This window comes from Thermocrispum sp. (assembly GCF_002919275.1).
In the GTDB taxonomy this organism is placed as follows: Bacteria; Actinomycetota; Actinomycetes; order Mycobacteriales; family Pseudonocardiaceae; genus Thermocrispum; species Thermocrispum agreste.
The window spans coordinates 1-111997 of the sequence record NZ_PKFA01000058.1; the positions used below are offsets into that span (position 1 = coordinate 1).

The 111997-nt window shown below is 70.1% G+C and carries 91 protein-coding genes; 30 read left to right on the forward strand and 61 right to left on the reverse strand.

The features are described from left to right. From CXP56_RS14835 to CXP56_RS14855, 5 genes are all read left to right on the forward strand, one after another. A partial coding sequence (locus CXP56_RS14835) for an enoyl-CoA hydratase/isomerase family protein (protein WP_286901540.1) occupies positions 1-798 on the forward strand: 798 nt, incomplete at its 5' end. Further along, positions 795-2384 (forward strand): class I adenylate-forming enzyme family protein, encoded by a 1590-nt coding sequence (locus tag CXP56_RS14840; RefSeq protein WP_286901541.1) that lies wholly within the window; start codon positions 795-797, stop codon positions 2382-2384. The genes CXP56_RS14835 and CXP56_RS14840, both read left to right, overlap by 4 nt. Next, positions 2375-3511 (forward strand): Rv3169 family protein, encoded by a 1137-nt coding sequence (locus CXP56_RS14845; protein WP_286901543.1) that lies wholly within the window; start codon positions 2375-2377, stop codon positions 3509-3511. The genes CXP56_RS14840 and CXP56_RS14845 overlap by 10 nt, the downstream gene beginning before the upstream one ends. After that, positions 3508-4569: a phosphotransferase family protein gene (locus CXP56_RS14850; RefSeq protein WP_286901544.1), complete on the forward strand. Its 1062-nt coding sequence runs from the start codon at positions 3508-3510 to the stop codon at positions 4567-4569. The genes CXP56_RS14845 and CXP56_RS14850 overlap by 4 nt, the downstream gene beginning before the upstream one ends. After that, positions 4545-4967 (forward strand): hypothetical protein, encoded by a 423-nt coding sequence (locus CXP56_RS14855; RefSeq protein ID WP_286901545.1) that lies wholly within the window; start codon positions 4545-4547, stop codon positions 4965-4967. The genes CXP56_RS14850 and CXP56_RS14855 overlap by 25 nt, the downstream gene beginning before the upstream one ends. On the opposite strand, the gene CXP56_RS14860 is transcribed toward CXP56_RS14855, so the two are convergent. From CXP56_RS14860 to CXP56_RS14870, 3 genes are read right to left on the reverse strand one after another with little or no spacing between them, the layout of a single operon-like run. Further along, positions 4932-6464, reverse strand: a complete 1533-nt coding sequence (locus CXP56_RS14860; RefSeq protein WP_286901546.1) for an AMP-binding protein — start codon at positions 6462-6464, stop codon at positions 4932-4934. The two genes, CXP56_RS14855 and CXP56_RS14860, sit on opposite strands and share 36 nt — an antisense overlap. Positions 6465-6467: 3 nt before the next feature. Further along, positions 6468-7127 (reverse strand): hypothetical protein, encoded by a 660-nt coding sequence (locus CXP56_RS14865; protein WP_286901548.1) that lies wholly within the window; start codon positions 7125-7127, stop codon positions 6468-6470. A gap of 25 nt (positions 7128-7152) precedes the next feature. Continuing rightward, positions 7153-8700, reverse strand: a complete 1548-nt coding sequence (locus CXP56_RS14870) for an AMP-binding protein (protein ID WP_286901550.1) — start codon at positions 8698-8700, stop codon at positions 7153-7155. 191 nt (positions 8701-8891) lie between these two features. On the opposite strand from CXP56_RS14870, the gene CXP56_RS14875 reads away from it, so the two are divergent. Next, the gene (locus tag CXP56_RS14875) at positions 8892-9422 is read left to right on the forward strand and encodes a MarR family winged helix-turn-helix transcriptional regulator (RefSeq protein ID WP_028848802.1); all 531 of its coding nucleotides are present in this window, start codon (positions 8892-8894) and stop codon (positions 9420-9422) included. 700 nt (positions 9423-10122) lie between these two features. After that, the gene (locus CXP56_RS14880) at positions 10123-11523 is read left to right on the forward strand and encodes a phosphotransferase family protein (protein ID WP_286901553.1); all 1401 of its coding nucleotides are present in this window, start codon (positions 10123-10125) and stop codon (positions 11521-11523) included. Positions 11524-11716: 193 nt separating this feature from the next. Here the strand turns inward: CXP56_RS14880 and CXP56_RS14885 are convergent, their stop codons facing one another. From CXP56_RS14885 to CXP56_RS14905, 5 genes are read right to left on the reverse strand one after another with little or no spacing between them, the layout of a single operon-like run. Further along, positions 11717-12796: a Gfo/Idh/MocA family protein gene (locus CXP56_RS14885; protein WP_286901555.1), complete on the reverse strand. Its 1080-nt coding sequence runs from the start codon at positions 12794-12796 to the stop codon at positions 11717-11719. 25 nt (positions 12797-12821) lie between these two features. Continuing rightward, positions 12822-13976, reverse strand: a complete 1155-nt coding sequence (locus CXP56_RS14890) for an NAD(P)/FAD-dependent oxidoreductase (RefSeq protein WP_286901556.1) — start codon at positions 13974-13976, stop codon at positions 12822-12824. After that, positions 13973-14827, reverse strand: coding sequence for a MaoC family dehydratase (locus CXP56_RS14895; RefSeq protein ID WP_286901557.1), 855 nt, complete (start codon positions 14825-14827; stop codon positions 13973-13975). Before CXP56_RS14895 ends, CXP56_RS14890 begins: the two co-directional genes overlap by 4 nt. Positions 14828-14854: 27 nt before the next feature. Continuing rightward, complete coding sequence (locus CXP56_RS14900) at positions 14855-15415, reverse strand: hypothetical protein (protein WP_028848798.1); 561 nt, start codon at positions 15413-15415, stop codon at positions 14855-14857. Positions 15416-15440: 25 nt separating this feature from the next. Continuing rightward, positions 15441-16718 carry a cytochrome P450 gene (locus CXP56_RS14905; protein ID WP_286901560.1) on the reverse strand — a complete coding sequence of 426 codons (1278 nt, stop codon included), beginning with the start codon at positions 16716-16718 and terminating at the stop codon, positions 15441-15443. Between the two features lie 134 nt (positions 16719-16852). On the opposite strand from CXP56_RS14905, the gene CXP56_RS14910 reads away from it, so the two are divergent. Continuing rightward, complete coding sequence (locus CXP56_RS14910; protein ID WP_286901561.1) at positions 16853-17050, forward strand: ferredoxin; 198 nt, start codon at positions 16853-16855, stop codon at positions 17048-17050. A gap of 506 nt (positions 17051-17556) precedes the next feature. Here CXP56_RS14910 and CXP56_RS14915 read toward each other — a convergent pair. Then, positions 17557-18291 carry an SDR family NAD(P)-dependent oxidoreductase gene (locus CXP56_RS14915; protein ID WP_286901562.1) on the reverse strand — a complete coding sequence of 245 codons (735 nt, stop codon included), beginning with the start codon at positions 18289-18291 and terminating at the stop codon, positions 17557-17559. A 162-nt stretch (positions 18292-18453) separates the two neighbouring features. On the opposite strand from CXP56_RS14915, the gene CXP56_RS14920 reads away from it, so the two are divergent. From CXP56_RS14920 to CXP56_RS14930, 3 genes are all read left to right on the forward strand, one after another. Next, a complete protein-coding gene (locus CXP56_RS14920) occupies positions 18454-19443 on the forward strand; it encodes an NAD(P)H-dependent flavin oxidoreductase (protein ID WP_286901563.1) in 990 nt (329 codons plus the stop codon). A 605-nt stretch (positions 19444-20048) separates the two neighbouring features. Next, positions 20049-21395, forward strand: coding sequence for an aromatic ring-hydroxylating oxygenase subunit alpha (locus tag CXP56_RS14925; protein WP_286901564.1), 1347 nt, complete (start codon positions 20049-20051; stop codon positions 21393-21395). Positions 21396-21398: 3 nt separating this feature from the next. Further along, entirely contained in the window at positions 21399-21605 is a 207-nt protein-coding gene (locus CXP56_RS14930) for a hypothetical protein (RefSeq protein ID WP_286901566.1), read from the forward strand. Between the two features lie 229 nt (positions 21606-21834). Here CXP56_RS14930 and CXP56_RS14935 read toward each other — a convergent pair whose 3' ends face one another. From CXP56_RS14935 to CXP56_RS14950, 4 genes are read right to left on the reverse strand one after another with little or no spacing between them, the layout of a single operon-like run. Beyond that, complete coding sequence (locus CXP56_RS14935) at positions 21835-22458, reverse strand: nuclear transport factor 2 family protein (RefSeq protein ID WP_286901568.1); 624 nt, start codon at positions 22456-22458, stop codon at positions 21835-21837. Between the two features lie 11 nt (positions 22459-22469). Beyond that, positions 22470-23897, reverse strand: a complete 1428-nt coding sequence (locus CXP56_RS14940; protein WP_286901569.1) for an FAD-dependent oxidoreductase — start codon at positions 23895-23897, stop codon at positions 22470-22472. Next, positions 23894-24391, reverse strand: a complete 498-nt coding sequence (locus CXP56_RS14945; RefSeq protein WP_286901571.1) for a histidine phosphatase family protein — start codon at positions 24389-24391, stop codon at positions 23894-23896. The genes CXP56_RS14940 and CXP56_RS14945 overlap by 4 nt, the downstream gene beginning before the upstream one ends. Positions 24392-24444: 53 nt before the next feature. Continuing rightward, entirely contained in the window at positions 24445-25020 is a 576-nt protein-coding gene (locus CXP56_RS14950; protein WP_286901572.1) for a histidine phosphatase family protein, read from the reverse strand. 116 nt (positions 25021-25136) lie between these two features. On the opposite strand from CXP56_RS14950, the gene CXP56_RS14955 reads away from it, so the two are divergent. After that, complete coding sequence (locus CXP56_RS14955; protein ID WP_286901574.1) at positions 25137-26873, forward strand: PEP-utilizing enzyme; 1737 nt, start codon at positions 25137-25139, stop codon at positions 26871-26873. A gap of 338 nt (positions 26874-27211) precedes the next feature. Beyond that, a complete protein-coding gene (locus CXP56_RS14960; protein WP_286901576.1) occupies positions 27212-29530 on the forward strand; it encodes an ATP-binding protein in 2319 nt (772 codons plus the stop codon). Positions 29531-30357: 827 nt separating this feature from the next. Here CXP56_RS14960 and CXP56_RS14965 read toward each other — a convergent pair. From CXP56_RS14965 to CXP56_RS14990, 6 genes are all read right to left on the reverse strand, one after another. Further along, positions 30358-30600 carry a helix-turn-helix domain-containing protein gene (locus tag CXP56_RS14965; RefSeq protein WP_028848796.1) on the reverse strand — a complete coding sequence of 81 codons (243 nt, stop codon included), beginning with the start codon at positions 30598-30600 and terminating at the stop codon, positions 30358-30360. A 303-nt stretch (positions 30601-30903) separates the two neighbouring features. Further along, entirely contained in the window at positions 30904-34338 is a 3435-nt protein-coding gene (locus CXP56_RS14970; protein ID WP_286901578.1) for an error-prone DNA polymerase, read from the reverse strand. Next, on the reverse strand, positions 34338-35996 hold the full coding sequence (locus CXP56_RS14975) for a DNA polymerase Y family protein (protein ID WP_028848794.1): 1659 nt from the start codon (positions 35994-35996) through the stop codon (positions 34338-34340). The genes CXP56_RS14970 and CXP56_RS14975 overlap by 1 nt, the downstream gene beginning before the upstream one ends. A gap of 245 nt (positions 35997-36241) precedes the next feature. Beyond that, the gene (imuA', locus tag CXP56_RS14980) at positions 36242-36934 is read right to left on the reverse strand and encodes a DnaE2-dependent mutagenesis accessory factor ImuA' (RefSeq protein WP_156899350.1); all 693 of its coding nucleotides are present in this window, start codon (positions 36932-36934) and stop codon (positions 36242-36244) included. A 531-nt stretch (positions 36935-37465) separates the two neighbouring features. Further along, the gene (locus CXP56_RS14985) at positions 37466-38026 is read right to left on the reverse strand and encodes a hypothetical protein (RefSeq protein WP_028848793.1); all 561 of its coding nucleotides are present in this window, start codon (positions 38024-38026) and stop codon (positions 37466-37468) included. A gap of 189 nt (positions 38027-38215) precedes the next feature. Further along, on the reverse strand, positions 38216-38638 hold the full coding sequence (locus CXP56_RS14990) for a DUF6194 family protein (RefSeq protein WP_245566749.1): 423 nt from the start codon (positions 38636-38638) through the stop codon (positions 38216-38218). A 158-nt stretch (positions 38639-38796) separates the two neighbouring features. Between CXP56_RS14990 and CXP56_RS14995 the strand changes: the two genes are divergently transcribed. Next, positions 38797-39546 (forward strand): MerR family transcriptional regulator, encoded by a 750-nt coding sequence (locus tag CXP56_RS14995; RefSeq protein ID WP_051310452.1) that lies wholly within the window; start codon positions 38797-38799, stop codon positions 39544-39546. Here CXP56_RS14995 and purH read toward each other — a convergent pair. The 7 genes from purH to CXP56_RS15030 all read right to left on the reverse strand — a co-directional run bounded on the left by purH (position 39518) and on the right by CXP56_RS15030 (position 48250). After that, positions 39518-41068 (reverse strand): bifunctional phosphoribosylaminoimidazolecarboxamide formyltransferase/IMP cyclohydrolase, encoded by a 1551-nt coding sequence (gene purH / locus CXP56_RS15000; protein WP_286901582.1) that lies wholly within the window; start codon positions 41066-41068, stop codon positions 39518-39520. The genes CXP56_RS14995 and purH overlap by 29 nt on opposite strands. Then, on the reverse strand, positions 41065-41733 hold the full coding sequence (gene purN, locus CXP56_RS15005) for a phosphoribosylglycinamide formyltransferase (RefSeq protein ID WP_286901585.1): 669 nt from the start codon (positions 41731-41733) through the stop codon (positions 41065-41067). Before purN ends, purH begins: the two co-directional genes overlap by 4 nt. 51 nt (positions 41734-41784) lie before the next feature. Beyond that, on the reverse strand, positions 41785-43242 hold the full coding sequence (locus CXP56_RS15010; protein WP_051310404.1) for a cell division protein PerM: 1458 nt from the start codon (positions 43240-43242) through the stop codon (positions 41785-41787). Positions 43243-43390: 148 nt separating this feature from the next. Continuing rightward, positions 43391-44026 carry a DUF5336 domain-containing protein gene (locus CXP56_RS15015; protein WP_084609349.1) on the reverse strand — a complete coding sequence of 212 codons (636 nt, stop codon included), beginning with the start codon at positions 44024-44026 and terminating at the stop codon, positions 43391-43393. Between the two features lie 233 nt (positions 44027-44259). Further along, positions 44260-45147 (reverse strand): succinate--CoA ligase subunit alpha, encoded by an 888-nt coding sequence (gene sucD / locus CXP56_RS15020; protein WP_028848790.1) that lies wholly within the window; start codon positions 45145-45147, stop codon positions 44260-44262. A gap of 5 nt (positions 45148-45152) precedes the next feature. Further along, positions 45153-46331 (reverse strand): ADP-forming succinate--CoA ligase subunit beta, encoded by a 1179-nt coding sequence (sucC, locus tag CXP56_RS15025; RefSeq protein WP_286901590.1) that lies wholly within the window; start codon positions 46329-46331, stop codon positions 45153-45155. A gap of 137 nt (positions 46332-46468) precedes the next feature. Next, positions 46469-48250 (reverse strand): hypothetical protein, encoded by a 1782-nt coding sequence (locus CXP56_RS15030; protein ID WP_156899348.1) that lies wholly within the window; start codon positions 48248-48250, stop codon positions 46469-46471. A 1023-nt stretch (positions 48251-49273) separates the two neighbouring features. On the opposite strand from CXP56_RS15030, the gene CXP56_RS15035 reads away from it, so the two are divergent. Further along, positions 49274-49978 (forward strand): M23 family metallopeptidase, encoded by a 705-nt coding sequence (locus CXP56_RS15035; RefSeq protein WP_028848787.1) that lies wholly within the window; start codon positions 49274-49276, stop codon positions 49976-49978. A gap of 1005 nt (positions 49979-50983) precedes the next feature. Here the strand turns inward: CXP56_RS15035 and pcrA are convergent. Continuing rightward, positions 50984-53392 carry a DNA helicase PcrA gene (pcrA, locus tag CXP56_RS15040; protein ID WP_286901592.1) on the reverse strand — a complete coding sequence of 803 codons (2409 nt, stop codon included), beginning with the start codon at positions 53390-53392 and terminating at the stop codon, positions 50984-50986. Between the two features lie 237 nt (positions 53393-53629). Between pcrA and CXP56_RS15045 the strand changes: the two genes are divergently transcribed. The 6 genes from CXP56_RS15045 (at position 53630) to CXP56_RS15070 (ending at position 59803) form a co-directional block, all read left to right on the forward strand. Beyond that, positions 53630-53902, forward strand: a complete 273-nt coding sequence (locus CXP56_RS15045) for a chorismate mutase (RefSeq protein ID WP_028848785.1) — start codon at positions 53630-53632, stop codon at positions 53900-53902. A gap of 114 nt (positions 53903-54016) precedes the next feature. Continuing rightward, positions 54017-54334, forward strand: coding sequence for a hypothetical protein (locus tag CXP56_RS15050; protein ID WP_286901593.1), 318 nt, complete (start codon positions 54017-54019; stop codon positions 54332-54334). A 635-nt stretch (positions 54335-54969) separates the two neighbouring features. Next, the gene (locus tag CXP56_RS15055) at positions 54970-55968 is read left to right on the forward strand and encodes a hypothetical protein (RefSeq protein WP_051310403.1); all 999 of its coding nucleotides are present in this window, start codon (positions 54970-54972) and stop codon (positions 55966-55968) included. Between the two features lie 188 nt (positions 55969-56156). Next, positions 56157-56981, forward strand: a complete 825-nt coding sequence (locus CXP56_RS15060; RefSeq protein ID WP_028848783.1) for a hypothetical protein — start codon at positions 56157-56159, stop codon at positions 56979-56981. A gap of 95 nt (positions 56982-57076) precedes the next feature. Then, a complete protein-coding gene (locus CXP56_RS15065; RefSeq protein WP_084609348.1) occupies positions 57077-58531 on the forward strand; it encodes a serine/threonine-protein kinase in 1455 nt (484 codons plus the stop codon). 12 nt (positions 58532-58543) lie between these two features. Continuing rightward, positions 58544-59803: a serine/threonine-protein kinase gene (locus CXP56_RS15070; RefSeq protein WP_286901597.1), complete on the forward strand. Its 1260-nt coding sequence runs from the start codon at positions 58544-58546 to the stop codon at positions 59801-59803. A 62-nt stretch (positions 59804-59865) separates the two neighbouring features. On the opposite strand, the gene CXP56_RS15075 is transcribed toward CXP56_RS15070, so the two are convergent. From CXP56_RS15075 to CXP56_RS15085, 3 genes are all read right to left on the reverse strand, one after another. Beyond that, positions 59866-60933 carry a Glu/Leu/Phe/Val family dehydrogenase gene (locus CXP56_RS15075; protein ID WP_286901598.1) on the reverse strand — a complete coding sequence of 356 codons (1068 nt, stop codon included), beginning with the start codon at positions 60931-60933 and terminating at the stop codon, positions 59866-59868. Between the two features lie 182 nt (positions 60934-61115). After that, the gene (locus CXP56_RS15080; protein ID WP_028848781.1) at positions 61116-61781 is read right to left on the reverse strand and encodes a response regulator; all 666 of its coding nucleotides are present in this window, start codon (positions 61779-61781) and stop codon (positions 61116-61118) included. Between the two features lie 112 nt (positions 61782-61893). Next, entirely contained in the window at positions 61894-63237 is a 1344-nt protein-coding gene (locus CXP56_RS15085; protein ID WP_425426141.1) for an ATP-binding protein, read from the reverse strand. A 126-nt stretch (positions 63238-63363) separates the two neighbouring features. Here CXP56_RS15085 and CXP56_RS15090 point away from each other — a divergent pair, with 126 nt between their 5' ends. Next, complete coding sequence (locus CXP56_RS15090) at positions 63364-64644, forward strand: PspC domain-containing protein (RefSeq protein WP_028848779.1); 1281 nt, start codon at positions 63364-63366, stop codon at positions 64642-64644. Beyond that, positions 64637-64828: a hypothetical protein gene (locus tag CXP56_RS15095; RefSeq protein WP_028848778.1), complete on the forward strand. Its 192-nt coding sequence runs from the start codon at positions 64637-64639 to the stop codon at positions 64826-64828. The genes CXP56_RS15090 and CXP56_RS15095 overlap by 8 nt, the downstream gene beginning before the upstream one ends. Before the next feature lie 4 nt (positions 64829-64832). Here the strand turns inward: CXP56_RS15095 and guaA are convergent, their stop codons facing one another. The 4 genes from guaA to guaB form a co-directional block, all read right to left on the reverse strand. Next, positions 64833-66389, reverse strand: a complete 1557-nt coding sequence (gene guaA, locus CXP56_RS15100) for a glutamine-hydrolyzing GMP synthase (protein ID WP_028848777.1) — start codon at positions 66387-66389, stop codon at positions 64833-64835. Between the two features lie 197 nt (positions 66390-66586). Beyond that, positions 66587-68287, reverse strand: a complete 1701-nt coding sequence (locus tag CXP56_RS15105; protein WP_028848776.1) for an FAD-dependent oxidoreductase — start codon at positions 68285-68287, stop codon at positions 66587-66589. A 78-nt stretch (positions 68288-68365) separates the two neighbouring features. Continuing rightward, positions 68366-69502 (reverse strand): GuaB3 family IMP dehydrogenase-related protein, encoded by a 1137-nt coding sequence (locus tag CXP56_RS15110; RefSeq protein ID WP_028848775.1) that lies wholly within the window; start codon positions 69500-69502, stop codon positions 68366-68368. A gap of 84 nt (positions 69503-69586) precedes the next feature. Further along, positions 69587-71107, reverse strand: coding sequence for an IMP dehydrogenase (gene guaB / locus CXP56_RS15115; RefSeq protein ID WP_028848774.1), 1521 nt, complete (start codon positions 71105-71107; stop codon positions 69587-69589). Between the two features lie 67 nt (positions 71108-71174). Between guaB and CXP56_RS15120 the strand changes: the two genes are divergently transcribed. Beyond that, on the forward strand, positions 71175-71546 hold the full coding sequence (locus CXP56_RS15120; RefSeq protein WP_028848773.1) for a DUF5319 family protein: 372 nt from the start codon (positions 71175-71177) through the stop codon (positions 71544-71546). 232 nt (positions 71547-71778) lie between these two features. On the opposite strand, the gene CXP56_RS15125 is transcribed toward CXP56_RS15120, so the two are convergent. From CXP56_RS15125 to CXP56_RS15145, 5 genes are all read right to left on the reverse strand, one after another. Continuing rightward, entirely contained in the window at positions 71779-72633 is an 855-nt protein-coding gene (locus CXP56_RS15125) for an anti-sigma-D factor RsdA (RefSeq protein WP_051310400.1), read from the reverse strand. Next, on the reverse strand, positions 72634-73206 hold the full coding sequence (locus tag CXP56_RS15130; RefSeq protein WP_286901601.1) for a sigma-70 family RNA polymerase sigma factor: 573 nt from the start codon (positions 73204-73206) through the stop codon (positions 72634-72636). It abuts the gene before it with no gap. Positions 73207-73394: 188 nt separating this feature from the next. Beyond that, the gene (locus CXP56_RS15135) at positions 73395-73991 is read right to left on the reverse strand and encodes a response regulator transcription factor (protein WP_028848771.1); all 597 of its coding nucleotides are present in this window, start codon (positions 73989-73991) and stop codon (positions 73395-73397) included. Positions 73992-74178: 187 nt separating this feature from the next. After that, the gene (locus CXP56_RS15140; protein WP_211227657.1) at positions 74179-75114 is read right to left on the reverse strand and encodes a hypothetical protein; all 936 of its coding nucleotides are present in this window, start codon (positions 75112-75114) and stop codon (positions 74179-74181) included. Between the two features lie 48 nt (positions 75115-75162). Beyond that, entirely contained in the window at positions 75163-76113 is a 951-nt protein-coding gene (locus tag CXP56_RS15145; RefSeq protein ID WP_051310399.1) for a MerR family transcriptional regulator, read from the reverse strand. 308 nt (positions 76114-76421) lie between these two features. Between CXP56_RS15145 and CXP56_RS15150 the strand changes: the two genes are divergently transcribed. Beyond that, entirely contained in the window at positions 76422-76736 is a 315-nt protein-coding gene (locus CXP56_RS15150; RefSeq protein ID WP_028848769.1) for a WhiB family transcriptional regulator, read from the forward strand. Positions 76737-77456: 720 nt separating this feature from the next. Here CXP56_RS15150 and groL read toward each other — a convergent pair. Together groL and groES are read right to left on the reverse strand one after the other, a co-directional pair. Continuing rightward, entirely contained in the window at positions 77457-79064 is a 1608-nt protein-coding gene (groL, locus tag CXP56_RS15155) for a chaperonin GroEL (RefSeq protein WP_286901603.1), read from the reverse strand. Positions 79065-79189: 125 nt separating this feature from the next. Further along, positions 79190-79483 carry a co-chaperone GroES gene (gene groES / locus CXP56_RS15160; protein WP_028848767.1) on the reverse strand — a complete coding sequence of 98 codons (294 nt, stop codon included), beginning with the start codon at positions 79481-79483 and terminating at the stop codon, positions 79190-79192. A gap of 430 nt (positions 79484-79913) precedes the next feature. Between groES and CXP56_RS15165 the strand changes: the two genes are divergently transcribed. Continuing rightward, positions 79914-80510, forward strand: coding sequence for a hypothetical protein (locus CXP56_RS15165; RefSeq protein ID WP_028848766.1), 597 nt, complete (start codon positions 79914-79916; stop codon positions 80508-80510). A gap of 168 nt (positions 80511-80678) precedes the next feature. Beyond that, a complete protein-coding gene (locus tag CXP56_RS15170) occupies positions 80679-82253 on the forward strand; it encodes an alkaline phosphatase D family protein (protein ID WP_028848765.1) in 1575 nt (524 codons plus the stop codon). 32 nt (positions 82254-82285) lie between these two features. Here CXP56_RS15170 and tsaD read toward each other — a convergent pair whose 3' ends face one another. The 8 genes from tsaD to glmS all read right to left on the reverse strand — a co-directional run bounded on the left by tsaD (position 82286) and on the right by glmS (position 90576). Then, positions 82286-83332: a tRNA (adenosine(37)-N6)-threonylcarbamoyltransferase complex transferase subunit TsaD gene (tsaD, locus tag CXP56_RS15175; protein WP_028848764.1), complete on the reverse strand. Its 1047-nt coding sequence runs from the start codon at positions 83330-83332 to the stop codon at positions 82286-82288. After that, positions 83332-83853 (reverse strand): ribosomal protein S18-alanine N-acetyltransferase, encoded by a 522-nt coding sequence (rimI, locus tag CXP56_RS15180; protein WP_028848763.1) that lies wholly within the window; start codon positions 83851-83853, stop codon positions 83332-83334. The genes tsaD and rimI overlap by 1 nt, the downstream gene beginning before the upstream one ends. Further along, a complete protein-coding gene (tsaB, locus tag CXP56_RS15185) occupies positions 83850-84512 on the reverse strand; it encodes a tRNA (adenosine(37)-N6)-threonylcarbamoyltransferase complex dimerization subunit type 1 TsaB (RefSeq protein ID WP_028848762.1) in 663 nt (220 codons plus the stop codon). The genes rimI and tsaB overlap by 4 nt, the downstream gene beginning before the upstream one ends. Before the next feature lie 67 nt (positions 84513-84579). Then, positions 84580-85041 carry a tRNA (adenosine(37)-N6)-threonylcarbamoyltransferase complex ATPase subunit type 1 TsaE gene (tsaE, locus tag CXP56_RS15190; protein WP_425426140.1) on the reverse strand — a complete coding sequence of 154 codons (462 nt, stop codon included), beginning with the start codon at positions 85039-85041 and terminating at the stop codon, positions 84580-84582. Continuing rightward, positions 85029-86081, reverse strand: coding sequence for an alpha/beta fold hydrolase (locus CXP56_RS15195; protein ID WP_286901606.1), 1053 nt, complete (start codon positions 86079-86081; stop codon positions 85029-85031). Before CXP56_RS15195 ends, tsaE begins: the two co-directional genes overlap by 13 nt. Beyond that, positions 86078-87220, reverse strand: coding sequence for an alanine racemase (alr, locus tag CXP56_RS15200; protein ID WP_028848760.1), 1143 nt, complete (start codon positions 87218-87220; stop codon positions 86078-86080). Before alr ends, CXP56_RS15195 begins: the two co-directional genes overlap by 4 nt. A gap of 5 nt (positions 87221-87225) precedes the next feature. Beyond that, positions 87226-88677: an NAD(P)H-hydrate dehydratase gene (locus CXP56_RS15205; protein ID WP_286901608.1), complete on the reverse strand. Its 1452-nt coding sequence runs from the start codon at positions 88675-88677 to the stop codon at positions 87226-87228. Positions 88678-88713: 36 nt separating this feature from the next. Further along, the gene (glmS, locus tag CXP56_RS15210) at positions 88714-90576 is read right to left on the reverse strand and encodes a glutamine--fructose-6-phosphate transaminase (isomerizing) (RefSeq protein WP_286901609.1); all 1863 of its coding nucleotides are present in this window, start codon (positions 90574-90576) and stop codon (positions 88714-88716) included. A gap of 27 nt (positions 90577-90603) precedes the next feature. Between glmS and CXP56_RS15215 the strand changes: the two genes are divergently transcribed. Then, positions 90604-91434 (forward strand): dienelactone hydrolase family protein, encoded by an 831-nt coding sequence (locus CXP56_RS15215; RefSeq protein WP_028848757.1) that lies wholly within the window; start codon positions 90604-90606, stop codon positions 91432-91434. Between the two features lie 80 nt (positions 91435-91514). Here CXP56_RS15215 and CXP56_RS15220 read toward each other — a convergent pair whose 3' ends face one another. The 11 genes from CXP56_RS15220 to CXP56_RS15270 all read right to left on the reverse strand — a co-directional run bounded on the left by CXP56_RS15220 (position 91515) and on the right by CXP56_RS15270 (position 105569). After that, positions 91515-92177 (reverse strand): hypothetical protein, encoded by a 663-nt coding sequence (locus CXP56_RS15220; RefSeq protein ID WP_286901611.1) that lies wholly within the window; start codon positions 92175-92177, stop codon positions 91515-91517. A 21-nt stretch (positions 92178-92198) separates the two neighbouring features. After that, the gene (locus tag CXP56_RS15225; RefSeq protein ID WP_286901613.1) at positions 92199-92687 is read right to left on the reverse strand and encodes a hypothetical protein; all 489 of its coding nucleotides are present in this window, start codon (positions 92685-92687) and stop codon (positions 92199-92201) included. Between the two features lie 3 nt (positions 92688-92690). Then, the gene (locus tag CXP56_RS15230) at positions 92691-95186 is read right to left on the reverse strand and encodes a hypothetical protein (protein WP_286901614.1); all 2496 of its coding nucleotides are present in this window, start codon (positions 95184-95186) and stop codon (positions 92691-92693) included. 8 nt (positions 95187-95194) lie between these two features. Beyond that, entirely contained in the window at positions 95195-95536 is a 342-nt protein-coding gene (locus CXP56_RS15235; protein WP_286901615.1) for a hypothetical protein, read from the reverse strand. Positions 95537-95693: 157 nt separating this feature from the next. Next, positions 95694-97028: a phosphoglucosamine mutase gene (glmM, locus tag CXP56_RS15240; protein WP_028848752.1), complete on the reverse strand. Its 1335-nt coding sequence runs from the start codon at positions 97026-97028 to the stop codon at positions 95694-95696. Positions 97029-97307: 279 nt separating this feature from the next. Continuing rightward, on the reverse strand, positions 97308-97787 hold the full coding sequence (rpsI, locus tag CXP56_RS15245) for a 30S ribosomal protein S9 (RefSeq protein WP_084609384.1): 480 nt from the start codon (positions 97785-97787) through the stop codon (positions 97308-97310). An 11-nt stretch (positions 97788-97798) separates the two neighbouring features. Beyond that, positions 97799-98254: a 50S ribosomal protein L13 gene (gene rplM, locus CXP56_RS15250; RefSeq protein ID WP_028848750.1), complete on the reverse strand. Its 456-nt coding sequence runs from the start codon at positions 98252-98254 to the stop codon at positions 97799-97801. Between the two features lie 283 nt (positions 98255-98537). Then, on the reverse strand, positions 98538-98825 hold the full coding sequence (locus CXP56_RS15255; RefSeq protein ID WP_051310398.1) for a WXG100 family type VII secretion target: 288 nt from the start codon (positions 98823-98825) through the stop codon (positions 98538-98540). 49 nt (positions 98826-98874) lie between these two features. Beyond that, on the reverse strand, positions 98875-99189 hold the full coding sequence (locus CXP56_RS15260; RefSeq protein ID WP_051310397.1) for a WXG100 family type VII secretion target: 315 nt from the start codon (positions 99187-99189) through the stop codon (positions 98875-98877). 304 nt (positions 99190-99493) lie between these two features. Beyond that, positions 99494-101512 (reverse strand): type VII secretion-associated protein, encoded by a 2019-nt coding sequence (locus CXP56_RS15265; RefSeq protein ID WP_286901618.1) that lies wholly within the window; start codon positions 101510-101512, stop codon positions 99494-99496. 19 nt (positions 101513-101531) lie between these two features. Then, a complete protein-coding gene (locus tag CXP56_RS15270) occupies positions 101532-105569 on the reverse strand; it encodes a type VII secretion protein EccC (protein ID WP_028848748.1) in 4038 nt (1345 codons plus the stop codon). Positions 105570-105790: 221 nt separating this feature from the next. Here CXP56_RS15270 and eccD point away from each other — a divergent pair, with 221 nt between their 5' ends. Continuing rightward, a complete protein-coding gene (gene eccD / locus CXP56_RS15275) occupies positions 105791-107173 on the forward strand; it encodes a type VII secretion integral membrane protein EccD (RefSeq protein WP_028848747.1) in 1383 nt (460 codons plus the stop codon). 221 nt (positions 107174-107394) lie between these two features. Beyond that, positions 107395-109125 (forward strand): S8 family serine peptidase, encoded by a 1731-nt coding sequence (locus tag CXP56_RS15280; protein WP_281169004.1) that lies wholly within the window; start codon positions 107395-107397, stop codon positions 109123-109125. 700 nt (positions 109126-109825) lie between these two features. Here CXP56_RS15280 and eccB read toward each other — a convergent pair. Further along, on the reverse strand, positions 109826-111460 hold the full coding sequence (gene eccB / locus CXP56_RS15285) for a type VII secretion protein EccB (RefSeq protein ID WP_051310396.1): 1635 nt from the start codon (positions 111458-111460) through the stop codon (positions 109826-109828). Between the last annotated feature and the right edge of the window lie 537 nt (positions 111461-111997).

A 111997-nucleotide genomic window follows, 5' to 3' on the forward strand; every position in this document is an offset into this window, starting at 1 on the left:
GCGGAGATGACCGAGTACTCAGCACTCACGTCGACCACCGAGGACCGGGTGGCCGAGCTACGGCTGTCCCGGCCGGACGTGGCCAACAGGTTCGACACCACGTTGATCCGGGAGCTGGCCGACGCGCTCGACAAGCTGCGGGACGACCCCGAAGTGCTGGCCGTGGTGTTCTCGTCGGCCGGCAAGCACTTCTCGGCGGGCGGGGACTTCGCGGCCATGCTCGCCGCCAACCGGGACCACCAGGTGCTGATGCGGCAGGTCGACGAGGGGCGGGAGCTGTTCCGCCGCTTCGCCGACTTCCCCAAACCGCTCGTCGTCGCCCTGCACGGAGACGTCTTCGGCGTCGGCACGAGCCTGGTGCTGACCGCCGACGCCGTCGTGGCCACGCCGACCGCCCGGTTGAGCGATCCGCACGTGTGCATGGGCCTGGCGGCCGGGGACGGCGGTTGTGTCGTCTGGCCGGCCAACCTGCCGTTCGTCCGGGCCAAGCGGCAGCTGCTGTGGGGCGACCCGCTCACCGGGAAGGACGCCTACGAGCTCGGCCTCGTCACCGAGCTGGAGGACACCGCCGAGCAGGTCCGTGAACGAGCTTTCCAGCTGGCGCAGCGCGTCGCGTCCTTGCCCCCGGTGGCCGTGCAGCTCACCAAGCGGGCGTTGAACAAGCACCTGCACGCACGCATCGACGACGTGTTCGACCTCGGCTTCTACCTGGAGGCCATCAGCGCGCGCACAGCCGACGTCGTGGAAGCCGTCACCGCGTTCAAGGAGAAGCGGAAGGGCAGGTGGACCGGGGCATGACCACCGTGGAGGCGTCGCCGGCCGCGCTCTGGGGAACCGACGTGGTGCGGGATCCCGGCAGCGGCTGCCTGCTGTACGAACCGCGGCCGCGGTGCATCACCGACATGCTGGCGGGCACGCACCGGTGGGCCGACCGCACGTATCTGGTCCAAGGTGAGCGCCGGATCGATTTCCGGACCTTCCTGGCCGCCGTGCCACGGGCGGCGGGCGCCCTGCCGGCGACCAAGGGCGAGCGGGTCATGGTGCTGGCCTACAACAGCCCCGAGTTCGTGCTGGCCTTGTGGGCGATCTGGTGGGCAGGCCTCGTCCCGGTGCTCGGCAACCGCTGGTGGAGCGATCACGAGATCGCACACGCCGTCGCGCTGACCGAACCGGCGCTGGTGCTCAGCGACCGGGACGCGCCCGCGGGAGTGACGAACGTCCGGTGGCGACCCATCGCTGACCTGCGCCGCCACTACGCGGGGACGGGCACACCGGCCGACGTCGTCGAGCCGGACGACGAGCTGGCCCCGGGCATGGTGTTGTTCACGTCCGGCTCGTCCGGCCCGCCGAAGGCGGTCGTGCTCGCCCACCGCTCGGTGGTGGCCAACCAGCACAACCTGCTCAGCCGGTCCCGGCTGCTGCCGCAGACCCTGTCCGCGGAGACTCCGCAGCAGGTCATGCTGGCCTGCACGCCGTTCTTCCACGTGGGCGGGGTGTCCAACCTGATCACCCAGCTGATCGTGGGCGGACGGCTGGTCATGACGGCGGGCCGGTTCGATGCCGGTGAAGTGCTCGAGCTCATCGAGCGGGAGAAGGTGCATCGCTGGGGCGGCGTGCCCACCATGGCCGCACGCGTGCTGGCCCACCCGGATTTCGACCGGCGCGACCTGTCCAGCCTGCGGTCGTTTCCGCTGGGCGGCGCCCAGGTGCCGGAGGCGTTGCTGGAACGGATGCGCGCCAAACTGCCGCAACTGCGGCAGCGCGGGCTGGCCAACACCTGGGGCATGACCGAGTCCGGCGGCTTCGTCACCGTGGCGGGCAACCGCGACCTGGCACGCTTCCCCGGCACGGTCGGCAGGCCGTATCCGGTGGCCGAGCTGCGCATCGACGATCCGGACGACAGCGGCCGGGGCGAGATCATGCTCCGCTCCCCCACGGTCATGCTCGGCTACCTCGGAGCCGACGACGGCACGGTGGACGCCGACGGCTGGCTGCGCACCGGTGACATCGGCCGGATCAACGACGAGGGCTACCTCTTCCTCACCGGCCGGGCCAAGGACATCGTCATCCGTGGTGGCGAGAACATCGCGTGCGCGCATGTCGAGCGAGCGCTGCTGGCCCACCCGGACGTCGTGGAAGCCGCGGTGTTCGGTCTTCCCCACGAGGACCTGGGCGAAGAACTCGCCGCCGCGGTCACCTGCCGGGCGGGCACCGCCCCCACCGAGGAGGAGTTGCGCGCGTTCCTGCGCAGGCGACTCGCCCATTTCGAGGTGCCGACCACGTGGCGGATCAGCGACGCCCCGCTGCCCACGCTGGCCGGGGAGAAGGTCGACAAGAAGGCTTTGCGGGCGGAACTGACGAAGGACGGGACGCCGTGCGACTGACGCCTCCGGACGAGTACTTCCACCACCAGGTCGCGCTGCCGCACTCGATGGTCGGGTCCAGCGACCCGAGCTGGCGCGAGCGGTACTGGATCAGCATCCAGGACGTCGACCGCCAGGACACCGTGCTGACCTGCGGCATCGGGCAGTACCCGAACCAGGACGTGCAGGAGGCGTTCGTCGTGGTCGCCGAGGGCGGCAAGCAACGCAACCTGCGGCTGGCCAGGGAACTCGGCGCGCGCAGCGACGTGATGCAGGTCGGCCCGCTGACCATCGAGGTCGTCCGCCCGTTTCACGACTTGCACCTGGTGCTCGACGAGAACCCTTCCGGCGTGGCGTTCGACCTGCACTGGATCGGCACGATGGAGCCGGTGCTGGAGGGCAGGCACTTCCAGGTGAGCAGGAACCGCGCCACCTACGACGCGATCCGGTACGTGCAGTTGGGTCGCGCGTCGGGCACGCTCGTCACGCCGGACGGGGAACGGCAGGTGCGCCCGGAACACTGGTGGGGCGAACGCGACCATTCGTGGGGCACCCGTCCCCTGCCCAGGGTGCCGGGCGCTCCCCCCGGTCAGCGGCCGGAGTGGCGCATGCTCATGTTCTGCCCGATCCAGATGCCGGACTTCGGGCTGCACATCTACCTGTACGAGGCCGAGCCGGGTCGTCCCGTCCATCTGTCGGCGGGCATCTCCCGCCCGCTCGGCCGGGAAGCCGGCGACGACTTCCCCGGCGAAGCCATCGTCGGGGTGGACCACGATCTGACGTGGGTGGCCGGAGCACCCGCTCCGACGCTATCCGGCGGCACGATCGTGGTCCGGCTGGCCGACGGGCGCAAGCTCGACTTCTCCGTCCGCGCCCTGCCCGGCAGGGCCTGCCTGCGCGGCGGCGGTTACGAAGGCTGGAACGGCTGGTTCCAAGGGCATTGGAAGGGCGAGAACAGCCTGGAGCACGACGTCTGGGACCTCACCGACGAGTCGCAGTTCTACCGCTACGCCAAGGCGTCGAGCGACCACCTGATCGAGGTGCAGCACGACGGCAGGACGGGGTACGGCGTGATGGAGTACCTGGTGCTGCCCGGTTATCCGAAGTACCAGGAGGCCATCCCGCCCCGGCCACGGGTGGAGCGATGAGCCGGACCGCAACCGATTCGGTCGAGACGGTGCGGCAGCGGCTGCGGGCGTTCCTTGCCGAGCGCACCGGCGACGCGGGCCTGACCGTCTCCGGCCTGCGCCGGTCGGGTACCGGATCGTCGCGGGAGAACTGGCCGTTCGATGCCCGCTGGGTGGACAACGGCACCGCCGTCCATCGTCGCCTGCTGCTGCGCCGTGACCCGCCGAGCTCGGTGGTCGACACCGGACGGGCGACGGAATTCGCCCTGCTCAAGGCGCTCGCCGCCACCCCGGTACCGGCCCCCGTCGCACACTGGCTGGACGACCGCGGGGACGACCTGCTCCGGCCGAGCATGATCGTCGACCGCCACCCCGGCCGAGCCGATCGCGCGGTCCTGCGCCCGGACAAGAACCCCCTCGGCCTGACGCGGGCGCAGCAGACCGAACTGGCCAGGAACCTGTGTGACCTGCTCGCCTCGGTCCACGCGGTCGACCTGACCGCCACCGGACTGCGGAACGTCCTGCCCACGCCGCAACCCGATCCGGCCACCGCCGAGCTCGATCGCTGGGAGCGCACGCTCGCCGAGAACGAGCAGGAGCCACAACCGGCATTGCGGTGGGCGCTGCGGTGGCTGCGCGACCACGTACCGCCGCCACCGGAACGGGAAGTCCTGGTGCACGGCGACTTCCGGCCGGCCAACGTCCTGGTCGAGTCCGGCCGGGTGCAGGTCCTGCTGGACTGGGAGCTGGCCCACCTCGGCGATCCGCTCGACGATCTGGGCTGGTACTGCGCTCCCGTGTACGAGCGGGAGCATTTCCTGCCCGGCTGGAGCCGGGAGGACTTCCTGCGCCGCTACACCGAGCTGACCGGTCTCCAGATCGATCCGGAGGCCTTGCTGTTCTGGCAGGTTCTCGCCATGTTCCGGCTGGCCGTGATCGCGCTGCAGGCGGTGCGCGTCTTCTGCTCCGGCACCTCCGATCGCCCCGCCGCACCGGCCACCGGACTGGCCAGGCTGCTCGTGGCGACCGTGTCCGACCGATCCGGGAAGGCCTCATGCGCCCGACACCGACCGAGCTGATCACCCAGGTACGCCGCGTGCTGCGCGACGTCATCGAGCCGGAACTGAGTTCCGGATACGCGCGTGCCCGGTTGGCCGAGGTACGGGCCGTACTCGCCCAGGTCGACTGGGACAACGCGGGCCTGCACCTCATGACGCACACCACCGCGTTGCGCGACGCGCTCGGCGATTTGCGGGCGTGGGCGCATGCGGACGAACAGCGCAGGGCCCACTTCGGGCAGATCGACCTGCCCGAACCCGACGCGGCGGACTTCGCCGGCTGGAACCACTGGCACAGCCACTACACCGGCGTCGTCACCGCGCTCATCGACCCACTCGAGGATTGGCTGCGCGCCCACCCCGACGACGCAGACGGTGCCGCACTACGACACAAGCTGCTGACGCTCTCCGCCTGTTGAGGTGCCGGGCGTCAGCTTGCGCTTGTAGAGCTTGCCGTTCTCCCCACGCGGCAGCTCGGACACGAACTCCACCGAGCGCGGGCACTTGTAGTGGGCCAGCCGGGCCCGGCAGTACGCGATCAGCCGCGTGCCGAGCTCCGGCCCGGGAGCCGCGTCGCAAGCCGGCACGACGAGCGCGTGTGGGATCTGACCGTATTCCTCGTCGGGGATGCCGATCACCGCGACGTCCTCGACCGCCGGGTGCACCAGCAGCACGTCCTCGGCCTCCTGCGGGTGGATGTTCACCCCGCCGCAGATGATCAGCTGGTCGCGCCTGCCGGTCAGATACAGGTAGCCGTCTTCGTCGAGGTACCCCATGTCACCGACGGTCCGCCAGCCGCGCGGGTGCATCGACTCCTGCGTCTTGCGCTCGTCACCGCGGTACTCGAAGGAACCGGCGCCCTCGAACCACACCGTGCCGATCCGGCCGGGCGGCAGTTCGGTCCCGTCGGGGTCGGTGATGTGGATCGTGCCGGTGAGCGCCCGGCCCACCGAACCCGGGTGCGCCGCCACCTCGTCCGGCCCGATGTGGCAGTTGCCGTAGCTTTCCGACGCCCCGTACAGCTCGTGCACCACCGGGCCCCACCAGTCCATGAGCCGCATCTTGACCTCGTGGGGACACGGCGCGCCGCCGGTGATCGCCACCCGCAAGCTGCTCAGGTCGTACCGTCGCTTGACGTCGTCGGGCAGCCGGAGCAGCCGCAGCAGCATGGTCGGGACGAACTGGGCATGGGTGACGCGGTAGCGCTCGATCGCCGCCAGGACCAGCTGCGGATCGAATTTCTCCAGGCAGACGACCGTGCCCCCGAGCTGGGTGACCGCGAGAACGAATCGGAAGGGCGCGGTGTGATACGTCGGCGCCGGTGACAGGTAGACCATGTCGCCGCCGAACACGAACAGCTCGGTGTAGCGGCCGAGATGCGGCGGCGCATCGGCCGGGTGGATGTCGCTACCGGGATGCAGGATGCCTTTCGGGGTGCCCGTGGTGCCGGAACTGAACATCATGCGCCCGCCCAACCGCTCCCCGGCCAGCGGACCATCCGGCATGGCCGCGATCGCCGACTTGTAGTCGGGTAACGTTCCGTCTCCGTCGATGGCGAGCGTGGGCGGCAGATCGTCGACCGCGCGCAGCGCCGCATGACTGGCCGGACCGGCCAGCAGCAGCTCCGCCCCGGACGCGCGCAGCACGTCGGACAGCTCCCGGGGGCCGAGATGCCAGTTGGCCGGCGCCAGGCAACGCCCGGACCGGGCGGCCGCCCAGATCATCTCCGCCCACTCCAGCCGGTTCTCGCAGGCCACCGCGACGACCGCGGCGGAGGACAGGCCGAGTGCATCGAACACCCTGGCCAGCCGGATCGAACGCCGGTTCAGCTCGGCATAGCTGATGGCTGCTCCGGAACCGGCCATGACCAGCGCAGGATGCGCCGGCCTGGTGACGGCGTGCACCCCGGGATACATCCGTCACACGGCCCGGCCCGCCGCCGCTTCGTCCGCCCGGGTGCGGCCGAGCAGGCCGATGAGTTCCTCGTGCAGTTCGAACCACACGGTGTGGTAGCTGTCGATGGCCGGGCGGGCGACGTAGGCGTGCTCGCCGGAGTGAATGCGCGCCATCGCGTCCGCGAAGCGCGTGGGGTAGTGCGCCAGCCTCGGCACCTCGGCGACGATCCGGTCCAGCAGCGGCGTGAACCGTTCGTGCAGCGCATCCAGCTTCGCTATCACACCCGCGTCGTAGTCGGCGTCGGCATGGTCGTTCGGCCCTCCGTCACGCATCTGCCAGGCCGTGATGATCGCCTTGCAGTCGGTGTTGTGCCGGTCGAATTCGTCGTAGAGCCCGGCAAGGCGTTGCTGGTCGACCCGGTCGCGCTCGGCGGCCAGCAGCGCGGCGAGCCGTTCCCGGCCCTGGGGCGTGAGCCGCGCGCTCGTTCCCTTCTGCACGCAGAACCCGTCCGTGACGGCGGAAGCCAGCAGGGCGGCGCACACGTCCTCCGGGCGCCGCAGCGAACCGGGCAGATCGTCCGGCTTGACCCGTCCTTTCAACCGCAGCAGTTGCAGCAGCGACAGCTGGAGCTCGTCAGCATCCTGGGGCATGGACGTGCGCGCCATCGGGAACCCGCTCCTCATCGAAATAAATCTAGTGCATAAATATTTATGATACGATCTTCTGGTCCAGCGTGCCGGACGACGCGAATCGCTCCTTGAGCGTGCGTTTGTCCAGCTTGCCCATGGCCGAGCGGGGCAATGCGGCCAGGAAGGCCACCGAGCGCGGGCACTTGTAGTGCGCAAGGCGATCCCGGCAGAAGGTCAGCAGCTCGGCGGGGTCCGGCGGCGACTGCGGGTCACGCGGCACGACCACCGCCTTCAGCTCCTCGCCCATCTCCGGGTGGGGCACTCCGATGCACGCCACCTCCACCACGTCCGGATGCGCGGCGAGCACCTGCTCCGATTCGGCCGGGTAGATGTTCACCCCGCCCGAGACGACCATGTCCGAGAACCGGTCGGTGATGTAGACGTAGCCGTCCTGGTCGATGTAGCCGACCTCACCGAGGGTGAACACCCCCGGCGCGAGATGAACGCTGCGCTCCTTCTCCGGGGCGCGGTGGTAGACGATGCCGCGCCCGGTGGTGTCCCGGAAGTACAAGCGGCCCTGACGGCCGGGCGGGAGCTCGTTGCCCTGCTCGTCGACGACCAGCGCCTCGAACGGCGGTATCGGCCTGCCGACCGAGCCGACGTGCGCCAGCCACTCGGTGGCACTGATCAGGCACGTGGTGCCCACTTCGCTGGCGCCGTAGCTCTCCCAGATGACCTCTCCCCACCATTCGATCATCGACCGCTTCACGTCGACGGGGCATGCCGCGCCGACCTGCAGCACATAGCGCAGGGACGACACGTCGTAGCGCGCACGCACTTCCGGCGGCAGCGCCAGCAGCCGGATGAAATGCGTCGGCACCATGACCGTGCTGCCGATCCGGTACTTGTCGATCGAGCTGAGCACGGTCTCGGCGTTGAACCTGCCGAGCACGGTCACCGGCACCCCCGCGACCAGCAGGCGAGTACTCACCAGCGGCCCGCTGTGGTACATCGGCCCGACGACCAGATGCGGACCGAATTCGGCCCAGCGGTTCCGCTTCAGCCGTTCGACGTGGTCGGCGATGTCCGCCCCGCCCACGAAGGACGTCGGAGGAAGCGGCGTGCCCTTGGGCTTGCCCGTCGTGCCGGAGGTGTAGACCAGCGGGGGCAGCGGCGGATGATCGACCGGTGGTTCGACGTCCGACGCCGAGGCCAGCCAGTCGTCCCAGGAGCGGGCACCGGCGACCGCCTCGCCCCGGACGACGACCAGCCCGGCTCCTGCGACCCTGGCCGCCTCGACCGCCCGCCTGCCGGTCGCGGCGTCGGCCAGCACCACGTCGACTCCGGCGTCGGCGAAGATGTAGGCGGCCTCGTCGGCGGTGAGGTGGAAGTTCACCGGCACCGCCGAGCAACCGGCCAGCATCGCGGCGACGTAGCAGAGCAAGGTCTCCGCCGAGTTCTCCGCGAACACGGCCACCCGCCGATCCGGGCGGAAAGGAACCGCCAGCAGCCCGTTGACCATGCGCTTGAGCAGCCGATCGACCTGCTCCCAGCTCATTTCCCGGCCCGCGGAACGGAGCGCGATCTCCCCGGGTCGCTGCCGGGCCAACACCGCGGCGAAGGTCATCCCATCTCCTCGTCGATCGGAACCACCGCACGATGTTAGTCTAGCGATGAACTATTTTCCACTGGATGTTTTCCTGTGGCGGCCGGGACGGCACGCCGCCGCCCGGCGGTACTGCGGAGAAAACGACGCGGAGTAAACTGTCGAGCGACAGACCACCGCCCCTACCGAACCGACTGGGGGAAACGACGCCCATGGCCGCACGCAAAGCCGGTACCGCCACACCGGACACCATCTCCGACCCCGTGGACTGGGCGCACCACTACTGGCAGGAGCAGGGTCTGCAGGGAGACGAGCAGCGCTTTTTGGCCATGACGTCCCTGCTGCGGTATCAGCGGCTGGTCGTGGACGCCGTGGAAGAGGCGCTGCGCGCCCACCGGCTGAACCTCACCGACTACCTGGTCCTGATGACCTTGCAGCTGTCGGAGAATGGCACCCGGCTGATCAGCAATCTCGCCCGTAGCCTGATGGTGCACGCCACGACCGCCACCCTGGCCACCGACCGACTGCAGAAGCGCCGCCTGATCAGCCGCACCCCGCATCCCACCGACCGGCGGGCCACGTGCATCACCATCACCGCCACCGGCCGCAAGCTGGTGCACAAGGCGACGATGACGCTGAGCGAAATGGGCTTCGGCATGGGCGACGCGAAGCCGAAGGACGTGGAGAACCTGGTCGGCCTGCTTGCCGACCTGCGAGCAGCAGCCGGCGATACCAGCCGCTGATCACGACGCCTGATACACCATCCGGCAGCGGCACCCGGTGACCCTGCGGCTGCCGCGCTCGTCGCCCCGGCCAGGCCTGCCCGCCACAGCTGCAGAGGACGACACTCCCCTGTCCGCCCGACACGATGGCGAATCACGACACAGCCGCGACCTGATCGCACCCGCCACCGAAGCACGGCGATACCCATCCGCCATTCACCGCGAGCGCAACCCATCGGTCGCACGGCCCCCTTGGGGAGCATCCGGTCTGGTGCGCGTCGAAAGCTGGGAGCTCGACGGAGCCGCGCACCGCGACGAAGGTCGTGACGACGACTGAGACAGAACCCGACTCAGGGCGCATCCCCGCGGCCGCACTCGACCGCATCGGCCGGGATCTCGGCAGCCGGGCCGGTACCAGCAGGCCGTACCAGACTCGGCCGCCATGAGCATCAGTCGCCGCCGAGCTGCGCCACAGGCTGGAGCCGATGAACGCGTCGATCAGCTCGCCGGCCAGCTTTCGGAGCCGGCCCGCTGCCGACGGCGAGCACTCCCCACGCAGCCACAGCCGCGGCAGATCCACCTCCGGCCGCCAACGCCCAGCAGCCGGCGCCGCTGCGGAACCACTCTCCGGCAGGCCGACCCTCCGTCCCACTCCGCCACCCTGGCGCATTAGTCTAACGTCAATTACTCTGACATTAGAGTAAATGGGAAGGAGTGGCCGGTGGACGCACAGCTGTCGGCGGAACGGGAGGCCACCGCAGCGGTCGAACAAGCACTCGCGCTCGAGCTGACGGCTGTCCCCGCCGAGAGCGATCAGTCCGCCGCCATCCAGGAACTGGCCGCAGCCCTCCACCATCGTGCGTCGCTGGACGACCAGGTGGTGCGACGACGGGAACAGCACGCCGACGCCCTGCGGGCCGGTGTCACCACCTTGCTGCCCGAGGTCTGGGGCGGGACGGATGCCTTGCTCGGGGCGCTCGGCGAGCACGCCGACGACCTGGCCGTGCGCGCGACGAGCGACCGCGACGCCGCAGCAGCACTGCGCGACATCGCATCCGTGCTGGTCGAGACCGACTTGCCGGATGTCACGGCGCATCGCACCGGCCCTCCCGAACGGGACGCATCGACCGCATACCGCACCGCACCACCGCCACCCGTGACCGAGGAACAACTCCTGGCATGCCTGAGTGCACACAGTGGGCCAGGGGTCACGGTCCACCGCATCACCGACGTGCGCATGCTCTCGGGCGGCTTCTCCAAGGAGATGCTGGCCGTCCGGGTCGAGCATTCCGGCGGCGCCGACGACATCGTGATCCGCAAGGTGGCCTCCGGAAGGACGGCGCACACCTTGGGCGGGGAGTTCGCCGCGCTCTCGTTCGCATGGCAGGGCGGCGTCCCGGTGGCAGAGCCATTGTGGCTGGACGAAGACATCCTGGGTGCGCCCGCATTCGCCACCCGGCGGGTCCCCGGGCAGCCACGCGGTGACGTCTGGGGACCAACCGCACCGATCGAGCTCCCAGCCGTCACCGCCATCGCCGCCGCACTGGCTCGGCTGCACTCCCTCGACACCAGCGGCCTCACGGACACGCCGCTGCCGCCGATGGTCACGCGGCAGGAAATCGTCGCGGCGATCGAGGAGCGGCAGGCCGTGCTGGCCGCCGTTTCCACGCCGTCGATGCCGTTCGCCACGCTGTTCGCCCTCGTGCTGGGATGGCTTCGCGCCCACGCGCCGGGCGACGTGCGCGATCCCGTGCTGGTCCACGGCGATTACGGTCTGCACAACCTCTTGCTGGACGGGTCGACGCTCACCGCGGTCCTGGACTGGGAGCGCTCTCACCTGGGTGACCCCGCAGAGGATCTGACGTACGTGCGCCCGAGTGTCGAGGCGGTCGCCGGTTGGGACGCGTTCCTCACGGCCTATCAGGACGCCGGCGGGTCACCCCCGGATGCCGATCGGCTCACGTTCTACACGGTGTGGCACGACGTGTGGCGCGGAATCTCCGCGTACCGGATGCGCGCCAAGTTCCTTGCCAACCCCAACAAGATGTCCGACGCGATGGCAGGGCTGCTCATGACCCCACGATTCCTGCTGCGCGCCGTCCGCACCGCATTCCGCCTCTGACGTCGACGCGCCCTGAACGGAACGACACGACGTACATGCTCCACAGCTCCGACGACCGGGAGGCGACCTCCGGACCTTTCTCGGGGCGATCCTGTCACCGAAACGCGGCGCTGGATCGCCGGTGAGCCACGGGTTCACGCTGCTCGTCCAAGGCGGTGTCGGCTCCCCGGGTCCGCCGCGTACGCACGGCCCGTCACAGCCGCCGCCGTTCGCCACTGGCCGCCGCCACACAAACGGCGTCGATCACCCTGTGCAAACGAACACCGTGATCGAAGTCGGGCAGGAAAGTACCGCCGCCACGGAGATCCTGGAGTATGGCCGCGTACGCGTTTGCGAGATTGCCCCACGGAACCTCGCGGTTCACCGGAGCAAGGTGGTACTCGTCCGGCACGACAAGTTCGGTGAGTTCGCCATCCCCGCCCCGGGCGCCACGCAGAACCAGGGGCGCCAGCTGCACGTGGCCGTGATCACCGCTGATGACAAGGTCACCTTCGGTGCCGTTGATCTCCCAATGGAAGTTGGTCGCACGCGACCGGCCGCCTCGCATGTGCACCGACACGACCGCGCCGTCCTCCAGCGTCGCGTGCACAGCGATCTGGTCTTCCGCCGACTTCGCGACGATCTCGCCGGTCTCTCGGTCCCGCACTCGGGGGCGCCGGTTCGCCATGAGCGCGCCGACCTCCGCGAGGTCGCCGAGGCAGTAGGTCACCGCGTCGATCACGTGGCCGAACGGGATCGTCACCATCGTCGAGCCGCCGTCCCGATCGAGCACGTACGACGTGCGGGAATCGACCTGCTCGCCCCATGCCATGCCCGAGGCCACCACGGTCGTGGACAGGACATCGCCGACCCAGCCGGAAGCGACGAGGTCTCTGACGTAGCGGATCACCGGAGCCGAACGTGCCTGCAGGTTGACGATTCCGCGCACCCCCTTGGTGCGGGCCGCCCGCGCGAGCGCATCGGCCGCCGAGGTGGAGACAGTGAAGGGCCACTCACAGTAGACGTGCTTGCCCGCGTCGATCGCGGCGAGGACGGCTTGCTCATGCTCGGTTGCCCGCACGGCCACGACGACAAGATCGACATCAGGGTGATGCGCGAGTTCTGCCGCGGAACAGAACGTCGCGGAAACGCCGTAGCGTTCACCCGCCGCTTTCGCCGCTGCGGCTGAGCTGGCGGCGAGGGCCGTCAGCCGGAAGTCTCCCACGGCGGAGAGCGCGGGCAGATGAGCCCGGGCGGCCCAACCGCCGGAAGCGCTCAACCCCACGATGCCCACCCCTACGGGCAGCATGCCATTCGCGCTAGCCATCGCCGACGGGCTCACCGATGCGGCGCCGCAGCCTGGTGGCCTTGCCAGCCATCCCCGCGGCGACCACAGCCGTCAACCGTCCGTCTACCGCGCACGTCGCGAGGAAGCGTCTGCCGTCGTCTTCTTCCACGCGGACCTTTGCCGACGCCCGAACATCGCCGAAGACCTGCAAGCGCAGGCCGTACTGGTCACTCCAGAAATAGGGCACCGCGGGCTCGTCCGGAGGCAGGCCGAGTATGTCCCTCGCCACCACCCGTGCCTGCTCTCCCGCGTTCGTCCAGTGCTCGGTGCGCCGGTGACGGCCGCCCGGTCCCCGCCACGCCGCGACATCTCCGACCGCCCACACGTCGGTGACGCTGGTCCGCCCGCGCTCATCGCAGAGCACGCCGTCACCTACCTCGACCCCGCTGCCGGCCAGCCAGCTCACTTCGGGAACGGACCCGATGCCGACGACCACGACGTCGGCCGCAAGCTCGGCACCATCGGTCAACGTCACGCGCAGCTTCCGATCCGACTGCTTCAGTTCCGCCACCCCGCAGCCGCATCGCAGGTCGACCCCGGCCTTCAGATGCCAGCGCGCAACCAACTCGCCCAGCGTCTCGCCGAGCACACCCGCCAGCGGCGCCTGCTGCTGCTCGACGAGATGGACCCTCAGCCCGCACACCCGCAGGCTTGCCGCCACCTCGCAGCCGACGAAGCCCGCTCCCACCACGATCGCCGAGTCCGCTCCGTCCAGCCGCCGCCGCAGGGCGAGGCAGTCGTCCAGGGAGCGCAGCGTGTGCACGCCGGGGACGGATTCGGTTCCGGGAAGCGTCCGAGGCCGGAGGCCCGTCGCGATCACCAGGCGGTCGTAGCCGATGGTCTCCCCCGCTGCCAGCACGATGCTCTTCCGCTGCGGATGGACCGCGGTCACCCGCGAACCCAGGCGCAACGTGATGCCGTGATCGGCGAAGAACGCATCGTCGCGCAGCCGGATCGCCGCAGGCGAGCGGCGACCCTGCAACACCTCCTTGGACAGGGGCGGCCGGTCGTAGGGCGGCGTGGGCTCCGCTCCGACGAGCATCAACCCGCCGTCGTAGCCGGCTTTGCGCAGCTCTTCCGCGACGCGGAGGCCGGCGAGGCCCGCACCGGCGACGACGACCGTCACCGCGCACCGTCCGCGTCGAACCGGCACCGGCCGTTGGTCAGCACGACCGTGCCGTCGTCCTTACGGGTCCGGAACAACGCCTCGCCCGCGCCATCGGTCCAGATGTCGATGTGCAGGGTGTCGCCGGGCAGAACCGGAGCGGCGAACCGTGCGTCCATGCCGCGCAGACGCCCTGCCTCGCCACCGGCCAGGGTGTGCAGCAGCGCTCGGCCGGTGAAGCCGAAGGTGCACAGGCCGTGCAGGATCGGCCGCTCGAAGCCGGCGCGGCGGGCGAAAGCCGGATCGGAGTGCAGCGGGTTCCGGTCACCCGACAGCCGGTAGAGCAGCGCTTGCTCGGGCCTGGTCGGATACGTGACGGTGTGGTCGGGCACCCGGTCCGGCGCCTGCCAGGTCGCGCTCGGGCCGCGGTCGCCGCCCCAGCCACCGGCGCCGCCGATGAAGAACGCGGACCGGGTGCGGAACATCGGCTCCCCGGTGTCCTCGTCCACCGCCTCGGAACCGGTCACGACCAAGGCGGCCTTGCCCTTGTCGAACATGTCCACGATGCGCGTGGTGACCAGGACCGCGCCCTGGGTGGGCAGCGGCCGGAGCAGTTCGACGCCCTGCTCGGCGTGCACGAGCTTGGCCCAGTCGAACGTGCCGAACCGCTTGAAGATGCCCGGGTCGATGCCGAGCACCACCGGGTAGGTCGGCAGCACCTGCTGCTCGACGCCCTTGGTGTTGTCGGTGGTGTAGGCGAGTTCGTCGACGCCTGCCCCCACCCCGAGGGCGTACACGATGCAGTCCTTGCTCTGCCAGGTGACGCGCCGCGGTCCCGACTCGGCGCCGACCGCGTCCGGATCCAATGCCATCGAACCTGCGTCCTCTCCGTCGTGTCGTCAGCCGCGATCCACCGGACCGAGGTGGTCGCACTCGCCCGGCTCGAGCCGGCGCACGATGCGCGGCTTCTCCCCCACATACATGCGCTCGCCCTCGATCAGCCCGTTGGCGTCGATCGGCCACAGGATCAGCGCCCGGTACTCCACGAGGTACCAGGCGTCGTGCTCGACGTCGGCGGCGGCGAACCCGCGCCGCGTCAACAGCTCGCCGTCGTAGGCGTGCCGGAAGATCCCTTCGGTCGCCACCAGGCCGTGCTCGACCAGCACGGCCGAGATCTCGAACTCGAGCCGGTTCTTGCCGATGGCGATCGACGCTTCGTAGAACGCCTCGACCTCGTCGTAGCCCTTGGGGCCTGCCGAGTCGGACGCGCCCCAAATCTCGTAGACCGGCTCCGGGACCAGGGTTTTCATCAGCGCGCCGACGTCACCGCGCACTTCTTCCCGCACGTGGCGCGCGACCACCTCCAGGTTCGCGCGCTTGCGCGGGTCCGGTTCGGACGCCATCCGGTCGGTCAGCAGCTGCCAGCTTCGCTCGGCCGCGGGCCGGAGTTCGACGATCATTCGCCCACCTCACGCGAAGCAGCGCTCATGCCGGGGTGAACCGCAGTGGCAGCCGGACGATGCCGTGCTGCGCGAAGCTCGGCAGGTACTCGACGTCGTCCGGATCGATGTCGAGCGTGATCTCCTTCGTCCGCCGCAGCCAGGTGGTGATCCCGACCCTGGTCTCCAGGCGGGCGATGGGCGCCCCGAGGCAGAAGTGCTCGCCCTTACCGAAGGCGAGATGCGGGCCTTCGCTGGCCCGGTCGACCAGCAGCCGGTCCGGATCGTGGAAGGCCTGCTCGTCCCGGTTGCCCGAGCCGTAGACGAGATAGAGGTTGGTGCCCTTGGGGATCGTCACTCCGCCGATCTCGACGTCCTCGTTCGCGGTACGGAAGATGCCTTGCACCGGGGACTCCAGCCGGAGGACTTCCTCGACGACCTTGGGCACCAGATCCAGGCCGGCGCGCACCGCGGCCGCCAGCTCCGGGTTGGTGAGCAGCGTGAACATCACCGAGGTCAGCAGGCTGGTGGTGGTCTCGTTGCCCGCGACCAGGAACTGCACCAGCATCTGCAGCATCTCGTTCTGCGTCAGCGGGGTCTCGCCGTCGATGCGCGCGTTGACGACGGCGGACAGCAGATCGTCGGTGGGATGCTTGCGACGCCGCTCGATCTGCTCGGTGAAGTAGTCGTAGAACTCGTCGACCGCGTCGAACATCTCCGCGACGGCCTCGTCGCTCAGGTTCATGCTGCCGGTGCCGGCGACGAACGCGTCCGACCAGCGCTTGAACGTCGGGTGCATCTCGGCGGGCACTCCGAGAATGTCCGCGATCACGGTCATCGGCAGCAGGACAGAGAACTGGCTGACCATCTCCGCCCTGCCGTCGTCGATGACCGCGTCGATCAGCTCGTTGGCCAGCCGCTCGACGCCGGGCTCCATCGCGAGCACCCGGCGCGCGGTGAAGGCCTGGTTGACCAGCTTGCGTTGCCGCTTGTGCACCGGCGGGTCCGCGTTGAGCAGCACGGCCGATGCGCTGATGTCCAGCCTGCGTTGGGCTTTCGCCCGCAGTGCCGGGCCGGTGTCGGGATCGGCGACCAGCTTCCTGGCCAGCGGGGTCACCGAACCCGGGCCGCTGGCCATCACCGACGAGAACTTCTCCGGCGCCCTGAGCACTTCGACGATGTCCTCGTAGCGAGTCAGCGCGTAGGCCTGGATGCGCTCGATCCACTGCGGTGCTGCCTGCCTGCGCATCGACACGTATGCCAGATGCGGACAGCGCGCCATCTCCGGTTTGGCGTCGAAGAGATCGCGGACGGGGTCGGACACCTTCACCAGTCACCCTCCTGAACCTGCGGCCTCACCACACGAAGATTAGTCTAGAGATGAAATGTTTACAAGACGAACTACAGCTAGATACTCTGGCGATAGAGTTTCTGTCGACAGCAGGATCGGAGTCGCTCATGCGCGTGGTCACCGACCTCGACAAGTGCTGCGGGACCGGTCAGTGCGTGATGGCCGCACCCGAGGTGTTCGACCAGAACGACGAGGACGGCACGGTCGTCGTGCTGCAGGAATTCCCCGGCCGGGATCAGCACGCGGCGGTACGCACCGCGGCACGGAACTGCCCGACCGAGGCGATCACCGTGCTCGACTCGTGACCGGGCCGGCCGGCAGCGCCGCGCAGGCAGGACCCTGACCGGCGGTCACGGCACCGGTCGCATGCGGCGCGGTACCGGCGGCGCCCGAAGCGCGCAACGACCGCACCAGCGGCACCCGAAGCGCACACCAGGACCGCACCAGCATCGCCAGCCAACGCACATCGGTCCCGGGCCAGCGGTGTCCGGCAAGCGCACATCGGGCCCGGCGCCATTGCCCGGCAAGCGCATGCGTCAGATCCAGCACAGCAGCGCCCACCCAACGTACATCGGGCCGGGTGCCAGTAATGCCAGCGTCCGCCTGCGTCAGGCCCGCATCAGTGACACCCCAGCACCTGCCTGTATCGGACCCCTCGTCCGCGGTGCCCGGCACGGGCCCGCGCCAGGTCCGACACCGCCGGCCGCCCAACACATGCCTGCATCAGCGAATGACGCCCGTGATCGGCTCCGCCCGGCGCCGCAGAAGCAACCTTCCGGCCGCCGCGGCCGATCACGGCTTCCGCACGTGATCACGGCTTCCGCACGTTCTGCGCCGCATGCAGGAACGACACCGTGGCCTCCGTCAAGCCGCCGTCGACATACAGGACCTGCCCGGTGACGTAGCGAGCATCCGGCGAAGCGAAGAAGGACACCACGTCGGCGATGTCCTCGGGCAGCGCGCGCCGTCCGAGCGGGACGAGGTCGTTGAACCGCGCCTCGCGCTCCGGATCGGCCGAGACCTGCGCCGCCCCTTCGGTCCGGACTCCCCCGGGGGCAACCGCGTTGAACCGGACACCGGTGTGCGCGAACTCCACCGCACAAAGCTTGGTCAGCGAGACCAGCGCCGCCTTCGACGGCGAGTACGCCCCGGTCCCCGGCGTGGGCACCTTGGCGGACATCGACGCGATGTTGACCACCGACCCGCCGCTGGCCGCCAGGTGCGGGACGAACAGCTGGGTCAGCAGCAGCGGCGCGATCACGTTGACGTCCATGACCTGCCGGAACTGCTCGGCGGTGAGCGTGCTCAGCTTCGCAGGCGGGAAGATCCCGGCGTTGTTGACCAGCACGTCGAGCGAAGCCACCGATGCCGCCAGCGCGCGCAGCGCGTCAGGGTCGGTCACGTCGCAGCCCACGGCGCGGCCGCCGACCTCGGCCGCGACTTCTTTCGCCGCCGCCTCGTCGAGATCCACCGCGATCACACGATGGCCGTCCGCGGTCAATCGGCGCGCGATCGCCCGGCCGATCCCGCGGCCCGCCCCCGTCACCAGCGCATGCCCCATTGCCGTGCCCCTGTCTCGAGCGTGGTCGTTCCTTCCCGAAGATGCCGCCGTCCGCCGCCGGTCGACATCCCCGACCAACGCCACGTACTCTAACGCCAAATACTCTATTACCAAAGTTTTTGCACAGAGCAGGAGCGGCCCGGAGTGATGACACTGGGGACACGTTTCACGGAGCTGTTCGGCGTCCGGCATCCCGTGGTGTGCGGCGGCATGACCGGGGTGGGCACGGCCGAGCTGATCGCGGCGGTGGCCGAAGCGGGCGGGCTCGGCTTCCTGACCGCGCTGACCCAGCCCAGCCCGGAGGCCCTGGCCAAGGAAATCAGCCGCTGCCGCGACATGACCGATCAACCGTTCGGGGTGAATCTGACCATCCTGCCGAGCATCGATCCCATCCCCTACGACGAGTACCGGGACGCGGCCATCGAGTCCGGGATCACGCTCTTCGAGACCGCGGGGCGCAGTCCGGAACCGCACATGGCGGCCTTCCGCGCGGCGGGCGCGAAGGTGATTCACAAGTGCGTCAGCGTCCGGCACGCGGTCAAGGCGGAACGGCTCGGCGTCGACGCGGTCAGCATCGACGGTTTCGAATGCGCGGGACATCCGGGCGAGGACGACATCGGTGGGCTGGTCCTGATCCCGGTGACCACCGCCGCATTGTCCATACCGGTGATCGCCAGCGGTGGCATTGCGGACGCGCGCGGGCTGGTCGCAGCGCTGGCCTTGGGTGCCGACGCGGTGAACATGGGCACCAGGTTCGTGGCGACCAAGGAAGCGGCGGTGCACGAGAACGTCAAGCGGCAGATCGTGGCCAACGACGAGCGCTCCACCAACGTGGTGTTCCGCAAGTTCCGCAACACCGCGCGAGTCGCCAAGAACGCCGTCTCGGATGCCGTGATCGACATTGAAGCGCGACCGGACAGCACGTTCGACGACATCGCTGAGCTGGTCTCCGGCAAGCGCGGGCGGACACGAGTCCTGGCCGAGGGCAACATGGACGACGGCCTGTGGTGGGCAGGTCAGTCGCAGGGCCTGATCCATGACGTGCCGTCGTGCCGCGAGCTCATCGAGCGGATCGTCGCCGAGGCCTGCGACCTGATCACGAATCGGCTGGTCCCGGCCGTCCGAACAGCGGGGTGACGACTCGGCGCGGCGCAGCGGTTCCCGGCGCCAGGCCAGATGCACCTGGGCGGAGGGCCCGTGCCGAACATGGACGGACGCAGCGGTGACGCGATCACGAAACCCAGGCGACCAGCACGAGCGCATGACCTGCGGTCGGCATCCACGCCCGGGCGACTGTGGACCCAGACGACCCGCGCGAAGCCATGACCCGCAGTCGGCGACCCTCCCCAGGCAACTGCGGACCCAAACGACCCGCGCGAAGCCATGGCGCCGACGACGCGATGGGCAAGCCGCACAGCCGCCGACACTTTCGGAGATCAACACACCGGACGTCGGTCGTCGTCGATGCTCGACAGCCGGTTCGACGCGTGCCACCCCGCCGCGCTGCCTGCCGAGAAGGGGTGCGGGCCGGCACCGACCCCGCAGCCTCGCCCTGGACGCCTCGGCCCGTCACCGCGTCGGCCAGCGATTGGTGCCGTTCGGCGCCCACTCCGCCCGGTTGTTGCTCTGGGCCACGACGCCGCGGCGCACCCCTAGCGCTTCCTCGGCCCGCCATGTACTCTGACGGCAAATAGTCTATCTTGCGACTATTTGCCGCACTGGGAGCGGAGGCGAGGATCGGCATGGGTGAACGACTCGACGTCGGCGACCGGTTGCTGTCGTACCAGGACGTGCTGCGGCTGGACACCAAGGAGGTGCCGAAACACATCCGCCAGACCTCCCGTGGCTCGTTCGACTTCGACGAAGCGCCGATCGACATCTACATCTCACGGGACTGGCACGAGCGCGAGAAGCAACGGCTGTGGAAGCGCGTCTGGCAGATGGCGTGCCGGGAAGAGCACATCCCGGAAGTCGGCGACCACTACGTCTACCACATCGCCGGCCTGTCCTACCTGATCATCCGGTCCGCACCCGACCGGATCCGGGCCTTCCCGAACGCGTGCCTGCACCGGGGCCGCCAGCTGAAGGACTACCCGGGACGGTGCGCGGAGATCCGCTGCCCGTTCCACGCCATCACCTGGGATCTCGACGGCAACCTCAAACGCATCCCGGCGCCATGGGAGTTCGAGCACGTCGACCCGGAGAAGTTCGCGCTGCCCCAGGTCAGCGTGGACACCTGGGCCGGCTTCGTGTTCATCAATCCGGACCCGGACGCCGAACCGCTCAGCACCTACCTCGGCGACCTGCCCGATCATTTCGCCAAGTGGGACCTGGCGAACCGATACGTCGAGGTGCACGTCTCGAAGCTGCTGCGCTGCAACTGGAAGGTCGCCCAGGAAGCGTTCATGGAGTGCTGGCACGCGGCGGCCACCCACCCGCAGACCGTGCCTTACGCGGCGTTCGGGGTCTGCCAGGTCGACTGCTACGAGCACTTCGCCCGCTTCATCACCCCGTCCGAGGTGGTCGGACCGATGATGCCGGGGGATCCGACCACGGAGGAGATGCTGCGCGCCACGCTGGACGTCCGCGAAGGCGAGGAACTGCCGGTACGGCCGGAGCCGGGTGAGACGGCGCGGTCGTTCGTCGTGCGCACCACCCGGGAGAAGTGGCGTCAGTACCTCGGCGACAAGATCGACGAGTGGGCCGACTGCGAGCTGGTGGACAACTTCACCTACACGGTCTTTCCGAACCTGATGCCATGGGGCGGCGTGCACAAGATCTGCTACCGCTTCCGCCCCAACGGAGACGACCACCGCAGCTGCATCATGGACGTCTTCTACCTGGCCCCGTTCACCGGCGAGCGGCCGCCGCCCGCGGAGGAGATCACGCTGGGCTTCGACGACCCGTTCAGCAGCGTGCCCGCCCTCGGCATCGTCGGCAACATCCTGGACCAGGACTGTTTCAACATGGAGAAGGTGCAGTTCGGGCTGGAGACGACGGCGAAGCCGACGGTGACGTTCGCGTCGTACCAGGAAGACAACCTGCGGTGGATGCAGCGGCTGCTGCGCAAGTACGTGGAGGGGCACTGAGCCATGGCCGGAGGAGTGCGACATCCGTACAGTCGCGACCTGTACGAGCTGGACGAAGACGGCCGCGTGCGAGTCACCAGGCGCAACGGCGAGGTCGGGTACTACAGCTCCGACGGGCGCTGGCTGGCGGGCGCGAAGTTCGACGCGGACCCGCATTTGTGCGGCTGGGTGAGCGCACCGCGCAATGCGCATCGGATCACCGCGCGATAGCCGGAAGCTGGATCGACACGGGCCCTCCCGGCAGGCCCGGCCGCCAGCCGGCCTCACCCGCATCACCACTGGAAAGCGGCAAGAGAAGACCGGGCAAACGCAGGCCACCGAACACGCGCCTCGCCGTCCCAGCCCCGCCAGCACCATCCGCATCCGCTGGAACGCGCGTCAGCCGAGCGACCAGAATCTCGGCGGCTCGGCACAGGGGTGGTGTCGGGACGACCGGCCGTCACTCGTCGAACCGGTCCAAACGAAGCGCATAACTCGGGTCGTCGCGACCCCGGCTGCCCGGCAGGTCGTAACCGGCGCGGCCACCGCCCAGCACCATCCTCGACGGCTGGCACTGGTTCCACTCCACCGTGATCCGACGCCGCCAGATCCGCCACACCCCATCGCGTTTGACCAGCTTGTCGAGGTACCGACCACCGGTGAGGTATTCGTGTTCGCCGTCGAGCGTGCCTTCGCGCCTGGCTCGCTCGGCATACTCCTCACCGAAGAACCGCGCCACGGAATCCCAGCCGCCCGGCACGCGGTGATAGCCCAACAGGTACGACTCGGCGATCGCCCGATCCCCGTCGACGTCGACCAGTTCGTTGGTCACGTGGTGCACGCCGTAGCTGGTCTGCTCGCGCAGCCGCGCAATCATGAATTCGGCGAACTCGTGTGCATTGCCCTCGAACGTGCCGTGCACGTCGATCGCGTCGTCGTGATAGACGGACTTGAGCAGCTGGAGGTCGCAGCGGTCGATGGCCCGCGCGTACCGGTGCAAGACCTCCACGATCTGCTGCCGGTTGTACACCGCCTGAAGCATCTCGTTCCGGTCGGCGGGTTCCTCGCGCGGCGCGAACAGCATGCGTCCCTCCTTCACCCCGACGCCGACTGCACGAACGCGGCGGCCGCTTCGCCCGCCATCCGGCCCACCCCTGCGGCGCTGGCCAGTGAGCTGCCGGAGCCGGAGTAGGTCGGACCGACGATGCCGCCCGTGCACTCGCCGGCCGCGTACAGACCAGGAATCACGTTGCCGTCGATGCCGACGACACGCGCGTGATCGTCGATACGCAAGCCGTACCCGGTGTGGGCAACAGCCGTGGGCCGGACCTCCACGGCGTAATAGGGCGGCGTCGCGATCGGATGGAGAAACCTGGCGGCTTTTCCGAAGTCGGTGTCCTCACCTGCCGCCACCAGCTGGTTGTAGCGGGCCACGGTCCCGGCCAGATTCTCAAGGGGAAGGTCCGTGCCGGCGGCCAGCTGCTCGAGCGAGTCGGCGACGTGCACGCGCGGGTGATCCCGGTACCGGTCCATCATGTCGGCGGTGTAGTGCTTGGGCCTGAACTTCGCATGGTTCGGCCAGACCTGCTTGTACGCGTCGGCGTAGCGGTCGGCGAGCCCAGGGGGTGGTCGCAGCGCGGCGTCGTCGAACACCACGAACCCGACGTTGTCACGGGCCTTCATCAGGCTGTCGAGGATCCCGTACGGCGCGGTCTCGTCGCAGAACCGGCGGCCGTGCTTGTCCAGCAGGATCGTCCAGCCCGGCAGGAAAGCCTCGTGCACGGTGTCGATCCCCGGGTTCAGCATCCGCAAGCCACGGTTCTCACCGGTCAACTGCGCACCGAGCTGCTGGGCGAAGCGGATGTGGTCACCGCGAGCGCCACTGGCGCCGATGTAGAACGTCTCGCCCGGTACCCAGGCAAGCGGGTAGTACGCGGCGAGATGGTCCGGGTTGGCACCGAATCCTCCGGTCGCCACGACCACGGCGCCGGCGGTCACCGTCTCACCCGCAGCCCGCACGCCTGCCACTCGCCCGTTCCTGCGGATCAGCTCGTCGACCCGATTGCCGAGGGCGAAGTCGACACCTGCTTGCCGGCAGCGCTTGACCAGGGCGTCCACGATGGCCTGGCCGCCGCCGTCGACACAGTGGCCCCGCGGCTGCCGGTCGTCGCCGCTGAAGATGAGCCGATCGCAGAACGGAACGCCGCGGTCCTCGAGCCAGTCGATGGTTTCTCCGCTGCGGGCCGCCCACCGCCGGACCGGCCCGGCCGCGACATCCCAGCCGTTGATCGCCAGGTAGTCGGAGAACAGGTCGTCCTCGTCCTCCTCGATGCCCGCCGCGCGCTGCAGCCGGCTCCGGCTGCCCATGATCACTCCGCCGGACAGCCGGGTCGATCCGCCGAGAACACCTTCGGACTCGACGACCAGCACATCGCGGCATCCGTTCTCCCTGGCGGTGAGCGCGGCGGCCAGGCCACCGAGACCGGAGCCGATGACGACGACGGCGAAGTCCGGACCGGTCATACCGGGCTCCTGCGCACGGGCGCCCGCTGCGACAGGCGCAGATGAGACGAATCGTTGAGGCACGTCAGCTCCCGCTGCCCGGTACGTGCGGCTAGCACTCCGGTGATCCCCGTGTGGGCCGGGTGGGCGACGACGGGGCCCGACACACCGAGAATGTCCCCGACGAACGCGTTGATGACCGGGCTGTGCGTGACGATCACGACACGCTGGCCCGCGTGCGCGGCAATGATGCCGTCGATGGCGCCGACGGCATCCTGGTCAGCGGAGCACCAGGTCAGGCGCCTCTCGATGCGGGGCACCAAGCCAAGGCGCCCAGCCAGCACAGCCGCCGTGTCCGTGGCACAGCGCTCCGGCGCCGTGTACAGGGCGTCCCACACTTCGTGGTGCAGCCGATCGGCCGCAGCGCGAGCCTGCTCCCATCCGACGGGACTCAGCCCAGCGTCATCGCGCGCCCGCCGGTCGCGCTCGGCGTGCCGGATGATGGCGAGTTCCACGTGGCCGACCTCCGTCGTCCTGCCGTTCCAACGACTACTACTCTATCGCTCAACTATTGGAAAGTGGAGATCCTTGCTCCGATCGCATTGAGCTCGACCGTGACCCACCCCCAGCCAGGGAGGTAGCGGAAGCGGTTCACCGAGCCGTAGCCGGGCCGGAACACCGACGTCCTCGACAAGCCGAGCACCATGGCGAGGAAGTTGTTGATCACGCCACCGTGGGTGACCGCGACGGCGTGCTCGACGCCGGCCACTCGCATTCGTTCGACCGCCGCCCGGATCCGGCCCCGGAACTCGTCGAGCGTCGTCCCCCATGGCGACAAGTCGCCCGCCAGGTAGGCGCGGTAAGGGTCGACACCGTCCTCCCAGTGCACGTATCGCTGGGTGTCGCGGTCGAACTCGGCGAGGTCGTCGTCGATCACCGGGCAACAACCAGGCAGGAGCACTTCGGCACTCTCCCGGGCGCGACGCAGCGGAGAACAGAAGAGAGCATCGCAGCCGTCGACCTCGACGAGCCTCCTGGCGCCTGTCATCTGCGCCCGCCCCGTGCGACTCAGTGGCGGATCCGCGCGCTCGGACTCGCCGACGTTGCGCTCCGGCTCCCCGTGGCGCACCAGCGTGAGCATCATCCGCCCACCCCCTCGTCCATCACCCGGAAACCACGCATCACCGCCTATCTATTGCCAAATAGTTTATCAGTCGACTTTAATCGAGAACCACGTCACACTCCGCTGGGAGGGTCACCATGGTCGATATCTCGCGTCCCTGGATCGTGGACTCGCCGCTGAGCGAACGATGGCCGGTCTACACCAGAGCGAACGTCGGGGAGGTGTCGCCGAACGTCACCACGCCCCTGATGTGGAGCATGATCGGCGGGCCGCCCGCGGAGCGCGAGTGGAAACAGGCCCTGGTCGAGTTCGGCGCCTTCGACATCGACGAGTTCCGCCCCGATCACATCGACATCCAGGGGATGGTGCACGGCTACATCTACCTGAACCTGTCCCACGCGCGGACGTTCGGGGCGCGGATGCCCGGCGCCAGCCCGGAACTGATGGACCGCACCTACCTGGGCGAGGTGGAGGCGCCGCCGTACGTGCCGCACCCCGACGACGCCAAACCCGAGTACACCGAGCGCATCATGCAGACGGTGCAGCGCGTACTCAGTGAGCGGGACAGGCCGGATGTCTGGGAGCACCGGGAGATCGCCGCACGGTTGCGCGCCGAACGCCCCGATCTGACGACGTTGTCGGACGCGGAGCTCATTGCACGGGAACGCCGGATCATGAAGGACCCGTACGCACCCGTGCTCCGCACCCACCTGCGCATGGTCTACGAAGGTTCCGTGGTGACCGGCGCGCTCGATCAGGCCGTCGCCGCGATGGGCGACAAGAGCCTGGCGATCCGCCTCATGGGCGGTCTCGGCGACATCGCGTCGGCCGAGCCGAACCAGGCGATGTGGCGGCTTGCCAGGATGGTCAACGCGGATGCCGGGCTCACCGCGGAGTTCGAGCGCGGCGTCGCCGACCTCGACGCTCGCCTTCGCGCCGGAAGCAGCGAGGCAGCCAAGGCATTCGTCACGGAGTTCGACAAGTTCTTGTACGAGTACGGGTCGCGGTCGACCGACGAGTGGGCCGCCGCGCCCAAGACCTGGGAGACGCACCCGGCGATTCCGCTGGGCATGATCGACCGGATGCGGCTGCAGGGCGACGACAAGGAGCCCGCCCGCCAATCCGCCAGACTGCGCGCAGAACGCGAGCAGCTTGCCGCGCAAGTGCGTGATCAGCTCGCGGGCAATCAGGAAGCGCTCGGCCAGTTCGAGGCCGTGCTCGCCAGCGCCGAGCTCTATTCGCGGGCACGGGAACAGAGCAAGAGCAACTGCATCCGGATCCTGCACGAAGCCCGCCTGCCCATCTGGGAGCTCGGCAAGCGGTACGTGGCCAAGGGCGTCCTCGGCAAGCCGGAGGACATCACGATGCTGCTGGAAAGCGAGCTGGACCACTTCATCGCCGACCCGCAGTCGTTCGTCCCGGTGATCGAGGAGCGCTGGGAGTGGTACGACGCGCTCGACGAGCTCGAGCCACCGTTCTTCATCAACGGGGAGATCCCGCCGGTCACCACGTGGCCGAAGAAGAAGGACCCTGCGCACCAGCCGGCAGAGCCCGGAACCGTGCTGGAAGGGCTCGGGGCATGTCCCGGCACGGCGACCGGGGTCGCGCGGGTCATCACCGATCCCGAGGACGCACCCGATCTCGAGCCCGGCGAGATCCTCGTCGCCCCGATGACCGACCCCGGGTGGACGCCGATCTTCACGTCCGCGGCGGCCGTCGTGGTCAACGTCGGTTCACCGATGAGCCATGCCGCGATCGTCAGCCGGGAGCTGGGCATTCCCTGCGTGCTCGGGGTGCGGGGTGCCACCAAGAAGATCAAGGACGGGATGACGTTGACGGTCGACGGCACCACCGGGAAGGTCACCGTGCACTGATCGGGCAGTTGGCGGCTCGAGTGGGATCGGCTCCGGCCGGGCCCGGCACCTGCTGCGTGCTCCCCGGCCTGCTCGATGTTCACGGGACATCGGCTTGCGTTCAGGTGCGGATGTGCCCGCATGTGCCACGCGGCAGATGACGGATCGTGCCCGTCCGCGCGGCCGACTCACCCTGCCCGGCAGGACGCCCACGGTGCGCGCTGGATTTCGGGTGCGGCGTGGGCAGGCTGGGCCACGTGGCCTGGCGGCGTCGTCTGTCTCCGGCAGGGCTCGCCAGCTCGTGCGATGCGGCACCGCGAGCCCTAGCCGGGAGCCCGGCAGAGTGACATCTTTGTCGCATGCGTGCGCGTTCAACGGGGAACCTGCCCGCGGATCTGACCAGCTTCGTCGGCAGACGCACCGAACTCATCCAGCTCAAAGGCCTGCTGGCGGCGACGCGGCTCATCACATTGACCGGCACGGGCGGGATCGGCAAGACGCGGCTCGCCCGCCGGCTGGCCAGCGAGGTTCGCCGCACGTTTCTGGACGGTGTCTGGCTGGTCGAGCTGGCCGATCTGCACCAGGGCACGCTGCTGCCCCAGGCCCTCGGCAGCGCCTTGGGCGTCCGGGACGAATCGAGCGACCCGGTCGGCACCGTGATCGATCACTTGCGTTCCCGCCGGTGTTTGCTCGTGCTGGACAACTGCGAGCACTTGACCGAGCCCTGTGCCGCGCTGGTCGGCGAAGTGCTGCAGGCAGCTCCCTGGGTCAAGATCGTCGCCACCAGCAGGCATGTGCTGGGCGTCGAGAGCGAGCAGATCTTCCCCGTCGACCCGCTCACTCACGAGGCGGCCGACGACCGTCCCAACGAGGCCATGGAGCTGTTCGAGGAGCGGGCGTCAGCGGCCGACCCGAACTTCCGCATCACCGCAGGCAATCGCGCAACGGTGGACGCGATCTGCCGACGGCTCGAAGGTCTCCCGCTCGCGGTGGAGCTGGCCGCAGCGAACGTCCGCACGTTCCCGCCCGACGAGATCCTGGACCGGCTGCAAGATCCCGCGCTGCTCACCGCCAAGGAGCAGACGCGTCCCTCGCGCCATCACACGCTGCGCGCGGCCGTCGAGTGGAGCTATCGGTTGTGCACGCGTCAGGAGCAGCGGGTCTGGGAGCAGTTGTCGGTGTTCGCAGGCGGTTTCACCGCCGAAGCCGCGCACGCTGTGTGCACGGTGGTCGACGACAACTCGACGATCACCGCCGCGTTGAAAGGGCTGGTCGACAAGTCCGTTCTCCGTCGCGTCGACGATGCCGGCGCGCGACGCGCTCGCTTCCGGATGCTGGAGCCCGTTCGGCAGTTCGCCGCCGACAAGCTCGCCGCAGCGCCCGATGCCGAGGAGGTCAGGAGGCGGCACCGCGACTACTTCCTGGCACTTGCCCGGCGCAGCGTGCAGGACTACTGCAGTCCTCGGGACATCGAGTGGTACGCGACGACACGGCAGGAGCACGCGAACCTCCGCCAAGCGCTGGCATTCAGCCTGTCCGACCAGAAGGAACCGGAGCGCGCGATCGAGATGGCAACGGTGCTCCGACCGTTCTGGGAGCAGGCCGGCACCGTGCTGGAGGGGTACGACTGGCTCCGCCGGGCCCTCGACCACGCACCCGAACCGACCCAGGTGCGTGCCCACGGACTGGCAGCCGCCAGCATTCTCGGCTCCTTGCTCGGCGAGGACGAAGCCGCCCGCCGGTATCGCCGCGAGCAGGTCGAGCTTGCCGACCGGCTGGGCTGGCACCACCCCACCTCACCGGCACTCTTCGCGGCCGCGCTCGAGGCGTATGCGGACGGGGACGTGGAGAAGGCGCTGGAGAAGTCGGAACGTGCGGTGCAGCAGGGCCTCCGGGAAGGGGACCCGGGCGCCACCGCCGAGGCCATGGCGTTGTCCGCACTGTATGTCCTCATCCTGCAGAACGATCAGGCGGAGGAGATCACCCGACGCTTCGTCGCCTTCGCCGAGTCGCACGGCGCCCACATGTTCAAGGCGATCGCGCTGTACCCGCTCGGTGCCGTCCACTGGCTCAAAGGCGACGTGGAGACCGCGCGGAGGCTCATGCGGGAGGCTGTCCGGCTGTACCAGCTGTTCGACCATCCCGGCATGGTCGCCGTCTGTGTCGAAGGGCTCGCTTGGTCGGCGGCCCGCACGGAACCCGATCTGGCGGCCAAGCTGCTGGGCGCTGCCCGGTCGATCTGGAAGTACAGCCAGGTGCTGCTCGCGGAGAAGGCCGTGCAGCGGGTCGGGCAGGAAATCGAAAGCCAACTCAGGCGGGAGCTCGGCGACATGGCGTTCGAGCAGCAGTTCGCCGCCGGCCAGGAGCTGCCCTATGCCGACGCGATCGACCTGGCGCTTGGCGAGTCGAAGCAAGCCATCCGCAAGGGCAAGGCACCCGTGCCGGACGCCGGTCTCACGCGGCGTGAGCGGGAGGTCGCCGCTTTGGTGGCGGCCGGACTGACCAGTAAGGAGATCGCGGCCAAGCTGGTGATCTCCCACCGGACCGCCGACGCGCACATCGAACACATCCGCGCCAAGCTCGGAGTCCGCTCACGAGCGCAGATCGCCCGCTGGTTCAGTGAGTACGCCAAGGCGCATCCAGCCACCGAACAGCCTCACGGAGATCCGGTCGAGTAGACGGGCTCGGACGTGGCCGCGCGGTGCACCGAGACATGGCCGCCCGGTGCGCTAAGACGTGGCCACGCGGTGCACGAACGTGGCCGGAACCGGCCGCACCACGCCGTGGACGAACCGGTCTTTCCATGGCATGACCGGGGGCACGCTTCACTCCAGGCATGACCGGGACGAATCTCGCCACGCATGGCCGCGGCCCCACGACGAGACCGCGAACCCCACCGCAACGAGGCCGCAACCAGCCTCGCCCCGGCATGGGCGACGCGTGAAGTCGCGCCGCGCCCGAGGCAAGACAAGGCTCACCGAGCACAGCCGAGCCGAGCCAGCCACGCACGCCGAACCGGTCCCACCCCAAGGTGACGGCCGCCCCAGCAAGACCGCGGACCCCACCACTACGAGGCCGCAACCGGTCCCACCTCAGGATGACGGCCGCTCCCAGTAAAACCGCGGACCTCACACCAGAGAGGCACGAGCTCACTCAGCGAGTGACCGGATCCGCAGGGCACACATCGCACCACGCGGGTCGCGGAGTCCACTCAGCGAGGCACGGATCCCCCACCACAGCGGATCACGGGATCCACGCATCCAGGCTCTCGGCCCACCCAGCGTGCCGCGGAGATCAGCCCGGTTGCCGAACAGATCACCCCCCGAACAGGTCTGCCCATGGCCGAACAGGTTCCGGCACGGTGCCACCACAGCCGGCTCGGTGCCCCCTACGGCCGACCGGTGCCCTTGCAGCCGGCCCGGCCCCCTACACCCAGCCCGGTAGCCTGCAGTCTGCCTGCCCCGGCACGAGCGGACCGTGCCTCCAGAAGCCGGTCCTTGTGGCCTCACCACGACTTGGCCAAGTAGGCAAGCGCCTCCACACCGGCTGACGTGAGCGAGACCCCGTTGCGGGCTGGTGATCGCGTCACGAGGCCCAGCTGCTCCAACCTCCGCACGGAGTCGGCGCTGACGGATGCGCCAGCGTTCCGTTGCGGGGTGGGCTCCGCCAGGTCGGCCCAGATGTCGCTGTGCGCGACCAACTGGGTGATCGCGATCTTTTCCAGCTCGAGAACGTCGGCTGCGTTCATGGTGACCTCCTTGCCAGCGTCGATGCTGCCGTGGAGGCGGAAACCAACCCAATTGGTCAAACCACCTACTTCGATACCTATGTCGTGGGTCACACCGAGGTGCTTCCCGCCGTAATCACCCCCTCCCGTCACCTTCTCGTGGTTCGCCGATCAAGGAGCGGTGGTTGCCGGGTTCGGTACGACTGATGCCCTGGATGGCAACGGCCGCACGATCCGGCACTCGGCCTGCTCAACCGAGTCCGGCATCCGCCCTGCCCGACAGAACCCCACCCGTCCTGCTCGGCGGAGCCCCACGCGTCCTACTCAATGGAAATCACGCGACTTGGTGCGGATCCGCACGTCGAGGTGCTGCAGTTTGTCGGCCAGCACGCTCACCACACCCGCGCCGTGCGCGGCATGTTCCACCACTCCCCGGACCAGCAGCGCCGGGCTGGAACGAGCGATCGTGGCGTAGCGCGCCCACAACCCCTTGGTGCACACCACGTTGACCATCCCCGTCTCGTCCTCGAGGTTGAGGAACGTGATGCCGTTGGCAGTGGCCGGTCGCTGTCGGTGCGTCACCGCCCCGCCGATCAGCACCCGGGTCCCGTGCGGGATCTCGACCAGCTTGGCCGCAGGCACCGCACCCAGCCTGTCCAGCCTTTCCCGGTGGAACTGGATCGGGAAGCTGTCCGGCGACAACCCGGTGGCCCACACGTCGGCCATCGCAACTTCCACCTTCTCCATCCCGGGCAGCGGCGGCGCTTCCACACCCACGCCGCTGTCCGGCAACTTCTCCGGCCGCTCCTGCGCGACCGCCCCCGCGGACCACAACGCCTTGCGCCGATCGGGCTCCAGCTCGCGGAACGCGCCAGCGGTGGCCAGGGCTTCGATCTTCGGCGTGGTCAGTCGCACCCGCCTGGCCAGATCGGTCATGCTGCGGTACGGCCCGTGCGCCCGGCGTTCGGCGACGATGCGCTCGGCAGGCTCCGTACCGAGCGTGCGCACCGACGACAGCCCCAGCAGCACCGCAGGCTCGCCACCATCGGGGTCCGGGCGCAATGTGGTATGCGCCAGGCTGGCGTTCACGTCCGCCCCCAGCACCGTCACGCCGTGCCGGCGGGCATCGGCCACCAACGACTGCGGCGAGTAGAAGCCCATGGGCTGCGCGCGGAGCAGCGCTGCGCAGAACGCCGCGGGAAAGTAGCACTTCAGGTACGCGCTGGCGAAGACCAAGTACGCGAAGCTCAACGCATGGCTTTCCGGGAAGCCGAAGTTGGCGAACGCGACCAGCTTGGCGAAGATCCGCTCGGCGGTGGGCTGGTCGACACCGTTGGCCGCGGCACCGTCGTAGAAGCGTTGCCGCAACGCCTCCATCCGGCGCACGGATCTCTTCGCGCCGATGGCTCTGCGCAGCTCGTCGGCCTCCGCCGGGTCGAACCCGGCGACGTCGATGGCCAGCTGCATCAACTGTTCCTGGAACAGCGGCACGCCGAGCGTCTTGCGCAGCGCCCTTTCGGTCAGCGGATGGTCGTAGGTGACCTTCTCCACCCCGGCGCGGCGCCGGATGTAGGGGTGCACCGACCCGCCCTGGATCGGCCCCGGCCGGATCAGCGCGACCTCGATGGCGAGGTCCTTGATGGTGCGCGGCTTCAGCCGCGGCAAGGTGGCCAGCTGCGCCCGGCTCTCCACCTGGAAGACACCCACCGCGTCGCCCCGGCACAGCATGTCGTAGACCTTCGGGTCCTCCAGCGGCAACTTGGCCAGGTCGATGTGGATGCCCTGGTAGTCGCGCACCATCTCCACGGCGTACTTGATGGCCGAGAGCATGCCGAGCCCCAGCAGGTCGAACTTCACCAGGCCGACCGCGGCGCAGTCGTCCTTGTCCCACTGCAGCACGCTGCGCCCGGGCATCCGCGCCCACTCCACCGGGCAGATCTCGCTCACCGGTCGGTCCGCCAGCACCATCCCGCCGGAGTGGATGCCGAGGTGGCGCGGAAAGTCACCGAGCTGATTGGCCAGGTCGACGACCTCGTCGGGCACGTCGTTGTCCGCGTTCGCCGCGTGGGTTGTCCACCGGTCGATCTGCTTGCTCCAGGCGTCCTGCTGCCCCGGCGCATACCCCAGCGCCCTGGCCACGTCCCGTACCGCCGACCGGGCCCGGTAGGTGATGACGTTGGCCACCTGGGCGGCCTTCAGCCTGCCGTACTTGCGGTAGACGTACTGGATCACCTCTTCGCGGCGATCGGACTCGATGTCGACGTCGATGTCCGGCGGGCCGTCCCGCTCCGGCGCCAGGAAGCGCTCGAACAGCAGGCCGTGCGCGACCGGGTCGACGTTGGTGATGCCCAGCGCGTAGCACACCGCCGAGTTGGCCGCCGAGCCGCGCCCCTGGCAGAGGATGTCGTTCTCCCGGCAGAACCGCACGATGTCGGCCACGATCAGGAAGTAGCCGGGAAAGTTCAGCTCGGTGATCACCTTGAGTTCGTGCTCGATCTGGGCGTAGGCCTTCGGGTTCTGGTAGCGCGTGCCGTAGCGCGCCACCGCGCCTTCGTAGGTCAGCTGGATCAGCCAGCTCGTCTCGTTGTGGCCGGGCGGCACGTCGAACGGCGGCAGGTCCGGCGCGATGAGCTCGAGATCGAACGCGCACTCCACTCCCAGCAAAGCGGCGCGCTGGACGGCCCCCGGATACCGCGCGAAGCGCGCTTGCATCTCGGCACCGGAGCGCAGGTGGGCCCCCGCCGACGGCGGCAACCATCCGTCCAGCTCGTCGAGGCTGCGCCTGGCCCTGATCGCCGCCAGCGTCGCGGCCAGCCTGCCCCGGGACGGGGTGACGTAATGCGCGCCGGTGGTGGCCACCGTGGGCAGGCCGAACTCCGCGGCCAGCGCCGCCATGGTGTCGTTGTGGGCCGTGTCGGCCGGAAGGCCGTGATCGAACAGCTCCACGTAGACGTTGTCCTTGCCGAACAGGGCAGTCAGCTCCCGCAAGCGCTGCGCCGCCCGCCGGTAGCCTTCGACGCGTGCTTCCCGCGGGGCGTCCGGCGACGGCAGCACCGAGCGCAGCGGGCCTTTCCGGCACCCGGTCAGAACCGCCACCCGCCCGGCGACCCGCTCGGCCACCTCCGGCAGCGAATACCGCGGCCTGCCCTTCTCCGCCAGCCGGTTCTCCGGGTCCTCGTGACCGGCCAGCTGTCCGTCGGTGATCGCCGCGCAAAGCGCGGAATAGCCCTGCGCGTCCCTGGCCAGCAGCACCAGGTGCTCCGCGGCGGGATCGGCGGGCCCGGAGCGGGCCTGCGGCTGCGGCGGGAGCTCACGCTCCTGGCCGGCGGGCCACCGGCCGGCCTGCCCGGCTGGCTCGTCCCGCCTGCCGAAACCGAGCTCGGCTCCGTAGACCGTGCGCACCCCTAGCTCCTTGGCCGCCTGAGCAAAGCGGACCGCGCCGTACATGCCGTCGTGATCGGTCAGCGCGATGGCGTCCAGGCCGAGCCGGGACGCCTCTTCCACCAGCTCCTCCGGGTGGCTGGCACCGTCCAGGAAACTGAAGTTGGAGTGGCAGTGCAGCTCGGCGTACGGCACCCGGGGCCGCGCTCCCGCGTCGTCGTCGAACTGCAGCTCCGCCAGGTCGTCCGGGCGGAAGTAGCCCTCCCGGCGCCGCGTCCATGCCGGGCTGTCTCCACCGTCGCCTGACTGCTGCGTGGGGTGGCCGGAGAGCGTGCGCTCCATCTCCGACCACGGCAGCGGCAAGTTGAACCAGCCCATTACGTGTACTCCCCTTCCACCTGCCAGCGAGGGCTCTGCTGCTCGCGGCAGCGCAACAGCAGCGCTCGGCCGGCCGCAGCGGGCCCTTCCGACACCACCACCTGGATCCGTGCGGCAGGCCCGGCCGCGCGGGGATCCCACCACCGTTCGTCCAGCGGCCACGGCCCCGCCCACGCGGTGACCTCGCGCAACGGCCCACCGTCGACCGCCACCCGGGCAGGCGGTGCGTTCAGCACCCCGCGCTCGGTCATCCGCACCGGCAAACCCCGGCGATCGACCACCGCCGCGCGCACCGGCTCCGGATGCACTGTCGCCGGCGACGGCGCTGGAAGCCTGCCCGGCCAGGTCGGAACTTCCTGCTGCGCGCCCGCACCACGCCGCAGGGTTTCCTCGTCGCCCCTGGCCTCACCCCACGGCACCAGCCGCACCCGCTCGGCCGGGCCCCGCCCGCCGCCCAGCACCGCGGTGACCACGGCTTCCGGCCCGAGCAGCCGCTGCACCTGGACAAGCGCCCGGCCTGCCCGCTCGTCTGCATCGTCGTCCGCCGGGTTGTCCCCAGCTCCACCACGCCACAGGTGCAGTTGCAGCAGGGAGGCCTCGACCACCTCTTCCGGCTCCAGCCGGAGCGTCACCACACCGCTCTGCGGCCGTTGCTCACCCTGCAGCCAGCTGTCGAACTGCCAGCGCACCCTGTCCGCGATGCCGCGTGCGGCCACCGGAACGCCATTGGTGCCGCCGTCCGTCCCGCCGCAGCGCCACACACGGGACAGCTCCTCACCGCTGAGGGTCCGCGCATAGATGCCCAGCCGGGTGCAGGCCAGGTTCCGGCCCGCCAGCTTCGCGTGCAGCTTCCCGGCCATCCGCTCCGCCACGTAGGCGGCCTCCTCCACCGTGCCGACCGGGACGTCGAACGTCTCCTCCACCGCCAGCTCGGCGGGCGGCTTGCGCCGGTCCAGCGGCCGCTCGGACAAGCCGCTGGCCAGCCGATGGGCCAGCATGCCGAGCCTGCCGAACCGCGAACTCACCGTCCGCTCCGGCAGCTCGGCGAACTGCCCCAAGGTGCGCAGCCCCAGCCTGCGCAACAGGTCGACCAGATCGGCGACCAGATCGGCACAGCCGTCGAACTCGGCCAGGACGCTGCCCGGCTGATCGAGCTCGGTCACCGGCAGCGGCGCCAGGAACCTGCGGCTGCCGCCCGGCTCCACCACGCACGACCGGCGAGCCGCCGCCAGCGCGGCGAACAACCCGTCGGCGATCCCGATCTGCACCTCGACCCCCGCCATGGCCGACACGTGGCCCACCAGGCTTTCCACCAGCCGATGCTCGTCGCCGAAGTAGGTCAGCGCCCCGTCCACCGGGGCGGCCACCACCCCGGGACGCACCACGTCCACCCCGACCACCAGCTCTTCCACCGCGGCGGCCACCGGCTCGAACAACCGCGCGTCGCGCGCCGGGTCGACCGCAAGCACCGCCAGCTCCGGACATGACGCCTGCGCCTCCCGCCTGCGCATCCCGCGCCGGACCCCGTTGCGCCGCGCCACCGCAGAGCAAGCCACCACCCGGTTGGCCGCGAACACCGCCGCGGGATGGTGCAGGGGAACACCGGCGGCCACGCACGCGGCCGTCACCGGCCAATCCGGACACCACACCACCACCAGCCGCGCCGCCTGCTGCGCATCCGCCGCGGATCGTTCGCCGGAGCCGGAGCTCCCAGCACCGGCATCCCCGGGAAACGCGCCTTGCGCACCGGCCGCGCCATCCGGACTCGCCGCGGCTTTGCCTCCTCCGGACTGCCCGGCATCCGCATCGCTGGGACGGGTATCCACCGATCGCGCCGCCTCCCGCTCCGGCACCGCCTGGCCTGCCCGCGAAACACGCCACCGCCTCGTCACTCGCTGCCGCATCAGCTCGCCACCTCGAGCCTCCGCGCGTGCTCGCCCGCTTCGACACCACCGCTGGGCCCGGGCAGCAGCACGGTCGTCTCCAGCACCCGGGCCGAGGACTTGCCGCGCCCCTGGATCCGCATGGTGCGGGCCGACAGGTAGCCCCGCCCGAATTCGTCCACTCCGTCCCAGGAGCCGGGCGTGCAGACCAACTCCACGTCCGCCCCAGGCCATCGGCCTTCGGCGACGAGCACGCCGCCCCGGTGCCGCACCCGGGCGGTCAGCCTGCGCGCGGACGCCGCCGCCATGCTCGTCCCGCCCGGCACCACGACGATGTCCACCCCGTCCAGCAACGCCGCAGCCACCCGCACCACGTCCGGACCCGGGCGCGGGACCAGCGCCGTCCTGCACAGCTCGACGCCCAGCTCGGCGGCGGCGGCCAACCCGACGTCCGGAATCCCCACCACGGCGGCCCACGACCCCGCCGCGGTCGCCCTGGCCAGCAGCGCGAGCAACACCGACCGCGCCCCGGTGACCGAAACCGTGCTGCCCCTCCGCAGGCCCCTGAGGGGCAGCACGGCCTCCAGTTCGGGCACCACCGGAAGGAGCTTCCCCGTCGCTGACGCTCCCGCAACGTCAGCTGCCACCTCACTCGCGGTGGTCAACCCCGGCAACGACGCCAGCCGAGCGACCGCATCCACGGTGTCGGCCACCTCTGGCACCGTGGACGTGCGCGCGCCCGACATCCCATCACCTCCCGGAAACCACGACCGGGCGGCAGCTCCCGGTCATCGGCCACCGTGGAGCGACGGTGGCTTCGTTCTCGAACATATGTTCGATAGTGATAGTGAACGCCACCTCCGGGGCACTTGTCAAGCGCACCGTCACCGGCCATTCCATCGAGTCAGCTGGCCGAGGAAAACCACAGGTCGGAGTGGTTGAGAACGCGCCAGGCACCCCTCGCCCGACGAATTCGGCACCAATCGCAGCAACCTGTAACCGACGGCATCCGAAACAAGCGCAGGCCCCTGCTGGCGCAAGGACCGCCGGGCAGGGTGGTCCGCTCGGTTCGTCGGGGCGTGAGAACCGTCGTTCGCCCGGTGGGCCAACGACGGAAGGCAGCCGTGTCACGCCGTCGGCATCGACCGCAGAGCCCGGGCCATCGCAAACCCCGCAGAACGGTAGGACGTGGTGTGGGCGGGAGGGTACCTGGTGCGATGCAGACGCACCGAACCCTCACCGACTCACCGTGCGTCGGCGAGCAATTCGCGGCCCACGGCGACGACCAGCTTCTTCAGTCGCTCGGCAGGCACGGCGACATCCTCCGATTCTCCGAGCAGTCCGCTGAAGAAGGTCTTGTCGGAGCCAGCCAGCTGCACCGCGACGACCGTCCGTCCACGGCGGGCCACGAGTTCGGCGTTCCCGTCGACGGCGCGCACGAACGCCTCGTCACCCACATCGCTCAGCTCGCTCATGCCACCCCGCCCGGCCGTCAGCTCGACGACCGCTTCCTGCGCGGCGGGCTTGGCGTGATAACGGTCGACCTCCACGCTCAGCTGCCGCTTACGAACATGCTCGTCCGGCCCGGCGACCCAGCGACAGGAGACACCCTCCACGCCGTCACGCATGTGCAACGGACCGCTCTGCCAGCTCGGCGTACCGGCTTCGGCGAGCAGCTCGGCGGACACCGTGCACTCCTCGGGCACCGGATCCGCCAGCGGTGCAACACCGACCGAGCTGTAGAAGACCAGCGCAAGATATCCGCCAACCAGCGCCACCGCACCGAGCACGACACCGATCAGCACGAACGGCCAGCGCGGCCGAGGAGGCCGCGGCCGACGGGGTGGACCAGCCGTCGGCGGGCGCCGGTAAGCGGCCGTAGGCGGCGGTTGCCGATACGCAGCCGGAGACGACGGACGTCCTGGGCCGGACGCCGCCTGCCACGTCGGACCCTGCGCGGTCATGCGGGGAAACTTACCCCAGATTCGCGGTGCTCACCGGTGATCACTCACCCGCTGTCTGCGTCGTTCCCGCCGCTCGTACCTGGCCCGCGCGATCCGACACGCCTCGCCGAGCAGTTCCCGCACCGCCGCCTCGGTGCGCGGGCCCGGATTGACCACGGCCAGCCATCCGAGCGACCCGTAGACCGGGTGCGCGAAGATCACGTCGAACCGACTCACGTCCACCTTCTCCACCGCGGCCTCGCGGGGCGAGCGACCGGTCCAGCGCTCGAAGGCCTCCCGCCCTGCGAACACGTTCACCCGGAACACGCCGGAACGATCCAGCCGTGAGTCCTCGTCCCCCGGGTAATCCTTCGTCACGACCGTCGCGAACGGCTGCCCTTTCGCCGGTGGCACCCCGTCCGGTGCGTAGTAGAAGAAGGCGTCCCCCCCCCCAGCTGATCTCCGGAGAGCCATCACCAGGGCCAGGCAGCACAGTCAGCACACCGGGAAACCCCGCAACCAGCTCGATGATCTCGTCTTTGTCCATGCATGAAGCGTTTCATTGAAGTGCTTATGGCGACTTTCGTCGATAATCGCCCTGGTCAGGAGCTCCCGACTCGAAAGTGGGGGTTGTGCGAACGGTCGACGTGGCGCGCCGCAGCGGGTACTCCGTCCAGCAGATTCGCCTGCTGGAACAGGGCGGAGTGATCCCGCCAGCGGAACGCACGCCGGCCGGCCACCGCATCTACCAGGACAGGCACATCCACGCCGCGCGGGCCTACCGCGGATTCGCTGCCGGAATGGGGCCGACGGAAGCCAAGGAGGTGCTGCGCGCGGTCAACGCGGGCGACATCTCCGGTGCCCTGGCACGACTGGACGCGGCGCACGCCGACTTGGACCGCCAGCGCCGGCAGCTCGCCATGGCCAAACAAGCCGCCGAAACGATCACCCTCGAACCGATCACGGACGTTCGTCCCTCGGACGCCATGACGATTTCCGAGCTGGCCGAAGCGCTCGGCGTGCGCCCGTCGACCCTGCGGCACTGGGACGCGGAAGGCCTGGTCGTCCCCAGCCGCGACCCGGGCACCAAGGTCCGGCGCTACACACCGGCCCAGGTGCGCGATGCACGCATCGTCCATCAGCTACGGCGAGCGGGATATCCGATCACGCTGCTCGCTGAGGTGATGCCGCAGCTTCGCAGGCAGCACGAGCTCGACGACATACACCGGATGCTTGCCGCGCGCGACGAAACCCTCGACGCACGCTCGAAAGCGATGCTGGCAGGCACCGCCGCACTGGCCGCGCTGCTCGGCGACGACCGAACCGAAAGCCCGGCCGGCACGCTCGACGAGGTCAGTGGGCGAAGTGCCGGACCCCGGTGAAGTACATCGTCACGTTCGCCGCTTCCGCCGCGGCGATCACTTCGGCATCCCGCACCGAGCCGCCCGGCTGCACCACGGCCCGCACGCCACCCTTTGCGAGCACTTCCAGACCGTCCGGGAACGGGAAGAAGGCGTCCGAGGCGGCGACCGCCCCGACGGCACGGTCACCGGCACGCTGCACCGCGAGCCGACAGGAGTCGACCCGGTTGACCTGACCCATGCCGACACCGACGCTCGCCCCGTCGTGCGCCAGCAGGATGGCGTTGGACTTCACCGACCGCACCGCCCGCCAGGCGAACTCCAGGTCGGCCAGCGTGGTGGCGTCCGCGGCCGGCCCGCACACCAGCTGCCAGTTCGCCGGGTCGTCGCCCTCGGCGTCCACCGCGTCGCGCGACTGCAGCAACAGGCCGCCGGACACCGCGCGCATCTCGGCTCCGGTGCGCTCCGGCGGCGGACAGACCAGGATGCGCACGTTCTTCTTGCGCTGCAGCACCTCGACCGCGCCGTCTTCGTACGACGGGGCCACGATGACCTCGGTGAAGATCTCGGCGACCTGCTCGGCCATGGCCACCGACACCTCGGTGTTCGCCGCGATCACCCCGCCGAACGCCGACAGCGGATCGCACGCGTGCGCCTTGCGGTGGGCTTCCGCGACGTCCGCGCCGACCGCGATGCCGCACGGGTTGGCGTGCTTGATGATCGCCACCGCCGGCCGCTCGTGGTCGTAGGCGGCCCGCAGGGCCGCGTCGGCGTCGACGTAGTTGTTGTACGACATCTCCTTGCCGTGCAGCTGCTGTGCAGCCGCCAGGCCGGAGCGGCCCGAGACGTACAACGCCGCCTGCTGGTGCGGGTTCTCGCCGTACCGCAGCACGTTGGCCCGCCGCCAGGTAGCTCCCACCCACGTGGGAAACGCGGTGTCCGGCTCGGGTGCCACGACGCTGTTCAAGTAGGAGGCGACCGCCACGTCGTAGCTCGCCGTGTGCGCAAAAGCCTGCGCAGCGAGCTGCTGCCGCTCGGCCAGCGTGAACCCGCCCGCGGCGACCCGGTCCAGCACCCACTCGTAGCGAGCGGGATCCACCACCACGGCCACGCTCGGGTGGTTCTTGGCCGCCGCGCGCACCATCGCCGGTCCGCCGATGTCGATCTGCTCGACGCACTCGTCCGGCGCGGCACCCGAAGCCACCGTCTGCTCGAACGGGTACAGATTCACCACCAGCAGGTCGAACGGTGCGATGCCGAGCTCGTCGAGCTGCCGGACGTGCGCGGGTTTGCGCATGTCCGCCAGCAGCCCGGCGTGCACGTGCGGATGCAGCGTCTTGACCCGGCCGTCGAGCGATTCGGGGAACCCGGTCAGCTGCTCCACCGGGACGACCGGCACGCCGGCCTCCGCGATGGCCTTGGCCGTGCCGCCGGTCGACACGATCTCCACGCCCGCCTCGTGCAGGCCGGTGGCCAGCCGGGCCAGCCCGGTCTTGTCCGACACCCCGATGAGGGCGCGCTTCACCGGACGCGTACCAGTCATGGAATCTCGACCCTCCCGTCGACGATGGTGCAGCCGCGCCGGATCAACGTGCTGACCACGTCGACCAGCAGCCTCCGCTCGATGACCTTGATCCGCTCGTGCAAGCTCTCCTCGTCGTCGGTGGGCAGCACCTCCACCGAACGACGCGCGATGATCGGCCCGGTGTCCATCCCGGCGTCGACGAAATGCACCGTCGTACCGGTCACCTTGACCCCCGCGGCCAGCGCGTCACGGACCGCGTGCATACCGGGGAACGACGGCAGCAACGCCGGATGGCTGTTGATCACACGCGCGCTGAACCGCGCCAGGAAACGCGGGCCGAGCAGCTTCATGAAACCGGCGGAGACCACCAGATCCGGACGGTACGCCGTGACGGCGTCGGTCAGCGCCGCGTCCCACTCGGCCCGGTCGGCGTGGTCGGCGAGCCGGACCACGAAGTCCGGCACCCCGGCATCGCGCGCTCGCTGCAACGCCATGGCCTTCGACCGGTCGGACCCCACCGCCACCACGTCGGCCGGGTAGTCCGGTGACGCCGCAGCATCCAGCAAAGCCTGCAACAGCGTGCCCGATCCGGAGGCCAGGACCACCAGCCGAGCCGGGTTCGGGAGCGTGACCCGCACCCCGTCCGTGGCGGCTGCTGCGGGGGATTCCGACTCGCTATGCACCTACGGGCCTCGTTCTCACCGGGATGACGACACCAGCAACCCTAGAAGACGTCACGGCTGCGCGTCTTCTTCGGGATCGTCACCTGTGGGCTTGCTCTCCGCTGGCTTGCCCGCACTCGCCTGCGCCTCGTTGGCGTCCTTCGGCTCTGGTGGCTCGTCATCCGCCTGCCGATCATCTGCCTGCTGCTGGTCCGCTGGGGGCTGTCCGGGCTGATGCTCGGCCGCCTCGCGGTCCTCCTGCTGCTTTTCGGGTTGCTCCTGGTCCACGGCCGCTGCTTGCTCTGCCTCGCCGTCCACCGTCGGCTGATCCGCGTGCTCGCCCGCGGTTTCCGGCGACGATGTCCCGGCGCCGGCTCTCTTCCGCCGTTCGACCTTCGGCGGGCGCTCGCCGGCGAAATGCGCGACGAGCCCCGCCGGAATGACGATCCAGCAGAACGCGGCCGCCGACACCGCGGCCAGATCCAGCGCCAATCCGCCCCTGGCGCCGATCCGGCCGCTCGCCAGCGCACCGAGCACGACCATGCCGAACCCGACGACCGCACCAGCGACGACGACCGACCGGGCCCGGTGCAGCGGGCTCGGGGAGGACGTCCGCAGCCGCATGCCGACGGCCATGCCCACGCCGAGCGGCAACACCACCAGGGCGCGCCACCAGGAGGCCGGTTGTTCGGGAAGCGCGGCCAGCAAGGGCACCGCGGGCATGTCGGCCGCCGTGTACGAGTAGAGGCTCAGCCGCAGGTCACCGAACGCGAATCCCGGCCCGACCACGAATCCGACCGATGCCAGCACGGCGTTCGGCACGTAGGCCAGGCACAGCAGCAGCATGCCGAGACCGCTGCCGAAACCGGGCGCGCCCGCGGCGAACAGTCCTTGCGCCTGCGGAGCGGACAACACCGATGCGACCGTGAAAACGACGCTTCCCACCGTCAGCAGCCCGACGAGCCCCAGCATCCCGGCGCGAATGCCCGCGGTGGCCGCCGGAACGAGGTACGGCCGCACGGCGGCCGCGAGCCCGCAGGGCCGGATCAGGCCGATCGTCGCCGCTGCCGCCGCGATGAGACCGGGAATGAAGAAGGACTCCAGCGGGTCCGCGGACAACCGGGCTCCGTAGGAAGCGATGGCGATGCTCACCCCGGCGATCGCATGCGCCGCCGCGATGGTCCCGACGATCACGGCGGCCCGATGCGTCCTGCGTCCGCCCAGCCGTTCCGCCGCGCCCGCCGCCGCCCGCGCCACGAGAACGCCGACCAGCACGGTCAACCCCATCGGCAGCATCGCCAAGGATCTGCCGTTCAACGTCAACGGCACCTGGTGCGCACCGAGCCAGCCCGGCGCGGCGGCGAGCAGGATCTGTTCCGGCTGGAACGACGCCTGGGTGGCCAGTGCGGCGACCACCGCGAGCAGCGCGGCCACGGCCGCGTACCCTGCCGCCAGCGGCAAGATCGCCGCCGCCAGCAGCACGCGGATGCGCTCCGTCCTGGCGCCGCGGGCGATTGTCTGCCTCACCATCGTGACTGCAGCTTGACATCCGGATTAGCCCGTCCGGGGGTAGGCGCGCCGCGATGTGTCGACACCCACCCGGCTGAGGAACCGGCGGGCGGCAGCACAACGGCCGGCATTCCGCCCGGAACGCCGGCCGTGGACGTGCGTCGTGCGGTCAGCTCTGCGGGGGCTGCGAGAACTGCCCCTGGTGACCGGTGTAGGTGGTGGGCTGCTGCGCCTGCTGCTGGCCACCCGGCTGGCCGAACTGCTGGTGTTGCTGCGGCTGCTGCGGGCCGAAACCCCCGGGCTGGCCGAAACCGGGCTGGCCGAAACCGGGCTGGCCACCCGCCGGGAGCTTGATGATCTGCTCGCCGAACAGGTAGGCGGCGACCGCCACCAGCGTCTGCAGGATGCCGAAGATCAGCACCAGCACGCCGCCCGCCTGCATCTCGCCAGTGATCTCGAAGACCGTGAAAAGGAAGCCGAACGTGGCCGTCAGGGAGACCGCCGCAGGCCACGCCCCGGTCTTGGCGTCGCCGGGAAGAATGCCGATCAACGCGGCCAGGCCGGCAAGTAGGTAGAGCCCCGGCACCCAGCCCAAGCTGTACTCGTAGAAGCTCCTGTCACCCCCGAGGTTGATGAACCCGAAGAACAGCACCAGCAGGCCGAGGAAGGCCACGACGAGGTTGAGGATCATCCCGATGTCGATCTTCTTGCCTGCCATGTGCTGTTGCTGCTGTGGGTAGAACTGGCCGCCCTGCTGCTGTTGCTGCGGCCCCTGCGCAGGGAACCCACCGCTCGGGAAGTTCATCCGTCTCTCCTGTTGTGTCTGGGGATCTCGGGCCGACACCACGCGCCGCGTGGACCTGGCACGTCGTGCGCGGACACTAGCCGACTTCGCCGCTCCGACGTGCGCCGAGGCGCGTCGGTTTCACTGCGTTCGCCGGACGCCTTGGCGAAGAATACGCCGAAGGGCGTTCCCGCCACCCACACGGTGGCCGAAACGCCCTTCGATCAGGCGATCTTGAACCGACGCCTGGCGGTTCAGAGCGCCTTGTACAGTTCGCGCGCGATTTCCGCGGTCTCGCTGGGGGTCTTGCCGACCCGCACGCCCGCGGCCTCCAAGGCCTCCTTCTTGGCCGCCGCGGTACCGGACGATCCGGAGACGATCGCGCCCGCATGGCCCATCGTCTTGCCCTCCGGGGCAGTGAAGCCAGCGACGTAGCCGACCACCGGCTTGGTCACGTTGGCCTTGATGAACTCCGCGGCCCGCTCCTCGGCGTCCCCGCCGATCTCGCCGATCATCACGATGAGCGAGGTCTCCGGGTCCTGCTCGAAGGCCTCCAGCGCGTCGATGTGCGTGGTGCCGATGACCGGGTCACCGCCGATGCCCACCGCGGTGCTGATGCCGATGTCCCGCAGCTCGTACATCAGCTGGTAGGTCAGCGTCCCCGACTTGGACACCAGGCCGATCTTGCCGGGACCGGTGATGTCGGCGGGGATGATGCCCGCGTTGGACTTGCCGGGGCTGATCACGCCCGGGCAGTTCGGCCCGATGATGCGGGTCTTGTTGCCCTTCGCCTTGGCGTGCGCCCAGAAGTACGCCGAGTCGTGCACCGGGATGCCTTCGGTGATCACCACGGCCAGTTCGATCTCGGCGTCGATCGCCTCGATCACCGCGTCCTTGGCGAACTTCGGCGGCACGAACAGCACCGACACGTTCGCGCCGGTTTCCGCCATGGCCTCCTTGACCGTGCCGTACACGGTGAGCGTCTTGCCGCCGATCTCGACCTGCTGGCCCGCCTTGCGGGCGTTGACGCCGCCGACGACGTTCGCACCGGAGGCCAGCATGCGGGCGGTGTGCTTGGTGCCCTCCGAGCCCGTCATGCCCTGGACGATGATCTTGGAGTTCTCGTTGAGGAAGATAGCCATCGCTGTCAGACCCCCGCGTTCGCGAGCTCGGCGGCTTTGTCGGCCGCTTCGTCCATCGTGTCCACCCGCTGCACGCCGGGCAGCTTCGCCTCGTCGAGGATCCGGCGGCCCTCGTCGGCGTTGTTGCCGTCCAGCCGCACGACCAGCGGTTTGTCGATCGTCTCGCCGCGCTCCTCGAGCAGCTTGAAGGCCTGCACGATCCCGTTGGCCACCGCGTCGCACGCGGTGATGCCGCCGAAGACGTTGACGAAAACGCTCTTGACGTCGGGGTCGCTCAGGATGACCTCGAGGCCCGCCGCCATCACGTCCGCGGAGGCGCCGCCGCCGATGTCGAGGAAGTTCGCCGGCTTCACCCCGCCGTGCTTCTCCCCGGCGTAGGCGACCACGTCCAGCGTGGACATGACCAGGCCCGCGCCGTTGCCGATGATGCCGACCTGCCCGTCCAGCTTGACGTAGTTGAGGCCCTTGGCCTTCGCCTTGGCCTCGAGCGGATCCTCGGCCTGGACGTCCACCAGCTCGGCGTGCCCCGGCTGCCGGAACGCGGCGTTGTCGTCCAGCGTCACCTTGCCGTCCAGCGCGATGATCCTGTCCTGCGGGTCGCGCACCATCGGGTTGACCTCGACCAGCGTGGCGTCCTCGGCCACGAAGGTCTCCCACAGCTTGACGATGACTTCCGCCGCGGCGTCCCGGATCGCCTCCGGGTAGTTGGCCGCGGCCGCGATCTCCCGCGCCTTGGCCAGGTCGACCCCGGAGAGCGGGTCGATCGGGATCTTGGCCACCGCTTCCGGCTTCTCCTTGGCGACCTGCTCGATCTCCACGCCGCCTTCCGCGGAGGCGATGCACAAGAACGATCGGTTGGCGCGGTCCAGCAGGAAGGAGAAGTAGTACTCCTCCGCGATGTCGGAGGCCTGCGCGACCAGAACCTTCCGGGTGATGTGGCCCTTGATGTCCATCCCGAGGATGGCTTCGGCCTTCTCACGGGCTTCGTCCGGGGTGTCGGCCAGCTTCACGCCACCGGCCTTACCCCGCCCGCCGGTCTTCACCTGGGCCTTGACCACCACCTGGCCGCCGATCTTCTCGGCCGCAGCGCGTGCTTCTTCCGGGGTAGCTGCCACGGATCCCGGCAGCACCGGGACGCCGTGGGCGGCGAAGATATTCCTCGCCTGGTACTCGTAGAGGTCCACCGTGGAGCATCTCCTGACGACACGTCGTTGTGGAACGACTGTCGGAACAACTGCGGGACAGCTTCCGGACAGTTCTGTGACACAGTGACCCTAGCGACTCGCCCGGTAAACCTGCAGCCGGAGGCCGGTGAAGTGGGTCACCGATCACTCTCGGCGTGCATTCGGCGCACCACCAGCACCAGCAGGACGATCACCAGCGCGGCGCAGCCGCACGCCAGCCACACGCCCACCCCGGCGGCCGCGGAAACCAGCAGCGGTTCCAGCGCGCGGAGCAGGAGCACGGACAGCACACCGACCAGCGTCCCGACGGCGCGTGCCGCTCGGCTCCACGGGACCAGGATCAGTGCACCCGCCGCGACCGCCACGGCGACCAGCGTGCCGCCGAACGCGACGTCGACGGGGTGCAGCAGGGCGGCACCCCGGTACTGATCGGCCGACTCGGCCGTTGGGAAAACGAAGGCCCCGACGGCCAGGGCCGCGGCAGGCAACACGAGCCATCGTTCTGCCGCGGGGCTCGTGACACCGGGCACCCCGTCCCGTTCCAGCACTCCGGCCGCCGCCGCACACCCGCCGGCCAGTGCAGCGGCTCCGGCCGCGAGCGCCGCGTACACGGCGCCGGGCCCTGCCGTCGCGTCCACCAGGACGTCCGGCGCGGCAACGGCCAACTGCAGCGCGGGTCCGACGGCCAGCACGACACCGGCCCACGCCACCGCGACGGCCGGGCGAACCGGCTCGGCCAGCCGCGGAATCAGCAAGCCGACGCCGAGCACACCGAGCACGATCCCCGCCGGAATCAATACGGCCTGCGCATCCGACAGGACGGCCGCCCCGCCCGCCGACGTCTGCACCAGCGGCTGGCGGGCCGCCACCACCGCGCCGACGGCAGCCGACACGGCGAACGCGCCGCCGAGGACATACAGCCATTGCGGGCCCGAGCCCACGCGGTAGGCATTCCGGCCCGCGCTCTTGCCGACATCCCTCGGAGCGCTGTCGGTCTCGGCATGCGGCGCGCCCGTGCCGGCGATTCCGACCGAGCCCGCGATGGGAACGGCCAGCAGGACGACGGCCGCGCCGACGACCAGGATCGGTCCGGCGGCCAGGGACAGCCAGGACTGCATTGCCACCCCGACGAGGTTCGGCAGTGCCAGCGAAGCACCCGCGACGGCGACGCCGGCCAGCACGCCGGTGAACCGACCCCATGACGGCACTGTGAGTGCGGTCACGACCGCTCCGATCGCGGCGAGCCCGATCGCCAGCGATCCGAGCACCACGAGCGCCGGACCGTCCAGCGCCGAGCCGTCCAGCAGGTTCGCATCGGCCGAGTCGTACGGCGGCATCAGCACGCCGACGGCGAGCGCCAACGCCGCCCCGACCGCCAGGACACCGAGACCACGAACACCCCGGTCCGGACCTTGCGCATCGTCGGGCAGGGCCACAGCCGCGCGCGCCGCCAGCACTCCGGCGACCACCGCCGCCGCATGGCCGGCCAGCAGCAGGAGGAGTCCGCCGAAGGCGGGCTCGGCGCTCACCGAACCAGGAACGAGGAACTCCGGCCGCATGGCCCGGGAAGCGTCCACGGCGAACTGCGCGTCCACGATCGCCCGGCCCGGGGCCAGCGCCGCCACGCCGATCAGCAGCCCTGCGGCCGTCGCGGAGCGGCCGCGGACCACCAGCAGCCAGGCGGCTGCCGCGGGCGCGACGGCGAGGACCACCAGCAGCGGCCACGAAGTGAAGGCCGGGCGGCCACTCTCCGGACCCTCGTGCACGACTCCGATCAGCGCGCCGCCAGCCAAGGCCGCGGCCGACACCCCGGCGGCAGCCAGGACGGGGACAGACAGCCGGGAGCCGGTGGCTGTCCCAGCCGTCTCGGCCGACGGCCCCGCCGTCCTCGCGGTGCTGGAGCGCGATGTAGCAGGCATTGCTTGCGAACGTAGCAAGCCTTCGGCACAGTCTCCGGCGCCACGCGGCGCGGGTGCCCGATCGGACCAGCGCACGGGTGGGGCCATGGCAGCTCGCTTCGCCCGCGGCTACCTCCGCACGGGATCGTGACTCCGCATCCGCACCCGCGGGCAGCTCTCCCGGCGCGCGGCTACCTCCTGCCCCGCCCAGGCCCGCTCGGCCGGCTTCGCCCCCTGCCCGATCGGCTTCGCCCCTGCCCGGTCCGCTTCGCGCCCCACGTGCCTCCCGCTCGGCGTAGCTCGACCGGCTCTGCGCTGAGCCTCGCTGACAGAGTTCTCTGCGTGCTCTGCACCTCGTTTTCTGCACTTCGACGACACAGCACTGCAACGCTGCCTCGACGACACAGCAACGCCCCACGCGTGCGAACAACCGCCTGTTCGACGGAACAACCCGGGCCTGCCGCCCCGTAAGAAGGCCGTTGGCGCCCCGTCAGAAGGCGACCGGTCGACCCGCGAGAAGGCGACCGGCGGCGACCGGTCGGCCCGCCAAAAGGCAGCCGGCCGACCCGTAAGAGGACGGGTGCGAGCAGGACGGCGAGCCACTTCGGCCGCCCCTTCGGGCAGTCGAATACGTGACGCGCGTCACCTCAAACGGCGTAAATCGGAAACTACCGTCGGTGATCACCCCAGCTTGGCCCGCGATCTTCGCCACTCACTTGGCCCAGACCGCCGAGGGGATCTTGCACCGAGCGGTACCGATTCGTTACAGTCGCGCGGTCCCCATTACAAACCGGTCACGAACGGGACGGGCCGTCCTCCGGGACGGCACGGAAGCGGCGCCCCCGACGCCGTTTCACCGGGATCCCCCGCCCGGTTCCCCGGACGCGACCGGCACCCCGAGTACTGGAAGGCCCCGCCTTGGCACGACACCGCTCCCCCGGCGGTACTGCGTCCCCGGCCCTGCAGGCTGCATTGGAGAGCGCCGCCAACCGGCCGCGCACTCACCACCGGCTCGCGCCGCCGTCGTCGGCGTTGCGTGGCCGGATGGTCGTCGCCGCCGTGGCTGCAGGCGCGTTCGCCGCAGCAACCGCAGGGCAGACCCTGCAGGGCGCTGCCAGCCAGACCGCCGATGATGTGTCCCTTGCCAGCTCACGAGGTGCCTACGGCGCCAGTGGCGTCGGTGGCGACGTCGCCCCGGCCGCACCGGTTGCGCCCGTGGTCGTCGACGTCAGCAAGCCGAACCAGGCCGCTTCCGCCCGCGCCGAGGCCAAGAAGCTGTCCGGCGCCCAGCGCTTCACCGACGCGCGCAAGGAGCGCGAGGCCGAAGCCGCCCGCAAGGCGCGAGAAGAAGCCATGCGCCCGGACGTGGTCCGGCCCGCGGCAGGCGTGCTGACCTCCGGCTTCGGCGCCCGCTGGGGCACCACGCACTACGGGATCGACATCGCCAACGCGCTCGGCACGCCGATCGTCGCGGCTGCCGACGGCGTCGTCATCGAGGCCGGCCCGGCCAGCGGGTTCGGCAACTGGGTACGCATCCAGCACGACGACGGCACCGTCACCGTCTACGGTCACATGTTCACCTACAACGTGACCGTGGGACAGCGCGTCAAGGCAGGCGAGAAGATCGCCGAGATCGGCAACGCCGGTCAGTCCACCGGGCCGCACCTGCACTTCGAGGTCTGGCTTGGCGAGCACGGCACCAAGATCGACCCGCTGGCCTGGCTCAACAAGCACGGCATCAGCTACTGACCTCCGGCTGATCCCTCCCCCACGGGATCTCACGATCCGACCGGCACGTCGTCGACGTGCTGCGACCATGCCACCGATGGGCAGTCGTGCTGCCGTTGCCGGCTGCCCATCTTCGGCTGCCCGCTTTCCGGCCAGGCCTTTGGCCATGCCTGAAGTCGGCCGATCTCCAGCGCTGGCGGCCCCCTCCAACGCTCGACGCCTGCTGACGACTTCATCGCACACCACCCCCAGATGAATCGAACACCTGTTCGAATCAACTGTAGCATCGAACGCTTCGCCGTGCACCGTCCCGCGCACCGGAACGATCAGCCGACCATGAACCGAGCCTTGGGCGAGTACGTGATCACCACAGGGGACACCCGGTGCGCCGCGGACGTCATCGCCAGGGGACAGTCGGTCACACCGCGGCTACCACCTCGCAGGGAATACCGGGAGTGAACCCACGTGGCGCTGCTGTCGGGGTTTGCGCAGCGCTGCACCAGGCAGTCCCAGCGAGCTCTGCTTCGTGGGTACGTACTGCTCGCTGGGGCTGCCCCTCACCAGCTCCGCAAATCCACGTCGGCCCTCTGCCGGGGCGGTCACCGGGCCCGCGCGGCCGTGCGCGGCGAGTCGATCACAGCCTCGTTCCGGGCACAGCTGCCGACCAGGGCGAACGGGGAGCGCGGAGGTCGATCGATGCGGAGGACCCGGCCGCCGCGCACGACCGACAAGCACCCAGGGACCCACAACCACCGACCACAACGGACGGAACGTGCCCGGATCGGTCACCGAGCGCCGAGGACCAGCAATCCAACCAACCCCACGCCGATCCCCCGGTAACGCGGAGGACCAATCAAACGAGCGGACCCGGCCGCCGGGCACAAACCGAAGAGCGCGTGGGGCCAACAGCCGCCGAGCAAGCCCAACGGGCAGTACGGGCAGTACGGGTAGCACGGCACCGATGAACACCGACAGCACGTACCGGCGCAGCCGGGCACGCCGTCAGCTCGCGCAGGCCGCCACCAATCACAGCTTCGTCATGGGCACGCTGCCGATCAGCATCAGCCGCACCGTGCCCGCCGAGCCGAAGTCGATGGTTGCGGTCGCCCGCGGCCCGGACCCGTCGGTCGCGATCACCCTGCCCAGGCCGTACTTGTCGTGGTTCACCCGGTCGCCGACCTCCAGCTGCAGCGCCGGCTTCGCCGCGGCTGCCTTCCAGCCGGAGAACGACGTCGTACGCATACCACCCGCGGCGATACGCGCCTGCGCCGAATCGCTGCCCCAGCCACCGCCACGCCCCCACCTGGTCGCGGCGCGCGGCCCCGCCGGACTCTCCACCGGTTCCTCTCGCCGCCACTCGACCAAATCGGCCGGGATCTCGTCCAAGAACCGGGAGGCCGGATTGTGCACCGGCGAGCCCCATGCGGCGCGCACCAGCGCCCGCGACACGTACAGCCGCTCTCGCGCCCGGGTGATTGCCACGTAGGCCAGTCGCCGCTCCTCCGCCAGCTCCGTCGGGTCGGACAACGCACGCATGTGCGGGAAGACACCGTCCTCCCACCCGGTGCAGAACACCACCGGGTACTCCAGACCCTTGGCAGTGTGCACGGTCATCAGCGTGACCACACCGCTCTGCTCCTCCGGGTCGCCGTCCGCGTCGGGGTCGGGCACCGAGTCCGCGTCGGACACCAGCGACACCCGCTCCAGGAAACCGTCCAGCAGGCTCTGCGCGGGCGCATCGGCCGCCGCCGCGGCGTCGGCGTCCACCGGCTCCCCGACCGTGTTTTCGGCGAACTCACGCGCCACGGTGACGAGTTCGGTGAGGTTGTCCACTCTGGTGGCGTCCTGCGGGTCGTCGGACTCGTCCAGCTCGGCCCGGTAGCCGGTGCGATCCAGCACCGCCTCCAGGATGTCCGCCGGGTCGGCATCGTCCAGCACCATCTGCCGCAGCTCGTCGTACAGCTCGACGAAGGCGGCGATGGCGTTCCGCGAGCGCGGGTTCAGCGACTCGATCTTGCCCTCGGCAGCCGCACGCAACGCCGCGTAGAAGGAGATGCGCTCGCGCTCGGCGTAGGCGGCCACCGTGGCCTCGGCCCGCTCGCCGATGCCGCGCTTGGGCACGTTGAGGATCCGCCGCAGGCTGACCGTGTCCTCCGGGTTCGCCAGCACCCGCAGGTAGGCCAGCGCGTCGCGGACCTCGCGCCGCTCGTAGAACCGCACACCGCCGACCACCCGGTACGGCAAGCCGAGCCGGATGAAGATCTCCTCGAACGGCCGGGACTGGTTGTTGGTGCGGTAGAAGACGGCAATGTCGGAGTACTTGGCTTTGCCGGAATCGACCAGCGCGTCGATCTCACCGGCCACGAAAGCCGCCTCGTCGTGCGCGTTGTCAGCCACGTAGCCGACGATCTTGTCGCCGTCGCCCGCGTCCGTCCACAGCCGCTTCTCCCTGCGGTTGGGATTGCGGGAGATCACCGCGTTGGCCGCGGACAGGATGGTCTGGGTGGACCGGTAGTTCTGCTCCAGCAGGATGGTGCGGGCGTCGGGGAAGTCCCGTTCGAATTCCTCGATGTTGCGGATCGTCGCGCCACGGAAGGCGTAGATGGACTGGTCCGCATCGCCCACCACGCACAGCTCCGCGGGCTCGACGTCCGAATCGGCCGAGTCGGGCCCGACCAGCTCCCGCACCAGCACGTACTGCGCGTGGTTGGTGTCCTGGTACTCGTCCACCAGCACGTGCCGGAACCGCCTGCGGTAGTACTCCGCGGTCTCCGGGAACTGCTGCAGCAGGTGCACCGTGCGCATGATCAAGTCGTCGAAGTCGAACGCGTTCGCCTGCTCCAGGCGCCGCTGATACTCCGCGTAGACCTCCGCGGCCACCCGCTGCGCACCGTCCGCCGCCACGGCAGCCGCCGCCTCGACGTCGACCAGTTCGTTCTTCCAGTCCGAGATCTGATGGGCCAGCGCCCGCGGCGGATGCTTCTTCGGGTCCAGGTCGAGGTCCCGCACCACCAGCGTGACCAGCCGCTTGGTGTCGTCGGCGTCGTAGATGCTGAAGTTCGACGACATGCCGAGCGTCTTCGCCTCCCGCCGGAGCACCCGCACGCACATCCGGTGGAACGTCGACACCCACATCGCGTTCGCCCGGCGGCCGCACAGGTCGACGACGCGTTCGCGCATCTCGTTGGCCGCCTTGTTGGTGAACGTGATGGCCATGATCTCGCCGGGGTGGACGTCCCTGGCCACCAGCAGGTAGGCGATCCGCCTGGTCAGCACGCGGGTCTTGCCCGAGCCCGCGCCTGCGACCACCAGCAGCGGGCTGCCCTGGTGTTGCACCGCGGCCCGCTGTGCCGGGTTGAGGTCGGCAAGCAGCTCGTCCACCTCGGCCGCGCGGCCGGCGGAGGTGTGGTCGTTCAGGTCGAAAAGGGTGCTCATCGACTGTCCACGGTACTTGCTCCCGCCCACATCACACCGGCGCGGCTACCGCGGTTCGGCAACGATGTGCAACAATGGCCCCATGCGGCATTTCGACGGGCGATTTTTTTACGGGAACCGGACTCCGGCTCCCGTGATCGCCTAGTGCCGAACAAGCCATCACAAGCCCCGGAGTCCTCCGACCCCGGGGCTTTCGTCGGCTCTGGGGCCGGGTGGCAGGACGGAGACGAGGAAACCGTGACCACCGACACCACACAGCCCACGGAGCAGGACAACATCGACCGGCTGCGGGAAGAGATCGACCAGATCGACGCCGAGATCCTGCGGTTGGTGAAGCGGCGCGTGGAGGTCTCCAGGAAGATCGGCGCCGCCCGCATGGCCGCAGGCGGGCCCCGCATCGTCTACAACCGCGAGATGGACGTGCTCGCCCGCTACCGCGAGCTGGGCCCGGACGGCAGGCAGCTCGCCCTCGCGCTGCTCAACCTGGGCCGCGGCAGGCTGGGCCGGTGACCACGTCGATCCGGCACCCGGCGCGCGACGCGCCGCAGGCGACCGGGTGCCGGCGCCGACATCTGGGGGAAAATCCCTGAGGTCCTGCGCGCCCAATGCGCGCACACTCGACTCATGGGCACGATCGTCAACATCATCGCCGTCGTCGTCGCCATCGCGGGTGTGCTGGCCACGGTCGGCCACGGCGCATACCTCGCGCTACTGAACAATGCAGCGCGCCGCCGTGCCGGTGGCGCACCGGTTGCCACATACGTGCGCAGCCGCAGAGCGCTCGCCGTGGGCACCACGGTGGCGGCACTGCTGGGCCTGGCGATGACCGGCGCCGAGTCCGTCGCCGTCGACGTGCTCGCCATGCTGCTGGCAGGCGGCAGCGGCGCGGTGGCCGCGCAGTCCTTGCGGGAAACGCAGGAGCGTTACCGCATCGAGCGCTGACCGGCAAGGCTCGTCGCGGCCACTCTGACATCAAAGCGTGACTTCACCCGGAAGGATGCCCGCACCCGGGTGACATTCAGGGCAAATCGAGCCCCCGACTGGGGTAACGCGCAGTAAGTTCCTACGCTGATGCACGTGAAGATTCGCGCGCATCGGTCGAGACGCACCGCGCACGCGAGATCACTCTCCGCTACTCCATTCGGCGGAATAACCCGGGATGTGCCGTCAGCTACACCGGCAAGGGGGGTCACTGGGGCATGAGCCACGCGGGTTCTGCACACACCACCCCGCCCCACCGTCCGGGACGGCACAGGCGCACAGCGAACAACGAAGCCGCATGGACCCCCACGGTCGACCCGGAGGCCAGCGGCGGCAGGCACCGCGCCCCGGACGCACCCACGGAAGAGATCCCGCCGGTCGGCTCACTGTCCGGCACACTCCCCACCACAGCCCCCGCGATGCCGTCGGCCGGGGAGAACGTCAGCCGTCGGCCGCGAGGCGACGAGCGCCCACGAACCGCGGCACGGTCCGCCGCGACCGCCCGGCGGCCGCGTCGAGCATCTGCTCCGGCCGGGTCGACCGGTGAACCGGCGGCCGGCCACCCGGACCTTCCGGCCCAGGTCCCGGCCGAAGCCGTGCCACCGTCCCACAGCGACGACCAGCCGGACATCCCCGCCCAGAAAACCGGCAGCCGCGAGGCGGCGACGTCCGATGAGCCCGGCCAGACCGCGGGCAGGAATTCCGCCGAGCCGGACGCCCCCAAGCCCCCACAGCGCACCCGGGTCACCCTGACCCCCGCGACAGAGGAGACCGAGGACGTCCGGGTCTACGTCGCCCCACCCCCTGGCGGCCTGAGCAAGTTCGACCTGGGCAACGTCCCGGCGTCGGTCACCCCGCCGCGCAGCTGGCGCAAGGCCGCCTGGTTCGCCACGATGTCGTCGTGCGGCGTCGCCGTCGCACTGGTGCTGGCCGGCTCCTACCTGGTCGGTCAGTCGCCACACACCACGGACGTGGAAGGCTGGACCGGTTTCCGCGGTCAGCCGCCGGTGATGCACGACGAAGGCATCGCCGACCGCGACCCGGACGACGGCGGGCCCACCCGCAGCGCCCCCGGAAGCAGTTCGAGCGAGCCGCAGCGCATCGCCGACATGGCCGACATCACCGACACCAGCAACTCGGGCAACACCACCCCGGGCGGCACCACACCCAGCGCCAAACCGTCGACGCCGGACACGCCGACCAGCCCTGGCGACTCGACGAAGCCGACCAGCCCGCCGGAAAAGCCGCCGCCGGTGACCGCCCCGCGGGAAATCCGGCGCGACTCGATCTTCAACTTCCCGCCGGATGCGAAGACGATGGGCGACCGGTCGGAGACCTTCCTCAACGAGATCACCGAGCACCCGGAAGTGGCGCACGCGCAGACCGGCGGCGACCTGTACGCGCAGGGCCCGGAAGCACTGGCCAAGCGCTACGCCGACATCGCCTACTTCGAGGTCAAGCACATCTACATCGACCAGAAGAACCGGGTCACCGTCAACACGGTCAACGTGGTGTATCAGGACGGCACCAGCGAGACCCAGCAGTGCACTCTCCGGTTCGAAGAAGGGGACAAGATCACGCAGGATTGCCGGTGAAATTTCACCTGCATGTGCATCTTTTAACCCGTTCGGACCATGATCGAACCGCTTGTCGACAATGAGCGTCAATTTACCGACAATCACTGGCTCTCCCGCCGGTCCTCGTCGTTGGCTGTAGGTGCGTTTCCGGGCGCGGCGACGCCGCCGCCCGCAAGTTGTCGGACTGCACGCGCCGAGGTGAGGCGATGCCGGTGGTTGGCTTCACTCGTGGCAGCGACCACGCCATGCGGTCGCCCAGCCGCATCGAGGAGGTCCGCTACCCCGCTGGGTCGGGCGCATCCGACCCGGCCGCCGACGAACCGGCCGAGCCTGCCGGGGAAGCAGGTTCGGCCGGCGACGACGACATCTCCCCCGCGCAGCCGGAACCGGAGCACGCCGCGATCCGGGTGGCCAAGCTCGCCGCCCTGGTGACCGCCGTGGCGCTGCTGTGCGCCGCCGTCGTCGCGGCGGCGTTCTTGGACCGGCAGCGGCGGGACGCACCTCCCCACAGCGGTCCGCAGCAGGTCTCCGGGCTGCCCGCGCTGGCAGGCATCGAACACGACGGCGAAGTGGCCGCCGCCCCGTCACCGGCGGCGCAGCGGCCGGGCGGCGCCGCGTCGTCGGCAGGCGGAGCCAGCGTACGGTACCAGGAACCCGAATCGTCACATCGAGCGATGTGGACCCCCGACCCGTGCGAGCTGGCGATCATCTTCTACCGAAGGCTGGCCGACGAACCCGCCCGCGCGCTGGCCATGCTCGGCGGGCGCCTGTCGGACGACGAACGCCAGACGCTGCTGACCGTGTGGCGCACCCTGGACCGGGTCGAAGTCCGTGACCTGCGTCAACTCACCGACGACCGGGTGCGAGCGAGTGTGACGATGACCACACTCGGCGGCGGTGCCTACCGGGTCGACCACGAACTGCGGGTCGATCCGCCCGCGATCGTCGACGTCATCCTGCTGTCGTCGCAGCGCTTGGCCGGCGGCCCCCGTGCGGTGGAACCCGGTACCCCCGCCGTGTGCGGACAGTGACGCCCTAGTCTGGGCAACAACCCTCCACTGGGGCATGCGTGTGGGGTAGAGTTCCGCCGCGCCGTGCTTCGCCGAGAACAACAGGGGCAGCAGTTTTGAGCGACGAAGGTCGTGTTGTCGCGGGCCGATACCGCATCGTCAGGCGGATCGGCACCGGCGCCATGGGTGCTGTCTGGCAGGCGCATGACGAACTGCTTGGCCGGACGGTGGCCGTCAAGCAATTGATGTTGCAGCCCGGCCTCAACGAGGCCGAGCAGCGGGAAGCCAGGCAGCGGGCGATGCGGGAAGGCCGCATCGCCGCGCGGCTGCACCACCCGAACGCCATCACGGTGTTCGACGTGGTCACCGACGACTACGGGCAGCCGTGCCTGATCATGGAGTACCTGGAGTCGACCAGCCTGGCGGCGGTGCTGCAGGCACGCAAGACGCTGCCGCCGATGGAGGTGGCGCGGATCGGTGCGCAGGTCGCATCGGCGCTGGCCGCCGCGCACCAGGTCGGCGTGGTGCATCGGGACATCAAGCCTGCGAACATCCTGCTGGACCGCAACGGGACGGCGAAGATCACCGACTTCGGGATCTCCCGCGCCGTCGACGACGTGACGGTCACCAAGACCGGGATGATCGCGGGCACGCCCGCCTACCTGGCCCCCGAAGTGGCCATCGGCCAGCCGCCGGGGCCGGAGTCGGACATCTTCTCGCTCGGCTCCACGCTGTACGCGGCCACCGAGGGCCAGCCGCCGTTCGGGCTCAGCGAGAACACGCTCAGCCTGCTGCACGCGGTGGCCGCGGGTCAGATCAACCCGCCGCGCCGGTCCGGGCCGCTGACCAGCGTGCTGGCCGTGCTGCTGCATCCGGAGAAGGAGCGCAGGCCGAACGCAGCCGAGGCGGAGCGCCTGCTGGCCGCGGTCGCCCGTGGGGAGACACCGCTGGGCGGCCCGGTGGACGACGGCCCGACCGCGATGGTGGCCGGTGCGGTGTCCGGCGATCTCCGCGACGAGTTCGACGACGCACACACCCGTCCCATCGAGCGGGCGGAGCCGACGACCGCGCTGCGCACCGCAGACGAGCCCGAACCGGAACCGCACGAGGACGACGACACGCGTCCGCGTGGCTGGCTCAAGCCCGCGGCAGCGGCGGCCCTGCTGATCGGCGGGATCACCGCGCTGGCGCTGTACTTCTCCGGCGGCACCGACGAAGCGCCACCGGTCGGCTCGCACACGAACTCGTCAACGGACTCCTCGGCCCGTCAGGTCAAGCAGGACACCTCACCCAGCAAGGAGGACGTGAAGCCGCCGCCGACGACCTCCACCACGACGAGCACGTCCAAGCGGTCCGAGGAACCCGAGCCACCCCCGCCGGGTTTCACCACCGAGGTGCCCGAGCCCGAGGACGAGCCGACGGCCGAACCGGAGGAGCCGCCGGAGGGCCCGCCGTCGACCGACGACGGCGGCAGCGGCGACGACGACCAGGAGCCACCAATCCAGCCGTCCGACCCACCGCCGTCGACGCCTTCGTCGCCTCCGTCGAGCGGGGCGTCCGGCGAGGCGTAGCGGGCCCCGGCGATGGAAGGCACGCTCATCGGCGACCGCTATCGGCTCAGTCAGCCGATCGGTCGCGGGCGCGCCGGTTTCGCGTGGATCGCCCAGGACACCCGGGTGCATCGCACCGTGGTCGCCAAGCCGGTGGCGGTGTCCAACCCGCAGGACATCTCGTTCGCCCTGGAACAGGCCAAGCACGCCGCGCGGCTGCGGCACCGCTGCGCCGTCACGGTCTACGACGTGTTCCCGGAAGGGCCCGAGGTGTGGCTCATCACCGAGTACGTGCCGTCCCGTTCGATGGCGGAGTTCCTCACCGGCCACGTCAGGCTCGGCGTCGCCGACACCACGATGCTGGGCACGCACGTCTCCGCGGCGGTGGCGGCGGCGCACGAGATCGGGCTGCTGCACCGGGCCATCGAGCCGTCGAACATTTTGCTGGCCGACGACGGCGGGGTGCTGATCACCAACTTCGGCATCGGCGGGCTGGATGCCGACGCCGACTACCAGGCGCCGGAGGTGGTCGGCGGCAGCCATCCGACGCCCGCATCGGACGTCTTCTCCCTCGGCGCCACCCTGTTCTACGCCGCCGAGGGGTACGTTCCATTCACCGCGGGCCACGAGACGGCGACGTTCCAGCACCTGGCCGGGACCCCGCTGCAGCCGCTGCTGGCCAGGATGCTCTTCGTCGATCCGACGATACGGCCGGCGATGGCGGAGGTGTGGTCCGAGCTCCGCGGCTCCGCCCGGACCAGCCGGACTGGGCAGGCCACCGCGGGCCAGCACACCGGCACCGTCCCGCTGGTGGGTGGGTCGGGGACGCAGCCGTTCGCTCAGCAGGCAGCACCCGCGCCCGGGGCACCGGAGCGGTCTGGGCAACCCGCCCAGTCGGAGGCCACCCACCAACTCGGCGGCCATCCGGCCGATCCCCGCGCGACGCAGCAGCCCGGTGGATCGCCGGTTTCCACCGGTGCGGCCCACCAGCTCGGCGGCCAGCCGATGCCTGCCGGGGTGCCTCAGCAACTCGGTGAGCAACCGGTGTACGCCGGGGCGACTCGGCAACTCGGTGAGCAACCGGCGTACGCCGGGGCGACTCGGCAGCCCTCGAGTGGCGCGGGCGCGATCCCATGGCCGCATCAAGACCTCGACCTGGCCCAACCACGGCAACAGCCGCCCAGCGGTCTGCGCGCCCTCGGATTGCCGTCTCCGGCGGTCATCGCCGCCGCGGTAGTGCTCGCCGTCCTGGTCGGCATGGCATTCGCCGAACTGGTCCTGATCCGGTCGTGACCGCACCGCAGGGGCCGCACACCGGCCGATGCGCGACCCCTGTCCGGCAAGTCACGTGCGGGTCAGCGCGAAGCCGCCGCCGGCGCCCCGGCTGCCATGCGCTCCTCCGCCAAGCGGTTCGCGGCCGCCAGCGGTGTGACGTTCTCCTTCTCCGCCAACGTCAGCACCTCGCGCATGGTGTCGAAGATCCGTGCTGTGCGCTGCCTGACCCGGTCGGCGTCGTAGCCGTGCAGCTCGTCCGCGACGTGGATGACGCCACCGGCGTTGACCAGATAGTCCGGCGCATACAGCACACCGCGCCGGTGCAGGGCGTCCGCCAGGCCGGGATGCGCCAGCTGGTTGTTCGCCGCCCCACAGACGATCTCCGCCGCCAGCGCGTCCACGTTGCCGTCGTGCAGGACACCGCCCATCGCGCACGGCGCGAAGACGTCCAGCTCGGTGCGGATCAGCTCGTCGGTGTCCGCAGCCACCGCGATGTTCGGATACAGGCGCCGCACCGCGTCGACGGCTTCCTGCCGGACGTCGGTGATGACCACCTCGGCGCCTTCCTCCAGCAGGTGGCCGAGCAGCAGGTGGCCCACCTTGCCGACCCCCGCAACACCGACGCGCTTGCCCGCCAGGCTCTCGCTGCCCCAGCGGTGCGCCGCCGCGGCTCGCATGCCTTGGTAGACGCCGAAGGCGGTGTACGGCGAAGGGTCGCCGATGCCGCCGGCGGCAGCCGACCGCCCCACGACGTACTTGGTCTGGGTGGCGACGATGTCCATGTCCGCGGCGTCGGTGCCCACGTCGACCGCGGTGATGTAGCGGCCTGCCAGCGAGTCGACGAAACGCCCGTAGGCCTCCAGCAGGGCCGGGGTCTTGGCCACCGCCGGGTCGCCGATGATCACGGCCTTGCCGCCGCCGAGCGGCAGCCCGGCGAGCGCGTTTTTGTACGCCATGCCGTGCGACAGCCGCAACACGTCGTCGAGCGCTTCGTCCTCACTGGCGTAGGGGTAGAAGCGGGTGCCCCCGAGGCCGGGGCCCAGTGCGGTGGAATACAGCCCGACGATGGCCTTCAAGCCGGTTGCCCGGTCGTAGCCGAACACGACCTGCTCGTGGCCAGTCCCTCTCTCGAATACTCCCAGGGTCATGAGTGATGACTCCTTCAGCGATGGGGCCGCAGCGCTTGTGGCGCGTCGGCCCGTCACGTAAGGGTGGTGCCCTCATCCTGGCTTGAAATCGCCGCGGAATCACCATCGGAAAGCGACAAATCTGGCCGCACCCCGGTCGTGGGCCGGTCACGGGCGCGACCGAGGACGGCCAGACCCGGGGCTCAGACCAGGCGCCGATCCGACGCCCAGCGCGACAGCTCGTAGCGATTGGACAACTGCGTCTTACGCAGCACCGACGACACGTGCGTCTCCACCGTCTTGACCGAGATGAACAACTCGGCGGCGATCTCCTTGTACGCGTAGCCGCGCGCCAGCAGCCGCAACACGTCCCGCTCGCGCGGCGTCAGCAGGTCCAGCTCGGGGTCGGAGATCGGCGCCGCTCCCGGCCGGTCGGCGAACGCGTCCAGCACGAACCCGGCCAGCCGCGGCGAGAACACCGCGTCGCCGTCGGCGACCCGCAGGATCGCCTGCACCAGGTCACGCGAGGAGATCGTCTTCGTCACGTAGCCACGGGCACCGCCACGGATGACCGAGATGACGTCCTCGGCGGCGTCGGACACCGACAACGCCAGGAACTTGATGTCCGGGTACTCGGGCCGGATCCGGCGCAGCACCTCGGAGCCGCCGCCGTCCGGCATGTGCACGTCGAGCAGCACCACCTGTGGCTTGGTGCGGGCGATTCCGGCAACCGCTTCCCGCACCGAACCCGCCTCGCCGACGACGCGGACCTTGTCGGAGAAGTTCTCCAGCTCGGTGCGGGCACCGGTACGGAACAGCCCGTGGTCGTCGACCAAGAACACCGTCACCGGTTCACGTGCCTGGGTCATCCCATTCGCCTCTCAACCTTGCCCACGTCGCCGCGGTGGCGATTCGACCAGGTTAGTACAGCCGGGCGGGCGCGGCGGGCACGTTGCCGCACCCCACCCAGGTGATCCGTCCTCATGCCTGCTCCCGCACCGGCATCTCCAGCCGCACCTCGGTGCCTTCGCCGATGGCCGTGCGCACCTCGCAGCGTCCCCCGTTGCGGGTCATCCGGCCGCGGATGGAATCGGCAAGGCCGTGCCGGTCCGCCGGGACGGCGTCCGGGTCGAATCCCTTGCCCCGGTCGCGCACGAACACCGACACCTTGCCCGGTTCCACCTCGGCGTAGACGCTGACCTCCTGCACCCCGGCATGCTTGGCGGCGTTGACCATGGCCTCCCTGGCCGCCTGCACCACGGCGACGATCGGCTCGCTGAGCTCGACGTCGCCCACCGTGACGTGCTGCACCGAGATGGCGAACGTGTCCTCCACCTCGCCGCACACCTCGGCCAGCGCCTCGGACAGCCGCTGTGCCGAGCCGCCGCGATCCGATTTCCCCGCGCCGTAGCCGGACGCGCCGTAGAGCCAGGTGCGCAGCTGCCGCTCCTGTCCCCTGGCCAGCCGCACCACCTCGCGCGGCGCGTCCGCCTGCTTCTGGATCAGCGCCAGCGTCTGCAGCACGGAGTCGTGCAGGTGCGCGGCGATCTCCGCCCGCTCCTCCTGCCGGATGCGCTCCCGCCGCTCCTCGACCAGGTCGCGGGTGATGCGCAGCCAGAACGGCACCGTCAGCACGGCCACCCCGATCAGCGTCGCCACCACCGCGACCAGCGCGAACTGCACCTGTTCGAACGTCCCCTCGCGCAGCAGCACCACGCCGAGCCCGGTCAGCACCAGCGCGGCACCGGCGACGATGCGCAGCGCCGCCTGCCAGCCGCCCCCACCGAGAACCGCCCCGACCGGTCCCCGGCGCCAGCGGCGGCGCTGCGACTCGTCGGCCTCGCGCCACACCAGCACGGCACCGACCAGCGCAACCGCCAGCGGAACCGCCACCCAGGCGCTGAACGATCCGCTGAGCGTGCCCCCGAGCACCCCCAGCGCGCCGCCCAGCGCCAGCAACGCGATGGCTTGCTGGCGTTCGCGCGGGGTGACTTCGACGTCGTCGTCGGCCGCCCGCTGCGGCACGAAGATCCACAGCAGGCCGTACAGGATCACGCCGACCCCGCTGAGCGCGCACAGCAGCGTGAACACCAGCCGGACCGTGCTGACCTTCACGCGGAGGTGGTCCGCCACCCCGCCGGCCACGCCGGCCAGCACCCGGCCGTTGCGCCTGCGGGTCATGCGAGCCACCGGCTCCGGTTCGGCCACCCCCGACGGCTTGATCCGGGCAGGCACCTTCACACCCGCCGGTGCGCGCACCACCATCGGGCTCACCGACGTCGCGGTGGGCCCGGCGGCGGCTGGCTGTTCGCGTCGTGTAGTCACCAGGGCTCATGCTCACACGGCCCGCATCGGGGCCGCATCCGGGATTCCCCCTGAATCGTGCCGCGGTGCGATATCAGGGTTGTTCCCGGATGTGTCCGGCACCGCGGGCGGAGCATCATCGACGGCATGAACACCGAAGCACCCCACCGATCCGGCGGCATGGACGTCGCCGAGACGCTCCGGGACTTCTGGATCAGCCGCCCGCGACGGGTCCGCCGCGGGCGCAAGATCGCGGGTGTGGCGGCAGGCGTGGCCGCCCGGTACGGCATCGATCCGGTGGTGCCGCGCATCGCGCTGGTCGTGGCGACGTTCTTCGGCGGCTTCGGTGTGCTGCTCTACCTGCTCGGCTGGCTGCTGCTGCCGGACGAGCGGGACAAGGTCTCCGCGCTCGAGGCACTGCTCGGCAAGGGCCGCAGCTCCACCCCGCCGCACATGACCGTCGGCCTGTGCATCGCCTTGTTCCCCGCGGCCAGCTGGACGTTCGGCGGCTGGTGGTTCAACGGCACCGGCGTCGTCCTGGGAGCGCTGATCCTCATCGGAGTGTTCATGCTGCATCACAACCGAGGTGACCAGAACCGGCCGATCGCCCCGGTGGCGGAGGACGCGGCTCCCGCGTCGTTCTCGGCGCAGCCCACCTCGCTGTCGCCGGACGAGTCGACCGAAAGCAACTACCAGCCCCCGCCGGGTGCGTGGGATCCACTCGGCGCCGACCCGCTGGGCTGGCAGTTCTCCGACGAACCGGTGCACGCCGGATCGGCCGAGCCGGACTCGTGGTCCGAGCCGGCTGCACCCGCGCGCCGGATGCGACCGGTGAGCCCGGGGATCACGCTGGGCGCGACGCTGCTGACCGCGGCCGTGGGGACCACGCTGGCGATCCTCGGCAACGGGTGGTTCACCGTCAGCACCGTCATCGGGCTCTCGCTGGCTGTGCTCGGGCTCGGCATGGTGCTGAGCTCGTTCGCAGGCACCGGGCGCCAGCTGCTCGGGCTGGCCGTACCGCTCAGCGCAATCGGCCTGCTGGTCACCGTGCTCCCCATCGCGGATCTGCCCGGGGGCGGGTTCGGCGAGCTGGACGTGCGGCCGGTGAGCACGGCCGAGGTGCTGGACGAGTACGAGCGCACCGGCGGCCGGGTGGAGCTCGACCTCAGCGGGCTTCCCGCGGATTCCGATCCGGTGAAGACCAAGGTGGCGGTCGGCCTCGGCGAAGCGCTGGTCGTCGTGCCGGAGAACGCGGACGTGACCGTGACCTGCGAGACCTCGGTCGGCGAGGTGCAGTGCCTCGGCCGGACCGTGCACGGCCTGGGCACGGACGGCGTCTCGCTGACCGACGACGGCATCGGCGACGGACCGAAGATCACCCTGGACGTGTCCAGCGTGGTGGGCAGAGTGGAGGTGACCCGTGGCTGAGCCGGCCCCTCGACAACGACGCGTCGATCCCATCGCCCTGGCAGGCGGTCTCGGTACGATCCTGGTCGCGGCCTACATCCTGGGCGGCAAGAACCTGCTGCCCGACCTGGATCTGCGGTGGTTCCTCGCCGTGCTGGCCGGGCTGATGGGGATCGGGCTGATCGCGGCCTCGCTGCGCCGCTAGCCGGTCACTCCCATTCGATGGTCCCCGGCGGCTTGGACGTCACGTCCAGCACGACCCGGTTGACCTCGGCCACCTCGTTGGTGATGCGGGTGGAGATCCGTTCCACCACGTCGTAGGGCAGCCGGGTCCAGTCCGCCGTCATGGCGTCCTCCGAGGACACCGGGCGGAGCACCACCGGATGCCCGTAGGTGCGGCCGTCACCCTGCACACCGACACTGCGCACGTCGGCCAGCAGCACCACCGGGCACTGCCAGATCTCCCGGTCCAGGCCCGCCGCGGACAGTTCCTCTCGGGCGATCGCATCGGCCGCACGCAGCGTCTCCAGCCGCTCGGCGGTCACCTCGCCCACGATGCGGATGGCCAGGCCGGGCCCGGGGAACGGATGCCGGTGGATGATCGTCTCCGGCAGGCCGAGCTCGGCGCCGACCCGCCGCACTTCGTCCTTGAACAGCAGCCGCAGCGGCTCGACCAACTCGAACTGCAGGTCGTCCGGCAGCCCGCCGACGTTGTGGTGCGACTTGATGTTGGCCGCGCCCGCTCCGCCGCCGGACTCCACCACGTCCGGGTAGAGGGTCCCCTGGACCAGGAAGCGGTAGTCGCCTTCGGCCTTCAGGTCGCGCTCGGCCTGCTCGAAGACCCGGATGAACTCGCGGCCGATGATCTTGCGCTTCTGCTCCGGGTCGGTGACGCCCGCCAGCGCGTTCAGGAACCGGTCCCGGGCGTCGACGGTGACCAGCCGGACACCGGTGGCCGCCACGAAGTCCCGTTCCACCTGGGCCCGCTCCCCGGCCCTCAGCAGCCCGTGGTCGACGAACACGCAGGTCAGCCGGTCGCCGATGGCGCGCTGCACCAGCGCGGCCGCCACCGCGGAGTCGACGCCGCCGGACAGGCCGCAGATCGCCCTGCCGTCGCCGATCTGCTCCCGGATGCTGCTCACCTGCTCGTCGACGATCGACGCGGTCGTCCACTGCGGCCGGACGCCCGCGACGTCGTGCAGGAACCGTCGCAGCACCTCCTGCCCGTGCGGGGAGTGCGCCACCTCCGGGTGGTACTGCACGCCCGCCAGCCTCCGCTCGAGGTTCTCGAACGCCGCCACGCTCGCCCGGGGGCTGGCCGCGGTCACCGTGAAGCCTTCCGGCGCCTTGCTCACCTCGTCGCCGTGGGACATCCACACCGGGTGCCGCGCGGGCAGCTCGGCGTGCAGCACACCGGGGTCGACCACCGTCAGCTCGGTGCGGCCGTACTCGCGGTTGCCGGTGTGCTCGACCTCGCCGCCCAGCGCGCGGGCCATCGCCTGGAAGCCGTAACAGATGCCGAAGACCGGCACGCCTGCCTCGAACAGCTCGGGGTCGACCATCGGCGCCCCCGGCTCGTAAACCGACGACGGGCCGCCGGAGAGCACGATGGCCGACGGGTTGCGGGCGAGCAGCTCGGACACCGGCGTGGTGTGCGGGACGACTTCCGAGTAGACCTGCGCCTCGCGCACTCGCCGGGCGATCAACTGTGCGTACTGTGCGCCGAAGTCGACGACGAGCACCGGGCCGGATTGCTGCTGCGACATGACGTCATCATCGCAGGTCGCCCGTACGGCACCGGCGCGGGCGACGGTGTTGCGCGAAGTGCGACACAAACTGCCGTGACCGCGCGGCGGGCACCACCGCGGCCGTCCGCGCCGCACCTCGTCGGATCAGGTCTGCACAGCCCGCTCACGGGTCTTCCCGCCCACGGGGGCGTCAGAACGCCGCGGAGGCCGCGGAGTCAGCGGACCTCGACCAGCGGCAGCCGCAACGCGCCCGGCGCGCCATCGGGAACCGCTGGACGGCGCGGCGGCACCGGCTTGATCCTGCGGTACGGGCTGCCCGGTGCCGGCCGGGGATCCTCCTCCCCCTTGTTCGGCCAGAACGCCATCGCGCGTTCGGCCTGCGCGGTGATGGTCAGCGACGGGTTCACGCCCAGGTTCGCGCTCACCGCCGAGCCGTCCACCACGGACAGGCCCGGGTGGCCGAACACCCGGTGGTACGGGTCGATCACGCCCTCATGCGGGGTCGCACCGATGACGCACCCGCCCAGGAAGTGCGCGGTCATCGGGATGTTGAACAGCTCGCTCCACGTGCTGCCCGCGATGCCGCCGATCTCCTCGGCGATCAGCTGGTTGGCCTCGTAGCCCGCCCGGATGAACGCCGGGTTCGGTTCGCCGTGCCCCTGCTTGGACCGGTACCAGCGGCGGCCGAACCGCTTGGTGGTGTAGGTGGTCAGCGAATTGTCCCGGCTCTGCATGACCAGCAGGATCATGGTGCGCTCGCTCCACCGGTACTGGTGCATCAGCCGGGCGGTGGTGACCGGGTGCCGCAGCAGGAAGGACAAGAACTGCCGCCAGCGCGGCACGTCGCTGTCGCCCTCGGTGGCCAGCGTCTGCAGCAGGCCCATCGCGTTGGAGCCCTTGCCGTAGCGCACCGGCTCCAGGTGCGTGTTCTCGTCCGGGTGGATGGACGAGGTGATCGCGATCCCCCGGCTGAAGTCCCGCTGCGGGTCCACGGCGAACCGGGACGAGCCGATGATCGCCTCGGAGTTGGTCCTGGTCAGCTCGCCGAGCCGAGCGGACAGCCGGGGCAGCTGCCCGGTGTCCCGCATCCGGTGCAGCAGGTTCTGGGTGCCCCAGGTGCCCGCGGCCAGCACGACCTTCTCCGCGGTGAGCGTGTGCCGGAAGCGCTTCGACCGCCGGTCGGTCTTGCGGATGTCGACGTCGAAACCGCCGTCGGTGCGCTGGCGCACCGCGGTCACCGTGGTCATCGGGATGATCTTGGCGCCGTTGCGCTCGGCCAGGTACAGGTAGTTCTTGGTCAGCGTGTTCTTGGCGTTGTGCCGGCAGCCGACCATGCAGTTGCCGCACTCGATGCATCCGGTGCGCGCCGGGCCGACGCCGCCGAAGAACGGGTCCGGCACCGTCTGCCCCGGCTTGCCGAAGAACACCCCGACCTGGGTCGGGTGGTAGGTGTGCGCGATGCCCATCCGCGCCGCGACCTTGCGCATCACTTCGTCGTGCGGGGTGTCCAGCGGGCACTCCACCACCCCGAGCATGCGGGACGCCTGGTCGTAGTACGGGGCCAGCTCGGACTCCCAGTCGGTGATGTGCGCCCACTGCTTGTCCTGGTAGAAGGGCTTGAGCGGGCGGTAGAGGGTGTTCGCGTAGTTCAGCGAGCCGCCCCCGACGCCCGCCCCGGCAAGCACCAGGACGTCGTCCAGCAAGTGGATGCGCTGGATCCCGTAGCAGCCCAGGGCCGGGGCCCACAGGAACTTGCGCAGGTTCCACGACGTCTCGGCGAAGTCCTCGTCGGAGAACCGCCTGCCTGCCTCGATGACCGCGACCCGGTATCCCTTCTCGGTCAGCCGCAGGGCCGAGACGCTGCCGCCGAACCCCGAGCCGACGATGATGACGTCATAGTCGTAGCTGGTGGGCATAGCGGCCAGGGTAACCGCGGCGGCCGCTTCTGACTACGGGTAAGTTACCTACGAGTCACCGCGATCGGCCGGTGGAGTTCACGCGCGCACCGTGAGCCCGACCTTCTGGAACTCCTTCAAGTCGGAGTAGCCCGTCTTGGCCATCGCCCGGCGCAGCGCGCCGAACAAATTGATCCGGCCATCCGGCTCGAACGACGGCCCGTAAAGCAGCGTCTCCAAATCGACGTCGACGTCCGGGCCCATGGCGATACGCGACCGCGGCAACGACGGGTGCGCCGCGGCAGCGGTCCAGTACAGGCCCCGGCCGGGAGCGTCCCGGTAGCCAGCCAGCGGGGCGCCGAGCATCACGGCGTCCGCCCCGCACGCGATGGCCTTGGCCAGGTCACCGCTGCAGCTGATGCCGCCGTCGGCGATGACGTGGACGTAGCGGCCGCCCGTCTCGTCGAGGTAGTCGCGGCGAGCCGCCGCCGCGTCGATGATCGCGGTGGCCATGGGCACGCCGATGCCCAGCACCCGGTCGGTGGAGGTGACCCCGGGCGCGTAGCCGTGGCCGACCAGCACCCCGGCGGCTCCGGTGCGCATGAGGTGCATCGCCGTGCGGTAGTCGCTGACCCCGCCCGCGATCACCGGGATGTCCAGGTTGGCGATGAAGTCCTTGAGGTTCAGCGGCTCGGTGTCCTCGCCGCTGACGTGCTCGGCCGACACGATGGTGCCCTGCACCACCAGGATCTCCACCCCGGCGTCGAGCAGGTGCGGGGTCAGCTCGGCGGCGTTCTGCGGGCTCACCCGGGCGGCCACCGTCACGCCGGCGTCCCGGATCTTCTTCAGCGCGGCCGTGATCAGCTCCGGGCGGATCGGCGCGGCGTGCAGCTGCTGCAACTGACGGGTCAGCGCCGCCGGGTCCTCCATGTTCTCCGCCGCCACCAGCAGCGTCTGCAACGCCTCGTCGACGTCGGCGTGCCTGGCCCACAGCCCTTCGGCGTTGAGCACGCCGAGCCCGCCGAGCTTGCCGATGGCGATGGCGGTGTCCGGCGAGACGATCGCATCCGTCGGATGGGTCACCAACGGCAGCTCGAAGCGATAGGCGTCGATCTGCCAGGCGGTCGAGACGATCTTCGACGACCGCGTCCGCCGCGACGGCACGATCTCCACGTCGTCCAGGTCGTAGGCCCGCCGGGCGGTCCTGCCCATGCCGATCTCGATCACATCACGCACGGGCTAGAGCCTAGCTTTCCCGGCCAGCGCGTGCCCGCGGTGGCCGGGACGCACCGCGAGCAGCGCCACGCGCCGGCCGAGCGGTCAGCTCCGCATGGTGTAGTTCGGCGCCTCCGCCGTCATGATCACGTCGTGCGGGTGCGACTCCTTCAGGCCTGCCGAGGTGATCCGTACCAGCTGCGCCTGCTGCAGCTCGGCGATGGTACGCGCGCCGGTGAAGCCCATGCCCGAGCGCAACCCGCCGACCAGCTGGTGCACCACCGTCGCCAGCGGCCCCCGGTACGGTGTGCGGGCCTCGATGCCCTCCGGAACCAGCTTGTCGTCGCTGAGCACGTCGTCCTGCGCGTAGCGGTCCCTGGAGTACGACTTGCCGCCCGCACGGGACTGCATGGCCCCCAGCGATCCCATGCCGCGATACGTCTTGTACTGCTTGCCGTTGACCAGGATGACGTCGCCCGGCGACTCGTCGGTGCCTGCCAGCAGGCTGCCCAGCATCACCGTGTCGGCACCGGCTGCGATGGCCTTGGCGATGTCACCGGAGTACTGGATGCCGCCGTCACCGATCACCGGAACCCCTGCGGGCTTGCACGCCTGCGCGACCTCGTAGATGGCCGAGATCTGCGGCACCCCGACACCCGCGACGACGCGCGTGGTGCAGATGGACCCCGGGCCGACCCCGACCTTCACCGCGTCGGCGCCCGCGTCCACCATCGCCTGGCCGCCCGCCCGCGTGGCCACGTTGCCGCCGATGATGTCGACCGTGTCGCCCAGTTCCTTCTTCAGGACGGCGATGGTCTCCAGCACGTTCTTCGAGTGACCGTGCGCGGTGTCCACCACGATCGCGTCCACGCCCGCGTCCGCGAGGGCGTGCGCACGCTTGCGACCGTCCACGCCGACGCCCACCGCGGCGGCGACCAGCAGCCTGCCGTCCGGGTCCTTGGTCGCGTTCGGGTACTGCTCGGTCTTGACGAAGTCCTTGACCGTGATCAGCCCGCGCAGCTTGCCCGCGCCGTCCACGATCGGCAGTTTCTCCACCTTGTGCCTGCGCAGCAGGCTCAGCGCGACGTCCGCCGACACCCCGACCTGCGCGGTGACCAGCGGCGGCTTGGTCATCACCTCGGCGACCTTGCGCGAGTGGTCCACCTCGAAGCGCATGTCGCGGTTGGTGATGATGCCCACCAGCGTGCCGTCCGGATCGGTCACCGGCACACCGGAGATGCGATACCGCGCGCACAGCGCGTCCACCTCGGCCAGCGTGTCCTCCGGTGAACACGTCACCGGGTCGGTCACCATGCCCGCTTCGGAGCGTTTGACCACCTCGACCTGCGACGCCTGATCGTCGATGGACAAGTTGCGCTGCAGCACGCCGATCCCGCCCTGACGGGCCATGGCAATGGCCATCCGGGCTTCGGTCACGGTGTCCATCGCCGCCGAAACCAGCGGGATTCGCAGCGTGATGTTGCGGGACAGGCGCGCGGTGGTGTCCACCTCGCTGGGGACGACGTCGGTCTCCGCCGGAAGCAGCAGCACGTCGTCGAACGTCAGCCCGAGCGGCGCGAACTTGCTGGGAAGGAACTCCTCGTCAGGCCGAGTGTGGGGGGTCATGCGTCGATGGTATCTGGACAGCCACCGGAGCCGACCCTGTACCGTTTTCGATGTGCACTCGCAGGAAATGCCGCCCGACCCATTCGCCGACGACCCGGACGACCCGGCGCGGAGCCTGGCAGACATGGACGACGAGCCCGCACCTCCGCTGACCGAGGAGGAACGGGCCGAGCTGCTGGCCGACTTGCAGGATCTGCAGCTGTACCAGCGGCTGCTGGAACCGCGCGGGATCCGCGGGATCGTGGTCGACTGCGCCGACTGCAACGAGCCGCACTACCACGAGTGGCACCTGCTGCGTGCCAGCCTGGAGCAGCTGCTCACCGACGGTCAGGTGCGGCCGCACGAGCCTGCGTTCGCCCCGAACCCGATGGACTACGTGAGCTGGGACTACTGCCGCGGCTTCGCCGAAGGAGTGCGCGCCACCCAGTCCGCACGCTGATTTCCGACCGCATGCCGCGGACGAGGCGGTCCGCATGCATCGCACGGCGCCGCTGCGCGCCCGAGCGGAGCCGTGCACAGGCGACCGAAGCCCAACCGAAGGTCAGCCGAAGCCGCGATCTGCGGCTTCATGCTTGCGCGCCGTCCCGGCCCGAGCGGTCACCAGGTGTGATGCATCTCGCCCCAGCCGGATGTGACGCTTCTCGCCCGCTCGTTTCCGGGCCGGGCGCTTGCTAGCCGCCGTCTTCGCCCCGTGGCTCGGTGGCGCTCTCCGCGCCGTTGGTCCGCGGCTGTGACGAGTAGTGGTCCTGATCGGACTCCGCGCTCGACGGCGGCGCCGACGGCGTGGACGGCTCGGTGCTCGGCTCGCTCGGCTCGCTGCTGGGCTCGCTGGGCGGCTGCTCGCTCGGCTGGTCGCTGCTGCCACCTGGCGAAGACGGGTTGCTCGACGGCGGGTCGTCGCCCTCCGGCGTCGTCGGCTTGTCGTCCGGCGCGCTTCCGCCCCGATCCAGCTCGTCACGCAACTTGTCGTGCTCGCGCTGCAGGCCGTCGTGGTCGTCTTCCTCGGCGACGTTCTGCAGCGACTTGCGAGCCTTCTCCAGCGCGTCCCGCGCGACGTTCAAATCGCCGTCGTCGAGCGCCTCGCGAGCGCGCTTGAACTCCGCCCGCACGTCGTAGGAGGCCTCGACCGACGCCGCCTTGTCGGCGTAGAGCACCTGGGTCAGGCCCCACAGCGTGTCACCGGGCTGTGCGTCCCTGGCGGCGATGCTGGCACCACCGAACGTGACCCCCAGCACGGCCGCAGCCGCCGCCACCGGGATCAGCATGCGGCGCCGCCGCGCCTTGTCGTTGCGGTGCGACTCGCGCGCCGCGCGGATCGTGGCCAGCGCCGTCTCGGCGTCCACCAGCTCCGGCATCGGCTCGCTGTCGACTTCCCGGCTCCAGGCCAGCAGCAGCGAGTTCAGCTCGGCGGAGCCGAGCTCGTCGGCCACCTTGCGATCCGAGCCACCCAGCGCGTCCAGCAACGCGTCGTCGGCGTGCACGGCCGCCAGGTCAGGCGTCGACGACTCGTCGTGTGAGTTCGACACTCAGACCACCTCCTCTGCGGCCAATGCTTTGCGCAGCCGAGCCAGCGCCCTGTGCTGCGCCACCCGCACCGCACCCGGCGTCGAGCCGACCGCTTCCGCGGTCTCCTCCGCGGACAACCCCACCACGACGCGCAGTACGAGGATCTCGCGCTGCTTCTCCGGCAGGATCTCCAGCAGTTTCGACATGCGTTCGTTCAGCTCGCCCTGCAGCGCGTGCTGCTCGGGGCCGATGTCCCGTTCCACGTCGTCCGGCACATCGGCCACCGGGTCCGCCTTGTTGCGGGACGCGGCGCGGTGCGCATCGGCGACTTTGTGCTGCGCGATGCCGTACACGAAGGCCAGAAACGGTCGTCCCTGATCCCGGTACGTAGGCAAAGCCGTCAGCACCGCGAGGCACACCTCCTGGGCCACGTCGTCCGCCGAGGCGAACGACCTTTCCTGCCTGCCGACGCGCGCTCGGCAATAGCGCACAACCAAAGGACGGACGGCAGCCAGCACCCGCTCGACCGCCTCGGGATCCCCCTCAACGGCAGCGGCGACCGACTCGTCCAGTCCGTCCCCCACATTGGCCATCGCAGACAACTGTCCCAGTGTTACTCATTGACGACAAAGTGCTGGTAAGTGCTCGGCGCGTGGCTAGTTCCGGATCACCCGAGCCGCTTCGTACCACCGTACCGGTCGAGTCCACCCGGCATCGCGCGCATCCGGGCAAACGAACAAGGGCCCCGCGTTCCGCAAGGCCCTTGTTCGCTCCACGCACCTCAGGAAACGAGCCCGCGCCGGAATCCGTGCGCCACCGCCTGCGCCCGGTCGCGCACGCCCAGCTTGCGGAACAGCCGGCGCGCGTGCGTCTTCACCGTGTCCTCGGACAGGTAGAGCTCGCGGCCGATCTGCCCGTTGCTCTTGCCCTGGCTCATTCCGCGCAGGACCTGCAGCTCCCGCTCGGTCAGCTGCACGCCCGGGTCGGACGGCTGCCGCTGCGACGGCACCGACGTGCTGGCCAGCGTGTGTGCCAGCGCGGCGACGAGCTCGGGCCGCGAGGCGTCCCAGCGCAGGTAGCCACGCGCACCGCCGGCGATGGCGGCGGCGATGCTGCCCGCGTCGTCCGGGGCGCCGAAAACGATCACGTTCGCCTGCGGGTGGGCGGCCACCAGGCGCCGGGTGGCCTCGACTCCGGTCGGCACGGCGCGCTGCGTCCCCACCAGCACGACGTCCACCGGCTGTCGGGAATAGCGCGCGAGCAACTCGTCACCGTGCGCCACGCAGTCAATGCGACTGACCCCTGGCACAGCTGACATCACCCGCGTCAGCCCCTCGCGAACACTGCGCCGGTCGTCACAGATCAAGACCGTCGTCACGGGAGTTCCTCTCTCATCGTCCATCACACGCTACTCACAGTCACCAGCCAGCAGCCAGTCCTCCCGGTGCACCCCACACCGGAGGGCAACCAGCCAGTCCGGAACGGTCAAGCTGTCCGGCAGCCGGGTGACGTCTCATAACCCCCTATCGGACGCTTTTGGGCCGACCTTGACACGATCTGGTGGCCTATTTTGCACAAGATCGTCCCCCAAATGTCCTCGTTTGGGCGCGATCGAGAAGTTTGTCGACATTTGGTACCCACGGTGAGTGCTCTGCGATGCGCCGTCCGGCGGCATCCGCGGCCCGTAACACTCTGTGCAGATGATCTCCGGCCCGGCGGCGGAGCCAGGCCGCCGACCGCCCGTCCCCGGCATCGGCGGAGGCGTCCGCTGCCGCCAGTGCCGCCGGCCAGCAGAGCGAGTGCCAGCCCGCCCCTTCCGTCGCCTCCAGTGCCTGCAGGGCCAGGCGCCGGGCCCGCTCCCCTGCCGACCCGGCCGTGGCCAGTGCGACGGCGAGGACGATGTCCGACTTCACGGCGTGGCGGGCCGCGCCGTGTTCGCGAGCCAGCGCCGCGGCCCGCTCGGCAGGCGCGACGGCGGCGGACGCCCGGCCGGATGCGAGCACAAGCTCCGCGCTGACCCAGGCATGCCGCACCCTGGTCCGCCAGCTCCCCCGCGCCGGGGCCGCCGCGCGGTCGACGAGAGCTGCGGCCTCGGCGAGCCGTCCGACCGCCAGCGCATCGGCGGCCAAGCCGAGCAGCGCATCCGCCAGCGCGCCCGTGGGACCGATGCCGTCGGGATCTGTGCCGACGCCGTCGCTGCGGGCGCGCGCCGCGTGCCGCGCGGCAAGCGCATCCCACCTGCGAGCCGCGTGATGCCCGCCGAGCTGGCGACGGTGAGAGCCGATCGTGCTGCATGCCAGTGAAGCCAGCACCGGGTCCGTGGCCACCGACAGCGGCTCGAGCAGGGCGTAAGCCGCCGCGTAACGGCCTTGTGCGCCCACGGTCACGGCGGCCAGCCACCTGGTCGCAGGATCGGCGGTGGCGGCGGCAGCGAGGGCACGGTTGTCGATCGGTGCCCCACGGAAGGCCATTGCCCGCAGGTCGGCCGGCAGCGCATGCACCGGATCAGTATCGGCTCCGACACCGGCCGACCGGCCCGTGGGCGAGCGTCAGCCGAGCAGGACGTAACTGACCCGCTCGACGACGGCGGCCAACGTGGCCAACGGCTCGACCGTTTCCGGAAGCTTCACGTCTTGCCAGCCAGGGCCGCAGGCGAACAGCCGGCCACGGGAGCGTCCGCGGGCAAGCCGCCGGAAAAGCGTGGCATCGGCGTTCTCAGCGCGGTGCGCGCACAGCACCACCGCGGCGGGCCTGGTACGCCGGGCGACGCTGATCACGGCGTCAGCGGACAACCCGGTGCCGAACGTCATCGGGTGGATGCCGCGCCGGGCCAGCTCCGCCGCGAGCGCGGGAACGGTCAGATCGGATCGCGCACCGGGCATGTCCGCCAGCAGCACCGGGTGGTGGTTGCGCGGACGGCGCGCGACCGGCGTCGCCCGGTGCAGCGCCGCCAGCATCAGCCCGTTCAGCAGCTGTTTCGCCTCCGGCCCCGGGTTGCTCGCCCGCCACTGGTCGCTGATCGCCTCGGCCACCGGCCGGACCACGTCCTCCCACGCGACCGCCGGACCGACGGTCGCGACGGCCTCCTCCACCAGCAACTGAGCCTGATGGCTGTCCAACCGCAACACGGCCGCACTCAGGCCACGGGCGAGCCGGGACGCCCGCGGCGTCTCCTGCTCCATCTGCCCACCCCGCCGGGGCTGGGGCAGGACCTCGGCCGCCGCCGGGTCGGTCACCACCGACTCGAGCGCGTACTTGGCCGCCTCGGCGGTCGACGCACCCGCCAGCAGAGCCCGCTGCATGATCTCCAGCCGAGCGATGTCGAACGCGGTGTAACGGCGATGCCTTCCGTTGATGTGGCCGCTCGGCCCCACGCCATAGCGGCGATCCCATGTGCGCAGCGTCGCCGGGGCCACGCCGAGCCGACGTGCCACCGCGGACACCGGGAGAGTCGGTTCGGCGGTGGTGCGTGCGGCATGCCTGGTATCCGGCTCCGACATCGGTGCTCGCACGCACCCAATATCGCGGGCACCGGCCGCCCCGGCAACTTCAGCCGCCGGATCGTGAATAGTTGCCAGCCGGTGTGGGTAAACCTCGCCTGACCAGGCGATCACGTCCACTTGGGGTGCGCGAAATGGAGGTGTCTAACTTGCGCGGGGGATATCTAATGAATGAAATGACCTTGCTCTGTTGAACAACTATTGGCGCGGTTCTAACGTTACGGCCACCGCGCCGAATGGAGCATCCGGGCAACCCGGCTCCGGCGCACGACCAGCCGGAACACACGGCGAACGTGAGGCGGATCACCATGGCAGACACACGCAGGCTACCCGGCCCGAACGCCGATTTCTGGGACTGGCAACTGGAGGGCTCATGCCGGGGAATGGACAGTGCCTTTTTCTTCCACCCGGACGGGGAACGCGGTCCAGCGCGAGCCAGACGGGAAGCCCGGGCAAAAGCGGTGTGCCAAACCTGCCCGGTGCTGCAAATCTGCCGTGCGCACGCGCTGGCGGTGCATGAGCCGTACGGCATCTGGGGCGGGCTGTCGGAGTCCGAACGCGAGTCGATCATCAAGGCGCAGAAGAAGAAGGAGCGGGCGCTGGCCATGGCTGCCGGCGGCTGACCAGCTCACGACCACACGCCAAGGGGCGGCTCCCTGCGGGAGACCGTCCCTTTCGCCTGTCCGGGCACCGGGCAGGCGAAAGCAGAGTACCGGCCGTTCGAGCGTTGCAGGCAGAACGCTCCCGCGGCCCGCCGAACAGTGACACACCGGCCCGCGTCCCGCCGGACAGTGACACACCGGCCGCTGACTCGGTGGGCGACAGCAGCACTGGTTCCGGCGGAACCGGCAGCACTGGTTCCACCGGAGTCGGCAGCACTCGGCCGACGAGCGATGGCACGCTTCGTCACAGCGGCCGCGCAGCACCGGCCCAGGCAGCCGTCAACGAGTACGACCGACCAGAACGGGGCCTGCGCAGCGCGAACACGGCGAACCGCACTATCCGGGTCAACCGGGCACGCCCGGTGCGCCGAACCACACCCGCTTGATCACAGTCTCGCCCCACCGCCAAGAGCACCTGACCAGGCCAACGGTCTTCCCCAGTAGGGAACGAGTCCCGCGCGGACGGGTCGGCCGGCTGCACTCGGCCAACCCGGCGCCGAGCCGGCGGTCATCCGCTCCGGTCGCGACGATCCGGGACACCTGCCCGGCGCCCTCTGCCTCCAACGAACCCGAGACACCAACCCGACACCCCCCGCCTCCAACGAAAACGGGGGCGGCCCCTGGTGGAGCCGCCCCCGGTGGGGACATTCCAGTGACAGTCCTCGTGGGACGTGACCGTGATCAGTGCTGGTGGCCGTGGTCCTCGTCGTCGGACTCCTCCGGCTTGTCGACCACCGACGACTCGGTGGTCAGCACCAGCCGGGCGATCGAAGCCGCATTGGCCACCGCGGACCGGGTGACCTTCACCGGGTCCACCACGCCGGCCGCGACCAGGTCGGTCATCTCACCGGTGGTGGCGTCGAAGCCGCGGCCCCACTCCTGCTCGGTCACCTTGGAGACGATCACCGAGCCCTCGTATCCGGCGTTGCTGGCGATCCAGTACAGCGGAGCGGTCAGCGCCTCGCGCACGATCGCCACACCGGTCGCCGCGTCTCCGGACAGGCCCAGGTCGTCGGTCAGCTCCTTGGCGGCGTGCGCCAGCGCCGAACCACCGCCGGGCAGGATGCCCTCCTCGACGGCCGCCTTGGTGGACGCGACGGCGTCCTCGATGCGGTGCTTGCGCTCGGCCAGCTCGGTCTCGGTGGCCGCACCGACCTTGATGACCGCCACGCCACCGCCCAGCTTGGCCAGGCGCTCCTGCAGCTTCTCCCGGTCCCAGTCGGAGTCGGTGGTCTCGATCTCGCGCCGGATCTGCGCGATGCGGGCCTGCAGCGCCTCCTTGGTGCCTGCACCGTCCACCAGCGTGGTGTCGTCCTTGGTGATCACCGCGCGCCGGACCTTGCCCAGCACGTCCAGCCCCACCTCGGACAGCTTGCGGCCGATCTCGGCGGACACCACCTGCGCCCCGGTGACCACCGCCAGGTCGTCCATGAACGCCTTGCGCCGGTCGCCGAAGAACGGCGCCTTCACCGCCACCGCCGTCAGCGTCTTGCGCAGCGTGTTCACCACCAGGGTGGACAGCGCCTCGCCCTCGACGTCCTCGGCGATGACCAGCAGCGGCTTCTTGGTCTCGACGACCTTCTCCAGCAGCGGCAGCAGGTCCGCCAGCGCGGAGATCTTCTCCCGGTGCAGCAGCACCCAGGCGTCCTCCAGCACCACCCGCTGGTCCTCGGCGTTGGCCGCGAAGTGCGCGGAGATGTAGCCCTTGTCGAACTGCACGCCCTCGGTGATGACCAGCTCGGTGGCCAGCGTGGAGGACTCCTCGACGGTGATCACACCGTCCTCGCCGATCTTCTCCACCGCTTCCCCGAGCAACTCGCCGATCCGGGCGTCACGCGAGGTCACCGTGCCGACCTGGGCGATTTCGTCGCGGCCCTTCACCGGCGTCGCCTTGGCCTTGAGCACCTCGATGACCTTGTCGGTGGCCGCCTGGATGCCCCGGTTCAGCTCGGTCGGGTTGGCGCCCGCGGCGACATTGCGCAGGCCGTGCTTGACCAGCGCCTGCGCCAGCACGGTGGCCGTGGTGGTGCCGTCACCGGCCACGTCGTTGGTCTTGGTGGCCACGCTCTTGGCCAGCTGCGCGCCGAGGTCCTCGAACGGGTCCTCCAGCTCGATGTCGCGAGCCACCGTGACACCGTCGAGCGTGATCGTCGGGCCGCCGTACTTCTTGCCCAGAACGACGTGGCGTCCGCGCGGCCCGAGGGTCACCTTGACGGCGTCGGCGAGCTTGTTCACACCCCGTTCCAGCGCCCGCCGCGCGTCCTCGTCGAAGTTGATCTGCTTAGGCATTGCTCGCCTCGAGTCCCTTTCTGGTCACAACAAACCGAACGCCCCGGCCCCTTCTTCCGCGGGGCCGGGGCGTCTGGCTGACAGAAACCACGTCAGGCCGGGGACATCCGGCCACGCGGCCGAGGTCAGTTGACCACCGCGAGCACGTCGCGGGCCGAGAGAATCAGGTACTCCTCGCCGTTGTACTTGACCTCGGTGCCGCCGTACTTCGAGAAGATGACGACGTCGCCGACCTTCACGTCGAGCGGAATACGGTTGCCTTTGTCGTCGATGCGGCCCGGGCCAACGGCAAGGACCTTGCCCTCCTGGGGCTTCTCCTTGGCGGTGTCGGGGATGACGAGACCGGAAGCCGTCGTTTCCTCGGCCTCGCTCGCTTGGACAACGATCTTGTCCTCAAGCGGCTTGATGTTCACGCTCACCGGGTTGACCTCCACGGTCGAGAAAGCGTTGTCGGAATTGGGGTCACGACTCCCACCCCCGTCGTCGCGGGTGCCGGGCGTGTTCATCGCTTGCACTTAGCACTCTAACCATGTGAGTGCTAGCCGTGCAACCGGGCCCCCTGTGACCTGCGTTGGCCACCGTGACCTGGGGCAAACGACCAGGTCACCGGGTAAGTCGCGGACGAAGGTCACGCCGTGCCGACCGTCGGCGACACATCGCACCGAAAGCCCGCCCGTGCCGTGACGAGCAAGCGTCCAGTGCGCCGGGGCGCGCTCGCCGACGGCAAGGACTACCGGTGACGTCGATCTACCGCACCCAGCGCTCAGGCACCCGCCCGCCGGCGACAAGGACTACCGTGGCAGGCACTCGGCGGACCGTCGTGGCCGCCCGCGGAAAGAGAGCTCGACTGTGACCGGCGCACCCGACAATCCGGCGGCAGCCCCAGCGGAGGCGACATGGCCGCGGTGGTCGCAATGGTTCGGCATTGCCACCGCCGTCGCCGCCACCACCTTCTCGTTCCTCACCTGGTCGTCGGTCAGCACCCACCTCGACGCCACCAGCCCGGCGGGCATGGCCGGGGCGGCGGCCAACGCCATCGAGGCGGAGTCCGGGACGGCCTGGGCGTCCCTGCCTGCCGCGGTGGCGGTCCTGCTGCTGGTGGGCAGCGGCGTCGTGGCCGCATCACCACTGTCGGCGCGGTGGACCACCGTGCGCTGGCTGAGCTGGCTCGGACTGGCCGCTGCCGCCTTGGTGTCCATCGTGCTGGCGTGGGTCACGCTGCCGACCGTCCGGGACGTGATGAATGCACTGGCCGACCGGTTCGGTGTGCCTCGCTCGACCATCCACGACGAGGACGTGGCCACTGGGGAGCGTTTCATCGACATCGAACCCGGGGTCGGTCTGTACGCGAGCCTGGCTCTCACCGTGCTGTCCGTGGTCGCGTCGATCCTGGCCGCGCGCGCGGCCGTCCGTCCGGCGAGCGGAGCCACCCCGCCCCCGGCCTGACCGCGTCCGCCTGCCGTGCTTGCCCGCCGGTGACAAGCGTCATACCCCTTTCGGCTGACGTCGAAAGTGAGGAATTCACCACCTGCAGACCACTGCCGGTTGCTCTGTCCCCCTTCCCTCGCCACGGTGATGTGCGTCACTGCACACACCGCGTTGAAGGGGGTCCCGGTGTCCGACACGACTACGCCTGTCACCCGCAGGGCGGTCCTTTTGGGAGGGGCCGGTGCGCTCGGCCTGGCCGCGATCGGCGGCGCCTTGGCCCGCGCACAGGCCACCCGAGGCGCAGGGGTGCGCCTGCCGAGGGGGCCGTTCTTCAACCTGGGAGTCGCGTCCGGTGATCCGCTGCCGGACAGCGTCGTGCTGTGGACTCGGCTGGCGCCGAACCCGACGGCGGCAGACGGCTACGGCGGGATGCCGGACAAGACGGTGACCGTGGAGTGGGAGCTGGCAGCCGACGAGAAGTTCACCCAGATCGTGCAGCGCGGGTCGGTGGAGGCGGTACGGGCCTACGCCCACAGCGTGCACGTGATCCCGGAAGGCCTGGAGCCCGGTAGGGAGTACTTCTACCGGTTCCGTGCCGAGGGCAACCTGTCCGACGTCGGCCGCACGCGCACCGCGCCTGCCCCGGGCACGCTCGGCGAGCTGACCATGTGCTTCGCCTCGTGCGCGCACTACGGCGAGGGCTACTTCACCGCGTACCGCAGGATGGCCGAGGACAACCCAGACCTGATCCTGCACCTCGGCGACTACCAGTACGAGTACAAGGCCAAAGCCAAGGACGTTCGCAAGGTTCTCGGGCCGGAGACCATCACGCTGGCCAACTACCGCCAGCGACACGGGCAGTACAAGACGGACCTGGACCTGCAGCGCGCGCACGCGGCCGCGCCGTGGCTGGTGGTCTTCGACGACCACGAGGTGGAGAACAACTGGGCGAACCAGACCCCGGAGAAAAACACCGACACCCCGGGCGAGGCGTTCCTCGACCGGCGCAGGGCGGCCTTCCGTGCCTACTACGAACACATGCCGCTGCGGCCGATCAGCAAGCCGAACGGCATCGACATGCAGCTCTACCGCCGCTACCACTGGGGCTCGCTGGCCACGTTCCACATGCTCGACACCCGGCAGTACCGGTCCGACCAGGCGTGCGGCGACGGCACCCAGGTCGGCTGCGAAGAGCGGCTCGACCCGAACCGCACCATCACCGGTGCCGACCAGGAGCAGTGGCTCATCGACGGGTTCCGCTCCTCGACCGCGCGCTGGGACGTGCTCGGGCAGCAGGTGTTCTTCTCCCGCCGCGACCTGGTCGCCGGTGCCGACAAGGGATACAGCATGGACGCCTGGGACGGCTACGCCGCTTCTCAGCAGAAGATCACCGCGGCGCTGCGTGACTCACAGGTGCGCAACGGGATCGTGCTCACCGGTGACGTGCACCGGCACTGGGCCGCCGAGGTCAAAGCTGCCTACGACGGCTCGGCCGGGGACGACGTGGCCGTCGAATTCGTCACCACGTCCATCACCAGCGGCTTCGACGGGGACGACAGCACCAACGAGAAGGTGCTGCGCGAGAACCCGCACATCAAGTACTTCCGGAACCGGCGCGGCTATGTGCGGACCAAGTTCACCGCGGACGAAGTACGCGCCGACTTCCGGATTCTGTCGAAGGTGTCGCAACCCGGCGCGAATGCCGTCACGGACGCGTCGTTCGTCGTGGCAGACGGGGATCCCACGCTGCATCGCGTGTGAGAGCGCTCCGGACCGACGGACGACGCGCCGCGTCAGACCGTGACGGTGGACACCGGCAGGCCGGGGGCCGCCGAGAAATCCAGGGAGGATTGCGGCACCCCGGCCGCCACCACGTGCGCTCCCAGCGCGGCGATCATGGCGCCGTTGTCGGTGCACAACCGCGGCCGGGGAATCCGCAGCCGGACACCCGCCGCCGAGCACCGCTCACGGGCCAGCCCGGCCAGCCGGGAGTTCGCGGCCACGCCACCGGAGATCACCAGCGTGTCGATCCCGGTCTCGGCCGCTGCCGCCACCGCCTTCGCGGTCAGCACGTCGGCGACGGCTTCCTGGAAGGACGCGCACACGTCGGCGACCGGGATCTCGTCGCCGCGCCGCTCCGCGGCCTCCACCCAGCGGGCCACCGCCGTCTTGAGCCCGCTGAACGAGAAGTCGTACTTGGCGTCGCGCGGCCCGGTCATCCCCCGCGGGAACGCGATGGCCTCGGGGTCGCCCCCGGCCGCGGCCTTGTCGATCGGCGGGCCCCCGGGATACGGCAGCCCCAGCAGGCGGGCCACCTTGTCGTAGGCCTCACCGGCGGCGTCGTCGACCGTCGAGCCGAGCTCGGTGATCTTCCCCGCGATGTCGTCCACCCGCAGCAACTGGGTGTGGCCGCCGGAAACCAGCAGGGCCAGGCAGGGCGTGGGGAGCGGGCCGTGCTCGAGCGTGTCCACCGCGACGTGGCCGGCCAGGTGGTTCACGCCGTACAGCGGGACGCCGAGGGCAGCCGCGTAGGCCTTGGCCGCGGCGACTCCGACCAGCAACGCCCCGGCCAGCCCGGGACCGGCGGTCACCGCCACGGCGTCGACATCCTTCAGCGTCAGGCCGGCCGCATCGAACGCCCGGCGCACCGTCGGCGCCATGGCCTCCAGGTGGGCACGACTGGCGATCTCGGGCACCACGCCGCCGAATCGGGCGTGCTGCTCCACGCTGGAAGCGACCTCGTCGGCGATCAGCTCGACCGTGCCGTCGTCGTGCAACCGCACCAAGCCGACCCCGGTCTCGTCGCACGAGGTCTCGATGCCCATGATGATCTTCGCCATCAGCCCGTCGCCTCCTCGGCGCGGGCCCGGGCGCTGCGTGCCTCGCGGCGCATCGTGTAGGCGTCGACGCCGACCGGGCGGTAGTAGCGCTTGCGCACCCCGATCTGCTGGAAGCCGTTACGCTCGTACAGCCGCAACGCCGGTTGGTTGTCCACCCGTACCTCCAGGAACACCGGGGCGTCGAGCTCGTCCGCCTTGCTCAGCAGCGCGGTCAGCAGCGCAGTTCCGATGCCCCGGCGCCGCGCCCTCGGGGCCACCGCGATGGTGCGGACCTCAGTCTCGACGCCACCCGCGTCGCCTTGCCGTCCCAGAACCGCCAGCCCGGCATAGCCGACGATCTCGCCGGACGAGTCGACCGCCACCAGGTAGTGGGTGTCCGAGCTCAGCTCGGTGCGGAAGGCCTGGGCGCTCCACGGGCCTTCCTCGGCGAACAGCTCGCGCTCCAGCACCAGGCATCGGTCGATGTCCTGCCCGGTCATCGGCCGGAGCGTGACGGCGTTCTCGGCACTCACGGCGCTCATACCAGCACCCGCTTCGGCCGTCCGGGTTCCTGCGCGTCCGGGCGGCGCAGGTAGCGCGCGGTCAGCGGTGCCGGATCCGCGCCGGAGCGCAGCTCGTCCGCCGCCGCCAGCACCAGGCCACGTGGCGACGGGTACCACGGTTCCACCGCGGTCAGCTCGAACGCATCCGGATACACCTGGACCCCGTGCCCGGCGACGTACTCGACGCCCGTCAGGTCGATCTCGTCCGGCCGGTCCACCGCCGGGCCGTGCAGCCGCGTGCCGTCCGCGTCGTAGACCGCCCAGTACACCTCGCGCCTGCGGGCGTCCGTGACGACCAGCAACTTCGCCTGGACCGACGCCTCCGCGGCGATGGCGTCCAGCCCGCACACCGGATACACCGGGACGTCGAGCACCTGGCCGAGCGACGCCGCCGTCGCCAGCCCCGCACGCAGTCCGGTGAACGGTCCCGGACCCGAGCCGCAGACCACGGCGGCCAGATCGTTCAGCGCGATGCCGGCGGCGCCGACCGCCTCCAGCAGATGCGGCGTGAGCAGTTCACCGTGGGCGCGCGCGTCGACCGTGACCCGCTCGGCGCGCGTCTCGGCGCCGTCCGGGCCCAGCTCGACCACACCGGCGGTGACCGCAGGGGTCGAGGTGTCCAGGGCGAGAACCAGCATGACCTTCCCAGCGTACGACCCGCTGGCCGGGCGTGAACGCGCGGTGTCGGCGAGCCGGACGGACGGGTCAGCCGGGCAGGCTCCTGCCCTTCCAGGAACCGTGCGGTTCCAGCTCGGCCACCCGCACGTCGTCCGGCCGCCGCTCCAGCCGGACCAGCAGGTAGTCCGGGCCGAACCGGTCGGCGACGAACTCGCCCCATTCGACGACCACCACCGAGTCGTCCGCGGCGGTGTCGATCCCCAGGTCTTCCAGCTGATCGACGTCGCCACCCAGCCGGTAGGCGTCGATGTGCACCATGCCGACCCCGCGCGGGCCGGGCTCGTGCACCCTGGCCAGCACGAACGTCGGCGAGCTGACCCGCCCCTGCACCCCGAGCGCGGCCGCGATGCCTTTCACCAGCACCGTCTTGCCCGCACCGAGCGGACCGGTCAGCAGCACCAGGTCGCCCGCCCTGGCCTGGGCGCCGATGGCCTTGCCCAGGTCCACCGTGTCCTCGGGCGTCGGCAGCTCCAGCTTCACCGCAACCACCTCCGCGTGCGTTTCCGCCCCCGGCTCGTACCCGCCGTGCGCCGCGAGGGCGCACGGCCCACCCCGGCACAGCGTTGCACCAGGTCGATGAGGTGGCTGCTGACCACCTCCGGCTGTTCCAGCTGCACCATGTGGCCGGCGCCGGGGATGCACACCAGTTCGGCCTCGGGCAGCTCGGCCACGATGCGTTCGCTGTGCGACATCGGGGTGATCCGGTCCTTCTCCCCGCCGATGACCATCACATCGGTCTCCCGGAGCGCCTGCAGTGCGTCGTAGCGGTTGTGCTCGCCCAGCGTGGCGATGAAGTTCACCAGCTGGTGCACCGGCGTCCCGTCCAGCTCGGCCAGCAGGAACCGCTGCACGCTCTCCGGCACCCGGTTGTCGCCGAACGCCAGCCGCCGCACCGCTTGCCTGGTGATCCGACCGCCCGCCGAGCGCAGCAGCTCGACCAGCTTCGGCTGCAGCGTCGCCAGGCCGCTCAGCCTGCCGATCGGGCTGTAGCGGGCCAGCACCGACCGAGCCACCCCGGTGCTGCCGACCTCCCCGGCGGCCGTGGTGATCAGGCACACCCCGCGGATGCGGCCGGTGAACAGCTCCGGTGCCTGCTCGGCCAGCGCGATGATGGTCATCCCGCCCATCGAGTGCCCGGCGAGCACCACCGGCCCCTCGCCGGCCACCGCACGCAGCACGGCGTGCAGGTCGGCGGCGAGCTGCTCGATCGTGCCGGTCTCGCGGGTGCTGGAGCCGGACCGGCCGTGGCCGCGGTGGTCGTAGTACACCTGGCGCACCCGGGGCAGCCGCAGCGCGGCCAGGTCCCGGCGCTGGAAGTACCAGGTCGCGCTGGACAGCGCGAAGCCGTGCACACCGACCAGCGTGATCTCCGGCTCACCGCCGTCGTCCGGCAGGATCTCCTGAACCGCAAGCGGGGTGCCGTCGTCGGCCGCCACGGTGCTCACCCGGTCCGGAGCCAGATCCCCCAACGGCTCGCCGGCGTACGGATCGGCGTCGCGGCGTTCGCCGCGGATGGACAACCGCCTCAAACCGCATCCCCGGTTCCGGAGCCGACATAGCGCCGGACCACGCGCGGCCGGTACATGCCGGTGACGATCTCGTAGTCGATGGTGCCGAGGGTGTCCGCCCACTCCCGCGCCGTGGGCTCCCCCGCCCTCCCGTCGGAGAACAGCACCACCTCCGCGCCGAGTTCGGGCTGGTGGTCACCGCAGTCGACGACGATCTGATCCATGCACACCCGGCCGACGACCGGGCGACGCTGCCCGTCGAGCCAGACGTCGAGGCGCCCGGACAGCGAGCGTGGAACCCCGTCGGCGTAGCCGACCGGGACCAGGGCCAGGAACGTGTCGGTGGCCGCGGTCCAGGTGTGGCCGTAGGAGACCGACTCCCCGGCCTCGATGCGCTTCACCAGCGCCACCGCCGACCGGAAGGTCATCGCGGGCCGCAGGTCGTCGTCGGTGCCGACCGGGTTCAGGCCGTAGATCGCGATGCCGGTGCGCACCATGTCGTAGTGCAGATCCGGCCTGGTCAGGGTGGCCGCGGAGTTGGCGATGTGCCGCTTCGGATCCAGCCCGGCCGCCCGCGCCACCTGGTACGCCGCGTCGAACCGCTTGCCCTGCTCGTCGATCGACGGGTGCCCGGGTTCGTCGGCGCACGCCAGGTGGGACCAGATCGCCACGACCTCGACGTCGTCCGCGGCGGCGGCGTCCGCGCACAACCACGGCCACTCGTCTTTCGGGCAGCCGTTCCTGGACAACCCGGTGTCGATCTTCAGATGCACCCGGGCTCGCTTGCCCGCCCGCTCGGCGGCCGCGGCGATGCGCGCCAGCTCGCCGCGCGAGCTGGCCGACAGGTCGACGTCGGCCGCGATGCCCGCGGCGTAGTCGACGTCCGGGGTTTCCAGCCAGCTCAACACCGGTGCGGTGATTCCCGCCGACCGCAACACCAGCGCTTCCTGCAGCGAGCAGGCCCCCAACCAGCTCGCTCCCGCGCTCAGCGCGGCACGGGCCACCGGGACCGCGCCGTGGCCGTAGGCGTCGGCCTTCACGACCGCCATCGTCGCCGCGCCCGAGTCCGCCGCGCGCCCGGCAAGCAGCGCGACGTTGTGCCGGATCGCGTCGAGATCGACGACCACCTCGGCACGGGGTGCACTCTTGTGGGGGGACATGCGGGTCATGGTCGCACGAAGCCGCGCAGCGCGCGGACGGCCTCCGGGATAGCGGCCACGATCGAGGACGCGGACGTGGGAGCGTTCGCCGCGGCACGGGCAGCCGCCTCGTCATGCGCCAGTGCGGCACAGGCCGCCGCGAACGCCGGTTCCAAGCCTGCGGCCAGCAGCGCGCCGATCATTCCGGACAACACGTCGCCCGATCCGGCAGTCGCCGGCCAGGACCGACCGGAACGCTGCACGTAGGTGTGGCCCTTGTCGTCGGCGATCACCGTGCAGTGCCCTTTGAGCAGCACGACGGCGTGGTAGCGCTGCGCCGCACGGCGAGCGGCAGCGATCCGGTCGGTGCCGACGGAGCCGGCCAGCCGTTCGAACTCGCGCTCGTGCGGGGTCAGCACCAGTGGGGTGTCCGGGTCCCTGGCGAGCAGCAAGTCCGGGTTCTGGGCGATCATCGTCGTGGCGTCGGCGTCTGCGCACACCGGGACGCCCGCGGCCAGCACTTCCCGCAGCATTTCCTGGGAATCCGACCCGGTTCCGCTGCCCGGCCCGACGACCCACGCTTGCACCCGGCCGCTGTCGGCCAACGATCCGGTGGCGATCACCTCCGGCCACCGGTTGCGCACCGCGTCCGCTGCGTAACCGGCGTAGCGCACCATCCCGGACGTCGCCTGCACCGCGCCGCCCACCGCCAGCACCGCCGCACCCGGGAAACGGCTCGACCCTGCGACGACGCCGGTCACGCCCTGGGTGTACTTGTCGTCGGCCGACCGCGGCACCGGCCAGGCCAACCCGACATCGGCGGGGTCGAGCGCGACGAAATCAGGATCACCGAGCTCCGGGCGGATTCCGATGTCGACCAAGCGCACGTCCCCGCACAGGCCGGCCGCGGGTTCGAGAAAGTGCAGCGGTTTGTACGCGCCGAATGTCACGGTGGCGGTGGCGTGCACCGCCTCGCCTTCGACCGCACCGGTGTCCGGTTCGACACCGCTGGGGAGATCGACGGCGAGGATCGGCGCGCCGGCCTGCGCCACCAGCTCGGCGGCTTGCGGCCGCAGGCCTCCGCGGGCGGACAATCCGACGATGCCGTCGACGACCAGGTCCGCCCTGTCCAGCGCGGGACCTGCCTGCGCCGGTTCGACCACTCGCCCACCGGCGCGGCGCAGCGCGGCAAGCCCTTCGCGATGCGCCCGCTCCGGGTTCAACAGCACGGCCGTCACGGCGACGCCCCGGCGACGCAGCATCGCGCCGGCCCACAGCGCGTCCCCTCCGTTGTCGCCGGATCCGACGAACAGCACCACGTGGGTGCCCGCCACCCGACCGGCGTGCTCGGACAGCAGCTCAGCGGCCCGCACGGACACCGCGAACGCCGCACGGCGCATCAACGCCCCGGGCGGCGTGCGGGCGAGCACCTTGGCCTCCGCGGCGCGCACTCGCTCGGTCGTCCATACCTCACGCATGTCAGAAACCGTACCGACGACCGGGGCCGCCGATGGTCACTCGACGGTGACGGACTTGGCGAGATTGCGCGGCTTGTCGATGTCGAACCCGCGCTGCCTGGCGATCTCGGCCGCCAGCACCTGCAGCGGCACCGTCGCCACCAGCGGCTGCAGCAGCGTCGGCATCGCCGGGATCTCGATCAGCTCGTCGGCGAACGGCCGCACCGCCTCGTCGCCCTCCTCGGCGATCACGATGGTGCGCGCCCCGCGCGCCTGGATCTCGCTGATGTTGGACACCAGCTTCGCGTGCAGCACGCCCCTGCCCTTCGGCGACGGCATCACCACGACCACCGGCAGGTCCTGTTCGATCAGCGCGATCGGCCCGTGCTTGAGCTCACCGGCGGCGAAGCCCTCGGCGTGCATGTAGGCCAGCTCCTTGAGCTTGAGCGCGCCCTCCAGCGCCACCGGATAGCCGACGTGCCTGCCCAAGAACAGCACCGCCTTCGACTGCGCGAACCGCCTGCCGATCTCGCGCACCTGATCGACCGTGCCGAGCACCTTGCGCACCGCGGCCGGAGCGGCCTCCAGCTCGGCGAACTCGCGCGCCACCTCGTCCGGGTACTTGGTGCCGCGCGCTTGCGCCAGTGCCAGGCCGACCAGGTAGTTCGCGGCGATCTGCGCCAGGAACGTCTTGGTGGCCGCCACCCCGATCTCCGGGCCCGCGTGGGTGTAGAGCACCGCGTCGGACTCGCGGGGAATTTGCGCGCCGTTGGTGTTGCAGATGGCCAGCACACGGGCCTTCTGCTCGCGGGCGTGCCGGACCGCTTCCAGGGTGTCCGCGGTCTCCCCGCTCTGCGAGATCGCCACCACCAGGGTGTCGCGGTCCAGCACCGGGTCGCGGTAACGGAACTCCGAGGCCAGCTCGACCTCGACCGGCAGCCGGCACCAGTGCTCGATGGCGTACTTGGCGACCAGCCCGGAGTGGTACGCGGTGCCGCACGCCACCACGAAGACCTTGTCGACGTCGCGCAGGTCCTGGTCGGTCAGCCGCTGCTCGTCCAGGACGATCCGGCCGCCGGAGAAGTGGCCGCGCAGCGTGTTGGCCAGCGCCTCCGGCTGCTCGTCGATCTCCTTGAGCATGAAGTAGTCGTGGCCGCCCTTCTCCGCGGCGGACAGGTCCCAGTTCACCGTGAACGGCTTGCCCTCTGCGGGCTCGCCGGCGAAGTCGGTGACCCGGTACCCGTCGCGGCTGATCTCGACCACCTGGTCCTGACCGAGCTCGACCGCTTCCCGGGTGTGCTCGATGAACGCCGCGACGTCGGAGGCGACGAAGTACTCGCCCTCACCCACGCCGACCACCAGGGGCGACGAGCGCCGCGCGGCCACGATCACGTCCGGGTGATCGGCGTGCGCGACGACGAGGGTGAACGCGCCTTCCAGGCGGCGGCACACCGCGCGCACCGATGCGGGAAAGTCACCGGCCGTCGGCCCTTCGGCGTACGCGAGCGCGATCAGGTGAGCGGCCGTCTCGGTGTCGGTGTCGGACGCCAGCTCGATCCCGGCCGCCTCCAGTTCCGCGCGCAAGGTCGCGAAGTTCTCGATGATGCCGTTGTGCACCACGGCGACCTTGCCGGAGGTGTCCCGATGCGGGTGGGAGTTGCGGTCGACCGGCGGGCCGTGCGTCGCCCAGCGCGTGTGGCCCATGCCCGCCGAGCCGGCGAACGCATCCCGGCCGACGGCGTCGAGCTGCTGCTCCAGGTTGCCCAGTCGGCCCGCCTTGCGTTCGACGGCTAGCCCGCCGTCCCCGTCGAGGACCGCGACCCCGGCGGAGTCGTATCCGCGGTACTCCAAGCGCCGGAGGCCACCGATGACGACGTCCAGCGCCGAGCGGTGCCCGACGTAACCCACGATTCCACACACGGGCAGCCAGGGTACTAGGGTCGGTGCATGGCCAAGCCGAAGGTGCTGTTGGAGGAGCTGAGCTACCCGGGCCCGCACCAGGTGTCGCTCGGCAACCTGGCACTGGTCGGGCTCCCCGGCGTGGTGTTCACCCCGCGCGCCGGGCTGGGATTGCCCGCCGTCGCGTTCGGGCACGGCTGGATGCAGCCGCCCCGCCGGTACGCCGGGCTGCTCCGGCACCTGGCGTCGTGGGGCATCGTGGCGGTGGCGCCCGCGACCCAGACCGGCCCGGTGCCGTCCCACCGTGCCTTCGCCGCGGACCTGCGCACCGCGCTGCGACTGGTCGCGCACGTGCGGCTGGGACCGAGCGGGATCAGCGTCGACCCGGAGCTGCTGGGCGTGGCCGGGCATTCCACCGGCGGCGGTGCCGCGGTGCTGGCCGCGGCCAACCGGGACCCGAAGGACCGGCCGAAGGCGGTGGCCACTGTGGCCCCGGCGCAGACCCTTCCCTCGGCCGCGGACGCCGCTCGGTCGGTGGAAGCTCCCGGCTTGCACCTGGCCGTGGCGGACGATGTGGTCGCCCCGCCGATCGGCCATGCGCACGCGATCGCCCGCTCCTGGGCCGGGCCGGTGCAGGTCCGGGAACTGGAGAAGTCGTCACACCTGGCGGTCACCGAGGGCTTCCACTGGACGCAGCTGTTCCTGCAGGGCAAACCGCAGCGCGCGACCCAGCGGCTGGTCTATGCGCTGTTCACGGCGTTCTTCCTGGCCGAGCTGACCGGTGCGGACAAGTACCGGGAGCTGTTGCAGGCGAGCGTCAAGCGAGCGCCGATCACGTTCGAGCGGTCACCGGACAAGGAGAAGGCTCACCTGCGGTAAGGCCGCCGTGGAGCGGGCACCGCAGGAGCCACGGCATTTCCCGCTCCCATCACGAACGCGCCGCACATGGTCCGAAGCGACTACCGATACCCGCCCGGCGGCGGGCCGAAGGGCTGCTGGCCTCCCGGCATGTGCTGCTGCTGCCCGTACGGAGCACCGGGAACCGGCGGGCCCGGCTGGGGATATCCGTAACCACCCGGGAAGCCGGGGCCCCACCGGGGGACCTTCGGCCGAAGCCAGCTCTTGCCCGCCACGGCGAGGATCGCAGCGATCACCGCGGCACCGACCAACCCGTACGCGGCGGCGTCCTCGAAATCGAGCGCGCCGAGCGAGAAGATCGCGCCGAGGATGATCAGCACCCGCCCAGCGCGGGAGCGCCGGCGGAACAGGATCGCGCCCAGCGCCAGGAAGAACCCGCCGACCGCCGCCGCGGCGGCGAAGCCGCCTTCACCCCAGCTCTTCTCGAGCATGTTGTCGACGGCTTCGTAGCCGTACTTGCCGAGCAGGACGAGCCCGGTGATCAGCGCGATCCCGAACACCACCCAGGCCAGCTCACGAACGCTGAATGCCGGGAAGGGACCCTCCTGACCACCCGCACCTGGTGCGCCCGGGCCGGCCACCTGGCCCGGCGGAGGCGGCGGGACGGGCTGCTGCCCTGCCGCCTGACCGGGGTTGGCGTGCTGACCGGGGTATGGCTGCTGCCCCTGCCATCCGCCCGACTGCCACCCGTGCGGGTTGGTCATCCATCGCTCCCTGCTCGGCCGCTATCCGCGGAGAAAGTTGCCCTGTTCGAAGTCCTCGTCGTCGTCCGGCGCCCACCGGCTGCCGGACGGCTGCGCGGGCTCCGGAGCAGGCGGCGTGGCCGGGGCCGCCTCGGGCTGCGGATCGACCGCAACCGGCCTCGGCGGCGGAGCCGGAGGGGACGGCGGTTCCTCAGGGACGTCGTACTCGTCGTCCTCGATCTGCCCGATGCGGGCTCCGGCGTCCGGCAGCCGCGGACGCTGGGCCCACGGGTTCTCCGGCTTCTTGTCCTGTTCGGCGTCCTTGGCCTTCTCCGCCTTCTTCTCAGCCTCGCGCGCGGCTTTCCACTCTTCGAGTTCCTTCTGCCGCTGCTCCTGCTCCTTCTTCATCTCGGCGGCGCGCTGGCGGGCCTCCTCGCTGATCTCCTCGGCCCTGGCCCGGTACTCGGCGCGAATCTGGGCGAACTCGTCGAGGATCGCCGGCCGGGAACTGCTTTCCGGCAGAAAGACCACGGGTTACGCCTCCTCGTCGTCCAGGCTGCCGCTGATGCGTGCCACACCGAACGGCCCTTCGGGCACCTCCGGCTCGAACAGCGCGGTGTCCGGCACCTGGTACTGCGCGGACGACGAACGGGACTCGTCGTTACCGCCCGCACCCGCGGCTCCGGCCATCATCGGCGCCGCGCCGCCCATCATCGGTGCACCACCGCGAGGACCGACCGCATCCCCGCCACCTGGCAAAGTCCCGACGCCCGGCCCGCCAGCCGAAGCACCGCCAGGAGCACCAGCGGGCGCACCGCCGCCCGGCACAGCGCCACTGTGCGCGCCGGCGTTGAGGTTCTGAGCACTGCCGCCGATGCTTTCGCCCCCGGCGCCGCCACCCATGGTGGATGCGCCACCGCCGCCTCCCCCGCCGGGGATGGACGCGCTGGCGCCACCGCTGCTACTGCTGACACCGTGGCCGACACCGGGTCCGCCACCGTCGGCCTTGAGCTCCGACATCGCGGATCCACCGATGGAGGAACGCCCCGCCTGCCGTTCCTGCTCGGCGGCATCGAACACCGACCGCGGCGCGGACCTTTCCTCAGCAGACTCGACAGGCGACGAGACCCTGACCGCGTGGCGTTCGCGCTCCGCGGCGTCGAACACAGACTGCGCCGGCGACCGTTCCTCGGCGGACGTGGCGTGCGAGGCCCCCTTGCCGGAGCTGACGTCGTCGCCGGGCAGCATGCCGCCGCGCTCCCGGAAGTCCTGCTCCTTCTTGGACAGCTCCTCCCATTCGCTGGACGGGACGTTGTCGCGGGCCTCCAGCGCTTCCCGCTGGCTGATCAGAGTCTGGCGTTCCTCCGCGAGCTGCCGCTTGTACTCCTCGACGGCCTCCTCGTCACCCAGGATCTGGGTAACCGGCTCCCCGGAACCGTCGTCGACCCTGACCACCGTGACCCCGTCGGCGCCTTCCGGCTGCTGGGCGACGATCTCCACATCGCCGTCCTTGATCCGGATCTTGCCGTCCTCACCCGGCGTGTGCACGGTGTCCTCGGCGCCGGCCTTGCCACCCGGCACGTCCCGCGCCGCCGAACCCTGCGGCCCGAAGGCCCCGGACGCCGTACCACCGACGGACTGCCCTTGGGCGTCCTTGTCGCCCTTGGCGTCCTCCGGGCCCCTGGTCGGGTCGAAGTCGAGGTTGTAGGTCTTCGTGCCACCCTTGCCGTCATCGAGGGTGACCTTCATCTCGCCGGTGGCACTGGGCTCAGTGACCGAGATCTCCCCGTCACCCTGCCGCACCGTGGTGGTGTCCTGGTCGTCGTAGTCCTTGATCGGCTCACCGGTTTCCGGATCGATCGGGTACGGCTTGCCCGTGCGCGGATCGATTTCCAACGGCTTCCCGGTCACCGGGTTGGTGCCGTCCTCCGGCTTCTTGATGTCCGCGTCCGACGGAGTAGTCGTCGACGGTGTCGAGCTGCTGGGAGTGGATACCGACGGCGTGTACGACCCACCCGGGTACGACCCGCCGCCTCCGCCGCCGAACGACCCGCCACCGCCGCCGCGTGAACCGCCGGAGTCGCTGGGCGAAGTGGAGCCGTTGTCCTGACCGCCCCCCCTGCGTGGCTTGTCCGACGCCGGGCGAACCTCGATAAGCGGGTTGAGGTCCTGCAGCGCGCTGCTCGAGTGGTACTTGTCGCCGAACGTGTTCAGCAAACGCTCGAACGTATCCCGGGCGTTGTCGAGCTGCTGCCGATACGTATGCATGGAGTGGCTGTACCAAAAGGCGTGGTCGTCCAGCCACTTCACGTGACCGGCAACCTCTCCTCCGGCCACCACCCAAAGAAAGGAATTAAGTTTGTCGTCGGCGAGTTCTTGCGCTTGTTCCGGAGTGATTCCCGGGTATCCGTGCAGCTCCAGAAAATATACTACCTCTGAAAGATTATTGTTGAACTTTTCTTCGTCTTCAGAGTTGAGATGGTTGTAATATCCGATATAGTCGGATATCGGCGACTCGTCAAGGGTACGAATAACGTCCTCGAGCGTCCGCCGCATCTCGTCCCGAAGGGCAGTCGCCGCCTGCGCGAAATTCTTCCAAGCACCCGCGGCTTCCGTGCTGTACTGCACGAACCGTTTGAGCGAGTTCCGCGCGGCGTCTCCACTGTCCCCCTCCCAGACCGGGGCCAGCGCGCGCATCGCGTCATGAGCGCCGTTGGACATGGCCTCCGCCACGCCCTCCAGCTTCTGCAGTCGCTCCACGGACGCGTCTATCGCGCCGAAGTGGAAGTACTTCAGATCCTCGACCTTCTGCTGATCCGCTTCACTCCACGGTTGCACCCAGTCCGTGGTACCCGACCGCGCCTTGCTGTCTCGCCACATCGTGTAGATCTTGGTCCCGCGACCGCACATCAGCTCCCGGAACCTGGCCAGCTTGTTGTCGCCTTCCAGCTTCCTCTTGCTGACGTCGTTCTGGTCTACCTCGGGTTCGTCGGCGAGAATTTCTCGGATGTGGTCCGCGTTTTCACTCATCGGTCGGCTCACACACCCTTCGCAGTCTTGATGTATTCGTCCTCAGCGGCACGGTCGGCCTTTTGATGAGTCTCGATCGCGGACGTAGTCTTCACCGTGAACGCCCCGAGATACGCGATGGCGTCGTCGAGACCTTCGGTAATTGCCTCGACCGCTTTGCGGAAACCCTCTCCCGCGTTGTTGCCCGCGTTCAGCCGCTCGGAACCGAAGTGCTCTGGACCTGCATCTGCGCCGCCGACGTACCGCTTTGCGGCCGTCTCGAGAGCCTCTTTCAGATCGACGAGATCGTTGTTGATCTCCTCGATCTCGTCCCACTCCTGCCTGAAGCCTTTGCCGCCCTTCGGCGCCATGTCGTTCCCCCTAAGTCAGCGTCCCGTCTGCACTTCGACGTGCGTCGGGCGCTTCCGGTGCCGTTCACGTGCACATCGAATCTACCCACCGCGCCCAGGCCGCGCAGCCGATTGCGTGTTTTGCACACGCACAGGGGGGTGGGCCTGTGACCAGGGATTACGAGTTGGCCGCGACGACTCCGGCCAGCCGGTCCGCAGCCGCCTGGGCGACGGTCAGGTCGGTCGCCTCGACCATGACGCGGATCAGCTGCTCGGTGCCGGACGGCCGCAGCAGCACCCGGCCGTTGTCCCCCAGTTCCCGTTCGACATCGGCCACCACGGCGGCCACCGCCGACGAGGAGGCGACCGCGGCCTTGTCCGCGACCGGCACGTTGACGAGCACCTGCGGCAGGCGCTGCATGACACCGGCCAGGTCGGCCAGCGTGCGGCCGGTGCCGGCCATCCGGCTCATCAACCGCAGCGCCGTCAACAGCCCGTCACCGGTGGTCGCGTAGGCAGGCATCACCACGTGGCCGGACTGTTCCCCGCCCAGCGCGTAGCCGCCTGCCCGCAGCTCCTCCAGCACGTAACGGTCGCCGACCGCGGTCGTCTTCACCTTCACGCCGTGCTTGCGCATGGCCAGGTGCAGGCCCAGATTGCTCATCACCGTGGCCACCAGGGTCTGGTCGGTCAGCTCACCCGACTCGGCCATCGCCAGCGCCAGCACCGCCATGATCTGGTCGCCGTCGACCTCGTTGCCCTCGGCGTCGACCGCCAGGCACCGGTCGGCGTCACCGTCGTGCGCGATCCCCAGGTCGGCGCCGTGCTCCACCACGGCCGCCTTCAGGCTGTCCAGGTGGGTCGACCCGCAGTTGTCGTTGATGTTGATGCCGTCCGGCTCCGCATGGATGGCGATCACCTCGGCGCCTGCCCGGCGATACGCCTCCGGAGCGGCGACCGAGGCCGCGCCGTTCGCACAGTCCACCACGACCTTCAGGCCGTCGAGCCTGGTGGACACGGCACCCACCAAGTGCGCCACGTACCGGTCCATGGCGTCCTCGAGATCGACGACCCGGCCGATGGCCGCCCCGGTCGGCCCGTCGACCGCGGCGTTCATGCCGGCCTCGATCTCGTCCTCGATCGCGTCCGGCAGCTTGTGCCCGCCGGCCGCGAACAGCTTGATCCCGTTGTCGGGCATCGGGTTGTGCGAAGCGGAGATCATCACGCCCAGGTCCGCCCCGGTCTCCGCGACCAGGTGCGCCACCGCGGGCGTGGGCAGCACGCCGAGCCTGCGCACGTCGGCGCCTGCCGACGTCAGTCCCGCCACCACGGCCGCCTCCAGCATCTCGCCACTGGCGCGGGTGTCGCGGCCGACGACCGCGACCGGGCGGTGCGACCGGTCGTGCGCCGCCAGCACCCGGGCAGCGCTGGCCGCCAGCGACATCGTCAGCGCGGGAGTCAGATCGCCGTTCGCCAGCCCGCGCACACCGTCGGTTCCGAACAGCCGTGCCATCTTGAGCGGGACCTCCTCGTGCCTGAAAACCCGACCAACGGTAGCGGCTGCCCGCCGGGAAGACCGCACGGGGGCTGCGGTTGCGCCGTCGCACCCTGAGCGCGATCCGCATGAGCTTGGCGGGTTCGACCACGCCGGGCATTCCCACGATCACCGGGAACCCGGCCTCGCGCCGCACGTCCGTGGCGAAGCGGCCGCTCGCGTCGGCGTCGAAACACATCGCGCAAACACGAACGCCCACCCGGCTCGAGCCGGATGGGCGTTCGGGCACGACGAACGTCAGCGCTTGCTGTACTGCGGCGCCTTGCGGGCCTTCTTCAGGCCTGCCTTCTTCCGCTCCTTGACCCGGGCGTCGCGGGTCAGGAAGCCCGCCTTCTTCAGCGCCGGGCGGTCGTCCGGGTCGATCTCCACCAGCGCACGGGCGATCGCCAGCCGCAGGGCGCCCGCCTGGCCGCTGATGCCGCCGCCGCGGAGGTTGCCGAAGATGTCGAAGCTCTCCGACTTCTCCACCAGCTCCAGCGGCTCGCGGATCAGCTGCTGGTGCACCTTGTTCGGGAAGTACTCCTCCAGCGACCGGCCGTTCAGCTTGAACTGGCCGCTGCCGGGGACCAGACGCACCCGCACCACGGCTTCCTTGCGGCGCCCGACGGTCTGCGCGCTACCACCGGCAGCGCGGGACGGACGCGGAGCGGCGGGCGTCTCGCTGGTGATGACGGCCGCGACGGACTCGCCGGCAGCCGGGGACTCGGTGGTGGTCACGGTTTCCTCGCTCACTGTGCGCTCACCTGCGCGACCTTGCTGATCTTGAACGGCTGCGGCTGCTGTGCCGCGTGCGGGTGCTCAGGCCCTGCGTACACCTTCAGCTTCTTGGCCTGCGCACGACCGAGCTTGTTCTTCGGCAGCATGCCCTTGACGACCTTCTCCACCAGCCGCTCCGGCTTGGTCGCCAGCAGCTCGCCGTAGGTCCGGCTGCGCAGGCCGCCCGGGTAACCGCTGTGCCGGTAGGCCCGCTTCTGGTCGCGCTTGTTGCCGGTCAGCACGACCTTCTCCGCGTTGACAACGATGACGTAGTCACCGGTGTCCACGTGCGGTGCGTACGTTGGCTTGTGCTTGCCGCGCAGCAGGTTCGCGACCTCGGTCGCCAAACGGCCGAGGACGATCCCCTCGGCGTCGATCACATGCCAGGCGCGCGTGATGTCGCCGGGTTTGGGCGTGTACGTGGACACGGTGCTACCTCGTCGTCAACTGGTCTTGCAGGCTTGTGGATGGGTGTACGGGCCGCGCGCTCCCCATATCCGGGCGCGCTGCATCGCACAACGACGTCCCAAGATACCCGGTTGGTGCACGCCGCTTCGCAGCGGGGTGGGGTCTTGCCCGGCGCCCGGGTCGCGACACGGCCTTCACCGGCCGCGACCCGCGCTCGTGCCGCCGGATCCCGGGCAGCACAAAGGGTGTGGCCCGGACCCACCCGGTCCGGGCCACACCCGCGACGTCTCGCCGATGGAGAGGTCAGCCGCCGAAGGACTCGGTGATGCCCCGCTCACCGCTCATGTAGCGCTGCTTGGCGTCGATGATCGCGGTCTCGATCTGGGCCAGCACCTGAGCCAGTTCGGCCTGCGCCTCGTTCTGCTTCTTCTGCGCGGTCTGGTAGGCGGTCTGCGCCTCACCTTCCCAGCTGGCGGCCAGCCGGCGAACCTCGGCCTCGACCTCCTCCAGCTTGGTGTTCATCAGCTGCTGGGCCCTGTTCACCTCGTCGGCGGCCCGCTCCAGCGCGGCGTAGTTAACCTGAATGGTCATTGCGAGTTCCCCTTACGTCAGATCCGTGGTGTGCCTGTGGTGTGGTTGATCAGCCGTCCAGCGCGGAGAACGACCCGCCGCTGAAGCTGCCGGCGCCCTCCTCTTCCATCTGCTGGTAGGTCGAGCCCGCCTTCTCCAGCAGGACCGCCAGGTTCTCCAGCGAGGCGTTCAGCGAGCGACCCTTCTCGTCCACGCGCTCCATCAGCTGACGGAAGGCGTTGGCCGCGGTGCCCTGCCACTGGCTGAGCACCTCGCCCATCGCGGCCTCCAGGTTGTTGACCGCGGTGTCCAGGTCGGCCTTGACGTCCATCAGGTTCTTGTGCGCATTGGTGATATCTGCGACTTCACCCTTGTAACCGCCCATGAGAGGCTGGCCCCCTTTTCTGTGAGCTTCTCTTCCGGCGTACTTCCTTCTGCCTTCGTACGCCCCCTACGACGCTGACCCTGCCATGACTGGTTCCGCCCCGTCAGCGAATATGCGCAAGTAGTTGCAGTAGTGAACGCCGCGGGCGGAACCGAGCGCCGCCGACAGTCGGCGCGAGACCGTCACCGCGCCCGCCACATAGGCTCTGACCTGCGAGTTCGCCCCGATCAACGATCGGGACGCGGAAACGTTCACGCCCGCGAACGCCGCGCATCGACATCACCCGACCGGGCCGGGGTGGCGTTCACTCGCCGGTGAACCGGATGGTCCGCACCACCTGTTCGCACGCGGACTCGACCTTTTCCCTGGCGTCTCCGCCCCACTGGCACCCGATGCTCAGCTGCTTGTCGTCCTTGGCGATGACCAGCCACACCGTGGCGGTGTCGCCGGACGTTTCGATGTAGGTGATGACCGGGCGGCCGGCGAAGACGTCGTCGGGTTTGAACCGCTTGATGTTCCGGCCCGTCTCCTCCAACCGGTTCTGCAGCTCGGTGATGAACCGATCCCGGTTGTCCTCGTAGTCGTAGCCGATGTCGAACCGCTGCACCGACACGAAGTTGGGGCCGTCTTCCTCACCTTCCGGCCGGATGGCCACCTGCTTGTCCTCCTGGACCGTGTCGGTCTGGGTCCAGTTCTCGGGGTAGGTGAACGAGTAACCGAACGCGGAGATGCGGTTCTCCTCGGCTTCCCCCTGGTCGTCGTCCTTCGGCTGCATCAGCAGCACGACGCCGGCCACCACCACCGCGACGAGAGCGAGCACCCCGGCGCCGATCAGCGCCTTCTTCCTGACCCCGTCCTTGCCGCCGTCGGAGCCGGCGGACACCCGCGCGGAATAGCCCGCCACGGAAACCGGGGCATAGCTTCGTGCGGCGGCCGGCTGGGCGGCCCCGGACGGGGAGGCCGGTGGTTGACCGGAACCGGACGACACCGGCGGGCGGTGACCGCCGGACACCGCCGGCCGGGGACCGGTGACGGGCTGCGCGAACCCGCCACTCGGGGTCGTCGGTGTCGCCGGCGCGGTGGCTGGGAGCGTCGGGGCGGCCGCCGAACCGTGCCCCGGCGGCACCGGCGTGGTCGCCGGGACGGTCGCATCCGCGTGTGCAGCCGACGTCGGCTGCGTGATCGTCTGCCGCGAGCGAGCCGGTTCCGCCTTCGCGCTCAGCACCGTCAGCATCGCGCCGCGCGCCACGACGGTCTCCGGCTGGTCCCACGTGATCGGCACGATGCCGAGCCGTTCGTGAATCAGCCGAGCCACCATCGGGATCCGGCTGGTGCCGCCCACCAGGAACACGCCGGTGAGCTGCTTGGGCCGCAGGCCCGCCTCGTCGATGGCCATCGCGGTCATCTCCACCGCGCGGCCGAGCGGGCCTGCGATCAGCCGCTCCAGATCTTCCCGGGTGACGTGTGCGTCGGCGAACGGCGGCGGCATCGGCACGTCGGTGTAGGCGTGCCGGGAGAGCGTCTCCTTCGCCCCGCGGACGTCCTGCCGAAGCACCCGGCGCCGCCTGCGGTCGCCCAGCGTGCGTGCCTCCATCAGCGCCCGCCACGCTTCGGGGTCGGTGTGGGCGACCTGCCCGCCGATGAACTCCAGCAACGCTTGATCGATGTCCGCGCCGCCGAAGCTCGGGTCTCCCTTGGTGGCCAGCACGCGGTACCCGGCCTGGCTGCCCGGGCCGCTCTCCTTCTTGACCACCGACACGTCGACCGTGCCCGCCCCCATGTCCAGCACGGCCAGCACGTCACCGGCCGAATCGCTGAACTCCACCGTGCGGTCGTTCGGGGACGGGGTGAACGTGGCCGCGTGGAACAGCGCAGCGGCCACCGGCTCGGGCAGCAGGGTGATCTCGTTGCCCAGCCCGGCCGCAGCCTGCCGCAGCACCCTGGTGCGGAGCACACCCCAGTCCGCGGGGTGGGTCAGCACCAGCAGGTCGACGTCCGCGCCGCCGCCGAGCCGGCGCGCCTCGGACACCGCACGCTCCAGCACGGCCCGGATGGCGTCCAGCACCGGCACCACGGTGGTGCCGAGCAGCAGCTCGCCCTCGTCGATCCGGCGCTTCGGGTTCGGTTCGTAGCGCGCCGGATCGACGGCCGCTTGCCGCTCCGCTTCCCGGCCGACGAACAGCGTCCCGTCCTCGGCGCAGAACACCGACGACGGCAGCAACGGATGTCCGTCGATCATCACCACCTGCGGCTCACGGCCGTACAGCGATGCGACCACACACGTGCTCGACGTGCCGAAGTCGACGGCCACCCGCAGGCTCATGCAACGACCCTAGCGAGCCTCACTCCGGGTCGATCCACGAGACCTGGATCAACTGCTTGCCCGTCTTCCGCGAGACGAAGAAGCCTCGGCCGGGCGGCATGGCCTGGGCACGCAGGTTGCCGATCAGCTGGCCTTCGTCGCGGGAACCGTTGCCCAGCAGGCCGGGCATGGACAGCTCCTTGAGCTTGCCGAGCACCGGGTCGAACATCGCCCTGCTGGCACCACCGACGCGCCGGGTGATCACCAGGTGCAGGCCGACGTCCTTGGCCTGCGGCAGGAACGGCGCGATCGGCTGCAGCGGATTGCCGCTCTGGGTGACCACCAGGTCGTAGTCGTCGACGATCAGGAACAGCTCCGGGCCCTTCCACCAGGACCGGTTCTTCAGCTGTTCCTGGGTGACGTCCGGACCGGGCAGGCGCTTGGTCATCGAGCCCGCCGCCTGCTTGATCACGTCGGTCAGCTGGTTGGCCGACACCGCGTAGGCCAGCAGCTGCTCGCCCTCCATGAAGCCGAGCAGGGTCCGGCGGAAGTCCACCAGGATGACCAGCGCTTCCTTCGGCGTGTAGCGGTCCTGGATGCCGCGGATGATCTGGCGCAGCAGGTTCGTCTTGCCCGACTCGCCGTCCATCAGCGCGTAGAAGTGCGGATCGGCGTCGAAGTCCAGGTACACCGGCGCCAGCTCGTCCTCGTTGAGGCCGATCGGGATGAGCTTGGAGTCGCGGTGCTGGTCCTGCGCCAGCAGCTCGGAGTAGTCGAACTTGCTCGGCAGCATCCGCACCGCGGGTGCGTGCCTGCCCTTCCACGCCGCGTCGATCCGCGCGATGGCGTCTGCGACGCCGTCACCGACCGTCTCGGGGTCGCTCGAGCCGTCGATGCGCGGCAGGCCAGACAGGAAGTGCAGCTTGTCGTGCGTCAGGCCGCGGCCGGGACGGCCCTGCGGCACGTTGGCCGCCACCCGCCGGTCGATGTCCGACTCGCTCGGGTCACCCAGCCGCAGCTCGAACCGGGTACCCAGCATGTCCTTGATCGCCGGCCGGATGTCCGCCCACCGGTTGTTGGCGATCACCACGTGCACGCCGAACGCCAGACCCTGCTGGGCCAGCCTGGTGATCTGCGGCTCCAGTTCCTCGAACTCGTCGCGCAGCGCCTTCCACCCGTCGACGAACAGGAACGCGTCACCGAACGGATCCTGCTCCGGGGTGATCTTGCCCTGCCGCTTGAGGTTGCGGAACTCCGCCATCGAGTCCACGCCGAGCTCGCCGAACCGGGCCTCGCGCTCGGTGATCAGCGTCGACATCTCGGCCACGATGCGGCGCGCCTTGTCCGGCTCGCGCCGGGCCACCGCGACGCCACCGCAGTGCGGCAGGGCCTCCATCGAGGCCAGCGTGCCACCACCGAGGTCGACGGCGTACATCTGCACTTCTTCCGGCGTGTGCGTCAACGCCAGCGCCATCATGATGGTGCGCAGCATCATCGACTTGCCGGACTGCGGACCACCGACGACCGCGCCGTGCCCGGCGCCGCCGGAGAAGTCCGCCCACAGCGGGTCACGCCGCTGCTCGTACGGGCGGTCGATGATGCCGATCGGCACCTGCAGCTTGCCGTTGCCGAAGAAACCCACCGGGCTCAGGCCGCGGTCCTCGGTCGGGTTGAGGTTCGGCAGCAGCGTGTCCAGCGAGTTCGGCTCGTTCAGCGGCGGCAGCCACACCTCGTGCGCGGGCGGGCCCTGGCCGATCAGCCGGTTGACGATGACCTCCAGCTCGGTCGGCTCGTCCACCGACTCCTCGTCGTCCTTCTTCTTCTCCTCGACCTCGGGCTCGGGTTCCGGCTCCGGCTCCTTGGGCGGCTCGACGTAGTCCGGCACGAACAACCGCGGCCGCTTGTCCGCCCGCACCACGTTCTGCTTCGAACCGGGTGCGGTCTTGATGCCAGCCGGCCGGTACGGCCCGGAGACGTAGGCCGCCTTGAACCGCTCCAGCGTGTTGGTGTCGTACTTCAGGTACCCGCCACCCGGCACGTTCGGCAGTTCGAACGCGTCCGGCACACCGATGGCCGCCCGCGACTCGGCGGCGGAGAACGTCTTCAGACCGATGCGGTAGGACAGGTGCGAGTCCAGACCGCGCAGCTTGCCTTCCTCCAGCCGCTGCGAGGCCAGCAGCAGGTGCATCTGCAGCGACCGGCCCAGACGGCCGATGGCGACGAACAGGTCGATGAAGTCCGGCTTGGCCGACAGCAGCTCGGAGAACTCGTCGACCACGATGAACAGCGCCGGCATCGGATCCATCTCGGCGCCGTTCTCCCACGCCTTCTGGTACTCCCAGGCGTTCTTGAAGTTCTTGTAGTTCTTGCCGTCGCCGCGCTTGAGCGCCTCCTGACGGCGGTTCATCTCACCGGCCAGCGCGTCCTTCATACGGTCGACCAGGACGACCTCGTCGGCCAGGTTGGTGATGACCGCCGACACGTGCGGCGCGGCCTCCAGGCCGAGGAACGTCGCACCACCCTTGAAGTCGACCAGCACGAAGTTGAGCTGGGTCGACGAGTGGGTGCACATCATCGCCAGCACGATGGTGCGCAGGAACTCGGACTTACCGGAACCGGTCGCACCGATGCACAGGCCGTGCGGCCCCATGCCTTCCGCGGCCGCTTCCTTGATGTCCAGGTACACCGGCTGGCCGTGCTCGCCGACGCCGAACGGGACACGGTACCGGTCGCGGATCGGGCGCGGCCGCCACGCCTGCTGGACGTCGAACGTCATCGCGTCGCCCGGGATGCCCAGCAGCTCGAGCAGGCCGGGGTTGGACATCAGCGGGTGGTCTTCTTCCTCCTCGCCCTGCGCCGTGGTGCCGATCCGGTACGGCGAGATGCGCCTGGCGATCGCCTCCGCCTCGGCCAGGCTGAGCGAGTCCGGGGTGCCGAACCACTCGACGCCGCCCGCGTTGCGCGCGCCGAGCTGGCCCTCCTTGACCTCCAGCCGCAGGCCACGCCGGGCGGCCAGCCGGTTCAGCTGCCCGGAGATGTCCAGCACGGTGACCCCGGCAAGGCCCTCGTCGATGACGATCCGCTCTTCCCGACTGATGTCCGCGTCGTCGACGATGATCACGATGTGCGGCCCGTCGGTGTACGGCGCCTTGCGCTGGAACCGCGGGCGTGGCGCCAGCTCCTCGGCCAGCCAGTCCTCGATCTGCTGCAGCGAGCTGGCCATCATGCGCAGCTGGCCGATGCCGTCGGTGAGCGTCGGGTGCTGGGCGTGCGGCAGCCACTTCACCCACTCCCAGTCCCGCTTGGCCTTGCCCGCCGAGGCCACCGCAACCAGCACGTCCTCCGGGCTGTGCAGGGTGACCAGCTGGGCCAGCATGGCACGGGCGAACGACAGCACGTGCTCGCGTTCGCCGTTGAGGCTGATGGCGGCGAAACCGCGCACCGAGATCTGCGTCGGCAGGTTGCGCACCAGCGAGTTCGCCCTGGTGAACCGGCGCAGCGCCAGCGTGGAGATGGGTTCCAGCTCGTCCACCGGCCCGGTCTGCGGCGGCACCAGCCGGGTGGCCAGCCGGTGCGAGCTCAACCCCACCCGCAGGTGCATGAAGTCCTTGTCGCTGGCCCGCCGCTCCCACATCCGGCGGCTGCCCGCGATGGTCAGCAGCGTGCTGGGGTGCGGGTGGACCCATTCCAGCGCGGCGTGCTGCTCGCGCATCGCCTGGTGGGCCCGCTCCCGCATCTGCCCGAGGTACCGCAGATAGTCCTTGCGGTCCTCGTTCATCTCGGCCTTCTTCTGCGCGCCGCCGCGGCCGCCGCCGAGGAACATGCCGCCCATCGACACCAGCATCATCACCGGCATCATCAGGAAGAACGGGTTGACCCCGCCCCGGTCGCGCATCGCGGTGAACATGAAGGCGACCATGCCGAGCGTCGCCAGAATCATGACGAACGGCAGGATCTTCTGGACGACGTTGCCCGGGATGTTGCGCGGGATCTCCGGCGGTGGCTCCAAGTGCACTTCGCCGCCGGGCGTGCGCGGCGCCGGCATGCGTGGTGGCCTCTTGAACTGAACCGTGCTCACCGATGAACCCCTCTACACCTCGGCGACTGGACGCGACTGGGCCGCAACCGTCTGACACGGTAGCGAACCTCGACCTGCCTCGGGTGCCAGGTGACCGAAATTGATCCGGTGGAATCCTGGGTTGCCGCTGTGCGAGCAGGCGAAGTCCGATATAACAGGGCCGACGACCGACGAAGTAGGGGGCATCTGCAGTGGCTTCGGGCACGACGGTATTCAGCCGGGTGACGGTGGTGGCACCGCGCACCAGGATCGACGTGGCGCTGCCCGCTGACGTCGCGGTGGCGGACCTGCTGCCGCTGGTGGTCGACATGGCCAGGGAGACGTCCAGCGACGGTGGTTCCCGGCACGGCGGCTGGGTGCTGGCGAAGCTGGGCGAGTCCGCTCCGCTCGACCCGAGCCGCACGCTCGCGTCGCTCGGGGTGCTGGACGGCGAACTGCTGCAGCTGCGCAAGCGCAGCGAGAACCCGCCGCCACCGCTGTACGACGACGTCGTGGGCGCCATTGCGGAAGTGACCCCGGACAACTTCCGTCCGTGGACGCCGGAGACGGCGCGGCGCATGGGCCACATCGGTGGCGGACTGGCGCTGGCCGCTGCGGCCGTGGCTCTGTTCTATGGCGGGCGGCTGTTCCCGGGTGGCAGCGGTCTGGCGGCAGCCATCATCGGCGGCGTCTTCGCCATCGCCTGCGTCGCGCTCGGGGCCACGCTGTCGAAGGTGTACGACGCGGCGTCCACCGGGGTGGTGATCGCCGCGGCAGGCGGTCTGCCCATGGCGTTCGTGTCCGGCTTCTACACGGTGCCGGGCGCCCAGCTGCCCGCGAACTTGGCGTTGGCGAGCGTGTTCATGCTGATCGTCGCCGCCGCGTCGATCGCGTTGATCGGATCCGGTATCTCGACGTTCATCGCGGCCGCGACGGCAAGTGCGCTGGGCGCGGTGACGTTCGTCTTCGCGCTGATCCTGGACGACGACATTCCGACGGCCGGGTTCGCCGCTGCCGCGGCCGCGGTCGCGCTCGCGCTGATCTCCTACCTGCCGCGGGCCACGATCCTGCTGGCCAAGCTGCCGTCCCCGGTGGTGCCGAGCACAGCGGAGGAACTGAAGGAGGACAGCGGCTTCCCGGACTACGAGCTGATCGAGCGTCGCACGTCGGTGGCGCACGAGTACATGACCGGTCTGTTGATCGGCTGCGGATCGGTCGTGGCGATTTCCTCGGTGCTCGCCGCTCCGGCGGGCACGTTCGGTTTGCTGCTGTCCATCGCGGCGACCCTCGCCCTGCTGCTGCGGGCGCGCACCTACGCCAACGGCAGCCAGGCGATCGCGCTGCTGACCGTCGGCATGGTGGCCGCCGCCGGCATCCTGCTCAGCTGGCTGTGGGCGGCCACTCCGGAGGAGCGGCTCATCTGGGTGTTCGGCACGCTGGTCCTGGTCGGCGCCGCCGCGCTGGTGGTCGGTGTGGTGTTCCCCAAGCAGCGCTTCTCGCCGCCGCTGCGGCGCACGGTGGAGATCCTGGAGGCGGTGTGCATCGCTTCGGTGCTGCCGCTCGCGCTCGGCGTCCTCGGTCTCTACGACCACGTCCGCTCGGTGGGCTCGAGCCTGCTCGGCTGAGCGTCCGGAGCGGGGCCGGGGCCTGGCAGGGCACGCGGTCGGCGATGAGCCGGTTCGACCACGGTCCGGCCCGGTGGCACGACACAGTGACGCCAGTCGTGACGGCAGTTTCGAGCATGGCGTCGTCCGGGCCGGCGAAGTTGACGAGAACGCGCACCGGTGCATGATCCGGCGGGTAAGCTCCCGCAGGGGGTTAGCCGTCGCAACGGATGGGGAGACGAGTGGCTACGCGACGTACGGCCATGGCGGGCGCTGTCGCGCTCACGTTCTTGTTCGGCACCATCGGTTCCGGGCTGGCGCCCGTGCCCGCTGCGGCACAGCAGGAGGAGAAGCCGCCGTGGGCGCCGCAGGGCCCGATCTCGTCCTCGGTCCCCAAGGACACCGGTCGCCCGGCCAAGCCGCACGAACAGGTCACCGAGTGCATCGAGTCCTCGTTCACCCAGCGGGAGATCCCGTCGGAGCAGATCCTCAAGGAAGGCCCGTGGGCGCAGCGGTTCCTGCGCATCCACGAGGTACAGCAATACGTCCGGCAGCGCAGCCCGCACGGCAAGGTCGGCTGGAACGACGAGAAGAACAGGCCGATCAAGATCGCGGTCATCGACACCGGGGTCACCCCGAACGACCATCTGCCCGCGTCGCGGCTGGAAGCCGGCGGTGACTACATCGAGGGCGCCGACGGCGCGCAGGGCCTGGAGGACTGCGACGGGCACGGCACCCAGGTCGCGGGCATCATCGCGGCCAACCCGAAGGACCCGAGCATCGGTTTCACCGGCGTCGCGCCGGACGCGCACATCATCTCCATCCGGCAGTCCAGCCAGAACTGGACGGAGAAGTCCGACGAACAGATCGAGCGCGAGCGGGAAGAACGCCGGGAGGCGGAACGGCAACGCCGCAAACAACAAGAAGCGGAGCAGCGGGCGCGGGAAGCCGAGCAGAAGCTGGAGCAACTCCAGGAGGAGATCAGAAAGACCAGGGAAGAGGCCAAGCGCAACAACAAGACCAGCTCCAGCCAGCAGGCCCCCAACGAGCCGCGCGCACAGGACAACCCGGCGGGCGCGGGCAATCTCGACACCCTCGCGCAAGCGATCGTGCGCGCCGTGGACAAAGGCGCCGATGTCATCAACATGTCGGTCGACGCATGTCGCCCGCTCTTCCCCAACGACGACCATGCGTTCCGTCCGCAAGGTGACGAGGTGAAAGTCCGCGCGGCACTCAAGTACGCCGCGGACCACAACGTGGTCGCGGTGGCCGCGGCCGGGAACGCGGCCCCGCCGAATTCCGGCGGCACCTGCCTGCAGAACGACGCGCCCCTCCCCGAGGACCCGCGCGTTCCCCCGAAGCATCAGCCGCGCACCCTGGTGATCCCGCCGTGGTTCTCCGCGGACGGCACCGTGCTCGCGGTCGCCGCGATCGGCAGGGACGGCAGCGTCGCCGACTTCAGCATGCGCGGGCCGTGGGTGAGCGTGGCCGCTCCGGGCACCGAGATCATCTCGATCGACCCGGCGGGCACCAACGCCATCATCAACGCCACGTTCAACGGCGACCGCACCAAGCCGCAGCCGCTGCAGGGGACCAGCTTCGCAGCGCCTTACGTGGCCGGCGTCGCCGCGTTGGTCAAGCAGATGCATCCCGAGCTCACGGCCAGGGAGATCATCGAGCGGATCCAGCGCACGGCGCAGCACCCCGGCGCGGCCGCGGGACGTGATCAGTTCGTCGGGTACGGCGTCATCGACCCCATGGCCGCGGTGTCGGACGAGCTGCCCGATGCGGGCGACCTCGAGCACGCCGAGGACAGGGCGTTGCCGTCCGACATGCCGCCGCTGAACGAACCCGATCCGGTGCCGATGTACGTGGCGCTGGGCGGCACAGGCGGTGCCTTCGCCGCCCTGGGGATCACGTTGTTCGTGGTCCGTTCGGTGCGACGGTACAAGGCCAAGAAGGCATCCGCCTGACGGCGGTTCCCTGCCGACGCCGGAGGTGCGTGCCGACCGGTACCTGCCATCGCACCGGAGTCCGGCACCGCCGAGGGCATCGTGCTGGTCGGAACGCCATGCCTCCGACCGCACATGCCTTGACGCCGGCCCGGTGCCAGTCGCCATCGGCCGAAGCCGACCGCGATGCCGCAGGGCCTTGGACCCGGCCGGGATCAGGCCGGTGTCCCTCGGGCCTCCGAGCCGCCGGACACCTTCTCTCGGTCCCGGTCGCCTCGTGACGGTTTTCTCGGTCCCGGTCGCCTCGTGACGGACGAGCAGCGACACCGCCAGGATCCCCGGATCTCACCGCGATCAGCCCGCTGCCGCTCCGCCTGCCAACCGCCCGACAGCTTGAGCGCCAGTCACCTGCCGACGAAACCGGCCACAGCGCTCTGACGTCACCCGGCGGGGCCGGAGCGCACGTTCGGCCCGTGCCACCTGTGCGGCAAACGTTCAAGGGCACTGCCCTTGCCCGGAGTCCGCCACGAAAAGGGAGCCGCCCCTCTGACGGATGAACGTGGCGGGCATCCGCAAACGACGACCAGCAGTGGTAGCAGCCGAACTCTTGGCGACGCAGCCACGTCACCCGACCGCAGCCCGCAAGTCGCCGGCACCGAACCATGGCCGCCCGGCCACAGCCCGCCGACCGGACGACCCACGGCCACCGTCCCCCGTCCGGCTAGCCGCCCGTCTGCACCGGAATGTCCTGGCCGAGCGGGCTTTCGCTGCCCGGAGGAGGCTCGAACGAGTCATACGTCATCTGAGCGTCCTGCACGTTCAGCGACGCCCCGGTCGGCAGCAGCTTCACGATGCTCGCCGGTGCCGGTCGCAGCGGCTCCAACCCGAGCGCCTTCGCCGTCGCCAGGTCCGGTACGCCGAAGCGCAGCCCTCGATCGGAGATCAACTGGATGGGGCCCGACTCGAACCCGGCCTCGCTGGTCGCCACGTGCACCGCGGCCGCGCGCCCCGGCGGCATGTAGAAGTAGTGGATGGCGATCCGCTCTTCGTTCGCCTTGCCGACCTGCACCCGCAGTGGTTGCCCGTCGGCCCGCTTGGGGAACGGCAGGCCCTCGTTGCCGACGTACAGCGTCGTCCGCCCCTTGCCGTTGGCCAGCTCCCAGCCGAGGCAGGTGGTCGGGTAGGTCTCCATGTCGATGACCGTCGGCATGGTCACCGGGTAGTCGTCCAAGTCGAGCCGCTCGTCCTCCGGCGCGTCCGGGATGTCGTCCAGCCGGTCCGGCGACACCTGCTGCAGCTCCTTGGTCACCGAGTACTTCAGCCGGATCAGCTCGGCAGCCGCCTGGCTGATGCGCTGCTTGCCGTGCCGCAGCACCACGAAGAACTGCGCGTTGCCCGCCGGGTCGGCCACGAAGACCTCGCCGATCGTCGTCTTCGTACCCGCCTGCAGCTCGACCATCTCGCTGGGCTCCCCCCGGCCTTCCGGCTCCGGCGGGACCAGCTGGTCCACCTTCTCCACGGCGTTGAGCAGGCCCAGCGACATCGAGCGCGGCTGACGGTCGTTCAGCCGCAGCGCTTCGGCGATCACCCTGCCGTCCGGCTCGTTGGGCCGCGGAATCTGCGCCCGCACGATCCCGCGCCGGTTGTTCACGTCCTCCGCCGGGCGGTAGAGCAGATAGCGTTCCTGCGTCCCCGGCGTCTCGACGTAGATGGCCTCGTTGGGCGCCAGCGGCTTGCCGAGCTGCGACGACGGCAACCCGGCCAGCACGGCCGTCTCCTGCTCCTCCATCGCCCGCTTGATCCGCTCTTCCGGCGCATAGTTCGGGTTGAGCGGGAGGTTGTGGCACACCGCCCAGTTGTCCGAGATGCGCTGGTCCGCCTTGGGCAGCTCGACGTCCGCGCCCGGGATGCCCTGCAACCTGCCGCGCGGGATGTTGGCCAGCCGTTCGTCCGGGACGATGGTTGGCTCGACCACCTCGATGTTCTCCGGGCCGCCCTGCCCCTGCCCCTGCGCGGCCTTCTGCTGCTGGCCGAGCAGGATCAACCGGGCGGACGCCAGGTTGAACGTGGGGATGAGCATTTCCGGGTTGTCGGTCTTGACGTAGATCTGGCCCGACTCCCTGCCGATCACGATGCCGCTGTCCGGCGGCTGCTGGTTCGGCTTGAGGATCCCGAAGATCAGAAACCCGAGCAGGCCGACGATGCCCAGCACGACACCCACCACGGTGGCCCGCGAGTGCGTCCGTAGCGGGTCGTGCAGCATCACCGGGTCGCGCCGTACCAGCGCGGAGTTCATCCGGCGCACTTCGAAGCTGTAGGCCTGGACTTCGGTTTTCCGGGTCGGGTTCGATGCCATCAGGTTCGACCAACGTCCTCTTCACTCGGGAGGGTTCACTCCGGCCGACGGCGGTGGGCCGACTTCGGCGAAATGCCCCCGGCAACTCTCCCCATCGCGGTACGGTTCGCAGGATAGCCGTCCACGACCCATCCGGTGTTGGGTTCCTCCCAATTGCCGATAGGGTTCGTCAAGTGGGGAGCAGGTAACGTGCCCGGCGTACGGGCACGAGGGGAAGAGAAACGAGCGGATGGCAGGTACTAGACCGCCTCAACGCCCGAACGGGCGTGGCCAGGGACCACAGCAGCCCGGGCGTCCACAGGGACCGCCGACCGTACCACCACCGGGCCGCGGCACGCCGGCTTCCGGCCCTGCTCGGCCACCGGCGCCGCCCCCGGGACGGCCCGACACGATGCGTCCGGGCACCGCACAACCTGGGGGTACGCAGCAACCGTCCGGCCAGCCACCCGGACCGCCGCCGAACCGGCCCGCCGGCCAGCAGCCCGGCGGCAGGCAAGCGCCGCCCGGCGGCCCGCGCCCCGGCCAGCAGCCGCCTGC

Coding starts and splice junctions, on each gene's coding strand:
- CXP56_RS14990 (WP_245566749.1), bottom strand. CDS start 38,638: ATGGCTCTCCGGAGATCAGCTGGGGGGGGGGACGCCTTCTTCTACTAC.
- sucD (WP_028848790.1), bottom strand. CDS start 45,147: ATGGCTATCTTCCTCAACGAGAACTCCAAGATCATCGTCCAGGGCATG.
- CXP56_RS15010 (WP_051310404.1), bottom strand. CDS start 43,242: ATGGTGAGGCAGACAATCGCCCGCGGCGCCAGGACGGAGCGCATCCGC.
- CXP56_RS15260 (WP_051310397.1), bottom strand. CDS start 99,189: ATGGGCGGTTACAAGGGTGAAGTCGCAGATATCACCAATGCGCACAAG.
- CXP56_RS15255 (WP_051310398.1), bottom strand. CDS start 98,825: ATGACCATTCAGGTTAACTACGCCGCGCTGGAGCGGGCCGCCGACGAG.
- CXP56_RS14855 (WP_286901545.1), top strand. CDS start 4,545: ATGCGCCCGACACCGACCGAGCTGATCACCCAGGTACGCCGCGTGCTG.
- groL (WP_286901603.1), bottom strand. CDS start 79,064: ATGCCTAAGCAGATCAACTTCGACGAGGACGCGCGGCGGGCGCTGGAA.
- CXP56_RS14900 (WP_028848798.1), bottom strand. CDS start 15,415: ATGATCGTCGAACTCCGGCCCGCGGCCGAGCGAAGCTGGCAGCTGCTG.
- CXP56_RS15030 (WP_156899348.1), bottom strand. CDS start 48,250: ATGCCTGCTACATCGCGCTCCAGCACCGCGAGGACGGCGGGGCCGTCG.
- CXP56_RS15080 (WP_028848781.1), bottom strand. CDS start 61,781: ATGACCCAGGCACGTGAACCGGTGACGGTGTTCTTGGTCGACGACCAC.
- CXP56_RS15070 (WP_286901597.1), top strand. CDS start 58,544: ATGGAAGGCACGCTCATCGGCGACCGCTATCGGCTCAGTCAGCCGATC.
- CXP56_RS15090 (WP_028848779.1), top strand. CDS start 63,364: ATGAACACCGAAGCACCCCACCGATCCGGCGGCATGGACGTCGCCGAG.
- CXP56_RS14850 (WP_286901544.1), top strand. CDS start 3,508: ATGAGCCGGACCGCAACCGATTCGGTCGAGACGGTGCGGCAGCGGCTG.
- eccB (WP_051310396.1), bottom strand. CDS start 111,460: ATGGCATCGAACCCGACCCGGAAAACCGAAGTCCAGGCCTACAGCTTC.
- CXP56_RS15075 (WP_286901598.1), bottom strand. CDS start 60,933: ATGACCCTGGGAGTATTCGAGAGAGGGACTGGCCACGAGCAGGTCGTG.
- CXP56_RS15220 (WP_286901611.1), bottom strand. CDS start 92,177: ATGACCAACCCGCACGGGTGGCAGTCGGGCGGATGGCAGGGGCAGCAG.
- CXP56_RS14925 (WP_286901564.1), top strand. CDS start 20,049: ATGGGTGAACGACTCGACGTCGGCGACCGGTTGCTGTCGTACCAGGAC.
- CXP56_RS15205 (WP_286901608.1), bottom strand. CDS start 88,677: ATGCGTGAGGTATGGACGACCGAGCGAGTGCGCGCCGCGGAGGCCAAG.
- CXP56_RS14965 (WP_028848796.1), bottom strand. CDS start 30,600: ATGAACGCAGCCGACGTTCTCGAGCTGGAAAAGATCGCGATCACCCAG.
- CXP56_RS15265 (WP_286901618.1), bottom strand. CDS start 101,512: ATGAGCCTGCGGGTGGCCGTCGACTTCGGCACGTCGAGCACGTGTGTG.
- CXP56_RS15145 (WP_051310399.1), bottom strand. CDS start 76,113: ATGTCGGAGCCGGATACCAGGCATGCCGCACGCACCACCGCCGAACCG.
- CXP56_RS14960 (WP_286901576.1), top strand. CDS start 27,212: ATGCGTGCGCGTTCAACGGGGAACCTGCCCGCGGATCTGACCAGCTTC.
- tsaB (WP_028848762.1), bottom strand. CDS start 84,512: ATGCTGGTTCTCGCCCTGGACACCTCGACCCCTGCGGTCACCGCCGGT.
- CXP56_RS15015 (WP_084609349.1), bottom strand. CDS start 44,026: ATGAACTTCCCGAGCGGTGGGTTCCCTGCGCAGGGGCCGCAGCAACAG.
- CXP56_RS15050 (WP_286901593.1), top strand. CDS start 54,017: ATGGGCACGATCGTCAACATCATCGCCGTCGTCGTCGCCATCGCGGGT.
- tsaD (WP_028848764.1), bottom strand. CDS start 83,332: ATGGCGAAGATCATCATGGGCATCGAGACCTCGTGCGACGAGACCGGG.
- CXP56_RS14840 (WP_286901541.1), top strand. CDS start 795: ATGACCACCGTGGAGGCGTCGCCGGCCGCGCTCTGGGGAACCGACGTG.
- CXP56_RS14910 (WP_286901561.1), top strand. CDS start 16,853: ATGCGCGTGGTCACCGACCTCGACAAGTGCTGCGGGACCGGTCAGTGC.
- CXP56_RS15035 (WP_028848787.1), top strand. CDS start 49,274: ATGGTCGTCGCCGCCGTGGCTGCAGGCGCGTTCGCCGCAGCAACCGCA.
- CXP56_RS14955 (WP_286901574.1), top strand. CDS start 25,137: ATGGTCGATATCTCGCGTCCCTGGATCGTGGACTCGCCGCTGAGCGAA.
- guaA (WP_028848777.1), bottom strand. CDS start 66,389: ATGTCGCAGCAGCAATCCGGCCCGGTGCTCGTCGTCGACTTCGGCGCA.
- CXP56_RS14865 (WP_286901548.1), bottom strand. CDS start 7,127: ATGAGGAGCGGGTTCCCGATGGCGCGCACGTCCATGCCCCAGGATGCT.
- CXP56_RS14860 (WP_286901546.1), bottom strand. CDS start 6,464: ATGTATCCCGGGGTGCACGCCGTCACCAGGCCGGCGCATCCTGCGCTG.
- guaB (WP_028848774.1), bottom strand. CDS start 71,107: ATGACCCCCCACACTCGGCCTGACGAGGAGTTCCTTCCCAGCAAGTTC.
- CXP56_RS14950 (WP_286901572.1), bottom strand. CDS start 25,020: ATGATGCTCACGCTGGTGCGCCACGGGGAGCCGGAGCGCAACGTCGGC.
- CXP56_RS15060 (WP_028848783.1), top strand. CDS start 56,157: ATGCCGGTGGTTGGCTTCACTCGTGGCAGCGACCACGCCATGCGGTCG.
- CXP56_RS15150 (WP_028848769.1), top strand. CDS start 76,422: ATGGCAGACACACGCAGGCTACCCGGCCCGAACGCCGATTTCTGGGAC.
- CXP56_RS15235 (WP_286901615.1), bottom strand. CDS start 95,536: ATGGCGCCGAAGGGCGGCAAAGGCTTCAGGCAGGAGTGGGACGAGATC.
- CXP56_RS15230 (WP_286901614.1), bottom strand. CDS start 95,186: ATGAGTGAAAACGCGGACCACATCCGAGAAATTCTCGCCGACGAACCC.
- CXP56_RS14940 (WP_286901569.1), bottom strand. CDS start 23,897: ATGACCGGTCCGGACTTCGCCGTCGTCGTCATCGGCTCCGGTCTCGGT.
- purH (WP_286901582.1), bottom strand. CDS start 41,068: ATGACTGGTACGCGTCCGGTGAAGCGCGCCCTCATCGGGGTGTCGGAC.
- CXP56_RS15120 (WP_028848773.1), top strand. CDS start 71,175: ATGCCGCCCGACCCATTCGCCGACGACCCGGACGACCCGGCGCGGAGC.
- CXP56_RS14895 (WP_286901557.1), bottom strand. CDS start 14,827: ATGGCATTGGATCCGGACGCGGTCGGCGCCGAGTCGGGACCGCGGCGC.
- glmM (WP_028848752.1), bottom strand. CDS start 97,028: ATGGCACGGCTGTTCGGAACCGACGGTGTGCGCGGGCTGGCGAACGGC.
- CXP56_RS15105 (WP_028848776.1), bottom strand. CDS start 68,287: ATGCCCACCAGCTACGACTATGACGTCATCATCGTCGGCTCGGGGTTC.
- CXP56_RS14935 (WP_286901568.1), bottom strand. CDS start 22,458: ATGCTGTTCGCGCCGCGCGAGGAACCCGCCGACCGGAACGAGATGCTT.
- CXP56_RS14930 (WP_286901566.1), top strand. CDS start 21,399: ATGGCCGGAGGAGTGCGACATCCGTACAGTCGCGACCTGTACGAGCTG.
- CXP56_RS14970 (WP_286901578.1), bottom strand. CDS start 34,338: ATGGGCTGGTTCAACTTGCCGCTGCCGTGGTCGGAGATGGAGCGCACG.
- CXP56_RS14870 (WP_286901550.1), bottom strand. CDS start 8,700: ATGACCTTCGCCGCGGTGTTGGCCCGGCAGCGACCCGGGGAGATCGCG.
- CXP56_RS15215 (WP_028848757.1), top strand. CDS start 90,604: ATGGCCAAGCCGAAGGTGCTGTTGGAGGAGCTGAGCTACCCGGGCCCG.
- CXP56_RS14920 (WP_286901563.1), top strand. CDS start 18,454: ATGACACTGGGGACACGTTTCACGGAGCTGTTCGGCGTCCGGCATCCC.
- alr (WP_028848760.1), bottom strand. CDS start 87,220: ATGTCCCCCCACAAGAGTGCACCCCGTGCCGAGGTGGTCGTCGATCTC.
- pcrA (WP_286901592.1), bottom strand. CDS start 53,392: ATGAGCACCCTTTTCGACCTGAACGACCACACCTCCGCCGGCCGCGCG.
- rimI (WP_028848763.1), bottom strand. CDS start 83,853: ATGAGCGCCGTGAGTGCCGAGAACGCCGTCACGCTCCGGCCGATGACC.
- CXP56_RS15130 (WP_286901601.1), bottom strand. CDS start 73,206: ATGGCCAATGTGGGGGACGGACTGGACGAGTCGGTCGCCGCTGCCGTT.
- CXP56_RS14875 (WP_028848802.1), top strand. CDS start 8,892: ATGGCCGCACGCAAAGCCGGTACCGCCACACCGGACACCATCTCCGAC.